Source organism: Winslowiella toletana, assembly GCF_017875465.1.
GTDB classification, from domain to species: domain Bacteria; phylum Pseudomonadota; class Gammaproteobacteria; order Enterobacterales; family Enterobacteriaceae; genus Erwinia; species Erwinia toletana.
Genome location: NZ_JAGGMQ010000001.1, coordinates 1,144,897 through 1,260,239, shown reverse-complemented (window position 1 = coordinate 1,260,239; position 115,343 = coordinate 1,144,897). Strand labels below are relative to the sequence as shown.

Here is a 115,343-nt window from a genome sequence, read left to right as displayed (position 1 = left end):
AAATCGAGCTGTAGGAGCGTGCATGCACCGCTTCCATAAAACTGATATTCGACATCACCGCTTCTTCATGTGGCGTCAGGGCATCGGCCATCAGGGCTGGTGCGCCAAGGGTGTTCTGAATGGTGTCGAGCAGCGTCAGTCCGGTAAATACCCGGATGGTCAGCTGCTGCTCCACGGCATTCAGGCTGTTCCACGACGGCAGATCGTTAGAGAGCGGCAGTTTTTCCGGCAGCCAGAAGTTGGCGGTCAGACGGTTCCACACTTCCAGGTCTTTATCATCCTGGATATGGTTCCAGTTGATGGCTTGTACGCGTTTTAGTTTAGTCATCATGTTTTCTTAATCAATGGCACGGGCGGCGAAAACGCCGCTGCGGCAATATAGGGGAGCCGTTTTCGGCTCCCTTTTATGTTTCATTAAAGGGAACAGGATACGCAGCCCTGCACTTCAGTGCCTTCCAGCGCCATCTGACGCAGACGGATGTAGTAAAGGGTTTTAATGCCTTTCTTCCACGCGTAAATCTGCGCCTTATTAATGTCGCGGGTGGTGGCGGTATCGCGGAAGAACAGGGTCAACGACAGCCCCTGATCGACATGGCGCGTCGCCTCGGCATAGGTGTCAATAATCGCTTCCGGGCCGATATCGTAAGCATCCTGATACATTGCCTGATTATGATTATTCATAAATGGCGCCGGATAGTAGACGCGACCGGTTTTGCCCTCTTTGCGAATCTCAATCCGCGAGACGATCGGATGAATACTGGAGGTGGCGTAATTGATGTAGGAGATAGAACCGGTTGGCGGGATCGCCTGCAGGTTCTGGTTATACAATCCGCTGGTCATCACCGCGTCACGCAGCGCCCGCCAGTCATCCTGCGTCGGTAGCGGGATACCGGCGTCAGTAAACAGCTGCGCGACGCGCGCGGTGCGTGGCTGCCAGTTCTGCTCCACATACTGGTTAAAGTATTCACCGCTGGCATAGCGAGAGTCGCTAAAGCCGGCGAAGCTTTGCTGACGTTCACGCGCCAGCTGATTTGAGGTGCGCAGCGCGTGATAAGTGACGCAGTAAAAATAGAGGTTGGTGAAATCCAGCCCCTCTTCAGAACCATACATAATGCCTTCGCGCGCCAGATAGCCGTGCAGGTTCATCTGGCCGAGACCGATAGCGTGTGACTGCGCATTGCCTTCGGCAATCGATGGCACCGAGCCGATATGGCTCATTTCCGATACCGCCGTCAGGCCGCGAATGGCGATCTCCACGGTGCGGGCAAAATCTTCCGAGTCCATGGCATGGGCAATATTCAGCGAACCGAGGTTGCAGGAGATATCTTTGCCGATCTGACGATAGCTGAGATCGTCGTTATATTCGGTCGGCGTATTGACCTGCAAAATCTCGGAGCAGAGATTGCTCATATTAATGCGCCCCTTAATCGGGTTGGCGCGATTTACCGTATCCTCATACATGATGTAGGGGTAGCCGGATTCAAACTGAATTTCCGCTAGCGTCTGGAAAAACTCGCGCGGATTAATCCAGCTCTTACGAATACGATCGTCGGCCAGCATCTCGTCATATTTTTCGCTGATGCTGATATCGCCAAACGGCAGGCCGTAGATGCGTTCCACGTCATACGGCGAGAACAGCGCCATCTGCTGATTATCACGCGCCAGCTGGAAAGTGATATCCGGGATCACCACGCCCAGCGACAGGGTTTTGATGCGGATCTTCTCGTCGGCGTTTTCGCGTTTGGTATCGAGGAAGCGCAAAATATCCGGATGATGAGCATGCAGATAGACCGCGCCCGCGCCCTGGCGCGCGCCAAGCTGATTGGCATAGGAGAACGCATCTTCCAGCATCTTCATTACCGGGATCACCCCGGAGGACTGGTTCTCAATACGCTTGATTGGCGCGCCCGCTTCACGCAGGTTGGAGAGTAGAAAAGCCACGCCGCCGCCGCGTTTGGACAGCTGCAACGCCGAGTTTACCGCGCGACCGATTGACTCCATATTGTCTTCAATCCGCAGCAGGAAGCAGGAGACCAGCTCACCGCGCTGCTGTTTGCCGCAGTTCAGGAATGTCGGGGTGGCAGGCTGGAAGCGTCCGGACAGCACCTCTTCCATCAGCGCGGTGGCCAGCTGCTCGTCGCCCTGCGCCAGCGTCAGCGCCAGCATACAGGCACGATCCTCGAAATTCTCCAGATAGCGTTTGCCATCAAAGGTTTTCAGCGCATAGCTGGTATAGAACTTCCAGGCGCCGAGGAAGGTTTTAAAACGAAAGCGCCGCTGATATGCCTGATCAAACAGCCCACAGACAAAATCAAACGACCAGCGGTTAAGTACTTCGGCTTCGTAATAGCCTTCCGCCACCAGATATTGCAGGCGATCGGCCAGTGAGTCGAAGGGCACGCTGTTGGGGATAACATGCTGCAGAAAGAACTGACGCGTCGCTTCATGGTCTTTTTCAAACTGAATATTGCCATCAGCATCATAAAGATTAAGCATCGCGTTAAGCGCATGGTAATCCAGCGCGCTGGCTGCTGGTTTTATGAGAGTGCTGTCTGTCGTTGCCAAAATTGGGTTACTCCCGCTTTTACGTTAGCAATATCGTCGGCGGTCCCCAGTAACTCAAAGCGGTAGAGATAAGGAACCTGACATTTTTGCGCGATGATGTCGCCTGCCATGCAGAAGGCAGTACCGAAGTTCCGGTTACCGGCTGCAATTACGCCACGGATCAGGCGGCGATTAGCGTCATCATTAAGAAACTGAATCACCTGTCCGGGCACCGCACCGCGCGCGGTGCCGCCGCCATAACTCGGCACCACCAGAATATAGGGGTGATCGACCTGTAAACGCTGAGCGCTGTCCAGAGGGATGCGGCGCGCCGGTAAGCCCAGACGGCTGATAAATCGGTGCGTGTTCTCCGACTGGCTGGAAAAATAGACCAGTGGAAACATGCGATTAACCCTGCGCCATCGCTAACTGGCCCAGTGCGGAAATTTTGTCCGGGCGGAAACCGCTCCAGTGATCATCGGCAGCCATCACCACCGGCACCTGACGGTAACCAAGTGATTTCAGGGTTTCTACCGCAGCCGGTTCGCTATCAAGATTAATCAGCTGATAGTCGATACCTTTTTTATCCATGGCATTTTTTGTTGCATTGCACTGGACACAGTTGTCTTTAGTGTAAATAATAATGCGCATGATTCGTATTTACCTCTGTCGTGAGAAACGCCGCGTTGTGCGAACCATTTTGCTGCTGATTCGCGCCAGCCTTTACGCCACCAGTAGTAGTGGGTTGATGAAGTTAATACTAGATGTAGTGTTTAATGAAATCAACCATACCAGATATAGTGTTTTCATATTTCTTAAGGCGCAGCAGTGCAAAGCCTTATCTGACGGGCTTTGCGACGGGGATATTTTTTTTCGGGGCGTCAGACATTTCCTGACGGGCAAAAAAAATCCCCGCCAGCAGGGCAGGGATCTGTCTGAACTTCAGGGCCAGGGTTAGCGGCGGGAAGCCAGTAGCGCACCAATCACAATACCTACTGCTGTACCAATACCGACACCGTGCCATGGATTGTCTTGCACATAGCTGTCGACCTGCACACCGGCGTCTTTTGCCGCCTGGGTCACGCGATTGCGACCATGCAATTTAGCGCGCGTCTCTTTTAACAGTGATTCTGCTTTACCGCGTGCCGATTCGATCTCATCCTTGGTTTTGCTGCCATAAGATTTCAGCAGATCATCAAGGGTATCTGCCAACAGGGAAACATCCTGGTTGATATCCACATCATCGTTTTTCGTCGTTTTGTTAAACATTTTTCGCTCCCTTCGCGTTAATAACTAATACTAAGCATAGACCATCATCACGTAACGCAGTGGTTATGACGCAGGATCGGTACCTTTATGGATAATTCCGAAAGCCCTGAGTGTCCGGCCTGATGTAAGGTTGCGGTGCTTTAGAAGACTAAGAGGATCGAGCATGTATTTACGACCTGATGAGGTAGCACGCGTACTGGAAAAAGCCGGGTTTGAGATGGACGCGGTGACGCCCAAAATCTACGGCTACCGTCGCGGTGAGAACTATGTGTATGTTAATCGCGAAGCACGCATGGGTCGTACCGCATTGATTATCCATCCGACGCTGAAAGAGAAAAGTCAGCACATCACTTATCCGTCATCGGAGATTAAAACCTGCGATGACTATGTACAGTTTCCGATGTACCTGGTCGGTGATAACCAGGATCACTACGGTATACCGCACGGCTTCAGTTCACGCATGGCGCTGGAAAAATATCTGCAACGCCTGTTTGACTAAGCATTAGCCAGTTGAGATTCCCCAGCGGATACGCTTATCTGGTGGGGAAGGGCTTCATGTGAGCGCCATCCCGCCTGTTCCCCGTTTTTTGCCTTAATGACCCACGTTTTATGGCGTTGCTTTCTGCCGGTACGCCCTGTATAACGTTTTTCCCATATAGAAGTTTAGACGTCCATATGGTTAAACACGATGCAGCCCACTGAGCACAGTTCTTCCCCTGAGCAGTTTAAACGCACCATGAAAGCACGCCATCTGGTGATGCTGTCGCTGGGCGGTGTGATTGGCACCGGCCTGTTCTTTAATACCGGCTATATAATCTCCACCACCGGCGCGGCCGGGACGCTGCTGGCCTACCTGATTGGCGCGCTGGTGGTCTGGCTGGTAATGATGTGCCTCGGTGAACTGTCGGTAGCAATGCCGGAGACCGGCGCCTTTCATGTCTATGCCGCGCGCTATCTCAGTCCGGCGACCGGCTATACCGTGGCCTGGCTTTACTGGCTGACCTGGACGGTGGCGCTTGGCTCCAGTCTGACTGCTGCAGGTTTCTGTATGCAGTACTGGTTCCCGCAAACCCCGGTCTGGCTGTGGTGTCTGCTGTTCTGCATCCTGATCTTTCTGTTAAACGTCATCTCCTCGCGCTTTTTTGCCGAAGGCGAATTCTGGTTCTCGATTATCAAAGTGGTCACTATTCTGGCGTTTATTATTCTGGGCGCCGGGGCGATCTTTGGTTTTATTCCGCTGAAAGATGGATCCAGCGCGCCGTTTTTCCATAATCTGACTGCTTCGGGCTGGCTGCCGCATGGCGGCCTGCCGATTCTGATGACCATGGTGGCGGTAAACTTTGCCTTTTCCGGCACCGAACTGATTGGTATTGCCGCTGGCGAAACCGAAAACCCGCAGCGGGTGGTGCCGATGGCGATTCGCACCACGGTGGCGCGGCTGGTGATTTTCTTTATAGGCACGGTAGTGGTGCTGGCGGCGTTGATCCCGATGAATGAGGCCGGGATTGTTAAAAGCCCGTTTGTACTGGTGTTTGAAAAGATCGGTATTCCTTATGCGGCCGATATTTTTAACTTTGTCATTCTGACGGCGATTCTGTCGGCGGCCAACTCCGGACTCTATGCGTCAGGCCGTATGTTGTGGTCGCTGGCCAATCAGCGCACGCTGCCGCGCTGTTTCGCCCGCCTGACCCGACGCGGCATTCCGCTGGTGGCGATTTCGGTCAGTATGCTTGGCGGCCTGCTGGCGCTGTTCTCCAGCGTGATTGCGCCGGATACAGTATTTGTCGCGTTATCGGCGATTTCCGGTTTTGCGGTAGTGGCGGTATGGCTAAGTATCTGCGCCTCACACTACGCCTTCCGCCGTCATCATCTGCGATCCGGGCGATCGCTGTCTGAACTGAAATATCGCGCGCCATGGTTCCCGCTGACGCCAGTTCTTGGCTTTTTACTCTGTCTGCTGGCCTGCGTCGGGCTGGCATTTGATGCCGGACAGCGTATTGCGCTGTGGTGCGGCCTGCCATTTGTCGCCCTCTGCTATGGCGCTTACTATGTCACGCAACTGCTGAAGAAACGCGAACTTACAAAGGAAGCTGAACATGTCGCTGAATAATCCCGTTGCTGAGATCCTGAACCAGAGCGGCACGCTGGTGCTGGATGGCGCGCTGGCCACCGAGCTGGAAGCGCGTGGCTGTAATCTGGCTGACAGTCTGTGGTCGGCGAAAGTGTTAATGGAAAATCCTGAGCTGATTTATCAGGTGCATTACGACTACTTTAAGGCTGGCGCGCAGTGCGCGATTACCGCCAGTTATCAGGCCACACCGCAAGGTTTTGCCGCACGCGGGCTGGACAGTGCGCAGGCTGAAGCGCTGATCGCCACCAGCGTTCAGCTGGCCTGCCGGGCGCGCGCCGACTATCTGGCGCAGCATCCGCAAGCCGGCAAGCTGCTGGTGGCCGGTTCCGTCGGTCCTTACGGCGCTTATCTTGCCGATGGCTCCGAGTACCGTGGCGATTACCAGTTAGCGCCCGCGGCGATGATGGATTTTCACCGTCCGCGGATCGCCGCGCTGGCGGCGGCGGGCGTTGATCTGCTGGCTTGCGAAACCCTGCCATCCTTTGCCGAGATTCAGGCGCTGCTGACCTTGTTGGCTGAATTCCCGGCAACGCCAGCCTGGTTCTCCTTTACCCTGCGCGACAGCGCGCATCTGAGCGATGGTACGCCGCTGTCGGCAGTGACTACATTGCTGGAGCAGAGTCCGCAGGTCGTGGCGCTGGGGATCAACTGCATTGCGCTGGAAGATGTCACCGCCGCGCTGCAAACGCTGGCGACACTGAGTACGAAGCCGCTGGTGGTCTATCCTAATTCCGGTGAACAGTATGATGCGATCACTAAAAGCTGGAACCATGCCGCCGCGGGTTGTTCACTTAGCGATAAGCTGCCGGAGTGGCAGGCGGCAGGCGCAAAACTGATTGGCGGTTGTTGCCGCACTACGCCGCAGGATATTGCGGCCATGGTAAAATGTTGCCATCATTAATAACGCACTGAAAATTTGCCTTATTACGCCCGGCTATATTGGGCATGATTAATGAAAAGCCGCCGCTCAGCGCTTAGACTATCAACAACATTTGTTGATTCAGGATGGTTTATGAAATCGATTTTACTGGCACTGATTTCACTGGTGATGCTGAGCGGTTGCGCCACCATTGTCGGCGATAAAACCCAGGCGGTGCGTATTGACTCCCGTCCGCAGGGCGCCAGTGTGGTGGTACAGGATGAAACCGGTCGCGCAGTCGCGCAGGGGCATACGCCACTGACGGTGACGCTGGAGAAATCTGACGGCAGTTACTTCGGGAAAAAACACTTTCGCGTGATGCTGGAAGCGCCGGGCTATGTGCCGCAGACGCTGGCGCTGGAAGAGCGTATCAGCCTGTGGTACAGCCTTGGTAATATTCCCCTTGGCGGCTTTATCGGCTGGCTGATTGTCGATCCTTTCTATGGCGGTATGTATTACATCGAACCGGAAGGTCTGCAGGTGATAATGAATCCGGTGGGCGCGCGCGGTTAAGTAAAAGGGGCCGTAACAGCCCCTTTAGCTTACTGGGCGGTGGGTTTAACCATGGTTCCCGGCGTTTTGTACTTCGCCAGATACTGTGGCTGGAAAATACACATCCGGATGGTGTTACGGTATTCGCCATTAATAAAGAATTCGTGGATCAACTCGCCTTCAATATCAAATCCCAGCTTGCTGTAGATATGAATCGCCTTCTCATTCTCTTTATCGACAATCAGATACAGCTTGTAGAGATTCAGCACGGAAAAGCCGTAATCCATCGCCAGCCTCGCCGCCTGACTGGCTAAGCCTTTGCCCTGATGAGCCGGGTCGATAATGATCTGAAATTCCGCGCGGCGGTGAATATGGTTGATCTCCACCAGCTCGACCAGGCCGACCCTTATGTCGTCGTTCTCCACGACAAAACGCCGTTCACTCTGATCATGTATATGTTTGTCGTAAAGATCAGACAGTTCAACAAAAGCCTCGTAAGGCTCCTCAAACCAGTAACGCATCACGCTGGCATTGTTATCCAGCTGATGCACAAAATGAAGGTCCTCACGCTCCAGCGGGCGAAGCTTTACCTGACCTGAAGTGGGCATAACGGCATCCTTATCAAAGACATTTGCAGGGAGTATAGCGCTAAACCGTAATCTCCCTGCAACCACTGCTTACCAGAAGCCGAGCACTTTCCACCAGCTGCTGCCGATAATTAACCAGATTGGGATCACCACCAGGCTCAGCAGAAAACCAATTTTCCACCAGGTGGCCAGCGGAATGTAGTTACAGCCAAACAGAATCGGCGCCGGGCCGCCAGAGTAGTGGGTGGTCGCCATATACAGGTTACTGAACATGCCGAAGACCAGCACGGTTAACATTGGCGGCGCGCCAGCCGCAATGGCAATCGAAACAAAAATGGCGTACATGGCGCTGATATGCGCAATGGCGCTGGCCATCATATAGTGGGTGTAATAGTAAGCCAGCAGCAGGATGCCAAGCATCGGCAGCCAGTGCATACCCTGCACATAGCCGGCAATCAGGCCGCCAAACCATGAGATAAAACCCAGTTTATTCAGCTGGTTTGCCAGCGTCAGCAGTACGGCGAACCAGACCACGGTATGCCAGGCCTCTTTCTCGCCAGTCACATCGTCCCAGGTTAAGGCGCCGGTGAGCAGCAGCACGCTGAGGCCAAGGAAGGCGGTCAGGGTAGCGTTAATCTGCAATGAAGAACCGGCAACCCACAGTCCTACCAGACCAAGGAACACGCACAGGACAATCCACTCGTTGCGGCTCAGCTTGCCCATTTCGCGCAGCTTTTCAGCGGCAATATGACGCATTTCTGGCGTACGTTTTAATTCTGGCGGATAGAAGCGATACAGCAGTAACGGAATTACCGCCAGTGAGATCAGGCCTGGCACGATGGCAGCTATCGCCCAGTCGGTCCAGGTGATGGTTAAACCCATGCCACCCGCCAGTTTCGCCACCATCGGGTTACCGGCCATTGAGGTAAGGAACATGGCGCAGGTGATGGCGTTACACTGGAACACACACTGGACTAAAAAGGCGCCAATTTTGCGCTCAGTGCCGCGTTCCGGAGTCGATTCATAGGCTTCAGCAATTGAGCGAAACAGCGGGGTGATAATGCCGCCGCAGCGTGCGGAAGTGGAGGGCATCGCCGGCGCAAAAATCAGGTCGGTCAGCACCAGGCCATAGGCCAGCCCGAGAGTGTTGTGTCCCAGCAGGCGAATAAACAGATAACCAACGCGTTTACCAAAACCGGTTTTGATAAAGCCGCGTGAAATAAAGAAGGCGCAGGCAATCATCCAGATAGTGGAGTCAGCAAAACCAGCCAGCACAGCATCAACACTCAGTAAACCGCAGGCGGCGACTACCGTTAAGCTGAAGATCGCCATTGCGCCCAGTGGGTAAGGCGAAAGGATCAGTCCGACCACCGTCGCGGTGAAAATTGCCAGCAGATGCCAGGCTTCAGGTTTTACTCCTTGCGGAACCGGACTCAGCCAGATCCCGGCGCCAATTAACAAAATAAGTAACAGTTTCCCCAGACGCGTTCTAAAAATTGCCATCATCTATTTCCCGTCGCATATACAGCATGATATGTCAGCGGTCGGCATCATTTTTGATCTGATATCGACTCTGCATAAACTTTAACGTGCTGATGTATCGCGGTTATTGATGCAAATCATCCCGGCGGGGGAGTTCCACAAAATAGTGCTGACTACCCGCCCGCAACGCGATGATGTTTTTAAGCGATTAACAGAAGCGCTATCAGGCGTTAACGATCTCCTCCGCCAGCAAACTGGCACGCTGCAACGCCTGAGGATTATCGACCCTGAGCCAGGGACGACCCGCCGTATCGATCCAGGCGGTGGAGAACAGCTCGCAGGCGCGGCCAAAAATGGTATAAAGCTGAACCTCGCCTTCGTAGGGTTGGATCGCCAGTTGCTCAACGACAAAACGGCGCGCCGCGGTGCTCAGTTTCACCAGCGCAATAAATTCTCCGGGCGCATCATCGGTCAGGAAGCTTACCTTTGCCACGGTTTCCGTCTGCGGTTCAGGCATCAGTTTTCGCAGATTGCTGGCCGCAGGTTTTCGGGCGGAGTCAATCGCCACACAAATCTCCGCCGGGTGATTTTTCACGTCTTTTAGCAAAGACGGAGGAACCAGCAAATTGCTCTCATAATAGATTACTGGCTCGTCATGCATGCTGAGCATCAGCCAGGCGCTCCAGTCGAGATTTAATGTGTGATACAACGGATTATTCAGCAAGACAAAATGGCTGTGTGGCAGTGAGTCAAACAAAATGCGTGCGCATTCAGCTGCATCATGCCCAAGGATAAAGGTTTTATGACCAATACCGGCGCGTTCAAAAATGGTGAGCTGGTAATCAATCATGCGATATTTTCCTGAGATCACACCGGTTGGCTGTAGTGATGTCGTCAGCGGTAAATGGCGATGGCCGGAGGCCGCCATAAGACAAGCAAGGCGCATTGGTAATCTCCTTTTCAACGCGCGCGGGTTAAAATGGCACCCGATTATTTTTCTCAACCTGAGGGCATTTGACTCAGGTGGTTAAGCTGTTGCTGATAAGTACAGTCCTGTACCGCAACCAGCAGGTCATCAATATCACTCAGGCTAATCTCTCCCTGAACACCGATGCGAAAAGTGTCAGCGCCATTGCTGATAATGCTAAGAACCAGCTGGCGTGGCAGCAGGCACTCATTCAGTTTGCTGGTGGCGAAGTGCTGACCGCTACGTCCGACAAGCGTAACAAACAGGGGCGCGCAGTGCTGCGGCTCGATCAGTGGCTGGAACCCTAAAGCAGCCATTCCCTTCAGCAAATGAATCATGCGCTGGCAGTAAAGCTGAAAGCGAGCTTCCCGCCCCCCTTGCTGGCGGTAGTCGTCAATGGCCTGCTTTAACGACAGCATAATCTGTAAGGGAGGCGTGAAGCGCCACTGGCCATCGGATTTTAGCGCACGGTATTGTGCTTTTAAATCAAGACTAAAGGTGCGCGGCGGTGTTTTTTGCGCCAGTTCATTTTTACAGACCAGCACAAACGCCATTCCCGGCGCACCGTGCAGACACTGGCTGGCGGAGAGAGCCACCGCCGCCAGCGCCGGAGAGGAGAAATTCAGCGGCAATACGCCGAAAGTGCTGATCACATCCACCATTAACCGGCAGCCATACTGAACCGCCAGACGGGAAAGGCCATCAATATCGTTTTTCACCCCCAGAATAGCCTCGAAGTGGACGGCGGCGAGATGCGTGATGGAGTTATCCTGATCAAGCGCCGCCGCCACCTGGGTCAGATCGATGCCGCAGCATGCATCCAGTTTTAATAACGAGTAACGGATATGATGAATATGACAAATTTCCGCCATCCGGCTGGCGGAAACGCCATTCTCCACAATTAACAGATGGTCGGTCTGGGAAAGTAGCGAACAAAGCATCGCTTCCACCGCAAAGGTGCCGCTGCCCTGCAGAGGGATAGCACTCCAGTGATTGTTACAACCCGCAATCTCCAGCACCGCTTTACGCAACTGAATACTGAGGGTTTTAGCCAGATCCTGCTGTGTGGACGGTACGCTATCTGCTGTCGCAGGTTGCGCGCAATGTTGTTTACTGTTTACCGCTATGTTGAGATTACTCGGTTGGGGATGTCCCTGAATATTCATGAGTCTGTTCTCAGTTGTGTTGTTGCAATAAATGGGTTTCAGCCGAAAGCCTGAAAAAAGCTACGGTTAATGTCGCAGAGCAATATCCCTGCTTTGACTGATGCCGATAGAATGAGATAGCAGTATTTATCGACAAAAGCCGCATAATATCGTCATGCGCCAGATCATCTGGTGCAAAACTAAAGGCATAACCCTAGTTGGTATAAAAAGAGTTTCAGTTTTTATGGTGTGAATAAAATAAATTCTTTGAATATTATTTTATTTATAATGATTTATATAGAATGTAGTTGCGGTAATTATTGATAGTGTTAATTACCTTGTTTGCATCAATCCTGAACGGGCTAAAGTGTTGGTAGCAGGTTGTGTGATATTTTCTTCCTCAAGGTAGAAGAAAAAAACGGGTAAGGCCCGGGCGCTGTATCTTGCCTGTTGCCATAGCCATCAGCAGAAAAAATAGTTAAACTACGAAGTGTGCAATTATATTTATCTGAATTGATTGCACGATGGCTTGCGCCAAAACGTATTGCGTTAAGATTAACTAAACCTTCCATGATTCAATTCCTGAAGCTCTGATGGAAAAATAAATTAAAGTAAACAGATCTGTTTTTCAATGGAAATATTAATATTTTGCTAGTTCTCAGTCTATCTTATTGATTTGTATTGATTGGACATGATCTGGACAGCTTTTCTTTTTGAACGCTGTCACAATTGTAATTGCAACTGATACTGGCTGGTTTGTTGACACGCAGCCAAAATGGCAGATATCTGATAAATATTAATAATGTGTTTTGTGATTCTGCTTAATCTGATGAAAACGGTCAGTCATCGACGGGGACAACCGCCGTTGAGCCTTTGGCAGGCGGCAGTATCAGAGGCAGGGCGGGCAGATTACAGAGGTATCCCTTCGGACTCCAGAATAGTTTTTGCCGTTGACCAGGCAATTAATGCCGGAGAGTATTCATTTTGCTGACGCCACGTGAGCTCTGCGCTAATTGAACCATCAACTAAGATGATAAAGGTATAAGCAATACGATGTGCTCTCTCGCCTTTTACCACGGGATATAATATCGTCAGTAATATCTGAATCAGGCTGTTTTTCAGGCTTTGATTCATTTCAATAATCGCATTGGAATTATAACCCAGCTCTGCAATAGAATGGCTCAGCATGCAGCCGCGAAAATTAACACTTTTAAACCAGTAATGATAATAGTTGAAAAAAGAAAATAACTGATCTTTCGGTGTTAACTGATTTTCGGTGATCAGACGGATGTTGTTAAGAAAATCTTCTTTGCACCGGCGCAGAACCTCAATGATAAGTCGTTCCTTCGAGGGGAAGTTGCGGTAGAGCGTTAATTTAGACACGCCGGCGCTGGCGGCAATCTTATCCACGCCTACCGAGTGAAATCCCTCCCGGTTAAATAATAGAGTGGCGGCGTTGATGATGGTCTCTTTTTTTTTCGACATGTTTAACACTTTAAAAAATATTGATTTTGATTAAGAGTAGCATGGATGCTATTTTTTTCAAATAATGCTTATGTGTAATGAGTTTTAATTTAAATGAATTTATCAACCTGTCTGTGGTTGTTTTGTTTTTTTTGATGTTGTGTTTTTCGCTCATGGCAGAATTGCGTGCTACCTTTCAATTTACACACTGTCGCATTCATTTTTAATAACCCGGGTTAAACATAAAATGTATCGCCGGAATTAAATAAAGTGGTAATTACTCTGGTTGAAATATGTTATCAGAATCTGTACACAAAAGGCGGCGACCAGCGGATAGTGATGTGAAGATGTGACAAAGGCCACGCGCGCATCCTGCGCCAGCCGACGTCCGGCATGCCTTCAGCATCCACCGGTACTCTGATCATCCGCTTATCGCGGCAGGCGCTGTCGAATGTGGCGGTAATGCCCGGATAAGCGGATCTTCCACCCAGGCGGATTCACCGGCATCCAGCAAAATTTGCGTGGCAAGATACAGCCCTTGTTGGGTGCTGGCAGTGATAATCATCTGTTCAGCCGTGCAATATACCGAGCGTGATTTACGCACATATTCGGCGATTGCCACGCGTAATGGCAGCGCCCTGGCGGCTGTTGGCTGCGGTGCGGGGGCTGGTGATCTTCTCTGCGGGTGATGCCTGTATTTCGCCTGGCAGGTACCCGAGTAAGCAGGAGCCTCATCAGCAGGCGCCAACCTGGAATTGGCGAGGCTATATTAGCGCAGCTGAATGCTGAGTAGTAACGATTAATTCGTCCGCGATGGCTTAGTGCGGGATAGTCTTAGAAAATACGTTAACAATAATTACGCCAATAATAATAAAGGCCAGACCAATAATGCCCGCAAGATCAATTTTCTGGCCATTTAACAGCCAGGCCGCCAGCGAAATCAGCACAATACCAACGCCAGACCAAATCGCGTAAGCGATGCCGGTTGGAATATGTTGCAGCGTCAGGGAGAGGCAGTAGAACGCGACGGCATAACATGCCAGCGTAGCAACGCCATATACGGGGCGGGTAAAGCCCTCGGAATACTTGAGTAATGTCGTGCCAACAACTTCAAACAAGATAGCGATAAAGAGTTGTAGATAGATAAGATTCATTTTTTTCAATCCGGGGTGGATGATTTTTTGTATAATAACCAATGCGTTTTAATTAGTCAGCATATTAATAAAGATAAAACTTATTGATTGATTAGTTATTAAATATTTTAAAGTTAAATATAATAATGTTCGGTAATATGATTGATCTGCAGATACTCACGCAAGGTTATTTTTTCTTTAAAAACATATGGTTGATTCTCCCCGCTTCGGATTGTTTCTGGCTGGCGTTATCGCATACACTTCTGCAAGCTATCTTTTGATTGTTTACAACAGGAGTAGGGTCAATGAGTAACAAGTTTCCGCAGCATTTCTTATGGGGTGGGGCGACGGCCGCCAACCAGGTCGAAGGGGCGTATAACGAAGAGGGGAAAGGACTGTCGATTGCTGATGCTTTTCCCGGTGGCAAGCAGCGCTTAAAAATTGTCGCCTCACCTGACTTTGATTTCACTGTCGACCCGAACAAGTATACCTACCCGAACCACAAAGGCATTGATCACTACCACCGTTTTAAACAGGATATCGCGCTGTTCGCCGAAATGGGCTTCAAATGTTACCGCTTCTCTGTTGCCTGGACGCGTATTTACCCGAACGGTGTCGAGCAGACGCCAAACGAGGCGGGACTGGCTCACTATCAGCAGGTGATTGACGAGTGTCTGGCACACGGCATTGAACCGGTGATTACGATCTCCCACTATGAGATGCCGCTTAAGCTGGCGACTGAATATGGCGGCTGGAAAAACCGCGAACTGGTTGGTTTTTTTGAGCGTTTTGCCCGCACGGTGATTGAACGTTTCGGTAAGCAGGTCAAATACTGGATGACCTTTAACGAGATTAACAGTGCGGTTCATTTTCCGATTATGAGCCAGGGCTTGACGGTAAAAACCGGTGCGCTGGATCCTCAGGCTAAATTCCAGGCGTGGCATAACCAGTTTGTCGCCAGCAGCACCGCGGTGAAAATTGCCCATGAGTTTAATCCGCAGATCCAGATTGGCTGCATGATTATTTACGCCACCACCTATGGCTATGATTGTAATCCGCTGAATCAGCTTAAAGCATTGCAGGATAATCAGGCATTTAACCTCTACTGTGCCGATGTGCAGGTCGGGGGTAAATATCCGTACTACGCGAAAAGCCTGTGGCGGAAACTTGGGGTGGAACTGGCTATCGAGCCGGGTGATCTGGCGCTGTTTGCCCAGCATCCGGTGGACTATATTGGCTTCAGCTATTACATGTCTTCCACGGTTAATGAAACCAACCCGGATGCCGGTAGCACTGAAGGTAACCTGCTGGGCGGCGTGCGTAACCCGTTCCTCGAAGCCAGCGACTGGGGATGGGAAATTGACCCGGTTGGCCTGCGTATTGCGCTGAACCAGCTGTATGACCGTTATCAGAAACCGCTGTTTATTGTGGAAAACGGCCTGGGCGCAATTGATACGCCGGATGAGAACTTCGTTATCGTCGACGATTACCGCATTAATTATCTGCGCAAACATATCGAAGCGATGGCTGATGCGATTGCCGATGGCGTTGATCTGATGGGGTATACGCCGTGGGGTTGTATTGACGTGGTCAGTATGTCGACTGGTGAGATGTCCAAGCGCTACGGTTTTATTTATGTCGATCTGGATGACACCATTTCCGGCACCGGCAACCGCTATAAGAAGAAATCATTTAGCTGGTATCAGCGGGTGATTGCTTCAAATGGTGAAGAGCTAAGTTAACTGCCGCGCATCGACAACAATGGCATTTGCTGAAACTGGCGATGCCATTGTTATTCCTGAGCTGAGGCTGCCAGGGTTTGTATCCCATTGATCACCAGTTCCCGCTTTTCATTCTTGCACGTGGCAACATAGACATCGATATTCAGTGTTTGCGCCGCCTCGTCTGTCAGCTGCCGATAGCATAATCCCTGCTGGTTAAAGCTGCACATGGAACGCGGCAGAAGGGCGATGCCTTTACCTCTGGCAATACCGGAGAGCAGAACCAGAGAGTCTTCAGGCTCCCTGACTCTTTTGAAAGTAAACGGCAGCTGCTGAAAGTAACCTTCACATTTATCATAGAACACTGGATTCGCATGGCGGGGAAACCAGAACAGTGGCAGGTCCGCGACATCGGCGAGGGAGACTTTCTCTTGTAAACTGCTGCGATGAGAGGATGGCATGGCGAGCAGCAGAGGTTCGCGATAAATCCAGTGGAAGTTGAAATCGAGTTCGCTGTGCAGGCTTATTTCGCCAGTGATGACCATATCCATCTGACCTTTAGCGAGGGATTGCAGAAGCTGACTGGAGGTCTGATTCTGTATATCAATCTCTTCCTCCCCGATCATTTTTTTAATTTTATCATTCACAAGCGGAATATTATTAAAGTTCAGCGTGCGGGTCAGGCCGATCCGCAGCTGGCTGTGCTTTTCACTTATTTCACTGATAAATACGGTAAGATCATTAATCAGCTGACTCGCCTTCGCCACCAGTTTAATACCGGCCCCTGTCAGACGTACTTCGTGGGTATTACGGATAAAAAGCTCACAGCCCAGCAACGCTTCCAGTGATTTTATTTGTCGGGTTAATGGCGGTTGCGTCATGCTTAGCCGTTCGGCCGCTTTTCTGAAGTTAAGCTCCTCAGCGACCAACAGAAAGCATTGCAACTGTTTGATGCCGGGTAACTTATTATTAATGTTGTCCACTATGTCTCCGCACCTGTTATCTGGCTGTGTGAGCTGCTATTCCTCGCCAGGGAACTCTATCTTAATTGCCAGTGATTGTAAATTAATCAATGAGTTAGATGTTTATTCGGGAAAAGAAACCGCCACCTTGATGGCGGTCTGTATGCAGCCAACAACGTTAAACATTAATGCCTTTCATGCCCTCATCGGTATACCTGCTGCCTTTAATGATGATGTCGCTTTGCATATTATCCAGTACGGTAAGATCCGAGGCATCTAGCCGGATATTTGCAGCGGCAGCATTCTCTGCCAGATATTTATCGTTTTTGGTGCCCGGAATAGGTACAGTCTTTTCATATTGCGCCAGTAACCATGCCAGCGCAATCTGACCATAAGTACACTGGTATTTATCCGTTAGCGGTGTAATAGCATTCAACAGCTGACGATTGTGATCGATATTCTGCTGCTGGAAACGTGCATTATTTTTGCGAAAATCACCATCGGCGAAATCGGTGTTGTTCAGATATTTTCCAGTCAGAAATCCACGACCCAGTGGGGAATAAGGCACCAGCCCAATTCCCAGTGATTTCACCACAGGCAAAATGGTCGCTTCAATATCACGCGTCCACAGTGAATATTCCGTTTGCAGCGCCGTAACCGGAAATACCGCGTGGGCTTTTTGCAAGGTTGCAGCAGAGACTTCACACAAGCCGATATGACCGATTTTCCCCTCCTGCACCAGTCGGGATAAACAGTGCATGCTCTCTTCAATATCTGCATTTTTATCAACACGGTGAAGATAAAACAGATCGATTTTTTCCACGCCGAGTCGTTGCAACGATTCGTGGCAGCTACGTACAATATAGTCCGGATGATTATTTATTTTTCTGGCATAGGCCGCATCAGGATTACGTTCGATGCCACATTTGGTCGCTATTTTAAATTGCTGCCGCGTTTGATTATCCAGTTTTGCTAAAAAATGGCCGATAAGCCGCTCATTATGACCACGGCCATACTGGTCAGCAGTATCAATAAAATTAATGCCGTGCTCAATAAGTTTACTTAATAATTTTAATGACGTGTTGTCGTCAGTGTCGCCATAAAATTCACTCAACCCCATGGCGCCGTAGCCGATAGTGCTGACGTTCAGATCCAGTGAAAGATGTCTTGTATGCATAGCCCCTCCATAAGTGAATACGCAGTGTTGCATGGTTGGGCGTGCAGCTGAATTTCAAGATGGGTGATACGATTTTGGTATCGCCAGCGGCAGGCTGACAGAAGATCCCGCAGTCTGCCGATATATGGCCTATGGCGCCGACGATTTCACCTTCAGCATACCTGTCGCCAGATATTTAAACGCTTCAATCGCTTTTGGCAAGGTTATTTGCGGATCTTCACTTACGGCAACCCACTGGGCGGCATTGAGGGCAGCGCCGTTGAGCAGTCGGGCAGCGGCTTCCACATCGACAGGTTGCAGAATATTGTTTGCTGCAAGGGCTGTGAGCGCCAGCTTAGTTTCATGCAGGCAGACATTCTGGCTGGGCCACTGCGAGGGGTCGCCGAGAAACGCCGGACCATCCAGTAGCACAATGCGTTGAATTTCAGGGTCTGTAGCCAGTTCAATGTAAGCGGTTCCCTGAGCGAGCAGTTGTTCCCAGCCATCTTCGTATTGGGCTGCTGCATCTTGCGCGCGTGCGGCCATCTCCCCATCAACCTGAGCAACGACGGCGGCCAGCAGTCCTTTTTTATCACCAAAATTGTGATAAAGCGCTCCGCGGGTCAGACCAGCCTGCGCAGTAAGCTCATCCATTGACGCGGCAGCGAAACCCTTCTCAGCAAAGGCTTTGCGCGCCGCAGAGATCAATTTTATACGATTCTCTTCCATTGTTTCAGCACGGCGTTTTGCCACTACGGTTTTCTCCTATTTCACATACATTGCGTATCTTATTTGACATGCGCAGTGTATGTGAGTTTGATTGACATACGCCGAGTATATCAAATTTTGACGCGGCGAGTGAAATCACCATCGAACTTTTAGCCATTAAGGGGACAACCTGTGACGCAACGTGATGCCGTATTTCCCGCAGGCCGCCATGCACTGTATGAACAGCATGGCTATTCAGCTGCCATCCGCTCCGGCGATTTGCTGTTTGTTTCTGGTCAGGTAGGTAGCCATAGCGACGGTTCTCCTGAGCCGAATTTTGCCCGTCAGGTCAGGCTTGCATTTGAAAACCTCAATGCCACGCTGGCGGCGGCAGGCTGTACTTTTGACGATATCGTTGATGTGACCTCATTCCACACCGATCCGGAAAATCAGTTTGCGACGGTAATGGCGGTAAAAAACGAGGTATTCAGTCAACCACCCTATCCTAACTGGACAGCTGTCGGCGTAAACTGGCTGGCAGGTTTTGATTTTGAAATCAAGGTGATTGCTCGTATACCGGCTGGTGGCGGGAGCGTTTAGGCCAGGGCTGGAGGTAAGGGCACAGGCCGCTGGCGGGTCTGTGCCGAATGGACTCAGCGTAATTCCGGCATTTATTCTTCGTCGCGTTCTTTGGCTGCCCGCTGACGCTCGTAAAACTCATCTTCGGCTGCAATGATTTCATCCATCAGTGAATCGACATCCACTTCGTGGGCCTCTTCGACGAACAGACCGGTTAGCGGTGTTTCTGGTGTTAATTTTCCGTCTTCATATAACATCCAGATTTCTTTCGCATAACGTGTTTGCAGTAGTTGCGGAGCGAACTGGCCATAGTAAGCGGTTATGTTATTAACATCTCGTTCAAACATGGATTCCGCAAGGTTGTTAGCGGCGGCATCTACCGCTTGTGGCAAGTCGATAATGACCGGTCCTTGCGCATCAAGCAGCACGTTGAACTCCGATAAATCCCCGTGGACAATACCTGCACACAACATGCGCACGATATTGCGGATCATCGTATCAAAATCAGCAACGGCGTTTTCTTCTGCCAGGGTTACATCGCTAAGACGTGGAGCAACCATGCCTTCTGCATCAGTGACCAGCTCCATCAATAATACGCCATCAATACACATATAGGGTTGTGGTACGCGCACCCCGGCGTCAGCAAGACGGAACAACGCATCGACCTCCGCCATTTGCCAGGACTCTTCTTGTTGCTTGCGTCCGAACTTTGAGCCTTTTTGCATGGCGCGGGAATTACGAGAATTACGGACTTTACGTCCTTCCTGGTACTGCACGGCCTGCTTAAAACTACGTTGCATGGCTTCTTTATACACTTTGGCGCACTGGATCGTGTCACCACATAAAACGGTGTAAACGTCAGCTTCTTTGCCGCTTTTCAGTCGCTGAAGCACTTCGTCTATCAGGCCATCATCGACCAGAGGTTGGATTCGGTTTGGGATTTTCATGCGGCTTTATACCTTATTTCAGCCGCTTTTCGTATCAATAACAAAGACGGCGATACTGGAAAAAATGGCAGAGTCTGCATCTGGATTTCAATTTTACCGAAAAAACACTTCTGTTTGGGGTTTATCCTTCACATTGTTCATCTTTGATCTTTAACACAATGAGTTATGCGATGGCGAATAAATGCAGGATGAAGGAGGTTATTCACTATCGGAGAAGCAGAGAGGGTAAAAATCCACTTTGCAGGTTCAGGTTAGTGAGATTGCTGTGAGCGATTCTGGTAGCGCAGCATAGGGAGTCTGTATCGGTACCATAGCCTTCCTATGGTACGGTGACCTGCCATGCTTTACCGAGTCGTCCGCCTTCAGCAATCATGCGTCTACCTTACCCCAAATCATAGGCTTCCGGGATTAACCGTTTAAACCACGCATGGTTCTGACGTTCTGCCAGCCACAGGAAGAGGCGTTTTACTTTGACCCTGTTGCAGGCTTTAAGCACAACATCCAGTGTACGCGGTGACAGGTTATGTAAACTCTGCATTAGTTCATCGGCATGCTCAAAGCTTATCGTTTTTGGAACTTCTGCCAGAGCTTCCAGGATGGCCTTTTCAGGACAGGAAAAGGTAACCGGCGGTAGTCCTTCTCGCCATGTTTCCTGACACAGAAATCGGGCATCGTTCATTATTATTTCTGGCCACAGTCGGCGCGTTCCATGCCATTCAAATTGAGCATGAACGGGAACCCTGCGTAACCATGTGGGTAATTGTCGGTGGCAGTAATCTCCTTGGGTTTATTCTCCCATAGCTAAACTTTAAATTATTACCTTGTAATTTCCTGGTCAGTGAGCGGTATATTGTGAACACGGCCATCTGAAAACTCCAGACCAGTTACAACACTTCTGCGCGAATCTTTGTCGCTTTTAGAAGCGAGAATATACTGGACGATGAACTGCCCTTCTTCAGGAAACTGATGAAACGAAGGGGGAATACATAACTTGCCATTTTGTATGGCCAGGTCAGGCATATCGGTGACTGACAGATTTTTTGGTGGGGTTCCCCTTGGATTTATGGCAATAAGCGTGGGCTGGTAGTCTTCCGCATCCGGAACCAGAAAGCATATATCGCTTCCGACCTTGTTGACAGTGGTTGTTTCGTCAGCCTTTAATCTGTCCCCTGAACCGGGACAACCAGTCAGAGCAAACAGAGATGAGAGCAGTAAAAGAGAGTGCAATTTAATATTGGTTTTCATCATCAGCCCCGTGGGAAATAACGCATTGTTTGCTCGTACTGCTGCCGGATGACAGCCTCTGTGATATCGCCATCAAAGGTGATGTTCGCGTTGCCATACATGGCTAAGTTCGTGAATGAAGAGATGTTTGGAAGGGAAATCTGCTACCGAAAAATCATTCTGATACCAGGAGCGGAAATATAACTCCCCGTTTGGGGTCATCGCGGTATCTTTATTTTGTAAACCGAAGGGGGGGGGGGGGAACTGTCGTGGTGGATCCAAACCTTATGGTACTGGATTGAATTTTCAAAAACGGTTCTGGCTAGCTTGATTTCACCCTGCGTAAGCAGTCGCAGACTGCCTTCATTTTGCTCATCCATGCTCGACTCCATTTCGCATTTTTATCCGCGTTCAGGCACCTTAACGGGAGGCTGTCAAGATGTAGTAGCAAAGCGGCGTGATTCGTTTATCGAGATTTATATTAGATTACATATGGTTAATTAGGGCCATTGTAAGTTAACTGCCTTTGTCTCGCAAATCACCTGATCTTCAGCCGTAGTGTCAACAACGGATAGAAAGTGTGAGTTCGTCTCCCGGAGCCTTGTTGTTAGCAGAAGTGGAATAGTGACCACCTCAGCAGAGTAAGTTTCTCCGCACGTAATTGCCGTGCAATAACGGTCGCCGGGATTTTATCGGGATGCGCATCGCTGATCCGCTTAGAGATATAATCACGGTATTCATCGAGCCGGGATGATGATGACGGGTGTGGTGAATACTGCGGCTTTTCAGATTTAGCTTTCAGAGGGCTGGCGGACAGTATTGCGCGAAATACCAAGTTCCCTGGGCTGGCGGAGTGTGAATTTGGCTGGTATGTGGTTGGTTTTGCGGGGGAAGGCGCGATTTTGATTTTTGGGTGTAGGCCTAAAGGGTGACCTATGTGTAAAGGGTAGGGGGATTTCAGGCCGGACTTGCGTCAGTGGCGGCATATCTCTGGAGTGAGAACTCGCTGACTCAATGTTATTCGCCAGTTTAAAATTTTTACTATAAAAGTAGTATACATACGAAAATCGGGTAAAAAATAAACTCGCTGGTAAGCACTTTTCTGTCGAAGTGATGTTCATATCCTATGGCTGGTAAAAAGAGCTATAGCCTTAATTTACAATAGCACCAGAAGAAAAGTCACTGACTTAAATCGATTGGCACAGATGTGGTCAGAAGAGTTGAACATCAAATGAAACTACATGACAACAAGGAAGTCCATCATGAGCTTATCCAAGTGTTCGCAGACCAGCAATCTGTGTACCAATTATCATTCCGTCTTTAATTAGTTGACTGATGCAGATGAAATTTCTGAAAAAATCAGTATAGGTCAGCCCGTGTATGCATTATATTGGACGAAAAGCGCATGGCTTGCAGTACTGCGTTTTCATTAGAATGAGTACCTCTTAATTGAGATATTTCAAAACCGTCGTATAAACCGGCTAACTCATAGAGTCCAGAACAATGCTCTGCCTTCAATTCCTGATTACAATCATTGCATAGAGTAACCAAGTTTCGATAGCTGGTTTCGCCACCTCTGGAGTATGGAACAACATGCTGTAACGTCAGGTTTTGCGTTTTTGAACAAATAACACATTTATTGTTATCTCGTTCTAAGATTCTTTTTTTAAATTTACCTCTAAATGTTCTTTTTCGAACTGAGGGCGAAGAAATACTAACATCAGTGAATGACCCAAAGGGGGAATGTATACATTTTCTTTTTCTCAGCCAGTGAGGGATGAATTCTCTTGCAAAGTCAACGTCAACTAAACCCCACCCCTGAAGGCAAGTCCATTCATAAAAAGCTTTTTCATTTTTAATTAAATTACAATGTTGTCCCATTTCCAATACTGCTTTAACAAATCTTTCATTTATTACAATTGAGGGTGTGCGAAATTCTAACCCCTCATCGTCGGGAACTGAACCTAATGTATAAGTAGAGAAATAACAATAACCGCCACAGACCAATCTAAGATCAAAAGCGTATGAGCTTTTCAATAGGTATTCCTTGTTTTTTTAGGTTATTCAGATGGACATTTTAGTTGCATACGCTGAATTCAACGTCTGACCGTCTCTAACGCTCCACGTGCTTTGATTAGTTTTAAAGCTTGGCCGAGCGTGCGCGCCTTCATCTCTTGCACAGGGATGTTTTAAAGCCGTGAATATACGTCTTTTACCTGAGAACGCCATTGTCTTTAGCAGAATCAGTCGTGACGTTTTTATCTTCAACAAGAACCATTGCTGAGTAATGTTGACGAATATGAATTTAAAAGGCAGGCCAAGAATGTTATGGCCTAAATTAGTTAAAGTAACATTTTTATCGGATAGTCAGTTGTTTGTCCATAATAATTTTAAAATGTTAGCCTAAGGAATTGACAAATTTGGTGTTAACCATGTACATGATTTTTGAGAATAATAAAGTGGAATCCTGACTAATGTGGCTCATGTGTAATGATTGCACAGGTGAGTATGATCAATGTTATGTGAAAGATCTTTTGCTTATAGCTAGGGTAAAAAAGTGTCGGAAAAATCATTAAAACCTGTCATAGAGTATTAGCTGGTAATCACTCTGATAGGTTCTTTTTCAGCTGAAAACTCCCTTTGAGTAACAACGATAAAATACTTAATGATTGATTTTATTTATTTTTATTATCTTTTTCGCCACTTCAATCAGGAGCGGTACATACTCAAAAGCTGGAGGGTAAGATTAATCGAAATGTAAGTATCCCGATAAAACGGTCCATTCACTTTTAGAGATCTTCCGACATACTGATTATGTCCTCTGAGGAGATCGCCATGCGTAAAGCCCGATTCACCGAACACCAGATCATTGCCGTTCTGAAGTCTGTCGAAGCCGGACGTACCGTTAAGGACGTCTGCCGCGAAGCGGCAATATCCGAAGCCAGCTATTACAACTGGAAAGCAAAGTACGGCGGAATGGAGGCTTCAGATATCAAAAAGATGAAAGATCTTGAAGACGAGAATCGTCGCCTGAAGCAGATGTTCGCCGACCTGAGTCTGGAATGCCGGGCGCTGAAGGACGTTATCGAAAAAAAGCTCTAAAACCAGCGATAAAGCGGGAGCTTGTCAGCTATCTGACTGCACAATTTTCCATGAGCATCCGCCAGGCATGCAGGACAGTATCGCTGAGCAGGACGGTGTATTTTTATCAGCCCGATACCCGGCGTGATGAACCGGTGATCCTGGCGCTGACTGAACTGGCAGAACGCTATCCGCGATACGGATTTAAGAAGCTTTTTCAGGTACTTCGCAGGCAGGGTAACGCCTGGAATCATAAGCGTGTTCACCGGATTTACTGCCTGCTGAAACTCAATTTTCGCCGCAAGGGGAAACAACGTCTTCCGGTGCGCAATCCGGCTCCTCTGGCAACGCCGGAAGCACTCAACCAGAGCTGGTCGATTGATTTTATGCACGACGCGCTGACATGTGGGCGACGTTTTCGGACTTTCAACGTCGTGGATGATTTTAACCGTGAGGCTCTGGCCATAGAAATTGACCTGAATATCCCGGCGCAGCGGGTTGTGCGGGTGCTGGACAGGATAGTGGCAAACCGTGGATATCCGCTGAAGATGCGGATGGATAACGGCCCGGAGCTGATATCACTGGCTCTGGCACAATGGGCTGAGGACCATGGCGTGATGCTGGAATTTATCAGGCCAGGCAAACCGACACAGAATGCCTTTATCGAACGCTTTAACCGGACGTACCGGACAGAAATCCTGGATTTTTATCTGTTCAGAACGCTGAATGAAGCACGGGAAATCACAGAGCGCTGGCTGACGGAATACAACAGCGAGCGGCCTCATGAATCCCTGAATAACCTGACGCCGGAAGAATACCGGCTGATGGCTGAAAAACCGGAACTCTCAAAAAGTGTGTGGAACTAAAACAGGTATGCTTACAGAAACACCCCTTATATGGTCATAAAGACTGTAGAAGTAGTTTCTGAACGTTATTATTAAAAGTACTGCCAATTGATTACAGGCTGGAGTTCACAGGGCTTTGAAATTTTAACGTAATTTGGATTTTTTCATTGACGTTAAAGTCCAAAAAAGTGGTGAAGAGCAAAAAAAATAGGATTTATCTCAATTGCGTTGACTTCTAAAAAATATTCGTATAAGAATGTAGTAATTCAACCTTAAAACCATCTTAACTATGAAATGTAGATTATCTATTTATCTTGTTAAAAAGGGGTTTACTCAAGATAGTCAGATTATAGATCTTGAGCACATGAAATCAGGGAAAAAAATTCACATCCCAAATACAGAGTCTACTTTATATATTAATCAATCCAAGCCAGCTAAATATGCTGAATGGATTGATTATATCTTATTCTCACAATCAGAGCTATCTTTAGAAGATTTTTCAAAGTCACAAAGTGAATCTGCAATTATTGTTTGTCGACTTGATGATAATATATTTTTGATTCCTTTCGGTGGTGGTCATCACAAAATAAGAAAAGATCTTATTGAAAGAGATTTTGGTCTTAGAGTAACTTTAAACTCTGTGGATCCAGAAAAACTAAGGAGTCTTGATAAAAGTAACTATCAAGATAACCCTCTCAATACCAGAAATCAAAGTACGAAGGAAGTTGATATACTATCTTTAAATATTGACTCAGAGCTGGAAATACTTTCCACTTTGACGGGGAAGTCAAATTCACCTTTATTTGGTGATATTGTTACAGGCAGAGATAGTTTGACGGTTATCATATCGGAGAACATACTTTCCTTAGATAAAGTTCTTTCAGAAGCTTTTTTGAAATTTAGAACCCCGTTACCAAAGAATTTTGAATGGATTGATAACATTAGTAAAGTTAAAGACAAAGAGTTATGTGCAGTTCTTGATTCAGAATTAGATGAAGTCCTTAAGTCGGAGGACCAGCATAAAGATTTTTGGTTGGGTGAACCGGAAATTATAGATTGGGATAGCCAAATAGGCTATTGCTTTGAAAATTATAAGAAGGCTAAAGGAGTATACCCAACGTTATCTCTTAACAGGTTAAAAGAATATTTTAATAAAAATGGTATGCCATTTTGTTGTGATACATTAAAAGAGCAAAAAATTTATATAATTAGCGATACTGAGGCTACTTATAAATGGTGGAGTGCGTATAATTGTCTCTACGCAGAAGTGGAAAATAACGATGAGTTATTTATATTAAGAAATAGCACTTGGTATTCTGTAAATGTTGACTTTTTAAAAAAGATTGACCAGACGTTAGAGAAATTAACATTTTATGATTATAGTTTACCAGATTATAATCATGACAGAGAGGATAAATATAATTTTGAAGCTGCAAAAAATGACAGTTCTCTTTTTAACGTTGACAAAAACCTCATTTATCATGGAGGAGGCCAGAGTAAAATAGAGTTCGCCGACCTTATTAAAGATGGTTCGGATCTAATACACGTAAAATATTACAGAAGCTCAAGCACATTGAGTCACCTTTTTTCTCAGGCTTATGTCTCAGCTGAGTTATTTGTGAGTGATTCTGAATTTAGAAGAAAGCTCAACAAGATCTTGCCTGATAATATGAAAATAAAAGATATTTTAGAAAGGCCAGACACTAAAAATTACACTATTATTTATGCTATAGCGACAAATAAAGATATTCCTAAAAAACTCCCGCTTTTCTCAAAAATAACATTGAAAAATGCTCATAAATCTTTGGAAACTCTAGGGTTCAATGTTAAAATAGCGCCAATAAAAGTTAACGATGAATTATTGAAAGTTACTAAGTGCAAAAAAGGATAATTAACATTTACCTATAGATGTTATTGTAGGGTAAATAATAATTTTTTGATTGAAAACTCACTGTCTTCGAGAAAATGATGTAGATTGATTACATCAAAATTTCTAATCCATGCTTTTGCACCACAAACAACAATTTCAACGACATCCCACTAGGACGTTTCATCCCTGTTTCCCATTTCTGGATGGTTGAAACACTGGTATTGAGATATTTAGCGAAAACTGGCTGGCTAACGTTCAGTTTCTCACGTAACCCTTTAATTTCATCAGGTTGTAGATCTTCTACATTTTCCAGGCATGTCGCATCAAAGCTACGCATCGTTTCCTGCGGAATTACACCAGCCTTAAACATGCCCGAAGCGGCGCTATGGATAGCTTCAAACGCAGAGCTTTTGAATTTATTTTTGGCAGTCATGGCAAATCTCCAACAGTTCTTTGATGTTTAGTAGCGCTACGATGTTTTGATCGGAAAGCGAAGCATAATGGTCCGCAAGCCTCCGAAAATCCGCTAATTCTTGAGTATCAATGTTCGCCTTGTCCTGTTTGGCATACAGGTAAGCATATACCCAGCGCGTTCCGCCTTTAGCCAAAATAATGCATCGGTCTCGATTCTGCTTAAGGCGTTTCTTGTAAACCCCTCCGCCGAGGTTATCAGCCATTCCTTTCATTACGTCCTGAATAGCCTGACATAACTCAGTGTCTTTAATGGCGTGAGACTTAGCTTCCCTGGCAAACCACTTTGTTTTAAATACGCGCATCGGGCCGACATCCTGTCTGATAAACTATAGCACTGAGTGATAGTTTACTCTCTTTTATTGGGGACGGAAAGGGCTTGATGGCAACATTTTTTTGTCGTATTTTTAACCACGCAATCCAGCTGTCAACGACAGCCAGCCAATGTTTCCAGTATCAGGATGATACGAGTGACCTGTGAGAAACGCCTTCGGGTGGTCACGAGCCAAAGTCATAAGGAATGGAGTGTGGTCTGAGACTGACGCCTTCGGGCGACCACAAAGAAAGTCGTCGAAGCCTGGAAGACGACGCAGGTATGCGGTACACCGGTTTAACCTTTGGGAGCCGGTATTGTCAGTAAAACGCATTTATGGCGTGACGATGAAGGTCCATTAAACTAGCGAGACGGCTAATAGCGAGCGTTTCTTCACCAACCAGCGAATGCTGCGTTTGGTCTTTTATCCATCATATGACGTGTTGCTGACAGAGCAACGGCCTTCTAAGCCGGAGGTCTGCGAAGATGGCAATGTCACCGCTTACCTCACTCAAGTACAAATCCGTACTTCGGATATTGCTATACACCAATTCTGGCGCGTATTAAACGCAGCTGGCTGCGCCTTGCTATGCCGACAGGCATCTGCATGCGCGTGCCTTGCGGCGTGTTAATACGTGGCGTCACTTTTTGCGTGCTAACGCATGAAAGTGACGCCACAGCGATTACCACTGCCAGCCCTCTACCACAGCCCATTTTACAGCGGGCAAAATTCTGACACCGCGCTTACTGCGCTAACTATCAATGAAAAGGAGATCTGAACTGATGCCGAGGCAGGCGTAAGCCTGGGGGAATTACCTGTGAAAGCAGGCAGCTGCACTGAGTGCACCACTGAACCCTTCAACACCTCAACTGCACCCTCTCTGGCGCACAGGCATCTTTCAGAGCAGAAACGGCATTGCCATTTCTGCAATCAGCCATGCGCCGGAGAAGCAGTAATCATTTGAATTAGTGATGGAGGAAGTGAGGTATGAGCCAGATTGGAAAGGAAATGAAAGCGCTGGCGAAGCGGGCAGGGGGCAGTCATAAAACGATGCATGACCGTATTCGTATTGCAGATCGATTAAGCCGTCATCTGCTGGCGCTGAATATTCAGGTGCGTGATGTCCGGCATCTTAAAGCCAGACATATTGAGGATTATATCAAACAACGGCTTACACAAGGGATCGCCCTTCGAACCTTGCACAATGAAATGTCCGCATTACGAGGGATTATGGTGCAGGCCGGTAGGGATAAATTCTTTGCTTCAGATCGGCTTACAAATCGCGCTTTGGGGTTGGCTGGAGCCAGCCGGGCAGGAACCAAATTTGCCATCCCGGCTGATAAATATCAGCAGGTGCTTCAGAAGGCAAATCAATACGACGAAGGGCTTGCTGCGGCGCTACAGCTTTCGCGACTGATGGGGCTGCGCTCACAGGAAGCGGTGCAATGTAGCGCTTCCCTCTGCACCTGGCAAAAGCAGCTGCTTAACGGTGATACGCGACTGACTGTTGTGTTTGGCACTAAAGGCGGCAGGCCAAGAGAAACGCGAGTGCTGGATCCTCAGGCTGTCAGCTTTGCGGTAAATCACGCGCTCAACATTGCTGAGCAACGTAACGGAAAACTCATCGATAAAACTAACCTGAAGATGGCGATGAATTACTGGCGATCAACCGCTACCCGGCTGGGTTTAAAAGGCGAGGTATCGCCGCACAGCCTGCGTTATGCCTGGGCACAAGATGCTATCCAATATTATCTGAATCTGGGTTTTAGCCGCAAAGAAGCCCATGCACTTACCTCAATGGATCTCGGTCATGGCGATGGCCGCGGACGTTACGTTGAACGCGTTTACTCCAGGAAGGAGGATTAAAAAATGGATGACTGTTCATTAATGCGTTTGCCAAAAGTCATGCAAAAAACCAGCCTTGGGAGATCATATATTTATCATTTAATTAAGCAGGGAGAATTTCCTCAACCGGTGAAAGTCGGTCCCCGTTCTGTGGCATGGGTTGAAAGCGAGGTAAATGACTGGATTGCCAATAAAATCACTCAGCGTGACGGAGATCGTTAATGGTTAATTCTTCTTTTTTCCTGGCGGGCGTTTTTAAGTATAATCATGACGCTGCGGCAAAATCCGTAGCCGGAATTGGCGTTCCGAATCCCCTGACGATGCCCGAATATACCCACAGAGTGTATTCGGGTAATGCTCGTGCACACCTGTTGTCAATGGTGGCCCGGGCAGGGCTTCCGAAAGGAAGGCCGGGATCCGTTGGGGCCGGTACGCCAACCCTGTTCGGGCTACCACCTAATGGGCTTGGCGTCTCTGGTGGTAGCTTAAAAATTACCCCAACGGAGGCGGCCATATGGCTACTACCCATCACTATCTGTACCCGCTATATATTAGAACTCATCCGGGGGTGCATCATGTATGACCCCACACCACTCACGATTGAAGAAATTATCGATCAGTGTCGCGCTCTGGCTTACGCCATCGTCGAATTGCACAACCCCCTCGCAAAAGAGCTGCTCACGTACATCCTTTGGGAGCGCCTGAACCTGCTTAATGAAACTCTGGAAACGACGGAGGCAGGCCATGAGTAATTGTGTATCTGACACCGTCTCCGCTTCGCGCAATCACTGGCCGCAAATTCTTGCCGAATTAGGCATTACTCTTCCCGAAATCAATAAGCATGGCCCTTGCCCTGTCTGCGGAGGGAAAGATCGTTTCCGTTTTGATGATAAGCAGGGGCGCGGCACCTGGATTTGCAATCAATGCAGCCACGGTGATGGTCTTGACCTGGTGGCGAGGGTAAACGCATGCGATCTGCTATCCGCTGCAAGACTGGTTGCCGGGCTGAAATTAGCGCCTTCAACTGCGCCCGCCAGAGAAAAAACGCCACTCAGTCCGGCGTCAAACCGTGCGAAAGAGTTACTCTCCGCTGCCCGAATGGGTAAAAGCCCTTATCTGACCGGGAAAGGGTTATTGAACACGGTGACTATGCTCAATGTGAAAGGCCCTCTGACAGTCGGCAGGGCTACCTTTGGTCATGATGCAATCATTCTTCCGATACATAACGGCAGCGGTGAATTAGTCGGTGCGCAGCTGATTAATGCCGGGGGTGAAAAACGGTTACTTCCGGGTACGCAGATGAAAGGCGCATTTATCGCGCTTAATCAATCCCATGAAGTTACCAGCATTATCGTCACTGAGGGTTATGCCACTGCATTAACTCTCGGTCGGATAGCAAACGGAATGGTGGTTGCAGCGATGTCGGCCAACAATATGCGTAATGTCGCTCTGGTGATGCGAAATAAATATCCTGATGCCTGTATTATCTTCGCCGGCGATCATGACCCACATTCTGATGGCTCAGCCAATACCGGCATGGAGCAAGCGGTAAAAGCGGCTGTGGCGGTTAGTGGCTGGGTATCTTTCCCACCAGGCGATATCGCCTGCGACTGGGATGATTATCGTCAGCAGCATGGCATTGATGCTGTTAAAGATGCTTTTAAACAGCAGATGTATCAGCCTGAACGCCAACAACCTTCGATTACCCGCGTGGATCATCCCTGCCAGGAATTCAGCACCTCGCTTCCCTTGCGTAAAGGTTCTGACGGCTTTGATAACCGGCAGGACTATTTGATTAAAGGCTATTTACCCAGTTCGTCTGTCACCAGCGCTTACGGTGCCAGCGGCTCATATAAATCGTTTCTGGCCGTATCCTGGGGATGCCATATCGCCACCGGTAAATCCTGGGCAGGTAAACCCGTAACCCAGGGCGCAGTTATTTATGTCGTGGGTGAAGGCGGTATCGGCGTTCCCCGCCGTATTCGCGCATGGGAGGAAACGCTTAACGGAGGAAGCCCAATCGATTCGCTATACCGCGTTGATTGTCCCATTTTCCCAGCCAGCCCGGAGAGCGTTGAGCAGGTGATCAAGGCGGCGAATGATGTTAAAGCCGCTACCGGCATGCAGGTCAGGCTAATCATTCTGGATACGCTTGCCCGCTGCTTTGGCGGCTCCGATGAAAACGCGGCTAAAGATATGGGTGCGTTTATTCAGGGATGTGATTTTATTAAAGCAGCCACGCAAGCGACGGTACTGATTATTCATCATTCAGGCAAAGACCAGGACAAAGGCGCGCGCGGCTCCAGTGCTTTCAGAGCGGCGCTGGATGTGGAATTTAACGTGCGTCGTGAAGGTGACGGTGGAGCGCTGATTCTTAGCTGTACCAAGATGAAAGATGCGGAGGAACCCCCACGTATGGCCTACGACTTGTACCCGGTCGATTTGTACATTGATGATGATGGCGATCAGATTACTTCGCTGGTGTTAAACGATGAAGGGCGCGAGGTCAGAGAGGATGCTGCTGATATCGATCCTGCCTTAGCTGGGGTACAGCGACTCACTGAAAACCATACGGCGCTTTGGCAGGCGGTTCGTTCGCGCACCGCCAGCGGTGAAGCCTGTACCCGGACTTTGGTTCGGGATGATATGAAGGCCATGGGGTATGACGTGTCGAAGAAATTCACCCGCTGGCTGGAAAAATTGGAAAAAGATGGCCTGGTCATCTGCGAAGGTGAACATATCAGTCCCAGATCTTTGCATAACGTAGTGGGGGATTAAGTGGGGGACTGGTGGGGGAACCCGGTAATAACTCGCATTTTTTAACCGATTTCCCCCACTTCTCAGGTGTTATACGCGTGAAGTGGGGGCGATAAGTTAACTGAATGATAAATAATGTTTTTATTTAAACCCGAAAAACTAGGTGGGGGAACAAGTGATTCACCATTAAGTGGGGGAGAGGTGGGGGATCCAAGTTTCTAATCGGCTTTATTGTGCCCATCAATACTTGTTGTTAAGCCCTTGTAACCATGTGTAATCCGCTATGAATATACCTTATAGCTATGCGGACAACTGTATGTCATTATTAATGACATAACTTTGAAATATCTACTTTTTTTGAATAAATGGAGAGGTTATGATTCAGACAGATATGCCTTTTATTTTTAATAAAGTATCAACGTCAGTATCCATAGATAGCATTCCTAAGATTATTATCGACTCTTCCTTTTCTTGGGGAACTATTTTAAGCGTTTTTTTTTGCTGGTGTTATACCTGCTTTGATTGCTTGGCTTGCGCTAAGGAGAAATTTTCAACTCGCTAGCTATCAGGTTAAATTACAAGAAAAAAAGATTATGCGCATACACTTCGAACCGCCGTTGCTTGCCATATAACTGATGCGGTTTTGTATGCAAGTGCTTTCAGACAATGGACACAGGAGAACTCAGTAAATACTAATAAAATTAATCAAAATATAATATTCTCAGAAATTTTGGAGCCAATGAAGGATGCTGAGAGGAGCAGAAATAATCTCCTTGTTGATTGACCGTGTCGAAGGTAAAATACTCATAAATCCTATTTCAGAAATGAAAAATGAAATGCAGGATTATATTTAAAAAGAAATTTCAAGCTATAAGGAAAGGAATTATTTCACTGAGTCTACTGATAAAGTATTTTTTAATACCATGAATTTATTAATAAAATGTAGTGTATTGATAATTTAGGTAAGGAACAGATGAAAAGAAAAGATTACTCAGAAAATGTATATCATTGGATAAAAACAGACATTCCAGGGTATAAAAATGATGAAGCATATGAGGCGGCTTTTGAAGTGTTGTTGAGCATTCTAAGGGATGGTTTCATTAAAGGAAGCAAGAAATTTATAACTGGAGGAGAAGCATGTATATGCTTTACTGAGTCACCTGAATATTTTTTGAATGATGACAGGTCAGATTATAAACCTTTTGGTTTGAGTTATTTAAAAGAAGATATTTTCATTTTTGGTGGCATGCCGGTAATTTATCAACCACAAGAAGAGCTTCAATATCTCGATGAAAGTAGATGGTGGAGACACGTTCAATTTGATCCTTGGTGTTCAATTGTGACGGGTAAAATAGTGGATTTTTCTTGGGAGCGAGAATGGCGCATTAAATCAAAAGAATTATCTGTATTCGATAGTGTTGCGATCATTGTACCTAATGAGGAGTATCTATTTAGGCTTAAGTATCATCTTGATGAAATGATAAATAATTCTGCTTACGAAAATTATATTGGCTACGAGATTTTCACTCCTTCATATCCTTTTAATAAATATAGTAATGACTTTTTATCAAAGATAAGCCTGATTAAGAAATAGCTTTGAAATATTTTAATTTAAACATCATCTATTTCATAGGTTTAGAAGATAGATGATGCATTGATATACTGATAGGTATTGGTTAAAGCTGAAATTGATACATATTTTTATCCGCACTCACTTTATCATTTATCAAATATTTTGTTTAACGTAATTACCCCACCACGCCATCAACTCCTTACGCTGGTCAAGATACAGGGAGCGGTTATAAGCGCGCCGCACCTCGTTCTTATCAGTATGTGCCAGGGCGGCCTCAATGACGTCGGGATTCAGCCCCGCTTCGTTCATCGCTGTACTGGCAATTGAACGCAGCCCATGAGCAACCAGCTTGCCACCATAGCCAATCCTCTTTAAAGCCGCATTGGCCGTCTGACTGCACATCGGCTGCTTAGGGTCATTACGACTCGGAAAAACATGCACGCGATTTTTGCTGACAGGCTTCATAAATTCCAGAATCTCTAAAGCCTGATCCGACAGCGGCACGATATGCTCACGCTTTGCCTTCATGCGCGCAGCAGGGATAACCCAGAGTTTTTGCTCGACATCAATCTCGCACCATTCGGTTCCCGAAGCTTCCGATGGCCTCACCAGCGTTAATAGTTGCCATTCAATTAAGCAGCGTGTCGTTACAATGAGGTTAGACATGACCAGCGTGCGCAGAAGCTTTGGCAGTTCTTCTGGTCGCAGAGTCGGCATATGTTGTTTTTTGGGTTTCTCAAAGGCGTAGCCAATACCGGATGCAGGGTTAAGATCAATCAGGCCAGTGTTTACGGCATAGATCATGATTTCGTTGATACGTTGCACCAGGCGCCTGACAGTTTCCAATGCGCCACGGGCTTTGATCGGTTCAAGCGCCTGTACCAGTGTGCGCGCTTTTATCTCCTGCACCGGAATGTCCTTCAATACTGGAAAGACGTCTTTCTCCAGAGAGCGCCAGATATCTTTGGCATAGTCCGGCGTAACAGTTTTACTCTTCAGCGCAAACCAGTTGCTGGCAACATTGGCGAAAAGGCTTTCTACAGCTATTTCGACCTGCTCAGCTTCACAGGCGATCTTTTCATGTGGATCAATGCCTCTGACCAACAGGGCTTGTTTCTCGGCCCTTAACTGCCGTGCATCAGCTAATGAGAGGGCAGGGAAGTTACCGAAGGTAATGGTAGTACGCTTATTGGTCCCCGGCTTGAGGTAGCGAAAGCGCCAGGTTTTTCTGCCTGACGGTTTTACCATCAGGAACAAGCCTTCACCGTCGTGCAGGTAAAGCTTGTTTGTTGTAGCGCGGGATTTACTCACTTCAATGTGGGTAAGGGGGCGTGCAATCCTTGGCATGCAGTACCTCGTCCATGTTTTAGGCCTACGTTTTTAGGCCTATATCATAACGTAGGCCTAAACGTAGGCCAAAAGGTTCTGGATTCAGTCGGATCTCCGCGGAAGATTACAGACACAAAAAAGCCCGCAGGGCTTACACCGTGCGGGCTTCCAGGACTTCTGCGGACGGCTCTGGAACCGCCGCGAAAAGATTTTGGTGGAGCTGGCGGGAGTTGAACCCGCGTCCGAAATTACTACACCGTCGGCACTACATGCTTAGTCCAATCTTTACATTCGCCGGTTAGCTGCGGATGGACACGCCACTAACAAACTAGCCTGATTGGATTTAACGCTTCAACCCCAGGCAAGGTATCCACGCGATCTCTTTTGGGTTTGACCTCTCTTGATCCCCGTCCTAAGAGCGGAGGCTAGGGAGAGAGGACACCTTCAGTTTCTTAGGCTGATTAAGCAGCGAACGCTAACTGGTTAAAGTCAGCGTCGTTTGCAGGTGCAGTTTTGTAGTTGATTGCAACTATTTTTTTACGGCTTTTTACGAGGCAAACCGTCCCTCGGCATGCTCCTAAGGCTACACAATCCCGTCGAGTCCAGAATCAGCCCCAAGTACTGTTGAGCAGTATATCAGAAAAACCATACGCTATGCCAGTGGCTTAGCGATTTGCATGTTTCATGATACGTGCTTTGTCTTGCTGCCATTCGCGATCTTTAACACTATCGCGTTTGTCGTGCTCTTTCTTACCCTTGGCCACGCCAATTTTCAGTTTGGCCCAGGCATTTTTCCAGTACATGGACAGCGCCACGATGGTGTAACCATCGCGATTGGCACGACCGTACAGTGAATCCAGCTCGCGCTTTTTCAGCAGCAGTTTACGGCTGCGGGTCGGATCGCAAACAACGTGCGAAGATGCCACGCTGAGCGGCTGGAATGTTGAGCCAAACAGATAAGCCTCGCCATCGCGCAGCAGGATATAGCTGTCGCTGATGTTGGCCTTGCCGGCGCGGAGTGATTTTACTTCCCATCCTTGTAACGAAAGTCCTGCCTCGAACTCTTCTTCAATGAAGTATTCGTGACGGGCGCGTTTGTTCATGGCAATGGTAGCGGAACCGGGTTTATGTGCTTTTTTCTTTGTCATAGTGCGGCTTAGTCTACATCAAGCAGTGAATAATGGCATCCCCTGACCAATACCTGGCGGGGAAATGCGCTATTTTAGCACGCCATTGGCGCCAGAGAATTTTGTTTGATCGCCGGGGATGATATTATTTATATGTTTTGAGATATAACAGGAATCGATATGGCCCAGATTAGCCGTTCAGCGCTTGTGCCTTATAGCGCCGAGCAGATGTACCAGTTAGTGAATGATGTCGACGCGTATCCCGAGTTTCTGCCCGGTTGTACCGGCAGCCGCGTTCTGGCATTTGCGGAAAATCAGATGACGGCATCGGTCGATGTATCCAAAGCGGGCATCAGTAAGACGTTTGTTACCCGCAATACGTTGACTGACAATCAAAGTATTCATATGCAACTGGTTGATGGGCCGTTTCGTAAGCTGACCGGTGGCTGGAACTTTACGCCACTCAGTGAAGAGGCCTGCAAGGTTGAACTGAATCTTGATTTTGAGTTCACCAATATGCTGGTCGAACTGGCTTTCGGCCGCATATTTAAAGAACTGGCCAGCAGCATGGTACAAGCCTTTACCCTACGGGCAAAAGAGGTCTATCGTGCCTGATATTGCCGTTGAAGTGGCGTATGCATTACCTGATAAACAGTATCTGCTCAGTGTGAAACTGGCTGAGGGCAGTACCGTTGAGCAGACCATCAAAGCGTCAGGCATTCTTGAGCTGCGCCGCGAAATCGATCTGGATGAAAACAAAGTTGGGGTATTTAGCCGCCCGGTAAAGCTGGCTGACGAAGTGCATAATGGCGATCGCGTTGAGATCTACCGCCCGTTGATTGCTGATCCCAAAGAGTTACGCCGTCAGCGGGCAGAACGCGCTGCAAAAAAATAAAGGCGCCGGTTGAGCGCCTTTTTTATACCTGTCGTTCACACTCACTATTTTGTGGTGGTGAGCTTTGGCTTGTTGTCGATGTTGGTCAGCGTACCGTTGCTGTCGAAAGTCAGCGTCAGCGTTTGCTGTTTCACCGGCTCATGACCCGGTTGTTCACGGAACACGTAGTACCAGGTGTTGTTACCAAACGGATCGTGCATCATCGGTGTACCCAGCGTGTAAGCAACCTGTTGTTGCGTCATACCGGTATGAATTTTTGCCACATCGTTAGCCACCAGGTAGTTACCCTGGTTGATGTCTGGACGGTAAACCACTCGCTCCAGAGTGGAACAGCCAGCGGTCATCATAAGAAGTACCACTGCAGCAGCAGTCAGCGTTTTACAGCGCATTAATTGATTCCTTATTGGGGCTCGACGCCTTGTATGAGGCGACTTCACCCGGGTCACTAAGCCTTTTTTAAGCTCTGGTTGCGCACATCGATAAGAAGAGCCTGGCTCCCTGCGACGAATTGTGCTGGCCATGCCAAACTGCCCGCGGCGATGGCAACAACTGCCGATGATAATCAACCTTACCGCAGTTTGAAACCTTTACAGAGCAAGCATATGACCACAGGAATGTAAAAAAGTGCTGGGTCAGGCTGCTAAAAGCTCTTTTGCATTGGCCAGAGTGTTGCGTGTCACCTCGCTTCCACCCAGTAACCGCGCCAGTTCCTGCAGACGCGCGCGCTTATCCAGTGGCTGCATATGGGTTTCTGTCACGGCGCCATCAGTTTCTTTACTGACATAGAAATGTTGGTGGCCACAACCGGCTACCTGCGGCAAGTGGGTGACGCACATTACCTGGGTTGATTCTCCCAGCTGACGCAGCATTTTGCCTACCACCGCCGCAGTAGGGCCACTGATACCAACATCCACTTCATCGAAAATCAGCGCCGGTGTATCCATTTTCTGTGCGGTAATCACCTGAATAGCCAGTGCAATACGCGAAAGTTCGCCGCCGGACGCCACTTTCGCCAGTGCCTGCAATGGCTGGCCCGGGTTGGTGCTGACGCGGAAATCAATACGATCGGCACCATCAGCGGTTAACTGATCAGGGTTAAACTGCACATCAATCGCCAGTTTGCCGTGCGGCATCGACAGTGCCTGCATACTGGTGCTGATTAGCTGGCTCAGTTCACTGGCGTAGTGCGCGCGACGCTGATGCAGTTGCCGGGCGGTGGCCAGCGCCGCCTGATAATGTACATTGACTGCACTGCTCAGCGTTTCCTGATCGCTTTCCTGCTGCGATAACTGTTCCTGCTCATCCAGTAACTGCTGATGGAAGGCGGGCAGCTCTTCCGGTGAAATATGGTGTTTACGCGCCAGGTTGATCTGGCGTGACAGGCGCTGTTCCAGTTCGAACAGGCGATTGGGATCGAGATCCAGACGATCACAATAGTGACGTAACTCATCGCTGGCTTCACTGATCTGAATCGCCGCTTCTTCCAGCATGCTAAAGACGTTGCTCAGCTTGTCATCCATGCTAATCAGCTCGCCCATCATCTGGCGTGCGCTGTATAGCAGACTTTGCAGATTGCTCTCGTCGCCATCGGCCATCAGCTGTAAGGCTTGCTGGCTGGTGGATAGCAGCTGGCCGCTGTTGGCTAAGCGTTTGTACTCTTCGTCAATACTTTCAAACTCATTGGGCTGTGGCGCAAACTCATTCAGCTCTTTCAGCTGATATTGCAGCAGCTCACGGCGCGCTTCACGCTCCTGCGCCAGTTGCTGATGGCGCGCCAGTTCACGACAGCTCTGATGCCAGAGGCGGTAGCCTGCGGCCATCTCCTGAGTCAGCTGGCTCTCATCGGCGTAAGCATCCAGCAGATTTTTCTGATGTTCAGGCTTCAGCAGCAACTGATGGGCGTGCTGACCATGGATCTGAATCAGCAACTGGCCTAAATCACGCAGCTGGGAGAGAGGAACTGAGGTGCCATTAATAAAGCCGCGTGAACGGCCATCGCTGCTAATGACGCGACGCAGCAGGCACTCATTGCCGTCGTCCAGCTGGTTCTGTTCCAGCCAGCGCTGGGCCGAGGGGGTATCTTTTAGCGCAAAGCGCGCGCAGATATCGGCGCGCGCCGCATCCTGACGAACCATATCTGCTTCGGCACGACCGCCGAGACAGAGACCAAGCGCGTCGATAGCAATCGACTTACCCGCACCGGTTTCGCCGGTAATCGCCGTCATGCCACGTTGAAAATCAATTTCCAGCTCGCGAACGATAGCAAAGTTACTGATGGTCAGTTGTGCCAGCATAATTATTTCCTGTATGAATACACAGATATGGTTTTTCATACAGTATAAACTGGTTTTATATACAGTAAAGTAGCTGGTGAAGATTTTCAGAATAATTTTTTTGACCAGCCCAACTTTGAACTTAATGTGTTGAAGTAATTGTAATTTTGTGGATGGATCAGATTGAGATGATAGTCGCTGCGGCGAATCAGCACATCTTCACCTTCCTGGATTGGTAGCGCGATCTGGCTGTCACAGCTGATTTCCAGGTCGCCGCGCATATGGGAGAAGCGCAGGCGAATGGTGCTACTGCTGTTAATTACCAGCGGGCGCGCCGACAGGGTATGTGGAAACATCGGCACCAGCGCGATGGCGTCCAGCGAAGGCGTCAGAATCGGTCCACCGGCGGAGAGGGAGTAGGCGGTGGAGCCGGTTGGCGTGGAGATAATCAGGCCATCCGAGCGCTGGGAGAAGGCGAAGTTTTCATCGATATAAACTTCAAACTCAATCATATGCGCAACTTTTCCCGGGTGCAGCACGACCTCATTGATCGCCGTGCCAATTCGCGGTGAGCAGGCTTTTTTGCAGACCTGTGCCTCCAGCAGAAAGCGGCTTTCAACCAGGTATTTCCCTTCAAGCACGTCGGCCAGCTGTTGCTGGGCATTATCCGGGTCGAGATCGGTCAGGAAACCTAAGTTGCCGCGGTTAATGCCAATGACTTTGATGTCATAACGCGCCAGTACGCGCGCCGCACCCAGCATATTGCCATCACCGCCAACCACAACCGCGAGGTCGGCGCGCTGACCAATATCCGCCAGTGTGCCGGTCGCCACATCATGCAGGCCCAGCTCGCGGGCGATCTGCTGTTCGATAATGACTTCGTAGCCTTTTGCCGTCAGCCAGCGATAGAGCATTTCATGCGTGGTCAGAGCCGTTGGATGGCGCGGATGGCCGACAATTCCAATGCAGTTGAAATGATTGTTCATTATGCTGGTGTTCCCCCTGGGGATGATCTGCCCCGACAATGTGACTGGCTTCCCTTGAAACCTCGATTCTGATCCCCATAATAAGCGAACCAGCGAGATGAATGTGCAAAAACGCGGAGAAATTCATGAGTAGTAAAGAACAGAACACACCAAACGAGCAAGTCTCAGACGAAATTGAGATGGAGCAAGGGCAAAACCAGGACGCGGAGACGACAAACGAGGTGGATCCGCGTGATGAGCGTATCGCTCAACTGGAAGCCGAACTGGCGCAGTCTCAGGGCGGCGTACGTGAAGCACAGCTTCGTGCGCAAGCAGAAATTGAGAACATTCGTCGCCGTACCGAACTGGACGTCGAGAAAGCGCATAAGTTTGCCCTGGAAAAATTTGCAAACGAATTGCTGCCAGTGATCGACAGCCTGGAGCGTGCGCTGGAACTGGCGGATAAAGCCAATCCGGAGCTGACCGCAATGATTGAAGGTATCGAGCTGACCCTGAAATCGCTGCTCGGCGCGGTGCGCAAATACGGTGTTGAAGTGGTAAACGAGACTAACGTACCGTTCAACCCGGATGTGCATCAGGCGATGTCGATGATGGAATCTGAGGATGTGGCGCCGAACCATGTGATGCTGGTGATGCAGAGTGGCTACACCCTGAATGGTCGCCTGTTGCGTCCGGCGATGGTGGCAGTGGCGAAAGCCAAGTCCTGATCGCTGAGCGTGGTCGGTATTGCCCAGACCATCAAGATAAAAAAGCACCGCTTGCGGTGCTTTTTTTATGCTGGCACTAAGCCGGTAAAACAGGCGTCCAGTCGATTGGCGCTTCACCGTGCTCACTCAGGTAAGCATTGGTTTTGGAAAAGTGGCCGCAGCCGAGGAAGCCGCGATGAGCGGATAACGGCGATGGGTGCGGCGCCTGTAATACATGATGGCGTTTACGATCGATAATGCTGCCTTTCTTCTGGGCGTGCGAACCCCAGAGTAAAAACACCACCCCTTCACGATGCTGGTTAATCGCCGTAATCACATTATCGGTAAAGGTTTCCCAGCCAAAACGCGCGTGGGAATGGGCCTTACCGCCTTCAACAGTCAGTACCGTATTCAGCAACATCACGCCCTGTGTTGCCCAGCTCTCAAGAAAGCCATGACTGGGCCGCTCAAAGCCCGGAATGTCACTGACCAGCTCTTTGTACATATTCACCAGCGAAGGCGGCACCGCGACCCCCGGCAGCACCGAGAATGCCAGGCCATGCGCCTGGTTCGGACCGTGATACGGATCCTGGCCAAGGATCACCACTTTAATCGCCCCCAGCTCGGTCAGACGAAAGGCATTAAATACGTCTTTCTGCGGCGGATAGACAGTTTTGCCTGCGGCCCGCTCACTGGCGACAGCACTCAGCGTCTCAATAAAGTAAGGCTTCTGTTTTTCCTCTGCCAGCACGTCGTGCCAGGTTAATGCGTTGACCATTACATTCTCCCTTCGGGGCCTGTCCAGTTTAATGGCGTAGTTTAACGTTTATCGGCAGTGGGAAAAACATTAAAAAATAATTGAAATTTACAAAAATAACCGCAAATAAATCAGCAGGGAATATTGATATAAATCATTACCTTGTGGATTACCAACACCACGGGCCAGGCGGATAATTGATATATATCAAAGCTTCCCGTCGGCAGGGTTGGTATACAACCCTGAGCAATACCCTTTTTCACAAGCCTGGGAGGCATTATATGATTACCGGAATTCAAATCACCAAAGCGAATGACAGCGGACTGCTGAACTCATTCTGGTTACTGGATGAAGACAAGGCGCAGGCGCGCTGCGTCTGTGCTAAAGCGGGTTACAGTGAAGATCAGGTGGTTAATCTGAGCGATCTGGGACAGATCGAGTATCGCGAAGTGCCACTGGAAATGAAACCAGAAGTCCGGGTAGAAGGTGGTCAGCATCTTAATGTGAATGTGCTACGTCGTGAAACCTTACTGGACGCCGTTGAACATCCGGAAAACTACCCGCAGCTGACGATTCGCGTCTCTGGCTATGCGGTGCGTTTTAACTCACTGACGCCTGAACAGCAGCGTGATGTGATTGCGCGTACCTTTACTGAAAGCCTGTAATCTTCGCGCAGTAAAAAAGGAGCCTGATGGCTCCTTTTTTGTCAGTGGCTGCAATTATTCAGCACTCTCTTTTTTCACTTCACTGCTCGGCTTACGACGTTTACCGATATTTTTAGTGTCGCGATGACGCTTCTTAATACGCGGTTTGGTCTCTTCGCTCTCTTTATCTTTTTTCTCTTTGCGCTTCTCTAATGCTTTTTTCGATGGTTTACCTTGCAGCTTCTCACTTGGCGCACGCGTGGTCGGGCGTAACTCATCGATAGTACGAGATTTCAGCGGTTCATCGATATAGCGGGCGATTTTCCCCAGCAGCAGATGGTCATGCGCTTCAACCAGCGACAGGGCGGCCCCTTTCTTGCCGGCACGGCCTGTACGGCCAATGCGGTGCAGATAGGTATCCGCAGTGCGCGGCATATCAAAGTTAAATACGTGACTGATATTATCGATATCTATCCCGCGCGCGGCGATATCGGTAGCCACCAGCACATTCACCCGGCCTTCGCTCAGGCGTTTAAACGCTTCATTACGCTTAGCCTGCACCATCTCACCTTCAAGGAAGCTGGTGTTGATTCCCGCTTCACGCAACCAGCCGCACAGCTCATGTACACGCTCACGCTTACGCACAAAGACGATAGAGCGCGTCACTTCTTCCTGTTGCAGCAGGTGAATCAGCAGGGCGGTTTTATGTTTGATATCGTCAGCGCGATAGTACCATTGCAGGATTTTTTTGCGTTCACGGCGCGCCGGGTCGGCTTCGACTTCCACCGGTTCGTTCAGAATGCGTCTGGCGAATTCGGCAACGGCTTCGCTTTCCAGCGTCGCTGAGAACAGCATGGTCTGTTTACGCCAGCGGGTTTCCGCCGCGATGGTTTCGATATCCTGGGCAAAACCCATATCGAGCATACGGTCGGCTTCATCAAGGATCAGCGTCTCTACCGCACGGCAATCAAAGTTTTCTTCTTTAATATATTGCAGCAGGCGACCGGTGGTGGCGACCACCACATCCTGGTTTTCGCTAAACACTTCCGCGTGGTTCATATAGGCCACGCCGCCGGTGATAGTGGTGATATCCAGATGGGTGTTTTTCGCCAGTTCACGTGCCTGGTCGGCAACCTGCATCGCCAGTTCGCGTGTTGGCGTCAGGATCAGAATGCGCGGCGGCCCCGATTTTTTACGCGGAAAGTCGATCAGATGCTGCAGTGCCGGCAACAAGAAGGCAGCCGTTTTTCCTGTACCGGTTGGCGCCGAACCCAATACGTCACGGCCCTCCAACGCGGCCGGAATAGCTGCAGCCTGGATCGCGGTTGGGCGAGTGAAGCCTTTTTCCTGCAGGGCATCCAGCAGGCTTTCATCAAGTTCGAGTTCGGAAAAAGTGGTTACAGTCATGGTCTACCTCAGTTTGGGGCGCTGATTATAGACAGATTGAGCGCGATCTTCATCTGTTTGTGTTCAGTTGATGACTTTTCTCAAGTCTCAGTTTGTCCTATGCTAGCGCCGTTTCCCTTTCAGGTCAGTGTTATGTCACAACAAAAGGCCACTTTGCGCGCCAACGGATTTACTTTTAAACAATTTTTTGTTGCCCACGATCGCTGTGCGATGAAGGTGGGCACGGACGGTGTGCTGCTGGGTGCCTGGGCGCCAGTGGCGCGGATTAACCGGGTGCTGGATATCGGCTGTGGTAGCGGCCTGATTGCGCTGATGCTGGCGCAACGCACCGATGAGGGTGTACGGGTAGATGGCGTCGAGCTGGATGCCGAAGCTGCCGGGCAGGCGCAGGAGAATTGCGCAGCATCGCCATGGGCTGCGCGTCTGGCCATTTATCAGCAGGATATTCGTCAGTTTGCTGCGCAGTCGCAGGCGCGCTATTCACTGATTGTCAGCAATCCACCGTACTTTGCCGCCGGTTCCGCCTGTGCTTCGCCGCAACGTGCGGCCGCCCGCTATACCGATACGCTCGATCACCAGACGCTGTTAAGCTGCGCTGAACAGCTTATCGACGAAGAAGGTTTTTTCTGCCTGGTGCTGCCTGCCGATGTCGGTAATCGTTTTGTCGAGATGGCGGTGAGTCGCGGCTGGTTCTTACGTTATCGCACGGATGTGGCCGATAATGAAACCCGTCCGCCCAATCGGGTGATGCTGGCGCTTTCGCCACAAGCGGGCGAACAGTTTGTCGACAGTATGGTGATTCGCGGGCCAGATCAGCAATATTCCGAAGCGCATTGCAGCCTGACCCGGGATTTCTACTTATTCAGATAACGCGCGGTTGCAGGATGGTCGGCAACGCCTGCGGCAGCTGTTCAGGGTAGTCGAGAGTGTAATGCAATCCGCGACTCTCCTTGCGCTGCATGGCGCAGCGTACAATCAGTTCCGCCACCTGCACCAGATTACGCAGTTCCAGCAGATTGTTGGAGATGCGGAAATTGGCATAGTATTCGTCGATTTCCTGTTGCAGCGTGCTGATGCGGCGTAGCGCGCGCTCCAGCCGTTTAGTGGTACGTACGATGCCGACATAGTCCCACATAAACAGCCGCAGTTCGTGCCAGTTATGCTGAATCACCACCCGCTCGTCAGAATCATCGACCCGGCTCTCATCCCACGCCGGCAGCAGTGTGACAACCTCACGCTGCGGCAGGCGCTGACTGATATCTTCGGCGGCTGACCAGCCATACACCAGACACTCCAGCAAGGAGTTGGACGCCATACGGTTGGCGCCGTGCAGGCCGGTATAGCTCACTTCACCAATCGCATACAGTCCGTCGAGATCAGTACGTCCGTGCTGATCGACCATCACGCCACCGCAGGTGTAGTGAGCCGCCGGAACAATAGGGATCGGCTCTTTCGTCAGGTCATAACCGAAGCTGAGCAATTTGTCATAGATCATCGGGAAATGGCTGCGCACAAAGTCGGCGGGCTGATGGCTGATATCCAGATACATACAGTCTGCGCCAAGACGTTTCATCTCATGATCGATGGCGCGGGCGACGATATCACGCGGCGCCAGTTCACCACGGGCATCGAAATCCGGCATAAAGCGCGTACCATCCGGACGTTTCAGATAAGCGCCTTCGCCGCGCAGCGCTTCCGTCAGCAGGAAATTACGCGCCTGTGGATGGAACAGACAGGTGGGGTGGAACTGATTAAATTCCAGATTGGCGACCCGGCATCCGGCGCGCCACGCCATTGCAATGCCGTCGCCCGAAGCGACATCCGGGTTGGTGGTGTACTGATAGACTTTCGCCGCTCCGCCGGTGGCCAGCACAATCGATCGCGCGCTACAGGTTTCGACCTTTTCGCGCTTGCGGTTCCAGATATAAGCACCGACGACGCGTCGCGGACCGGCAATACCGATTTTATCCGATACAATCAGATCGACAGCATTACTACGTTCGATAATCCGGATATTAGGATGGCTCAGCGCCTGGCTGACCAGTGTGGTTTCGACCGCTCTGCCGGTAGCGTCGGCGCTGTGCAGAATGCGGCGATGGCTGTGTCCGCCTTCGCGCGTCAGATGATAATGCTCTTCGCCGTTGGCGCGGGTCTCTTTATCGAACAGAACACCATTGTCGATCAACCACTGTACGCACTGGCGGGCGTTACTGGCAATAAACGACACCGCTTCGCGGTCACACAGGCCGTCGCCGGCAATCAGCGTATCTTCGATATGCGATTCGATGCTGTCGGTTTCATCAAACACCGCGGCGATGCCGCCCTGGGCATAGAATGTGGAGCCTTCGCTAACCGGCCCTTTGCTCAAAACCGTGACCTGCTGGGTTTCAGCCAGTCGCAGCGCCAGCGAGAGTCCTGCGGCGCCGCTGCCAATAATCAACACGTCACAGCTGTAATCGGTCGAATGGGTCATGATGTTTAATATACTAAACAGGTTGTTTGCTGAGCATAGCGCCAATTTCTGCCGGGAAAAAGCCTTTTTTCTGTGCGGATCTCACAATGTTGTCATGTTTTTGTCAGGGCGATAACCGAAAATCATTGGCTTAGCGCTGGTTTTTGTCATGTTAAGTTTAATATTGCGAACTTTAGCGAATAAACGGCTTTTAGAGATGAAAAGCGCGGCTCCATGCGTTACTCTGCGGGCGTCCGTCGGGATTCATATCGCACGTGAATATGAAAGAAAGGTGGTGGCATACACTTTATCAGAAAGCAAAATAACCATGTGAAGTGTAAAAACAGCCCGGCGTTAAGACAAAAATAATGGCGTAACTGAACTAACGACAGAATGACCCCTCTAAGCGAGTGCTTGCTCAGAAAGTTGAGTCATTGCTGGTTATTCTATTACGCGTGGAGACAGATTTGGGGAGACATTACCTCGGATGAGCGAGCAGTTAACGGATCAGGTTCTCGTTGAGCGGGTGCAGAAAGGAGATCAGAAGTCATTCAATTTACTGGTTGTTCGTTACCAGCATAAAGTGGCCAGTCTGGTTTCGCGCTACGTTCCGTCAGGCGACGTGCCTGATGTGGTGCAAGAATCGTTTATCAAAGCCTACCGCGCACTGGAATCATTCCGTGGCGATAGCGCATTTTATACCTGGCTGTACCGCATTGCGGTGAATACAGCGAAGAATTACCTGGTTGCTCAGGGGCGTCGTCCGCCTGCCAGTGATGTGGATGCGATCGATGCGGAAAACTTTGAAAGCGCAGGCGCGCTGAAAGAAATTTCGAACCCTGAGAACTTAATGTTGTCTGAAGAATTGAAACAGATAGTTTTTCGTACCATTGAGTCACTTCCTGAAGACCTGCGTATGGCGATTACCCTGCGTGAGTTGGATGGCCTGAGCTATGAAGAGATAGCAGCCATTATGGATTGTCCCGTTGGTACTGTGCGTTCACGTATCTTCCGTGCTCGCGAAGCTATCGATAATAAAGTTCAACCGCTTATCCAACGTTAGCGATAACGGACACAGGAAGGGTACTAAGGCATGCAGAAAGAAAAACTTTCCGCTTTAATGGACGGTGAGGCTTTGGATAACGAAGTTTTATCCGCATTGTCTAAAGACGCCACACTGCAGCAAAGCTGGGAAAGCTATCATCTGATCCGCGATACATTGCGTGGTGATGTCGGAGAGGTTATGCATTTTGATATTGCGGCGCGGGTTGCTGCGGCAATTGAAAATGAACCTGTTCGCAAGGTGACTACGTTAATCCCGGAAGTGCAGCCAAAGCCAGAACGTTGGGAGAAAATGCCTTTCTGGCACAAAGTGCGTCCATGGGCCACACAGATCACGCAAGTTGGCGTGGCAGCCTGCGTCTCACTGGCAGTGATTGTCGGTGTGCAGCAGTATAACCAGCCTCAGCAAGATGGCGGCCAGCAGTCCGATTCACCGGTATTTAACACGCTACCGATGATGGGCAAAGCTTCTCCGGTGAGTTTAGGCGTGCCAGCGGACAACGCCAACGCCACTAATGCGCCACAGCAGGTGCAGGAGCAGCGTCGTCGGGTTAATGCATTGTTGCAGGATTACGAACTGCAGCGCCGGTTGCATTCGGAACAGCTGCAATTTGAACAGAACTCGCCACAGCAAGCGGCAGTTCAGGTTCCAGGAAATCAGTCTTTAGGAACTCAGCAGCAGTAATGAAGCAATTCTGGTGTGCCGTCAGCCTTATGGCTGGCAGCCTGATGTATTCATCTGTCGCCCCGGCGGAAACCACTTCCGGGGCGTTACTGCAACAGATGGAGCAGGCTAGCCAGTCTCTTAATTATGAACTCGCCTATATCAACGTCTCCAGGCTGGGGATCGAATCATTACGCTATCGTCATGCTATCGTTGACAACAAAGTGTTCGCACAGCTGTTGCAGATGGATGGCCCGCGGCGTGAGATTATCCAGCGTGGCAATGACATCAGCTATTTTGAGCCAGGCCTCGAACCTTTCACCCTTAATGGCAGCTATATTGTCGATTCGCTGCCGTCGGTGGTAAATGCGGACTTCCGCCAGCTTACCAGCAACTATGACTTTATCTCGGTTGGCCGCACGCGTATCGCAGACCAGCTGTGCGAAGTGATTCGCATTGTGGCGCGCGATGGCACGCGCTACAGCTATATCGTCTGGCTCGACAGCGATACCAAATTGCCACTGCGCATCGATTTGCTGGATCGCGACGGTGAGACACTGGAACAGTATCGCGTGGTCAGTTTCGCCGTTGATGAAGGTGTGCGGAATATGATGCAGGGGCTGACTAAGGCCAATCTGCCGCCATCGCTGTCGGTTCCCATGGCGGAGAAAGTGAGTTTTAACTGGAAGCCGACCTGGTTGCCGAGCGGTATGAAGCAGGTATCGCAAAGCCGTCGCAATATCCCTTCTCTGAATAAGCCGGTCGAATCACGGCTTTACTCTGATGGTCTGTTTAGTTTCTCGATCAATATCAGTCCGGCGGATAAAAGCAGTTCTGCGCAGCTATTGCGCACAGGACGTCGTACGGTGCAGACTGTAGTGCGCGATAATAGTGAAATTACGATAGTGGGTGAGATCCCGCCATCAACCAGTAAACGCATTGCAGACAGTATTGATACCGGAACAAGCAAATGATGAGAGAATGGGCCACGGTGGTTTCGTGGCAAAACGGCGTGGCGACACTGCATTCCGAAATTAAAACCTCCTGCAACAGTTGCTCCGCACGGAAAGGCTGTGGCAGTCATATGCTGAACAAACTGGGCGCGAAAAATGCCCATGTGATGCAGATTGCCAGTGAGCAACCGCTGCAACCGGGCCAGCGTATTGAGCTGGGCATCAAAGAGAGCAGCCTGCTGGGTTCCGCTCTGCTGGTGTATATGACCCCGCTTTTCGGCCTGTTTCTGTTTTCCGCGCTGTTCCAGTCGCTGTTTAACAGTGATTTCGCCGCAGCGGTTGGCGCATTGCTTGGCGGTATCGGTGGTTTTATCGTCGCAAAAGGCATTTCCGCGCGTTTTGGCGATCGTGAAGCCTTCCAGCCGATTATTTTAAGCGTCTCTTTGCCCCCGGAAGCGCTGCGTGTTGAAAGTTAGCGCTGGCGCGTCAGAGCGCACTGGCGCTGGCCGCCCGTGGTTTTATGGCGGCAAATAGTTGCTTTATCCTGCTGAAATTCCCCTCACTCGCTTTTTCTTATCTTCATCGCCTGCTGCGGATGATTCCACGACTCTGATATGTAGTGTAGAATGCAGCCTTTCGGACAAAAGTCCGCCTGTGAAATTACGCTCTCCGTGGCATACCTGTCGTGAGAGTTTCAGAATTTGTAAGGCAGAAAAATCTCTATAATGAAGCACATACGAAATTTCTCCATCATCGCACACATTGACCACGGTAAATCAACGCTCTCTGACCGTCTGATTCAGATCTGCGGTGGCTTAAGCGAACGCGAAATGGCTGCGCAGGTTCTGGATTCCATGGATTTAGAACGTGAGCGTGGCATTACAATCAAAGCGCAGAGCGTGACGCTCGATTACAAAGCGCTAAACGGTGAAACTTACCAGCTCAATTTTATCGACACCCCGGGCCACGTTGACTTCTCTTATGAAGTTTCACGCTCGCTGGCTGCCTGTGAAGGTGCGCTGTTGGTGGTCGATGCAGGGCAGGGTGTGGAAGCACAAACCCTGGCGAACTGCTATACCGCCATGGAAATGGATCTGGAAGTGGTGCCGGTACTGAATAAGATTGACCTGCCAGCAGCCGATCCCGATCGCGCGGCGCAGGAGATCGAAGATATCGTTGGCATTGACGCTACCGATGCAGTGCGCTGTTCAGCGAAGACCGGGGTTGGCGTGCCTGAGGTGCTGGAGCGCCTGGTGCGTGATATTCCGCCGCCAGAAGGTGATCCGGACGCGCCGTTGCAGGCACTGATTATCGACTCCTGGTTTGACAACTATCTTGGCGTGGTTTCGCTGGTGCGTATTAAAAACGGCACCATGCGTAAAGGCGACAAAATCAAAGTGATGAGTACTGGCCAGGTGTATAACGCCGAGCGTCTGGGTATTTTCACGCCGAAACGTGTTGATCGCGATGTGCTGAACTGCGGCGAAGTTGGCTGGCTGGTCTGCGCGATTAAAGACATTCTCGGTGCGCCAGTCGGCGATACGCTGACCTTAGCGCGCAATTCAGCCGATAAAGCGCTGCCGGGCTTCAAAAAAGTGAAGCCGCAGGTTTACGCCGGCCTGTTCCCGATCAGCTCTGACGATTATGAAGCCTTCCGCGATGCGCTGGGCAAACTGAGCCTGAACGATGCTTCCCTGTTCTATGAACCAGAAAGCTCCACCGCGCTTGGCTTCGGCTTCCGCTGTGGTTTCCTTGGTTTACTGCATATGGAGATCATTCAGGAGCGTCTGGAGCGTGAGTACGATCTTGACCTGATTACTACCGCGCCGACGGTAGTCTATGAAGTGGAAACCACTGCGGGTGAGACGGTCTATGTTGATAGCCCGGCTAAGCTGCCAGCGCTGAACAGTATCGCTGAGCTGCGTGAACCGATTGCAGAATGTCATATGCTGTTGCCGCAGGAGTATCTCGGCAACGTGATTACACTGTGTATCGAAAAGCGTGGCGTGCAGACCAATATGGTTTACCACGGCAACCAGGTGGCGCTGACTTATGAAATTCCGATGGCTGAAGTGGTTCTCGACTTCTTCGACCGTCTGAAGTCAACTTCACGCGGTTATGCGTCGCTGGATTATAACTTTAAACGTTTTCAGACCTCTGACATGGTACGTGTTGATGTTCTGATTAACGCCGAGCGTGTTGATGCGCTGGCGCTGATCACTCACCGTGATAACTCGCAGTATCGTGGTCGCGATCTGGTGGAAAAGATGAAAGATCTGATTCCACGTCAGCAGTTCGATATCGCGATTCAGGCGGCAATTGGCAACCATATTATTGCCCGTTCAACCGTCAAGCAGCTGCGTAAAAACGTTCTGGCCAAGTGTTATGGCGGTGACGTCAGCCGTAAGAAAAAACTGTTGCAGAAACAGAAAGATGGTAAGAAACGTATGAAGCAGGTCGGTAACGTTGAGCTGCCGCAGGAAGCGTTCCTTGCCATTCTGCATGTTGGCAAAGACAGCAAATAAGGAAATCGTTTAATGGCTAATACCTTCGCCCTGATCCTGTTTATCGCGACAGTGGTGACCGGCATCGTCTGGTGTCTTGATAAGTTCAAACTGGCGCCCGCACGCCGTGCGAAACTGGCCGAAGTGCGCGCGCAGACCGGCAATGCCGTCGATGAGAAAACACTGGCAAAAGTGGCTAAACAGCCGGGTTGGGTCGAAACGGCCGCATCGGTGTTCCCGGTGCTGGCGGTGGTATTTATCGTGCGTTCATTTGTGTACGAGCCATTTCAGATTCCTTCCGGCTCGATGATGCCAACTTTGTTGATCGGTGACTTTATCCTGGTGGAGAAATTCGCCTATGGTATTAAGGATCCGATCACTCAGACGACGCTGATCCCTACCGGACATCCGAAACGTGGCGATATTGCGGTGTTTAAATATCCGAAAGATCCGAGTCTGGATTATATTAAACGCGTGGTAGGGTTACCGGGCGATCGGGTGAGTTACGATCCGGAAAGCAAAACGGTCACGATCAACCCGGCTTGTGAAAGCGGCCAGTCATGCAACACGGCGTTGCCGGTGACCTATTCCGATGTGCAGGCAAGCGACTTTATCCAGACCTTTAGCGGCTTTGCCGGCAATGAATCTGGTAACGGTTTCTTCCAGGTGCCGCAGGGCGAATCGATGAAGGGCGGCCTGCGTCTGGCAACCCGTAATGAAACGCTGGGCGATGTGACTCATCGTATTCTGATGGTCACCGAAGCGCAGAGCCAGCCAGGCATGTACTATCGTCAGCCAGGTCAGCCGCAGTCAACATGGGTGGTGCCGCAAGGTCAGTACTTTATGATGGGCGACAACCGTGATAACAGTGCTGACAGCCGTTACTGGGGCTTTGTACCGGAGAGAAATCTGGTTGGTAAAGCGACCACTATCTGGATGAGCTTTGAGAAGCAGGAAAATGAGTGGCCGACCGGCGTTCGTCTGAGCCGTATTGGTGGAATTCATTGATTGTCGCCCGCAGTGATGCGGGCAATATCATATATCCAAAGGTTGGCTTCCTGCGGGAAGCCACTGCAAACGAAACTGTTTAGTGTTGGTTTTTAAGTCAGCCCTGTTCCGTGTGCAGAATAATTGACGCATTCTTGAAATTGGTAACGCATGAACCCCATCGTAATTAACAGGCTGCAGCAAAAGCTGGGCTACACTTTTACTCATCAGGAATTATTGCAGCAGGCATTAACCCATCGTAGTGCCAGCAGCAAGCATAATGAGCGGCTCGAATTCCTTGGCGACTCTATTCTTAGTTATGTGATTGCGAATGCCCTTTACCACCGCTTCCCGCGGGTGGATGAAGGTGATATGAGTCGCATGCGCGCCACGCTGGTACGCGGCAACACGCTGGCGGAGATGGCGCGTGAGTTCGATCTCGGTGAGTGTTTGCGTCTGGGGCCGGGAGAACTAAAAAGCGGCGGTTATCGCCGTGAGTCAATTCTGGCCGATACCGTCGAAGCGCTGATTGGCGGCGTGTTCCTGGATAGCAATATTCAGACCGTCGAACAACTGATCCTCAACTGGTATCAGTCGCGCCTTGATGACATCAGCCCGGGCGACAAACAGAAAGATCCAAAAACGCGTCTGCAGGAGTATCTGCAGGGTCGCCACTTGCCGCTGCCCTCCTATCTGGTGGTGCAGGTGCGTGGTGAAGCGCATGACCAGGAATTTACTATTCACTGCCAGGTAAGCGGTATGGCGGAACCGGTGGTGGGCACCGGTTCAAGCCGTCGCAAGGCTGAACAGGCAGCGGCCGAACAGGCGCTGATCAAGCTTGGACTTGAATAAGTGAATAACACATTACAATCAGCACTGTGACAGGCGCTGATTAACTCAGGACTCGAATGACCGAACAACAGACTCATTGCGGCTTTATTGCTATTGTAGGCCGCCCAAACGTTGGTAAATCTACGCTGCTGAACCAGTTACTGGGGCAGAAGATTTCCATCACCTCGCGTAAACCGCAAACTACCCGTCACCGCATTATGGGTATCCATACCGAAGGGGAGTATCAGGCGATCTACGTCGACACCCCGGGCTTGCATATGGAAGAGAAGCGCGCCATTAACCGCCTGATGAACCGCGCAGCCAGTAGCTCGATTGGTGATGTTGAGCTGGTAATCTTTGTGGTTGAAGGCACGCGCTGGACCGCCGACGATGAAATGGTGCTGAATAAGCTGAAGGATAACCGCGTGCCGGTGATCCTGGCGATCAATAAAGTGGATAACGTCACGGATAAAAGCATCCTGCTGCCGCATATGCAGTTCCTCAGCCAGCAGATGGACTTTATGGATATGGTGCCGATCTCAGCGGAAACCGGCAAAAATGTTGATACCATTGCCAGCATCGTGCGTAAGCGTCTGCCGGTGGCCGATCACCATTTCCCGGAAGATTACATTACTGACCGTTCACAGCGCTTTATGGCCTCGGAAATTATCCGTGAGAAACTGATGCGTTTCCTTGGTGCTGAGCTGCCCTATTCGGTTACCGTGGAGATTGAGCGCTTTATCACGAATGAGCGTGGCGGCTATGATATCAATGGTCTGATTCTGGTGGAACGTGAAGGCCAGAAGAAAATGGTGATCGGTAACCAGGGTTCCAAAATCAAAACCATCGGTATTGAAGCGCGTAAAGATATGGAAGATATGTTTGAGGCGAAAGTACACCTTGAACTGTGGGTTAAAGTGAAGTCTGGCTGGGCGGATGACGAACGTGCGCTGCGCAGCCTGGGCTATACTGACGATCTGTAACTCCTGAATGGAAGGCTGGCAACGCGCGTTTGTCCTGCATGGACGCCCTTACAGCGAAACCAGTCTGCTGTTAGATCTGTTTAGCGAAAGCCACGGACGCGTGCGGGTGCTGGCTAAAGGCGCCCGCTCAAAGCGCTCCAATCTGAAAGGCGCATTGCAGCCTTTTACGCCGTTGCTGGTGCGCTGGGGCGGACGCGGTGAAGTCAAAACCCTGCGCGGTGCTGAAGCGGTCTCGCTGTCGCTGCCGTTAAGCGGAATCACCCTCTACTGTGGTCTGTACGTCAATGAGCTGGTCTCGCGCGTACTGCAACACGAAACGCCCTTCCCGGAACTGTTCTTCGACTATCTGCACTGTATCCAGACTTTAGCTGGCGTCAGCGGTTCGCCGGAACCGGCGCTGCGTCGCTTTGAACTGGCAATGCTCGGCCATCTTGGCTATGGCGTCGATTTCCTGCACTGCGCCGGCAGCGGGGAAGAGGTAGCGGATGAGATGACCTACAGCTACCGTGAAGAGAAAGGTTTTATTGCCAGCCTGGTAATTAATAACCGCAGCTTTACCGGCCGCCATCTGCGCGCGCTGTATGAGCGAGAATTTCATGACGCGGACAGCTTACGCGCGGCAAAACGTTTTACCCGCATCGCATTAAAACCCTATCTTGGCGGCAAGCCGCTTAAAAGCCAGGAACTTTTCCGCCAGTTTGTGCCGAAAAAACGTGCAGACGCACCGCCTGCAGACGCAGAATAGCGACAGGGAGTTCCGACTGTTGCGCTTAACGTTGTAAACTGCTTCCCTGTCTTTCGTAAAAATCTGAGGATTGTCATGGCTGAGTTGTTGTTAGGCGTTAATATCGATCACGTGGCTACCGTGCGTAACGCGCGTGGCACCAACTATCCCGATCCGGTTCAGGCGGCGTTTGTCTCTGAGCAGGCTGGCGCAGACGGCATCACCGTGCATCTGCGTGAAGATCGTCGTCATATCACTGACCGCGACGTGCGTATTTTACGTCAGACGATTCAGACACGGATGAACCTGGAAATGGCGGTGACCGATGAGATGGTCGACATCGCCTGCGAAGTGAAACCACATTTTTGCTGCCTGGTGCCGGAAAAACGTCAGGAAGTTACCACCGAAGGTGGGCTGGATGTTGCCGGTCAGCAGGCGAAAGTCACCTCTGCCGTCAGTCGCCTTAACGAGGCCGGGATCCTGGTTTCGCTGTTTATCGACGCCGACGAGCGCCAGATTGACGCGGCGGTCGCTTCCGGGGCGCCCTATATTGAGATCCATACCGGCGCCTATGCTGAAGCGGAAGAGGGCGCGGCGCGTGATGCAGAGCTGGCGCGCATTAGCGCCGCCGCAAGCTACGCGGCGGCTAAAGGCCTGAAGGTCAATGCCGGACACGGTCTGACTTATCACAATGTGCTGCCAATTGCGGCGCTGCCGGAGATGCATGAACTGAATATCGGCCATGCGATTATTGGCCGCGCGGTGATGAGCGGTCTGGCGGATGCGGTGAAAGAGATGAAACAGCTGATGCGGGAAGCGCGTCGTTAATGGCTATTCTCGGTCTGGGCACCGATATTGTTGAGATTGCTCGCATTGAGGGGGTGATTTCGCGTTCCGGCGATCGCCTGGCGCAACGGGTGCTCAGTAGCAACGAGTGGGCGCAATATCAGGCGCATCAGCAGCCGGTGCGATTTCTCGCCAAGCGTTTTGCGGTAAAAGAGGCGGCGGCCAAGGCCTTTGGCACCGGCATCCGCGGCGGCTTAGCCTTTAATCAGTTTGAAGTGTATAACGACGAGCTGGGTAAGCCAGGACTGCGCTTCTTCCAGCATGCGGCGATCGTTGCGGAAAACCTTGGGGTTAAATATGTGCATGTGACGCTGGCGGATGAGCGGAATTATGCCTGCGCTACGGTAATTATTGAGAACTAAATCAGACCGAAGGGGCGGCGTTATCGATCGCCGCCCGAGCCACACAGCATCACGAGTGATGCATCACCACAAACTTCTCCCACAACGCTTCTTTACTCTCAATATGCAGCGGGTCGGTAATAATGGTGTTATCGATTGGGCAGACCTGCATACAGGTCGGCGTATCATAATGGCCGACGCATTCAGTACAGCACGCCACATCGATCTGATAGATCTCATCGCCCATCGAGATGGCGTTATTAGGGCACTCGGGTTCACACATATCGCAGTTGATACAGCGCTTGGTTATCAGTAAAGCCATTTCAATTATTTACGCTTAAAGTATATTTAAATCAGTTAGTTATTTACCGTTTGCAAAACGCACTTTAGAAACTGAAGTGTGTTTTTATACAGTGTAATTCCTGTTGAAACACCTTCTGCCGCAACACACAATAGCAACACATAAGGAAAAAGCTCATCCAATTCCCCCCATGTGTGAGCAAAGTAGCTAAGTCGGCAAATAACAGGAAGTTTCTATGTCGCGAACGATAACACAAAAAGAAAATGCCCCCAATGATCACAGTCATAAGGCAGCATCAGAACGATGGGAGGAATGTAAGCCTCCGTACACAAGCTCACACATGAGAATCTGTGTTACGGCTGCAAAAGTCTGCTCAGTAAAAGTAACGTTTTTTCTGCAATGCAGCATTAAAGGGGAAGCCCCCTCAGGCCTGGCATATCAGCCAAAAGGTGGCGGTGTTTATCGTCATGCAGATTGGTGCAGCCAGGGTATGCACAATCGGCAGGCGGAGGATAAGAGGGCGCTTTGCTATACATTTTTGGATCGCGCATCGGAAAAAGGTAACCTTAGTAATAGAGTATGATTTTTAAGTTTAATTTATTGTTTATTAAGCATAAATCTTGTTACCTTTAAAAGGTAATCCACAGTAATCAAAAAGTAATTTTTTTGTCTTTTTCATATAAAACAGATAGTTATAAATATTAGAAATTACCGTTATAAAAGGTAACCTGGTTACTCTTTGATTACCCGAAAGTTACTAATTGATATTTCTAAATAATTTATATTATTCAATGTGTTATATGAATATTCTTTGGTGTATTACCTAAGTTACCTTTTTCCGAAGGCGCCATTGACTTTGGGTATATTAGTATTGGTTAAAAATTAACCTTTAATCGATTGTCACTTTTCTATCTGGTGGGCTGTGAGGTGCTTCCCGGCCTTGCGTGTGGGCAGAGTGCCAAAGTAGTGAAGAGATGCCGCACTTTTGCCTCTATTTGGGCATACCTATCCGGTAAACATTAGGTATGCTATCGCTACTTAGGGAGGGAGCCGCATGATAATCAGTGATGAGAAATTGGCACAGGCTGGGTTTACCCGTTCTGACCTGCAAAAAATAAAAAATAACGTCGACAGCTACGGTGGCACTTTTGGCGAGGCAATTCAGGATCTGGCTAACCGTTTCAGGATACTTATATGGATTTCTTGTTTCTGCTCAGCCGTATTTGCCTGGCTTGTTTTCTCCGGGGATGTTGAACGGATGATAGCTGGAGGCATTAGTCTTGTTATCACGATGCTGATCGTCATTTTCATACAACCGCCAGTTCTCTCTTATAAATCCTGGCGGTACTGGAGAGCTAATCGAAATTAACAGGGCTGCTTGTTAACGGTCAGCAGGTCGAGATGGAGTGACCCCGCACCTGTGCTTACGCGTGGGCAGAATGCCAAAGTAATGAAGCGATGCCGCACTTTTGTCTCTGTTTGGGTATACCCGCCGTATAAACATTAGGTATGCTATTGTTCAACAGAGAGGGAGCCGTATGAAAATCAGTGATGAGAAGCTAGCACAGGCGGGGTTTACCCATTCCGACCTGCAAAAAATAAGAAACAACGTTGACAGTTACGGCGGAACGCTTGGAGAGGCAATTCAGGATCTGGCCAACCGCTTCCGGGTTGTTATATGGATATTTTTCGGCTGTTTAGCCGTGTTTATCTGGGTCGTTCTATCCGGGAATGTTGACAGGATTATATCCGCAGGCGTGGGACTTCTGATTACGATGCTCATCGTAATTTTCATACAACCGCCAGTCCTCTCTTACAAATCCTGGCGGTACTGGAGGGCTAACCGCAATTAACGGGGCTGTTCATCGATGGAAAGCAGGTCAAAAATCACTTTAGCCTTTATGCCATAACCCACAATTTTCATTGTCAGTTTGGGGCGGCTCATCGTATTGACCTTGCGGTAGTAGTCTCGTGGTACCCAGCGGAATAACCGCCATGCGCCGGGTTTTCTGGCCAGGCCGAAGATGCTGTACACACTGGCACCCAGAGTGACACTGTTATAAAAAGCGAGTCCGGCGTTAGCACTGAAGCCCATATACTGCGCAAGTTCAATTGCCGTGTCTGCAACCGCCCCTTCAGACTGAGATTGCTTACCGTGCCGCAGATAACTCACTTCTTTTGTTATTCCGTTTGCCCCATCAGCAACCAGAATAGCGCCAGCAAGTACACCAATCGGCGTCATAGATGTAATCATCATTGCCCCGCCAACAACGGCGATCCCCGAAATAACAATATGCACAGCTGATATGACGTACCCGACGATTTTGTTATTCTCACGCACAAACTCTACTTTTGCGTAAAGCTCGGCGGTTTTCATCCGCAGCATCCTGCTCTGCTCCTGAAGGTTCTCCGTTTCTGCCTTCAGGGTTTTGATGCACGCCATGCACTCTTCATCCGATTTCGCACGGCGTGCGGCGGCAAACTGCTGTTCGACGACGGCCTTAATCTCTTCGATGAATTTTATCCGTGTCATTCCGTCGGAAAGGTGAAACGAAGCCGCTCTGTTCGCTTCAGAGATCAGTTTTCTGGCCTCCAGATTTACCATCGTTTCAGCCCAGGCCTTGTTCCTGTAACTTCCTGGCAGCGCAATATCCATAGTCCACTCCTTTGTTTATAGATTCTTATGTGAGTGTCGCGCATGGCCGTAGTGAAAACAAGGGTATGTCGTTTGGGATTAAGCGATGGCTATATAAAGGAGGGAAACTGTAACGTTCAGGCAGATCCTAGAGTTGCTGGCCAGCAAAGTGCCATGAAATTATAGAAGGGCAGAAATTGATTAAGGCAGTTTTGCGTTACTGTTTAGCAAGTAGGGTAGCTACGCAACATTTACAAAGGCAACGCAAACCGTAACGCACAACCATAATTTATTGATTTATAGCATATAAATACGCAATCTCACACATATCGCAGTTGATACAGCGCTTGGTTATCAGTAAAGCCATTTCAGTTTCTTATACTTAAATTTAATATAAATCAGCAGGTTGAGTTCTGTTGCAGACCATAACTGGCATCTGCCAGGCAGTTTTTTATGTCGCGGACAATAACATAAAAAGAAAATGTCCCCAATGATCACCGTCATAAGGGGAGCTTAACGCAGCTGAATGGGACAGGCCCTTACACCAGCTTTTTCACCAGTGCTTCGCTATGACGAATATGGCTGGAGGCGCGCTGCGGATCGTTCTGGATCAACGCCATAAACAACAGATCGGTTAGCGCCAGCTGGGCGGTGGTGGATGAAATCGCGGCGCTACGGGTGGTTTGCTCTTCGGCCACGGTATACAGGCAGAAGCTGGCGCACTGTTGCAGGGTATTAGGCGTAAAACCGGTAAATGCCAGCACATCGGCTCCGGCCAGGCGCGCCTCTTGCGCGGCAAGATTGATCTCACGGCGCTCACCACTATACGAGATCGCCAGCAGCAGGTCGCCAGCTTTCATCGCCTGCACGCTGGCCAGCAGCGCATGCATATCCTGCTCCGCCACCGCACTGATGCCAATTTTCATCAGCTTCCAGGAGAAGTCTTTCGCCACCAGCCCCGAGGCGCCGATACCGACCAGCACAATGCGATGGGCGGACTTCAGCAGCCGCAATGTCTCCATCAGCTTCTCTTCACTGTTGATATCCAGCGTCGCGCGGATCGCCGACTGTTTTTCGGCAAACAGTTTTTCGCCGACTACTTTCAGCGGGTCATCACTTAAAATCTGGTTATGAACGGTGATCGCATCTTTATCAGAGAGTGATTCACTGAGCGCCAGTTTCAATGCCGGGAAGCCTTTATAACCCAGCTTCTGCGCGAATTTAACCACGCTGGACTGACTGACGCCGGACTCTTCCGCCAGCTTTTGCGAGCTGAGGTGACGAGCGCGATCCGGCTGCGACAGCAGGTAATCCGCCAGCCGGCGCTCATTTAACGCCAGCCGCGGATAGAGCTGGCGAATACGCAGCAGTGAACTCATTCTTTTTTCCCCTGATTAACGCGATAGCATGAAATTCCCTGCCTGCGTCGAACTGATGTCCTGAATATGAATAACTTAGTCTACCGTGCCGCGCCGCGCGATCCATGATTAAAACAGGTAAAAGGAGTAACTCGTGAGAAAATCGATCGATGCGCTAAAGCACGGGTTGAGTTTACCGCTTCTGTCTACACTTGTTATGGTAGCTCTGAGAGTGGCGACAGCAGTTGCCCGACTAATTGGTATTATTACCCTGAGGAGTATTGTTTGATTAAGGGATCACCAAGGCGCGTAGTATTTTTCGATTTAGATGGCACGCTGCACCAGCAGGATATGTTTGGCACATTTATGCGCTATCTGCTGTGGCGGCAGCCGCTTAATCTGCTGCTGGTGACGCCTCTGTTGCCGGTGATTGGCCTGGCGCTGCTGATTAAAGGCCGTGCCGCACGCTGGCCGATGAGCCTGTTGCTGTGGGCAATCACCTTTGGTCATAGTGAGGAGCGTTTGTTGCAGCGTGAGCGGGCTTTTGCACAGTGGTTTCGCCCGCGTGTGACCGCATTCCCGGTGGTGGTAAAGCGTCTGACCGACTATCTGAGCAGCGAAGATGCCGATGTCTGGCTGATTACCGGCTCGCCGCAGTCGCTGGTGGAGCAGGTCTACCATGATTCGCCATTTCTGCCGCAGGTAAAATTGATCGCCAGTCAGATGGCGCGGGGTTATGGCGGCCGGGTACTGGCGATGCGCTGTTTAGGCCATGAAAAAGTAGCGCGACTGGAAGACCAGATTGGCACGCCGTTGCAGCTGTATAGCGGTTACAGCGACAGCAAACAGGATAACCCACTGCTGTTCTTCTGCCAGCACCGCTGGCGCGTCACGCCGACCGGACAGTTGCAACAGCTGGAGTGATCGCCGGGCGGTATGCGTTGCCGCCCTCTGTAACAGGTTTCACTTAGTCTCCTCAGCATTTTAGGTATAATGCCCGGCTTTTCCCCACTGGAGACTCAGGTGAGCAACAACAACGATGAATTCTGGATGCGTCACGCCTTGAACCTTGCGCAGCGCGCCTGGGATGAGGGTGAAGTTCCGGTGGGTGCAGTACTGGTGCTGGGCGACCGGATAGTCGGCGAAGGGTGGAACCGGCCGATAGGTCATCATGATCCGACTGCTCACGCCGAAATTATGGCGCTGCGTCAGGGCGGGCAGGTGCTGGAAAACTATCGGCTGATCGATACCACGCTCTACGTGACTCTCGAACCCTGCGTGATGTGCGCAGGCGCGATGGTGCACAGCCGTATCGGACGCGTGGTATTTGGCGCGCGGGATGAGAAAACCGGCGCCGCAGGTTCGTTGCTGGATGTGCTTGGCCATCCGGGGATGAATCATCAGGTACTGATAAGCGAAGGGGTGCTGGCGCAAGAGTGTGCAGGCATGCTCAGTGATTTTTTCCGTATGCGCCGCGAACAGAAAAAGGCGCTGCGTAAAGCACTCAATCAGTAACGGCGGCCTGCGCCACCGTTATCTTCAGTTAAGCGCAATCACCGGTTCCACCGTCGGATAACCTTTACCCAGTTCGGCTTCCATCGCCGCCTGCTGGGCCAGCTTCCTCTCCTGATCCTGCAGATACCCCACCAGGCTGATCTGATACTTACGGATATTCTCCACATAGGAGTATGCCTCATGGCCGCGCGCATAGCCGTAAGTGGTCTGGCTGTAGTAGCGTTTCTGGCTCAGCATCGGCAGGCGCACTTTCACGTCAGCCCAGCTGTCCGGATTGCCTTTCTGCTTCTCGGTCAACTTGCGCGCATCCAGCATATGGGCATAACCCATATTATACGCCGCCAGCGCAAACCAGATGCGCTCATCCTCCGGGATGGTCGCAGGCACTTTCTCCATCATGCGCTGTAAATATTCGCTGCCACCGCGAATGCTCTGCTCCGGATCCAGCCGGTCATCGACATTCAGGCTGTCAGCCGTGTTGCGCGTCAGCATCATCAGACCGCGCACCCCGGTAGGAGAGGTCGCCTGCGGATTCCAGTGCGACTCCTGATAGGAGATCGCCGCCAGCAGACGCCAGTCAATATTGCTGGCATAGCGTTCAAACAGCGGCTTGATATCGGGCAGGATGCCGTCGATGGCGCGCAGGAAGGTGCGGGTATCCACGTAATCAAAGGTGCCGACGTGGCCGAGGTACTTCTCTTCAAGGCGCGCCATGCTGCCTTCTTCACTCATCTGACTGAAGAAATCGAGCATCGCCGCATCAAGGGTGTCATCCTCGTCACGCTGCATATACCAGGTTACCGGCTCTTCATCGGTAATATCAAAGGCCACCGCCAGCTGCGGATGAATACGTTGCAGCAGGCCGATGGTTACCGAATCACCGACGGTATATTCAAGTTTACCGTCCGCTACCGCTTCCAGCAGGGCTTTCGGCCCCTGATCGGTTGAGATGGCCCAGTCGAGATCCGGATACTGATTCTGTCTGGCGTTGCGCAACGTTGACAGATAAGCGGAGCCGGAAGCCACTGTCAGACGACCTTTCAGATCGCCAAGATTTTTGGGGCGCGGCTTACCGATACGATAGACCAGCTGCTGGGAAACGGAATAGTAGGTCGGGCCGGTGCGAAACCGTGCCAGTCTTTCACTGTTGTAGTTAAGACCGGCGGCCAGAATATCGGCCTTGTCATCGTCAAGGTCGTCAAACAGGTCGCTGAGGTTCTGACGCACGGTCACTTCCAGGCGAACGCCCAGATAACCGGCGAAACGTTTTGCCAGCTCGTAGTCCATACCGGCCGGTGATTTATTGATGGTGTAATACGTTAGCGGGGAATTAATGGTGCTGATACGTAGTACGCCGCGCGATTTTATCTGTGCGATTCGATCTTGCGAACCCCCGTACCAGGGGATCGATGGCCACAGCGCCAGCGCAAGCAGCACGGTGATCAGCCCGATCAGCAGATAATTAATTTTTAGGCGTTTCAAATAGTTATCTCTTGGTTGCCCGCAGGCCTCTGTCTCTTTCGGCAGTATTAGTTATGGTCGATTTCCCAGAGCGTGGGGCATTTTGCGCAACAAAGTGCAGCGCTGCAACTTATTCAGCAGTTTTTGCGCAATTTTAAGCCAATTCCTGTATCCGAGAAATTGTGCGCAAACGGTTTCGTTGGGGCCGCGGATTCTCTATAATAGCGCCCGCTTTCCCTGTTGCGCCCAAAGAAGCGTCGCCCGGCGCTTCGAAGACGAGAGATCTTTGATGATGGAAATTCTGCGTGGTTCGCCCGCTCTGTCGGCATTTCGTGTAAACAAACTGCTGGCCCGATTTCAGGACGCTCACCTGCCGGTGAGTGATATTTACGCTGAGTACGTCCATTTTGCTGATGTCAGCGCGCCGCTGAACGCTGACGAAAAGGCCCGCCTTCAGCGTCTGTTGAAGTACGGTCCGTCTCTCGCTGAGCATGCGCCGCAAGGCCGTTTATTACTGGTGACCCCACGTCCAGGCACCATTTCGCCATGGTCCTCCAAAGCTACCGATATTGCCCATAACTGCGATTTACCGCAGGTGCTGCGTCTTGAGCGCGGACTGGCGTTCTATCTGCAGGCGCCACAGCTGACCGAAGCACAGTGGACAGCACTGGGCGGGCTGCTGCATGACCGCATGATGGAGACGATCTTCACCGAGCTGGATCAGGCGGAGCAGCTGTTTGCTCACCATCAGCCGCAGCCGCTGCAGAGCGTCGATCTGTTGGGTGAAGGGCGCAATGCGCTGGTGCAGGCTAACCAGAAGCTGGGTCTGGCGCTGGCGGATGATGAAATTGATTATCTGCAGGCTGCGTTTGAAAAACTGGGGCGCAACCCGAACGACATCGAGCTGTATATGTTTGCACAGGCAAACTCCGAGCACTGTCGCCATAAAATTTTCAACGCTGACTGGATTATTGATGGTCAGCAACAGCCTAAATCGCTGTTTAAGATGATCAAAAACACCTTTGAACAGACGCCTGATTACGTGCTGTCGGCTTATAAAGACAACGCCGCAGTGATGGAAGGCTCGCAGATTGGCCGTTTCTATGCTGATGCCAATAAAGGTGTGTATGACTTCCATCAGGAAGATGCACATATTCTGATGAAGGTGGAAACCCATAACCACCCGACGGCGATTTCGCCATGGCCAGGCGCCGCTACCGGCTCCGGCGGTGAAATTCGTGATGAAGGCGCAACCGGTCGCGGTGCGAAACCAAAAGCGGGACTGGTCGGCTTCTCCGTCTCCAACCTGCGTATTCCGGGCTTTGAACAGCCATGGGAAGAGAATTTCGGCAAGCCAGACCGTATTGTTACCGCGCTGGATATTATGACCGAAGGCCCACTGGGCGGCGCGGCATTCAATAACGAATTTGGTCGCCCGGCGCTGAATGGTTACTTCCGTACTTATGAAGAACGCGTTAACAGCCACAATGGCGTTGAGCTACGTGGCTACCATAAGCCGATTATGCTGGCGGGCGGTATCGGTAATATCCGTGCCGACCACGTGCAGAAGGGTGAAATCACCGTTGGCGCCAAACTGATCGTGCTGGGTGGCCCGGCGATGAATATCGGTCTTGGCGGCGGCGCAGCTTCTTCTATGGCTTCCGGTCAGTCTGATGCCGATCTCGATTTTGCTTCGGTACAGCGCGACAACCCGGAAATGGAACGTCGCTGTCAGGAAGTGATTGACCGCTGCTGGGAGCTGGGCGAAGACAACCCGATCCTGTTTATCCATGACGTCGGCGCTGGCGGCTTGTCAAATGCGATGCCGGAGCTGGTCAGTGATGGCGAGCGCGGTGGCAAGTTTAATTTGCGCGATATCCTTAACGACGAGCCGGGCATGAGTCCGCTGGAAGTCTGGTGTAACGAGTCGCAGGAACGTTATGTGCTGGCGGTATCACCAGAAAAACTGGCGCAGTTCGCCAGCCTGTGTCAGCGCGAACGCGCACCTTATGCGGTAATTGGCGAAGCCACTGAAGAGCTGCACCTGAGTCTGTCTGACAGCCATTTCGATAATAAACCGATCGATATGCCGCTGGATGTACTGCTGGGTAAAACGCCGAAGATGACACGTGACGTCGCCACCCTGCAAGTTAAAGGCGAGGCGCTGGTGCGTGATGGCATCACCATTGAAGATGCGGTGAAACGCGTACTTCATCTGCCAGCCGTGGCGGAGAAAACCTTCCTGGTGACCATCGGTGACCGCAGCGTAACCGGGATGGTGGCGCGCGATCAGATGGTCGGTCCGTGGCAGATCCCGGTGGCTAACTGTGCGGTGACGACTGCCAGCCTCGACAGCTATTACGGTGAAGCGATGGCATTGGGCGAGCGCGCACCGGTTGCGTTGCTGGACTTTGCCGCTTCCGGCCGTCTGGCAGTGGGTGAAGCACTGACCAACATTGCGGCGACGCAGATTGGTTCGCTGAAGCGCATTAAGCTGTCGGCAAACTGGATGGCGGCAGCCGGACACCCGGGCGAAGACGCGGGTCTGTATGCGGCAGTAAAAGCCGTTGGCGAAGAGCTTTGCCCGGCGCTGGGCATCACCATTCCGGTGGGTAAAGACTCTATGTCGATGAAAACCCGCTGGCAGCAGGGCGCTGAACAGCGCGAGATGACATCGCCGCTGTCGCTGGTGATTACTGCGTTTGCCCGCGTCGAAGACGTACGTCGTACCGTCACGCCGCAGCTGCAACCGCAGCAGGATAACGCGCTGCTGTTAATCGATTTAGGTCAGGGGCAGAACGCGCTGGGTGCGACTGCGCTGTCACAGGTTTATCGCCAGCTGGGTGAAAAACCGGCTGACGTACGTGACGCACAGCAGCTGGCGGGCTTCTTTAACGCCATCCAGACGCTGGTGGCGGATGAGAAACTGCTGGCGTACCACGACCGTTCCGACGGTGGTTTGCTGGTCACGCTGGCAGAGATGGCCTTTACCGGTCACTGCGGCGTGGAAGTGGATATTGCCGCGCTGGGCAGTGATAATCTGGCGGCACTGTTTAACGAAGAGCTGGGTGCGGTGATTCAGGTTGCCGCGCAGGATCGTGCGCTGGTGGAGCAGGTGCTGGCCGACAACGGACTGGCGCAGTGTGTGCACTACCTCGGTCAGGCCCAGAGCGGCGATCGCTTTGTGGTCCGCGCCGGTGACAAAGCGGTGTACAGCGAAAGCCGCACCACACTGCGCACCTGGTGGGCTGAAACCACCTGGCAGATGCAGCGTCTGCGTGACAACCCGATTTGTGCCGATCAGGAGCATGAAGCGAAGAAAGATGATACCGATCCGGGCCTCAACGTTAGTCTGAGCTTTAAGCCGGAAGAAGATGTTGCCGCGCCGTATATCGCCACTGGTGCGCGTCCTAAAGTCGCGGTGCTGCGTGAGCAGGGCGTTAACTCCCATATCGAAATGGCTGCCGCCTGGCATCGCGCCGGTTTTGATGCGGTCGACGTCCATATGAGCGATCTGCTGGCTGGCCGTACGGGTCTGGAAGATTTCCAGGCGCTGGTGGCTTGCGGTGGCTTCTCGTACGGTGACGTGCTGGGCGCCGGTGAAGGCTGGGCGAAATCGATTCTGTTTAACAGCCGCGTGCGTGATGAGTTTGAAACCTTCTTCCATCGTCCACAGACGCTGGCGCTGGGGGTCTGTAACGGTTGTCAGATGATGTCGAATCTGCGCGAACTGATCCCGGGTAGCGAAAGCTGGCCGCGCTTTGTGCGTAACCAGTCGGAGCGTTTTGAAGCGCGCTTTAGCCTGGTCGAAGTTGCCGCCAGCCCGTCGCTGCTGCTGGACGGTATGGTCGGTTCACGGATGCCGATTGCGGTTTCCCATGGCGAAGGTTTCGTTGAAGTGCGTGATAACGCGCATCTGGCGAAGCTGGAGCATCAGGGGCTGGTGGCGCTGCGTTTTGTTGATAACTTCGGCAAAGTGACCCAGGACTATCCGGCGAACCCGAATGGTTCTCCAAACGGTATTACGGCGGTATCGAATGAAAGTGGTCGTGTGACCATTATGATGCCGCATCCGGAGCGCGTATTCCGCACCGTCAGCAACTCCTGGCATCCAGCCGAGTGGGGCGAAGACAGTCCGTGGATGCGTATCTTCCGTAATGCGCGCAAGCAGCTGGGCTAAACGCTGACGGCTAAATCGTGAGAAGGCCGGATTATTCCGGCCTTTTTTGCATTCAGACTCTTGCGGTTAGCGCAAGATGAATACCACACGCGGCAGCATAACGACGCAGCGTATCCCAGCTGGCACGGGTCACATTCTTTTCGCAACGCATTCCCTCTGGCTTCAAGCTGGTCCAGCAGGCGCACCATCTTACCTCTTAGGCTATCCGGCAACGCTGCCACTTCCTCGACAGCTTCAGGATGATAGTTCAGTTGAAACATGTTTAATCTCCCTGATAACTGCCCTGATTTAGCTTTTGAGCTAAATTAACTCAAATGCTAAATTAGCCTGAAGGCTAATATCAAGGCGAGGTTTAACGATCCTGTTTTTGCTGAACCGCGACGGGTCTGGGGGGAGGCGGGACATCGTAGATAATTGCTACGATTCTGGGCGGTGGGAGAAAGTCATAAATCGGCTCTTCAACGATTTTGCCTGCTATTTCGGGCATTGGCGCGATGTTGAACTCGCTCAATAGTCTGTTGGCCTCGTTAAATTCACTTCTGGTCATTAGCCTGACGGGCTTATCCACAGTGGCACACCGGTCAGGTTGTTGCATAACGTTTTGCTGTAGATCGTGAAGAGTCGCGGGCTTCTTCCGTTTAAGATAAACCCTGAAAGGCATTGCCAGCTTACAGCAACAATAAGAGGTGGGCATTAATGCGTTTTTTTTGATTTTTTTACTCCCCACCTGGATGCCCAACGGATTTGTGACTGTCCAGGCTCTATGCTGCTCGGTTAAATCAGCAGTATGCGAAAAGGGTAATATTCCTGAATAGCAGTGTAATTCGGGCATAGCCGTTTTCCTTGTAACGTCGATTATTCAACAGGTCCGTATACTATGCGCGTTGATACCGCGGTATCATTATAAAATGGCTTATTTTGCTTTCCTTATTACTGCGCATTCGCCTGCTGTCATAAGGTGTTGCAAATCTACGACAAAAGCGTGTTCGTGCTGTCTCTAAACAGAGACATATAAATGGTTGATTTTATTGGTTGTCTGCGAAAATTCCTAATGGTGTTACTTTTTGACGACACTCTGCCAGACCAGACGGTAAAATTTTTGCGGCAATGCGAATACGCTTAAATTATATAATCCTTTAAAATCAATAAAATAAACAAATATCTTAAATGTGGCACGCCGATTGCAATAATCTCTCCAGTGGCTCATTCACCCTGTTATGACAGCCCTGCGCAAGCGGACAAGCGCTTCATAAAACTTCGAATGACGCACAATACGGTGCCTGCCGTCCACCAGACCGATAACAGTTCACTTTGTGACTTTATCAAGCTTCGGACGTAACGTTGAGTTAGGCACCACCTATTCAGTTCCGTTGATATTATGTCAGCGAACAAAAAACGGCAGATTCTCTGAATCTGCCGTTTTTCTTTTCCGTCCCCACGCTTTCTTCCTGCCTTACACTCAGCTAGCATCAACAGCAGATTTTGCACAGGAATCAACTTTGTGAATAAATGGCGTCTCTTTCCGCGTTCGCTGCGGCAACTGGTTTTGATGGCTTTTTTGCTGGTGCTGCTGCCGTTGCTGGTACTGGCCTGGCAGGCGTGGGAGAGCCTGGCAGCGCTGAGCGAACGCGCCGCCGATACTAACCGTACCACCCTGACCGATGTTCGGCGCAGCGAAGCGATGGCACGTACTGCGCTGGAGCTGGAGCGTAGCTATCGCCAGTATTGTGTGCTGGATGATCCGATGCTGGCGCGCCTGTATCAGACTCAGCACAGCCGCTATTCGCAGATGCTGGATGCGCATGCGCCGGTACTGCCCGACATTCGTTATTATCGTAGCCTGCGTCAGTTTCTGACTCAGCTTTCCCAGCTACACTGCCAGAACAGCAATCCGGTAAAAGCAGCGGCGGATAATCTTGAGGGCTTTTCTAATGCGAATGGCCAGATGGTGCAGGCCACGCGCGAAGTGGTGTTCTCCCGTGGTCTGCAGCTGCAACGTGAAATCGCCGACCGCGGACAGTACTTTGGCTGGCAGGCGCTGATTTTATTTCTTGTCAGCCTTGGTTTAGTGCTGCTGTTTACTCGCATGATTATCGGCCCGGTAAAAGGGGTTGAGCGCATGATCAACCGGCTCGGCGAAGGTCGTCCCCTGGGCAGCAGCGTACTGTTTAAAGGCCCACGCGAGATCCGCTCCCTCGGGCAGCGCATTATCTGGCTCAGCGAACGTCTGGCGTGGCTGGAGTCGCAACGGCACGAATTTTTACGCCATATTTCGCATGAGTTAAAAACGCCGCTTGCCAGTATGCGTGAGGGCACTGAATTACTGGCCGATCAGGTTGCCGGACCGCTAACTGCCGATCAGCAGGAGGTGGTCAGCATTCTCGACCAGAGCAGCCGCCATCTGCAAAAGCTGATTGAGCAGCTACTGGATTACAACCGTAAACTGGCGGATGGTCCGACGGAACTGGAAGCAGTGGCGCTGGATCAGATCGTTGAGATCGTGGTTTCCTCCCACAGTCTCACCGCACGCGCTAAGCTGATCCACACCGAGATCGATCTTCAGATCACACAGTGCTATGCCGAGCCAACACTGCTGATGCGTGTCATCGATAATCTCTATTCGAACGCGGTGCACTACGGCAGCGAATCCGGTAAGATCTGGCTGCGTAGCCACCAACAGGGGCAACGTATTTTTATTGATGTGGCAAATACCGGCACTCCGATCCCGACTGAAGAGCAGGCGATGATTTTCGAGCCTTTTTTCCAGGGCAGCCTGCAACGCAAAGGGGCGGTAAAAGGCAGTGGTCTGGGGCTGAGTATTGCCAAAGATTGTATACGGCGAATGCAGGGTGATCTTCACCTGGTGGCAGCAGACGATGATGCAGATGTCTGCTTCCGTATCGAATTGAATTTAAACGCCGGGAAATAGTAATCCAATGAAATTCAAACTTTTTTCTGCCGTCGCTTTGCGTCCTTTTGGCAGGATCGCCGCCATGTTTCTCCCGCTGTTAATGACAGCATGCGCGCAGCCGTCGTACCAGACACAACATAACAGTAAAAAAAACGTGGTTCTGGAGCCGGAGATCAAAATCGTCGATTACCTGTCGGTTAGCTGTGAGCGTGTCTGGCAGATTGAAGACGAGGAGAGCATGAAAAACCCCCTCTACTGGATGCGGGCGATGGATTGCGGTACGCGCCTGTCACCCGCTGAAGCCCGTGCCGAAGCGCGGCAATGGCCAGCCGGAAACTGGCAAAATACCTTCAAACAGGGCGTACTGCTGAATAACGGTAATGTGACACCGGTTGAGCGGCGTCAGTATGTGGAGCGGCTGGACAGTTTCAGCGTCGATTATCCGCCGTCAATTCGCCCGTTGTTACAGTTATGGCGTGATAACCAGGCGGCGCAACTGCAACTGTCGGCAGATCGCGGTCGTTACGCGCAACTGCAGGAAACCTCTGACAACCAGCTGGATGAGCTGCGGCATAATCAGCGCAAACTGATGCGGGAGCTGGCCGATACCCGGCGTAAACTGGAATCGCTGACCGATATTGAGCGCCAGTTATCATCGCGTAAATCGGCTGATGTTTCTGATAATACCCATAGCGCGGACAAGCGTGACGCCGCACCTGCGGTTGAGGCGGATGATACCTATGTGCCGTCTGTCCCGGATAACGCACAAAACGCCACGGAGAGCGGCAACCCATGATACAACGCAAGTCAGCCCGATTACTGCTGGTGGATGATGATCCCAGTCTGTTGAAGCTGCTCGGCATGCGCCTGAGCAGTGAAGGTTTTCAGGTGACCACCGCCGCCAGTGGCCCGGAGGCGCTGCGTCAGTTAGCCCGTGAGAAAGTGGCGCTGGTGATCAGCGACCTGCGTATGGATGAGATGGACGGCCTGGCGCTGTTCAGTGAGATTCAGAAGCTGCACCCCGGGATGCCGGTAATTATCCTGACCGCGCATGGCTCGATTCCGGAAGCGGTATCGGCAACGCAGCAGGGCGTGTTCAGCTTTCTTACCAAGCCAGTCGATCGCGATGCGCTGTATAAAGCGATTGATGAAGCGCTGGCGCACAGCGCACCAGTCACCGACGAAGCATGGAGTGACTCTATCGTTACCCGCAGCCCGCTGATGCTGCGGCTGCTGGAGCAGGCGCGAATGGTGGCGCAGTCGGATGTGAGCGTGCTGATTAATGGTCAGAGTGGCACCGGCAAAGAAGTGCTGGCGCAGGCGATCCATGCCGCCAGTCCGCGCGCGGGCAAAGGGTTTATTGCGATCAACTGCGGCGCGCTGCCGGAGCAGCTACTGGAGTCAGAGCTGTTTGGTCATGCCAAAGGCGCCTTCACCGGCGCAGTCAGCGCGCGCGAAGGACTGTTTCAGGCTGCGGAAGGCGGCACGCTGTTTTTAGATGAAATTGGCGATATGCCACAGGCGTTGCAGGTGAAATTGCTGCGGGTGTTGCAGGAGCGTAAAGTGCGTCCGCTGGGCAGTAACCGCGATCTGGATATCAATGTGCGGATTATCTCCGCCACGCATCGCGATTTGCCGAAAGCGATGGAGAAAAAAGAGTTTCGTGAAGATCTGTTTTATCGCCTGAACGTGGTGAATCTGCGTATTCCGGCGCTGCATGAACGGGCGGAAGATATTCCACTGCTGGCGAATCATCTGTTGCGTCAGACTGCCGATCGCCATAAACCGCAGGTGCGCAGTTTTTCCACTGACGCCATGAAGCGTTTACTGGCGGCCAGCTGGCCCGGCAACGTGCGACAGCTGGTCAACGTGATTGAGCAGTGCGTGGCGCTGACCTCCTCGCCGGTTATTAGCGAAGCGCTGGTCGAGCAGGCGCTGGAGGGTGAAAACACCGCATTGCCGACCTTTGTTGAGGCGCGCAACCAGTTTGAGCTCAACTATTTGCGTAAACTATTGCAAATGACCAAAGGCAATGTCACCAACGCGGCACGTCTTGCCGGACGTAATCGCACCGAGTTCTATAAGCTGCTGTCGCGCCACGAGCTGGATGCCGCCGATTTTAAAGAGTAGTTTTTAATGCCGCTTCGCTGCTGAGTTATGTTAGTTTAGCCAGCGAACAGAGACAGGCCGCATACGGTATCTGTCCGCAGCACATATACTGAATGTAACCCGTCCGGCCACGGAGGGAGAAAAAAGGGTCTGCCATGAAAAAGATTGATGCGATTATTAAACCGTTCAAACTCGATGACGTGCGTGAGGCACTGGCCGAAGTTGGCATTACCGGGATGACGGTAACAGAAGTGAAGGGCTTTGGTCGTCAGAAAGGCCATACCGAACTGTATCGCGGTGCGGAATATATGGTCGATTTTCTGCCAAAAGTGAAAATTGAAATTGTGGTCGCCGACGATATCGTCGATACCTGCGTTGAAACCATTATGCGCACGGCGCAAACCGGTAAAATTGGCGACGGCAAAATCTTTGTGTTTGATGTTGCGCGCGTGGTACGTATCCGTACCGGCGAAGAGGACGAAGAGGCGATTTAACCTTCGGGTAAAATCATCTCCGCGGACGGCGAGAACGCCGCCCCTACGCAGGAATGATCCAGGGGCGGCGTTTTTGCCGCCCATCAGGTGTTACACCACCTTATGCGGACCAAATACTTCGTAATGAATATGATCCGCCGCTACGCCTGCATCCATCAGCTGTTTTACCGCGAACTGCATAAAACCCAGCGGTCCACACAGGTAATACTGCATCTCCGCGCTGCCCAGCTGCGCGCCTGCTGAAGCCATATCCATCAATCCGGCACTCTGATAACGGCCTGCGTCCTGCGCGGCGGGCTGCTGATACCAGATATGACTGCTGAACGCCGCCAGTTGCGCACCCAGCGCATCAACTTCCTCGCTGAAGGCATGCACCTCACCATTTTGCGCAGCGTGTAACCAGTTAACCTGTGCGGCGTGACGTTGACTCACCAGGCTATACAACATCGCCAGCATTGGCGTCTGACCAATCCCGGCTGAAATCAGCGTTACTGGCGTATTCGCGCTGATATCAATATAGAAATCACCGGCCGGAGCGGCCAGCAGCAGTTGATCACCGACTTTAGCCTGCTGATGCAGCCAGCCAGACACCGTACCCTGGGCTTCACGTTTTACCGCTATACGGTAGCTGCGACCATTTGGCGCCCGCGTCAGCGAGTACTGACGAATTTCCTGATTCTCAAAGCTGGCATCATTCAGCGTAACGCCCAGATATTGCCCGGCCAGATAATCCGCCACCGGCTGACCATCCAGCGGGCTGAATTCAAAGCTCTTAATTAAGCTGCTTTCGGCGCGGATTGCGCTGATGCGAAAGGCGCGGGTACCACGCCAGCCACCGCGCTGTTGCTCTGCCTGCTGATAGATCGCCTCTTCGCGCTGAATAAACACATTCGCCAGTACGCCATAAGCTTTGCCCCAGGCCTCCAGCACCTCATCGCCCGGGCTCAGCAGCTCATCGATGGTCGCCAGCAGATGCTGACCCACAATCTGATACTGATGCGGCTGGATATTCAGGCTGGTGTGCTTTTGCGCGATACGTTCCACCGCTGGCAAAATCGCCGCCAGGTTTTCAATGTTAGATGCATAAGCGCAGATGGCATTAAACAGCGCCTCACGCTGATCGCCATTACGCTGATTGTTCATATTGAACACATCTTTCAGCTCAGGATTATGCGCCAGCATACGGTCGTAAAAGTGGGCGGTAAGCGCCGGGCCGGTAGCGGCGATAGCGGGAATGGTCGATTTAATGGTAGCGATGGTCTGGCTATCAAGCATGGTGTAGCTCCTTTCGAACACGATTTTTAAAAGATGTATTTTAAATGCATCTTATAGCGAAGCGCTAAAGGTTGTAAATAACCGCGAGTTAAAAAGGGTTTTTCAGTCGCTTGCGACAGAGGTAACGATCGTGAAAAAAATGCATCTGCAGATGAAGAACTATCCTGAAGGAAAAACTTGCAAAAACTGTAAGAAACCCTTGCCAGCTGCGGAGCCAATCGTTTGCGTAAAAAGCTGGCTTTGCCGCTATCCATCAGCCGGTAAAACAGTTTAAACTGTTGGCCTTCGCCCTACAGGGCCATTCACTGCCGTTTTTATAAAGTTAGCTGAGTCAGGAGATCCGGATGTTAAAGCGTGATATGAACATTGCCGATTATGATGCCGAGTTGTGGCAGGCGATGGAGCAAGAGAAAGTGCGTCAGGAAGAGCACATTGAGCTGATTGCTTCCGAAAACTACACCAGCCCGCGCGTTATGCAGGCGCAAGGTTCACAGCTGACTAACAAATACGCTGAAGGGTATCCGGGCAAACGCTATTACGGCGGCTGCGAATATGTTGATATCGTTGAGCAACTGGCTATCGACCGTGCAAAAGAGCTGTTTGGCGCCGATTACGCTAACGTGCAACCTCACTCAGGTTCACAGGCCAACTTTGCGGTTTACACCGCGCTGCTGCAACCGGGCGATACCATTCTCGGTATGAACCTGGCGCACGGTGGTCACCTGACTCACGGCTCCCCGGTCAATTTGTCCGGTAAACTGTATAACGTGGTGCCTTACGGCATCGACGAAACCGGTCAGATTGATTATAACGACCTGGCTGCACAGGCGCAGAAACATAAACCGAAAATGATTATCGGTGGTTTCTCTGCTTACTCCGGTATCTGCGACTGGGCAAAAATGCGTGAAATCGCTGACAGCATCGGTGCTTATCTGTTTGTCGATATGGCGCACGTTGCCGGCCTGATCGCGGCTGACGTTTACCCTAACCCGGTTCCTCATGCGCATATCGTTACCACTACCACGCACAAAACGCTGGCTGGTCCACGCGGCGGCCTGATTCTGGCAAAAGGCGGCGATGAAGATCTGTATAAGAAACTGAACTCTGCTGTGTTCCCAGGTGGCCAGGGCGGCCCGCTGATGCATGTGATTGCCGGTAAAGCGGTGGCGCTGAAAGAAGCGATGGAACCTGAGTTCAAGGTTTATCAGCAGCAGGTGGCGAAGAACGCGAAAGCGATGGTTGAAGTGTTCCTTGATCGCGGCTACAAAGTGGTTTCTGGCGGTACGCACAACCATCTGTTCCTGCTGGATCTGGTGGATAAAAACCTGACCGGCAAAGAAGCTGACGCCGCGCTGGGTCGCGCCAATATCACGGTAAATAAAAACAGCGTGCCAAACGATCCAAAGAGCCCGTTTGTGACTTCCGGTATCCGTATCGGCTCACCGGCAGTGACCCGTCGCGGCTTTAAAGAAGCTGAAGTGCGTCAGCTGGCTGGCTGGATTGTTGATATCCTCGACAATATCAACGACGAAGGCAATATCGAACGTGTGAAACAGCAAGTGCTGGAAATCTGCGCACGCTTCCCGGTATACGCTTAAGTTTGTCGGTGCCAGGCAGGCCCTCTGCCTGGCATAAAGTTGCTTCTTAATCCCTTCTCTGCCAGAGTATCGCCCTCATTGTCGGAGGGAATATGGCAATCCGTTCTGCGTACTGGCTGGGCCTGGCTTACTTTACTTACTTCTTCTCTTATGGCGTCTATCTGCCGTTCTGGGCCGTCTGGCTAAAAGATACCGGGCTTGATGCCAGGAAAATTGGCTTGCTGCTCGGCGCCGGGATGATCGCGCGCTTTGTCGGTAGTTTACTGATCGCCTCTCAGGTCAAAAATCCTGCACAACTGGTCACCGCACTGCGTCTGTTGGCGCTGATGACCGCGCTGTTTGTACTCGGCTTCTGGTTTAGCCATCAGTGGCTGTGGCTGCTGCTGGTGATGATTGGTTTCAACCTGTTTTTCTCGCCGTTAGTGCCGCTCAGCGACGCGCTGGCCGCCACCTGGCAACGCCAGATTGCGCTGGTGTATGGCCCGGTGCGTCTGTGGGGATCGCTGGCGTTTGTGGTAAGTTCCGCCCTGACCGGTGTGCTGGTCAGCGCCTGGTCGGTGCAGGCGATTCTGTTATTGCTTAGCGGCGGTGTCGTCACGTTGTTTATCGGTATGATGCTGCGACCGGCGGTGATGCCGCACGGCGCGCTAAAACAGGAACAGCACGCGGGCTGGCAGGTGTGGCGCACGCTGTTGCGTGAAAATGCGGTCTGGCGCTTCTTGCTCTGCGTCACTCTGCTACAGGGAGCGCATGCCGCTTATTACGGCTTTAGCGCCATCTGGTGGCAGGAAGCGGGCTATTCCGCCAGCACCGTCGGCTATTTATGGTCGCTGGGCGTGGTGGCGGAAATTATTGTCTTTGCTTCCAGTGGACGTCTGTTCCGCCGCTGGGGCGCGCGGGATCTGCTGCTGCTGTCCGGCATCTGCGCGCTGGTGCGCTGGAGCTTACTGGGCGCCACAACGGCGTTGCCATGGCTGATTGTGGCGCAGATTTTACACTGTGGCAGCTTTACCATTTGCCACCTGGCGGCAATGCGCTTTATTGCCGCGCGTGAAGGGGGCGAAGTGATTCGTCTGCAGGCAGTTTACTCTGCGCTGGCGATGGGGGGCGGCATTGCGATTATGACGATGGTTTGCGGCCTGCTGTTTCCGGTTCTGCAAGGCAAGCTGTTCTGGGTGATGGCGCTGGTGGCGCTTCCGGCTCTGTTTCTGCGGCCTGGCGTTGCGGCGAAACCCTCAGGCCTCAAGTAGCGTGCGAATACGCCGCTGCTGTTTCTCACTCAGAGGTAACTCTGCGTGGATCAGCGGCGGTGAGTAGAGCGGCAGTGGGGTGGCATAAGGCGTAATCACCAGCGCGGTATCTTTTGGCGCGCCATCGCGCTGAAACTGATACATATCCAGATATTTAATATTCAGCGGCAGCAGCGTCATTTCGCGCAGTTGCAGCTCAATTTCCTGTTCCAGCACTTCGTTATCACCGGTCAGCAGCAGCACCTGCTTCTCCTGCATTGCACTCTCCTGCATCAACCAGGCGCCAAAAATAATCGCAATCAGCCCGGACTCTTGCGGCGAAAAGCTGACGCCATAATGGTTCTCCAGCGGCGCGATGGCGCTACGCGTGGTGCGCAGCAGGCGTGGATAGAGCCGCGTAACTTCTTCCGTCAGGCTGCTATCAATGCCAATGGCAAAATGGCTGCGATCGAGCGCCTGCGCCAGATGGGTATACAGCTGGCCGGTAAGTCCTCCCTCATCATTAAAATGCATGCCGGACAGGGTCTGGAAACGCTGGATCAGTAACTGCACAGATTGCAGCAGATGGCGTTCATTTTCATGCTCAATGGTGTCGATATCTGGCGCATGAATAATGCTGAACAGCAGGGCATAAAAATCGATCTCGTTGGGATGCGGCGCGGATTTACAGCGCTTTTGCCAGTGACGGATCACCTCTTCTGCCGCCAGCCGCTCGGCTTTGGCTGCCAGCCACTGTTGCTGAGCGGGAGTAAAGTCAGCATAACTGTGCTGGCAGAGTGAAAACTGCATAAACAGCTGCAACAGCTGACGATCGCGGCTAGTAAAGCTGCGATTCAGCCGCGTGCCGCAATGCTGAATCAGCGCCTGCAAGTTCTTCTCGTCATATACCGCTTTTTCAATTTTGCAGGCGCGTAACCACTGTCGGATTGCCGGGGCAAATTGCTGTTCGACAAAAGCCGGTGACAGCCGCAATGCACGGCGCAGCCAGTGTAGCAGGCAGAGTCGCAGATCCAGCTCAGCGCCACGCAGCCGCAAACTGCCATCCGGGTGAGAGTGAATATCAAGCTGATGGTAACGCTGGATTTCTTCACCAACCTCCGCTATATCTTGCCGGACAAGATGCTGGTCAACACCATTTAGCAGACTCAGGGAATCCAGGGTGACGGCAGTATCAGGCAGATAAAGCGCTAAAAGCAGATGGCAACGACGCTGAGAACTGGAGAACAGAGGTGCTGTTGGTGGCCCATCACTCATCATTCACTATTCCAGTTGGTCATAACAGAGCTAAGAATAGTCAACAAACGTGACATTAACTGGTAAGTCACGGTTTTTTGTTCAGACGTTGTAAGCGGGTCACAGAATTTTTTCTCAGGAAGGCAGATGAAGCAGAATTTGTTACATTATAACACTGTGTGGCGCCGGACCCTTGGTTTTATGATGGTCCTGATTTCGCCGCTGGCAGCGGCGCATCCACACAGTTTTATTTCACTGAAAACCACGCTGGTCAGCCAGCAGCCCGGCATGCTGAATGGCCTGCATATGGTGTGGAAGATGGATGAAATTACCTCGTCAGATCTGCTGTACGATGCCGGCGATGCAAAGCCTGATTCGGTAGTGTGGAAAAAACTGGCGGCGGAAGTGATGGCCAACGTACTGGGTCAGCACTATTTCAGTGAATTCTGGCATAACGGTCAGCGGGTGAAGTTTGATAATTTACCGACCGAATACCATCTTGCGCGTGAAGGGCATCAGGCGGTATTAACTTTTGTCCTGCCACTGGCTGAGCCACAACCTCTAACCGGACAGACTTATACCTTTATGACTTTTGATCCCACTTACTTTGTCGATATGTTTTACGATGACGAGGAGTCACTGCAACTGCCGCAGACGCTGCAAAATCAGTGCAAAATCAACCTGAAAACGCCAAAGCCGGATGCCTCGATGCAGGCTTATGCGTTGTCGCTGGATAAAGCCGATGCGCCAGCGGAAGAGATGGATCTTGGCCGCCAGTTTGCCCAGACGGTGACGCTGGTATGTCAGTAAGCTTTGCCAGCCGGAAACCGACGCGTCGCTGGCTGAGCGCCACGCCGCTGCTGCTGGCAACCCTGTTGCTGGCGGGCGCCGGGTTATGGCTGTGGCAACAGTGGCCGCAGCTATTATTGCAGAGCGTATTGTGGCAGAAAGCGCTGCATCAGCAGATGACCGCCTTACTGCAGCAGGTTGAACTCAATCCACATCAGGCCGGGCTGACACTTCTGGGTTTCAGCGTTATCTACGGCATTCTGCACGCTGCCGGTCCCGGCCATGGCAAAGTGGTGATCGCCACTTTTCTCGCCACTCATCCGACGAAAGTCAAAACCAGCCTGCAACTGACGCTGGCTGCCGCAGTGGTGCAGGGGCTGATGGCGATTGCACTGGTAACGCTGTTGCTGGTGGTGCTGAAGCTGTCATCGCGCCAGTTGCATCTCAGCAGTTACTGGCTGGAGAAGGGCAGTTATCTGATGGTAATGGCGCTTGGCGCCTGGCTGTGTCTGCGCGCGCTGCGTCAGTTATGGCGGCTGCTGCGCCCGTTACCGCAGGCAACGATCACTGCAATCCGTCCTGCGGATCATCTTCATCATGCAAATTGCGGCTGTGGTCATCAGCATGTGCCCGATAATGCCCAGCTGGCACAGGTGGTGGGCTGGAAAACGAAAGCGGTTGTGGTGCTGTCGATGGGGTTGCGACCCTGTTCCGGCGCACTGATGATGCTGCTGTTTGCGAAAGTGATTGGGGTTTATTTTTGGGGCGTGTTATCGGCGATTGCGATGGCATCAGGCACCGCGCTGACGGTCTCGGCGATGGCGCTGCTGGTGCAGACCTCAAGGGCGCTGGCGAGCAGATTAAGTCGTGCGGCTACACCTTCAGGCTGGCAAAAAGTGGCGTTGCAGAGTGTTGGCTTACTGGGTGGTGTGCTGCTGATTATTGCCGGCGTGATGCTCTGGCAGAGCGCGCAGCCAGCTATTTCGGGTGGGATCAGGCGTATTCTGTAAGCCGACGGGCCGGTATTAACCGGCCTGTCAGAAGCAGATTAACGCTTCAGTGCTTCACTCAGTTCGTCACGCATAGTCGCCAGCATGGCTTTCACCACACGTGGGTTACCTGCAACGATATTACCTGAGGTGAGATAGTTGTGGCCGCCAACAAAGTCGGTCACCAGACCACCGGCTTCACGCACCAGCAGTTCACCGGCAGCGAAATCCCATGGCTTCAGGCCAATTTCAAAATAACCATCAACACGACCGGACGCAACGTAAGCCAGATCCAGCGCAGCTGAACCGGTACGGCGGAAGTCCGCGCACTGGGAGAACAGTTTGCCAACGATATTGATGTAAGGGGTAGCATGCTGTTTCAGTTTGAACGGGAAGCCGGTAGCCAGAATGGTGCCTTCCAGATCGCGCGAATTGCTGCCACGCAGACGATAGCCATTCAGCTGAGCGCCCTGACCGCGCACGGCGCTGAACAGTTCATTACGCATTGGATCGTAAACCACGGCGACTTCGGTACGGCCTTTAATGCGTACGGCGATAGAAACGGCGAAGTGTGGTAAACGTTTAATGAAGTTGGTGGTGCCATCCAGAGGATCGATAACCCATTGCACATCCTGGTCTTCACCCGCCAGCTCACCACTCTCTTCAGTAATAATGGTGTGTTGCGGATAAGATTTGCGAATCACCTCAATAATCAGGCGTTCAGCGTCGCGGTCAACATTGGTTACGAAGTCGTTGCTGCCTTTCTGGCTCGCTTCAACTGCGTCCGGGGTTTCATAGTTCTTGGTAATTAAATTTCCGGCCTTGCGCGCAGCGCGCACGGCGATGTTGAGCATCGGATGCATCAGTATCTCTCACTGGATGTTAAAGAACGGGGAAAACGGCGCGGAGTATAGCAGGGAGTTCGGAAAATGTCCTGCATTTATGTTAGTATCACGCAATAATCTCACTGACCCCCTGAATTCTTATGCTACAGAACATTCGTATTGTACTGGTTGAAACCTCTCATACCGGCAACATGGGCTCCGTCGCACGCGCGATGAAAACCATGGGCCTGACCAATCTTTATCTGGTTAATCCGCTGGTAAAACCTGATTCGCAGGCTATTGCTCTCGCCGCTGGCGCCAGTGATGTAATTGGCGATGCCAAAATCGTCGATACCTTTGATGAAGCGATTGCCGGTTGCCGTCTGGTCGTCGGTACCAGCGCGCGTTCACGCTCGCTGCCGTGGCCGATGCTGGATCCGCGTGAATGCGGAATTAAAAGTGTGCAGGAAGGCCAGCAGGCGCCGGTGGCGCTGGTATTTGGTCGCGAACGTGTCGGCTTAACTAACGAAGAGCTGCAAAAGTGTCACTATCATGTGGCGATCGCCGCGAATCCGGAATACAGCTCGCTGAACCTGGCGATGGCGGTGCAGATTATCGCTTATGAAGTGCGGATGGCATTTTTGCAATCGCAGGAAGCGCCACAGCCGGCGTTTACTGAATCGCCTTATCCGCTGGTCGACGACCTCGAACGTTTCTATCAGCATATGGAGCAGTTAATGGTGGCCAGCGGCTTTATTCGTGAGGCCAATCCTGGTCAGGTAATGAGCAAAATGCGCCGGCTTTATACCCGCGCACGCCCGGAAAGAGACGAGTTAAATATCCTGCGCGGCATGTTCTCTTCACTGGAGAAAACCAGGGGCGAAAAATAACACCTTAATTCGTAAGGAGTTTGTCAGAGTTTATGGCATTTTTCCGATAAGAATAATACTTGAGTGTTTTACTCGGTTAAATAGTTGACCAAAACACTCAGGAATGTCAGACTTGCCTCATCACTTTTTGTTAACAGCCCCCGACAACTGGGGTCTAACCGAGGTCGCAAAAGTTATGAGACTGACATCCAAAGGCCGTTATGCCGTTACCGCCATGCTTGACGTTGCACTGCACTCTCACGATGGTCCAGTGCCGTTAGCAGATATTTCAGAACGTCAGGGGATCTCTCTCTCCTATCTGGAGCAGCTGTTCTCCCGTCTGCGTAAAAATGGACTGGTGTCCAGCGTACGTGGCCCGGGCGGCGGTTACCTGCTGGGTAAAGACTCTGGTGCGATCGCGGTTGGCGCAGTGATTACGGCGGTTGATGAATCTGTTGATGCGACCAAGTGTCAGGGTAAAGAGGGTTGCCAGGGCGGTGAGCGCTGTCTGACCCACGTACTGTGGCGCGATCTGAGTGAGCGTATCAGTGATTTCCTGAATAACATTACGCTGGCTGAGCTGGTTAATAATCAGGAAATCCTTGATGTTGCTGACCGTCAGAACAGCCTTGAAGCTCGTCGCTTACCGCACGGCCGTATGCAGGAAACGATTAACGTTAATCTGCGCGCGTAATCACACGCGACGACATACGTTAATAAGCGATTAATGCGGCGACTTCGGTCGCCGCAAGCATTTGTGCTTTTCACCTGGCGGTGAAGAGAGTAAAAAAACAGAAAGCAGTATCAGCAGTATTTAACAGTGAAGCGATGTACGGAGCTTATGGCGCAATGAAATTACCGATTTATCTGGATTACTCTGCTACCACCCCTGCCGATCCGCGCGTGGCGGAGAAAATGATGCAGTTTCTGACCATGGATGGCACCTTCGGTAACCCGGCTTCCCGCTCGCACCGTTTTGGCTGGCAGGCAGAAGAGGCGGTGGATATCGCCCGTAACCAGGTCGCCGAACTGGTCGGCGCCGATCCGCGCGAAATTGTATTTACTTCCGGCGCTACCGAATCTGATAACCTGGCGATCAGAGGTGCGGCGACGTTCTATCAGCAGAAAGGCCGCCACATTATTACCTGCAAAACCGAACATAAAGCGGTGCTGGATACCTGCGCGCAGCTGGAACGTGAGGGCTTCGAGGTCACTTATCTTGATACGCAGCGCAATGGCATCGTTGATCTGGCGGCCCTTGAGGCGGCGATGCGTGACGACACCATTCTGGTTTCCATTATGCATGTTAACAATGAAATTGGTGTAATCCAGGATATCGCCGCCATAGGCGAACTCTGCCATGCTCGCGGTGTGCTGTACCATGTTGATGCCACGCAGAGTGTGGGCAAGCTGCCGCTTGATCTGAGCCAGCTGCCGGTGGATCTGATGTCTTTTTCGGCGCACAAAATCTACGGACCGAAAGGTATTGGCGCGCTCTTTGTCCGCCGTAAGCCGCGTATCCGTCTGGAAGCGCAAATTCACGGTGGAGGCCATGAGCGCGGTATGCGCTCCGGCACCCTGCCGGTGCACCAGATTGTCGGTATGGGCGAAGCTTACCGTATTGCTAAAGAAGAGATGAGCAGTGAAATGGCGCGTCTGCGCACGCTGCGTAATCGTCTGTGGCAGGGCATTAAAGATATCGAAGAAGTTTACCTGAACGGCGATATCGAGCTGGGCGCGCCGAATATTCTCAACGTCAGCTTTAACTACGTTGAAGGTGAATCACTGATTATGGCGCTGAAGGATCTGGCGGTATCTTCCGGATCCGCATGTACTTCGGCCAGCCTGGAGCCTTCCTACGTGCTGCGCGCGCTGGGCATTGATGATGAGCTGGCGCACAGCTCGATCCGTTTCTCGCTCGGTCGTTTTACTACTGAAGAAGAGATCGACTACGCCATTGCGCTGATTGGTCAATCAATCAGCCGTCTGCGCGATCTTTCTCCGCAATGGGAAATGCATAAAGCCGTCTGAGAGCGGTGATCTATGCCGCAGAAGCAGAACGGGCCGGATTTTTATTCGGCCCGTTTTACATCTGAAGAAATAAAATGATCACTTAATCAGACTGACAGTCGCCAAATTGCTCAGGCATTGTATGATGCTTGTCTGGCTACCGATCCATACAGGGTGTTTTTTGCCGATATCACCCCATGGTTCGCTCACCTGACAGCGGGTGGCGCGGCGGCTTTAATGCCGCCGGAGCTAATGATTTTTACGACAAATTGAAGATAAAAAAACAAGGAGCCATGCGATGACAACAGAAGCAATGAATATCACCCTGTCAACGGCAGCGGCAGACGCACGCTGGGGCGAAAAAGCGATCCTCAGCAGTAATGACAGTGGCATGACAATTCATCTGAATGGTAACGATCCGCTGGCGGTCATTCAGCGCGCAGCGCGCAAAATTGATGGCCAGGGCATCCGCAAAGTGGTTCTCAGCGGCGCCGATTGGGATTTAGAAAAAAGCTGGGCATTCTGGCAGGGCTATCGCGGCCCTAAGGGCGAGCGCACCGTTGAGTGGGCCGCGCTGAATGACAGCGAGCAGGCAGAATTCGATGCGCGTCTGAAGGTGGTTGACTGGGTGCGTAGCACCATCAACCTGCCAGCGGACAATCTGAGCCCATCCCAGCTGGCGCGTAGCGCAGTTGATTTGCTAAGTGATGTTGGCGGCGACAAGGTGAGCTATCGCATCACCAAAGGCGAAGATCTGCGTGAGCAGAAGTATATGGGCATTTACACGGTGGGTCGCGGTTCAGAGCGCAGTTCTGCTCTGCTGGCGCTGGATTACAATCCAACCGGCGATGAAAATGCACCGGTCTATGCCTGTCTGGTCGGTAAAGGCATCACCTTTGATACTGGCGGCTACAGCCTGAAGCAGAGCGCCTTTATGGATTCGATGAAATCCGATATGGGCGGCGCGGCAACGGTGACTGGCGCACTGGCGCTGGCGATTACCCGCGGTCTGCAGAAGCGCGTGAAACTGTATCTCTGCTGCGCAGAAAATATGGTCAGCGGCAATGCATTTAAGCTGGGCGATATTATCCATTATCGCAACGGTAAAACCGTTGAAGTGATGAACACCGATGCCGAAGGGCGTCTGGTGCTGGCGGATGGTCTGATTGATGCCAGTGAACAGAATCCTGAGCTGTTAATTGATGCAGCCACCCTGACCGGTGCAGCGAAAACTGCACTCGGCAATGACTACCACGCGCTGTTCAGTTTCGACGATCAACTGGCAGGCAAACTGATGGAAAGCGCGGCAAGTGAAAACGAGCCATTCTGGCGTCTGCCGCTGGCTGAATTCCATCGTGGCCATCTGCCATCGAACTTTGCCGATCTGAATAATATCGCCAGTCCTGCACATTCCGCTGGCGCCAGCTCTGCTGCTGGTTTCCTGTCGCATTTCGTCAAAAACTATCAGAAAGGCTGGCTGCATATTGACTGTTCCGCCACCTACCGCAAAGGCGCTGTCGATCAATGGTCTGCTGGCGCCACCGGTTTGGGCGTACGCACTATTGCCAACCTGTTATTAAAATAAGCTGAAACGGGCCGGAGCAATCCGGCCCTGTGGTAGCGGGGCGTCAGCAGACATTGCCGCCCCGGCAAATCAATGCCCGGAATCAAACCATGAATCAAACGAATAACCGCCTTGAAGAGGTGCTGAAACTGGCAGCCACTGAAGCTGCGCATCGGCCTGAGTTTTTTGAGCTGCTGATGAGCGCCAGCGTCTGGGTGCCGGGTGAAAGCGCCACTGAAGCCAGCGCTAGCGGACAACTGGACGCCAGCGCCGCCGTTGATCTACGTCACTGGGAGAAAGAGGACGGCGCCAGCATTATCCCTTTCTTCACCTCAATTGAAGCCATGCAGCAGGCTGTCAGTGACGAGCAGGCGTATCTGATTATGCCAGTCCGTACGCTGTTTGAGATGACGCTGGGCGAAACTCTGTTTCTCAATCCCAAACTGCCTGCCGGTAAAGAGTTTTCACCGAGTGAAATCGCCAGGTTGCTGGGCGAGGGTGGGGATGCGCTGAGTCAGCAAACGGTACTGGAGGGCGGTACGCCACTGTTGCTGTCTGAAATTGCAGAGCCACCGGCGCAGGTTATCGATTCGCTGACCCAGCTGTTTACTAAACATAAACAGGTACGTCGCGCTTATGTCGCGCATATCAAAGAGTCGGCGGATCAGCCAGCGAATCTGCTGATTGGTATTGAGGCTGACAGTAATATTGATGCGATTATTCGTGCGGCAGGCAGTGTGGCGACTGACACTTTACTGGAAGATGAACCGGTAGATATCTGCGAAATTGTCGAAGGCGACAAGGGCATCAGCCATTTCTTTACCGCCCATATTACGCCGTTTTATGAGCGTCGCTGGGGCAGTTTCCTGCGTGAGTTTAAGCAGGTCAATTAGTACGATAAACTGGCCGGGCGTGCCCGGCCGTTTGCCTCAGACATTTGCCTCAGACGTTAGTCTTAATCGGTAAATCGTCGCGGCTACCCCATTCCCCCCAGGAGCCGTCATACAGTTTCACGTTTGTCACGCCCAGCGTCGTCAGCGCCAGAATCAGCACTACCGCCGTCACTCCGGAACCACAGCTGGCAACGATTGGCTTAGCCAGATCGACGCCATGACGCCGGAAAATTGCTTCCAGTTCCGCCGCTGGTTTCAGCTGGCCGTCGACCACCAGTTCGTTCCACGGCACGTTAAGACTGTTGGGTATATGCCCGCGATGCAGCCCCGGGCGCGGCTCATCGACTTCGCCGTTGAAACGGTTTGCGGCGCGCGCATCGACAATCTGCGCTGTACCTTCATGGCTGATTAGCAGCACATCCGTGACCCGGCGCACCAGGTCAGCATCGTACTGCGCGTCAAACTCGCCTTCCGGCAGCACGACTTCGCCAGTAGCCAGCGGTAAGCCCGCCTGTTTCCAGCCCTGCAGGCCGCCCGCCAGAATCGATACCTGAGCGACGCCAAAGGCGCGCAGCATCCACCATGCGCGCGGCGCGGAAAACAGATTTCCCTCGTCGTAAACCACCAGATGCTTATCACTGCTGATGCCCAGTTCACGCATCGCCACCGCAAAACTCTCCGCGCGCGGCATCATATGCGGATAGGGGCTGGTGTGATCGGAGAGCGCTTCAATATCGAAGAAGGGCGCATCAGGCAGATGGCCCGCCAGATATTCGGCCTTAATATCACGCACCAGCTCCTGACCAGGAGGAAGCATACGTGCATCTATCACCTGGACATCATTTTCAATCTGGTGTTCGGCGAGCCAGTCGGCAGTTACAAAGAAGGAGGTTGTCATCGCGGCCTCGTTATAGGTCTGTATCGTAGAAGTGCTGACTTTGAGTGTCGACGATCTCTGGCGACACCACAAGAAAATTTCTATTATGCGGATGATCTTTAATGAAATTTACGAGATGCCTCGAAGAATATTAGATCGTTAACTGCAAATAAGCTGGCTGCTGTGTAACCGCTCGCAAAATAACAAATTAGTTGGTCACTTTGGGGCGTTTGCCGCCATAATGTTGTTCTCATTTCGCAGGCTATTATGCCATGGAGTTCGTATGAAAGGGTTGGGGAACAGGTTCGCGGTGGCTGCTTTACTGGCGCTGACCGTGCTGTCAGGTTGCGATGATAATGATAAAAAAGCGCAGCCTGCGATATCGGCAGAAAAAAGCGCCACGCCTTCAGGTAGCGGCGCGGTGGCGGAGAACGGTTTAAGCGATGCCCGGCGCGCGGCGGAAGCGGAACGCGATAAAGGAAAACCGCTGCAGGTCGTGGATATCTCTGAGGTGCAACTGGATGGCGCCAGTACGCTGGTGGTGACCTTCTCGGTGGCGCTGGATGATAAGCAAAACTTCGCGCAGAAACTGCATCTGGTGGACAGTAAAAGCGGCGCGATTGACGGCGGCTGGGAACTGTCGGCAAATCAGCGCGAGCTGCGTTTTCGCCATCTGGAGCCGAACCGCAAGCTGATCGCCACCGTGGATAGCGGACTGACAGCGCTCAATGGCGCTGCACTGGAGCGCGCAGCCGAGCAGGAGATCACCACGCGTGATGTGCAGCCGATGGTAGGATTTGCCAGCCGCGGTTCTTTGCTGCCTGCGCGCGTTATTCAGGGGTTACCAATCCTGGCACTAAACGTAAACAGTGTGGATGTGGATTTCTTTCGGGTTAAACCCACTTCTCTGCCCGCCTTTCTCTCTTCCTGGGAGTACGGCAACAGTCTGCAAAGCTGGCAATCGGATGAGCTGCTGAATAAAGCGGATCTGGTTTACAGCGGCCGTTTCGATCTCAATCCTGCGCGTAATACCCGTGAAAGAATGCTGCTGCCGCTGAGCGATATCGAAGCCTTTAAACAGCCTGGCGTCTATCTGGCGGTGATGAAAAAAGCCGGATCTTACAGCTACAGTAACGCTGCAACCCTGTTTACCCTCAGTGATATTGGCCTGTCGCTGCATCAGTTCCCGACGCAGATGGATGTGTTTAGCCAGAGCCTGGAAAATGGCGCGGCGCTGTCGGATATTACACTGACCCTGCTGGACGAAAAAGGACAAACGCTGCAGCAAACCACCAGCGATAAGCAGGGACATGCGCAGTTAAAATCATCCGGCAAAGCGAAACTATTGCTGGCCACTAAAGATCAGCAAACCACGCTGCTGGATCTCAGTCGCCCGGCGCTGGATCTGGCGGAGTTCGCGATTGCGGGTCCGGAAGGCTATGACAAGCAACTGTTTATCTTTGGTCCGCGCGATCTTTATCGCCCTGGTGAAACGGTCATCGTAAATGCCCTGCTGCGCGATGCCGACGGAAAACCGCAGCCGCCGCAGCCCGTCAAGCTGGAGGTGGTTAAGCCGGATGGTGAGGTGGTCCGCACTCAGGTGTGGCAACCGGAGAACGGTCTTTATCAATATCGCTATAACCTGCCGGAATCTGCGGCTACCGGTGGCTGGACGCTGCGGGTCAATACAGGTGACGACCGTCCGCGCAGCTGGCGTTTTAATGTGGAGGATTTTCTGCCGGAACGTATGGCGCTGTCACTGAAAGCCGCCGATCATCCACTGTCACCCACTGATGAGCTCTCTTTCCAGATTAACGGCCGCTATCTGTATGGCGCGCCTGCCGCTGGTAATCACTTGCAGGGCCAGCTCTATTTACGTCCCAATCGCGACGCTGTTACTGCGCTGCCAGGTTATCAGTTTGGCGATATCAATGAAGATGGCTTAAAACGCAGCCTTGATGAGCTGGATGTGACGCTGGATGCGCAGGGTGATGCGGCGGTGTCAGTGCCGTCAAGCTGGGAGGATGTCCATTCGCCGATCAATGTGATTATGCAGGCCAGCCTGCTGGAGAGCGGTGGCCGTCCGGTGACCCGTCGCATTACTCAGGCTATCTGGCCCGCAGATGCGCTGCCGGGGATCCGCCCGCTGTTTGGCAATAAAGATGTTTATGACTACCGTAGCGACAGCTATCACAGCCAGCCGATGGTGGAAGAGGGCAGCCATGCCGCCTTTGATATTCTGCTGGCCAATGCGCGCGGTGAAAAGCTGGCGGCGCAGAATGTTGATGTGCGTCTGGTGCGCGAACGGCGCGACTATTACTGGAGCTTCTCCGATGGCGAAGGCTGGCAGTCGCGCTATGAGCAGAAAGACCTGATCGAGGATCAGCAGCAAATTGTACTGGCCGCCGATGGCGCGACACGCGTGGAGTTTCCGGTTGACTGGGGCTCCTATCGCCTTGAAGTGCGCACGGCCGATAATAACGTCCTCAGCAGCGTGCGTTTTTGGGCTGGTTACAGCTGGCAGGATAATACCGCAGGCAGCGGAGCACTGCGTCCGGATCAGGTAAAACTTAAACTGGATAAGCCAGCTTATCAGCCAGGCGAAAAGGCCAGTGTACATATTGAAGCACCAGCAGCAGGCAAAGGTTATCTGATGCTGGAGTCCAGCAATGGCCCTTTATGGTGGCAGGAAATCGATGTGCCAGCCGGTGGACTCGATGTTGAAGTGCCGGTTAATCAGGAGTGGCGTCGACACGATCTCTATCTCAGCGCACTGGTCATTCGCCCAGGCGAAAAAGAGAAAGGCGCCACACCAAAACGAGCGGTCGGGCTGCTGCATCTGCCGCTGGCGGATAACGATCGCAAACTCACACTCGCGCTTGATGCGCCAGAAAAAATTCGACCAAACCAGACACTGACGGTGAAAGTGAAAGCGGCGCGTCAGGGCGGCGCAGTGCCGAAAAACATTCAGCTGTTGTTGTCGGCGGTAGATAGCGGCGTATTAAGCATCACCGACTATAAAACGCCAGATCCCTTTAACGGTTTCTTTGGCCGTAAGCGCTATAACGCCGATCAATATGATGTCTACGGACAACTGATTGAAGGGCTGGGACGCCAGGCGACGTTACGCTTTGGTGGTGACGGCGATGAAAATGACCCGCTGGCGCGTGGCGGTCAGAAACCGGTCACTCACGTCAATATTGTGGCGCAGCAGGCGTTGCCGGTCACGCTGGATGCTAACGGCGAAGGCCGCGTCGAACTGCCGATACCGGAGTTTAATGGTGAACTGCGTCTGATGGCGCAGGCGTGGAGCGACGACAGTTTTGGCCAGGGTGAGCAGAAGCTGGTGGTCGCGGCGCCGCTGATTAGTGAACTGGCTACCCCGCGCTTTATGGCTGGCGGCGATAGCGCGCGTCTGGCGCTGGATCTGACTAACCTTTCCGGCCTGCCGCAAACCTTGCAGATAAACCTGGCGGCGCAGGGGCTGGTCAAGCTGGATGATGGCGCGGTGCAGACTGTTTCGCTGAAAACAGGAGAACGCACCACCTTGCTGGTGCCGGTCAGCGCGCTGAGCGGTTTTGGTGACGGCGAAATTACCACTGAGATAACCGGCCTGAATCTGCCGGGGGAAACCGTGAAGCCGGTTCATCAGAGCTGGAAAATCGGTGTGCGGCCGGCATGGCCTGCGGAGACGCGTAACTTTGAAGCGGTGGTCCGCAGTGACCAACCCTGGAATGTGCCTGCAGAAGCGTTAAGCGGACTGGCTCCAGCCACGCTGCAAGGCCAGCTGGCGATTGGCGGCCGTCCGCCGCTGAATATTGCGCGCTATATTCGCGAACTGTATGCGTATCCCTATGGCTGTCTTGAGCAGACGGTCAGTGGGCTCTATCCGTCGCTATATACCAATCATGCGCAACTGATGGCGCTGGGAATCAAAGGCAGCAGTGATGCCGCCCGTCGGGAATCGATCGATGTTGGTATTGATCGTCTGGCCGGCATGCAGCGTCTCAACGGCGGTTTTGGTTTATGGGGCAAAGAGAGTCAGGAAGAGTTCTGGCTGACGGCTTATGTCACCGATTTCCTGATTCGCGCCAGTGAGCAGGGTTATACCGTACCGCAGACAGTGCTGGATCGTGCTAATCAGCGTCTGTTGCGCTATCTGCAGGATGCTAATCAGATTGAGGTCTACTACAGCAGCGACACCGCCGCTTCTCGCTTCAGCGTGCAGGCCTACGCCGCATTAGTATTAGCGCGTCAGCAAAAAGCGCCATTAGGCGCGCTGCGTACGCTGTATAACAATAAAACCAGCGCTAAAGCAGGCTTGCCGCTGGTGCAGCTGGGTATCGCGCTCAGGCTGATGGGCGACGTGCCGCGCGGAAGTGACGCAATCAATCAGGGCATGGATACCAGTCGTACGGACAACAGTTACTGGCTTGGGGATTACGGCAGCACGCTGCGGGATAATGCGATGATCCTGAATCTGCTGGTGGAGAATAAACTGCTGATCAACGAGCAGGATCTGCTGCTGGTCAGGTTGTCGCAGCAGCTTAACGGTAAGCGCTGGCTCTCCACGCAGGAGAACAATGCCCTGTTCCTTGCAGGCAAGGTGCTGATCTCTTCCACGGGCCAGAGCTGGCAGGCGGTGCTTAACGACCAGACTCCGCCGCTCAGCGGCAAGGAAACCTATACCGGTGTGCTGTCAGCGACGCAGCTGGCAGAAGGTGTCCGTTTAACCAATCCGGGCAGCGCTCCGCTGTATGGTCGTCTGGACGTAGTGGGCTATCCGCAAAGCGCACCGGAGCCATACAGTAATAATCTGCAAATCAGTCGCAGTTATCTGGGGCTGGATGGTAAAGAGAAGTCGCTGGCAAACCTGAAAAGTGGAGAGCTGGTGCTGGTGCAGCTGAAAGTTTCCGCGCGTGAACGCGTTCCTGATGCGCTGGTTGTTGACCTGCTGCCCGCTGGCCTGGAGCTGGAAAACCAGAACCTGAGCGACAGCAGCGCCAGCCTGGCTGACAGTACGGCTGATGTGCAGGAGTCGATTAGCGATATGCAACAGGCCAGTATTAAACATCTGGAATTCCGCGACGATCGCTTCGTTGCAGCGGTGGATATTGATGGCTATCGTCCGGTGACGCTGCTCTATCTGGCGCGCGCAGTGACGCCGGGCAGTTATCAGGTTCCTGCACCGCAGGTTGAATCAATGTATGTGCCGCAATGGCGTGCGCTGGGTGTTACCCCCGGCCGCCTGAACGTGCGTTAAAAGCTGGCGCCCGGCCTGCTGTCGGGCGCCATTCAATTGAAGATGAAAAGACCTTTTCGCGTTTTGCGCTGGCTGTTATTGCCGTTAATGCTCATCATCCTGCTGCTGCTGGCTGATCGGCTCTCTCCATTGCCGCTGCAACAGGTTGAACCTGCGCGCGTGGTGGTGGCGGAAGATGGTACGCCGCTGTGGCGTTTTGCCGATCGCAACGGTATCTGGCGCTATCCGGTTACTCTGGAGGACGTTTCTCCCTGGTATCTTGAGGCGCTGCTGACTTATGAAGACCGCTGGTTCTGGCAGCATCCGGGGGTCAATCCTCTCGCCATTTTACGCGCCGCCTGGCAGGATATTCGCGGTGGCGGCATTATTTCCGGCGGCAGTACGCTGACCATGCAAGTCGCCCGCTTAATCGATCCGCAACCGCGCACCTGGTGCGGTAAATTGCTGCAGATCTGGCGCGCCTTGCAGCTGGAGTGGCATCTGTCGAAGTCAGAGATCCTGACGCTGTACCTTAATCGCGCGCCTTTTGGCGGCATGATTGAGGGCATCGGTGCGGCAAGCTGGACCTGGCTGGGTAAATCACCGGCGCAGATGACGCGCAGTGAAGCTGCGCTTATGGCGGTACTGCCGCAGGCTCCCAGCCGCTTGCGCCCCGATCGCTGGCCGTTACGCGCGCAGGCTGCGCGCAATAAAGTGTTGCAGCGCATGATTGACTATCAGGTGTGGCCGAAGCAGCAGGTCGCTGAACTGTTTGCCGAGCCGGTGTGGCTGGCGCCGCGGCAGATGCCTGAACTGGCGCCACTGCTGGCAAGGCGGTTGCTGACGGCTTCTGCGCAGCAAAAGGTGACCTCCACCCTCAATGCATCGTTGCAGCGTCAGCTGGAAGCGCTGGCGGCGGGCTGGAAAAACCAGTTGCCGCCGCGTACCTCGCTGGCCTTGCTGGTGGTCGATCACACCACCATGAAAGTGCGCGGCTATCTGGGCTCGGTCGATCTTAATGACGACAGCCGCTTTGGTCATGTCGATATGATCAGCAGCGTGCGTTCGCCAGGATCGATTCTGAAACCCTTCGTCTATGGTCTGGCGATTGACGATGGACTGATTCATGCCGAGTCGCTGCTGCAGGATGTACCCCGCCGTTTTGGCGATTACCGCCCGGGGAACTTTGACAGTGGTTTTCATGGTCCGGTCAGCGCCAGCGAGGCGCTGTCACGATCGTTAAATCTGCCGGCGGTACAGTTACTGGATGCCTATGGGCCGAAGCGTTTTGCTGCCGCGCTGCGTAATACCGGGATCAATCTGCGCTTTCCAGCGGCGGTGGAACCGAACCTTTCGCTGGTGCTCGGCGGCACCGGGACAAGAATGGATGAGGTGGTGTCAGCTTACAGCGCCTTTGCGCGCCAGGGGAATGTTGCCGCACTGCGATTTTTGCCGGAGCAGAAACTGGAGGAGCGCCGTTTACTTTCACCGGGGGCGGCGTGGGTGATTCGCCGCATTCTGGCCGGTGAAGCGCAGCCACAGCCTGATGGCGAGGGATCGGCGACCGTGCCGCTGGCGTGGAAAACCGGTACCAGCTATGGCTACCGTGATGCCTGGGCAGTGGGGATCGATGCGCGCTATCTGATAGGTGTCTGGGTAGGGCGCCCTGATGGCACGCCGGTTGCCGGTCAGTATGGCTATGCCAGCGCGGTGCCAGTGTTAAACCAGGTCCATCATTTGCTGATGTCATCACCGGGTTTGCGTGGGCCAGTTTTACCGGGCGATCCGCGTCCCGCTTCGGTGAGCGCCGCAACCATCTGCTGGCCCGGCGGACAAAGCCTGGCGCCAGGGGATAGCAATTGTCGCCAGCGTCGCCAGAGCTGGATTGTGAACAATACCGTGCCGCCGACGCTGCTGGCGCCGGGACAGGAAGGCGTATCGGGTCTGCAACAGCCGATCTGGCTAAACGCTCAGGGGCAGCGTGTGGCGTCAGACTGTAGCGGGGCGCAGGCGCAAACGCTGATATTATGGCCGTTGCCGCTGGAGCCCTGGTTGCCGCAAGCAGAAAGGCGCGCCAGTCGCCTGCCTGTGATTGATGCGCAGTGTCCGCCACTCAGTGCCGGTAATACGGTTCCTCTGATTTTAACCGGACTGCGTGATGGCCAGATTTTGCATCGTTTACCGGGGCAGCAACGTCTGGCGATCACCGCCAGCGTGCAGGGAGGCCAGGGAAACCAACGCTGGTGGTTCCTCAACGGTACACCGCTGCAGCAGCAGCGTGGTGCAGAATCACAGGCGTTATCTTTCGAAAAGCCGGGCGCATATCAGCTGACGATACTGGATGAAGGTGGACAGGTAGCGACCGCCTCTTTTACAGTTGAGTAAGCTGTTACAGGTTCTGAACAGCAAATGCGACCGGTTTGTCGCGACGGCGATCAAAGTTTTTTAAAGAATTGTTGAATCTTAGGTAGGCAATAGCTGGCCACGCCCCTATAATCGCCGCCATTTTCTCGGGCCGGAAGCCAGATTCTTTCTCTCCGGCTTAAACTGGAAGTTAATTACAGAGGTCAACATGACAACAGAACGTACTTTTTCCATCGTAAAACCGAACGCGGTGGCAAAAAACGTAATTGGTGCAATCTACAACCGTTTTGAAAGCGCTGGCTTTAAAATTGTTGCAGCTAAAATGCTGCACCTGACCACTGAACAGGCTCAGGGTTTTTACGCAGAGCACGCTGGTCGTCCATTCTTTGATGGCCTGGTTGAATTCATGACCTCAGGTCCGGTAGTGGTTTCTGTGCTGGAAGGTGAAAACGCCGTTCAGCGTCATCGTGACCTGATGGGCGCCACTAACCCGGCAAACGCTCTGGCTGGTACTCTGCGTGCTGATTACGCTGACAGCTTCACTGAAAACGCTACTCACGGTTCTGACTCTGCTGAGTCTGCAGCCCGTGAAATCGCGTTCTTCTTTGGCGAAGGCGAAATCTGCCCGCGCACACGTTAATTCGTGTTGGGATTGCCATGCGGTAAGCGAAGTTTACAAATTTATTGCTGCGCTTTAGCCCGATAACTGGCATCCCGTTAATGATGTTTGTACAATAATGCGCCCCCGTTGAGCATGCTCATCAGGGGCGCTTCTTTTTTTATCATTCATCCCCCAACGCCATAACGTGTAATAACGAGGCGAGAGAATATTATGTCAGAACTTATTGTGACGCCGTCGTCCGCAACGCCTGTAGCCGTCAAGCCAAAACAAAAAATCAACCTGCTCGATCTCAATCGCCAGCAAATGCGTGAGTTTTTTAGCTCCATTGGTGAAAAACCTTTCCGCGCCGATCAGGTGATGAAGTGGATTTATCACTATTGCAGCGATGATTTCGATGAGATGACCGACATCAACAAGGTGCTGCGCGGTAAGCTGAAAGAGCTGACCGAAATTCGCGCGCCAGAAGTGGCGGAAGAGATGCGATCAGCAGATGGCACCATTAAATGGGCGATCCGCGTTGGTGATCAGCTGGTTGAAACCGTCTACATTCCGGAAAAAGACCGCGCCACACTTTGCGTCTCTTCGCAGGTCGGTTGTGCGCTGGAATGTACCTTCTGCTCCACCGCGCAGCAGGGCTTTAACCGTAATCTGCGCGTTTCAGAAATTATTGGCCAGGTATGGCGTGCGGCGAAAATTATTGGCGCAGCGCGTATCACCGGTCAGCGCCCGATCACCAACGTGGTGATGATGGGCATGGGCGAACCCCTGCTGAACCTGAACAACGTGGTGCCAGCGATGGAAATTATGCTGGATGACTTTGGTTTCGGGCTGTCCAAGCGCCGTGTGACCCTGTCGACTTCCGGTGTGGTGCCAGCGCTCGACAAGCTGGGCGATATGATTGATGTCGCGCTGGCGATCTCTCTGCATGCGCCGAATGATAAAATTCGCGATGAAATCGTGCCAATCAACAAGAAATACAATATCGCCACTTTCCTCGCGGCGGTACAGCGTTATATTGGCAAATCAAATGCTAATCAGGGCCGCGTGACCATTGAGTATGTAATGCTGGATCATATCAATGACAGTACCGATGATGCCCATGAACTGGCGGCTTTGCTGAAAGAGACACCGTGCAAAATCAACCTGATTCCATGGAACCCCTTCCCGGGAGCGCCATATGGCCGCAGTTCCAACAGCCGCGTTGACCGTTTTTGCAAAGTGCTGATGGATTATGGCTTTACCACTATTGTGCGTAAAACGCGTGGCGATGATATCGATGCCGCCTGTGGTCAGTTAGCCGGTGATGTGGTTGACCGTACCAAGCGAACGCTGCGCAAAAAAATGGCCGGTGAAGAAATTTCTGTGAAAGCGCTCTGAAAGTTGAGACTGAATTGTTTTTTCAGCAATTTCTCTGATGTTGGCTTGCTGTGTTTGGAGTAACATACCAGGCTTCATAACATCAGGGAGACGTTATGTATGCGTAACGGATTACAGTGCGCGTTGCTGAGTGCTTTTCTTGTAAGTGGTTGTGTCACTGACCAGGCGACAAATGCCTCAGCGCAGACGCGACTTCAGCTTGGTCTGGAATACCTTGCGCGCGGCGATATTGCGGCCGCGCAACGTAATCTGCAACGTGCCGAAGCCGCACTGCCACAGGATTATCGGGTGCAGCTGGCTATGGCCCGTCTTTATCAGATGACCGGCGATAACTCTTTGGCGCAACTGCGTTATGATCGGGCGCTAAATCTTGCACCGTTAAATAGTTTTGTCGTTAACAATTACGGTGCGTTTCTTTGCGGTTTAGGGCAGTATGATGCGGCACAACAGCAGTTTAGCCAGGCACAACGTCTGCCGCAGCCCGGAGCCAGAGCAGATAGCTTTGAGAATGCCGGTTACTGCTATCTGAACGCTGGAGAGTTTGAGCAGGCAAAGCGGTCATTATTGTTGGCGGTTCAGGCCGACGGACAAAAAGGGGCGCCTGTGCTGGCTGAAGCCGAAAAGCGATTTGGAAAGGGAGAACGTGCTGAGTCGCGGCTCTTGTTAGATGTGTATCAACACAGCTTGCCTGCTTCGGCAGAGAGCTTGTGGTTAGAGATTCGTTTCGCCGCGTTGGTTAAGCGTAGTGCTGATATTGAGCGTTATGGCACGCAACTGGCGCGAAATTTTCCACAATCGATACAGCACCAGCATTTTTTAGCTAATGAATACTGAAGCCACTGAAGACAAATCTGCAGTAAATTCCACGGGCCAACGCCTGCGTGTAGCCCGTGAAACAATGGGACTGACCCAGCAGAACGTTGCTGAGCGTCTGTGCCTGAAACTTTCTACCGTGCGCGATCTTGAGGACGATAAGTCTCCTGCCGATCTCGCATCGACCTTCTTGCGTGGTTATATCCGCTCGTATGCTCGTCTGGTGCATGTTCCGGAAGAGGAGCTGCTGCCCATGATGGCCAAACAGGCACCGGTTCGTGCAGCAAAAGTTGAACCGATGCAGAGCTTCTCACTCGGCAAGCGTCGTAAAAAACGTGATGGCTGGCTGATGATTTTCACCTGGTTGGTTCTGTTTGTCGTAGTCGGTCTGACGGGCGCATGGTGGTGGCAAAACCATAAAGCGGCGCAGGATGATCTGGTGTCGATGGCGGACCAGAACTCCGCCGCAGAAGGGGATAACAGTCAGTCTATCCCCCTGACCGACAACAGCAGCTCGGCGAACGACAGCGCGACTGAGTCGCCTGTTGCGCCAGCTGACAGCAGTTCTGCCGCGGCGAACAGCAACAGCGCGGCAACCAATGGTTCGGCGGCGGGTGCTAACGCACCGGCGCCTGCGACCAGTGTCACACCGGCTGCTAATTCTGCCGCTCAGGTCGTATCGCCGAGCCAGGCGCCGATCAATAATGCCGCAACGCCTGCGGCTAACGGTCAGGCAACTAACGGTCAGTTGCCTACCGGCAATGCCGGGGTGAACACCCCGGCAGTTGATCCTAATGCGGTGGTGATGGAGTTTAATGCCGATTGCTGGCTGGAAGTCACCGACTCAGCAGGTAAAAAACTGTTCAGCGGCATGCAGCGTGGTGGTGGTAAACTTAGTCTTGCCGGTACTGCACCTTATCGTGTGAAGATTGGTGCGCCGAGCGCAGTACAGATTCAGTATCAGGGTAAACCTGTTGATCTGGGTCGTTTTATCCGTAGCAACCAGGTTGCTCGCCTGACCATCGGTGCGCAATAACGCATCTTTTTCTGGTCTCGAGTGATTGTGGAGAAAGAATATGCATAACGAAGCACCCATTATCCGTCGCAAATCTACACGTATTTACGTCGGCAAGGTGCCGGTGGGCGATGGCGCTCCGATCGCCGTTCAGTCCATGACCAATACGCGCACCACTGATGTTGCCGCGACGGTCAGTCAAATCAAAGCCCTGGAACGTGTAGGCGCCGATATTGTGCGCATCTCCGTGCCTACCATGGACGCGGCAGAAGCCTTTAAACTGATTAAACAACAAGTTGATGTTCCGCTGGTGGCGGATATCCATTTTGACTATCGCATCGCGCTGAAAGTTGCTGAATATGGCGTTGACTGTCTGCGTATCAATCCGGGAAATATCGGTAATAACGAACGTATTCGCCAGGTGGTTGATTGCGCGCGTGACTACAATATTCCGATCCGCATCGGCGTCAATGCCGGTTCGCTGGAGCGAGATCTGCAGGAAAAGTATGGTGAGCCAACGCCGCAGGCGCTGCTGGAATCCGCTATGCGTCATGTTGATCATCTGGATCGTCTTAATTTTGATCAGTTTAAAGTCAGCGTAAAAGCGTCCGACGTGTTTCTTGCCGTTGAGTCTTATCGCTTACTGGCGAAACAGATCAAGCAACCGCTGCATCTCGGGATCACCGAAGCGGGTGGCGCGCGCGCCGGATCGGTAAAATCGGCGATTGGCCTTGGCCTGCTGCTGGCCGAAGGGATTGGCGATACGCTGCGTATTTCGCTGGCGGCAGATCCGGTTGAGGAAGTGAAAGTCGGCTTTGATATTCTGAAGTCACTGCGCATCCGTTCACGCGGGATTAACTTTATTGCCTGTCCGACCTGTTCACGTCAGGAATTTGATGTGATTGGCACGGTAAACGCCCTTGAACAGCGACTGGAAGATATCATCACGCCGATGGATATCTCGATTATCGGTTGTGTGGTCAATGGTCCGGGTGAGGCGCTGGTCTCCACCCTTGGCGTTACTGGCAGCAATAAGAAAAGTGGCTTTTATGAAGATGGCGTGCGTCTGCGCGAGCGTCTGGATAACGACGATATGATCGATCAGCTGGAAGCGCGTATTCGCGCCAAGGCCTCGATGCTCGACGCCAGTCAGCGTATCGACGTGCAGCAGGTCGAAAAATAATCATTAGCCTCAGCCTGTCTGTCGAAAGATGACGGTCAGGTTAAAGAGAGCCTGTTCGGTGCCTTCCTCATGGGTTAAGATGCCGGTCAGGTTCTTTTTTTTTGTATTTAAGCTACTGACAAAGCGGCGCCAGCGTCGATTCAGAAGTCAATTTAGAGAGACATTAAGTGGCAAAGAATATTCAAGCTATTCGCGGCATGAACGATTATCTGCCTGCTGAAACCGTGGTTTGGCAGCGTATTGAGGGCATCCTGAAGCAGGTGCTGGCCGGTTATGGTTACAGCGAAATTCGTTTGCCGATTGTAGAGCAGACCCCATTATTCAAACGCGCTATCGGTGAAGTCACCGACGTGGTTGAAAAAGAGATGTATACCTTCGAAGACCGCAACGGTGAAAGCCTGACGCTGCGTCCGGAAGGCACGGCGGGCTGTGTGCGTGCCGGTATCGAACATGGTCTGCTGTACAATCAGGAACAGCGTATGTGGTACATCGGTCCGATGTTCCGCTACGAACGTCCGCAAAAAGGGCGCTATCGTCAGTTCCATCAGCTGGGTGTCGAAGTATTTGGCCTGCAAGGGCCGGATGTCGATGCCGAACTGATTCTGCTGAGCGCGCGCTGGTGGAAAGCGCTGGGTATTGCGGAGCATGTGACGCTGGAGCTCAACTCGATTGGTTCGCTGGAAGCCCGTGCTAACTATCGTGATGCGCTGGTGGCCTTCCTTGAGCAGCATAAAGAGGTGCTGGATGAGGATTGCAAGCGCCGCATGTACAGCAATCCGCTGCGCGTGCTGGACAGCAAAAATCCTGAAGTGCAGCAACTGCTGAATGACGCGCCGGCATTAGGTGATTACCTGGATGACGAATCGCGCGAACACTTCGCCGGTCTGTGCGCCATTCTTGATGACGCCGGCATTACCTACCGTATCAATCAGCGCCTGGTGCGCGGCCTCGACTATTACAATCGCACGGTGTTTGAGTGGGTGACCACCAGCCTTGGCGCGCAGGGCACCGTCTGTGCCGGTGGCCGCTATGATGGCCTGGTTGAACAGCTGGGCGGACGTGCGACGCCCGCCGTTGGTTTCGCCATGGGACTTGAGCGTTTAGTATTGCTGGTTCAGGCAGTTAATCCGGAATTTGAACCGACGCGTATTGTTGATGTCTATGTTATCGCTTCCGGTCAGGGCGTGCAGTCTGCAGCGATGCTGCTGGCAGAGAAACTGCGTGACGCATTGCCTGAGCTGAAGCTGATGACCAACTATGGCGGCGGCAACTTTAAGAAGCAGTTTGCCCGTGCCGATAAGTGGGGCGCTCGCGTTGCACTGGTGGTGGGTGAAGATGAAGTGAAAGCGGGCCAGGTGGTGATTAAAGATCTGCGCACCGGTGAACAGCAAACGCTGGCGCAAAGTGATGCGGCGGCGACGCTCACGGCGCTTTTGCAATAATTTCGGTGCAGCAGGACATAAGTTAAGGAGAAGGATTGCGTGGAAGTCTATAGCAACGATAACGAGCAGGTTGATGCACTCCGTCGTTTCTTTGCCAACAATGGCAAGGCGTTGGTGGTTGGCGTCGTTTTAGGCGTTGGCGCGCTGGTGGGCTGGCGTTACTGGAGTACCCATCAGGATGGTAATGCGAAAGTGACTTCTGCTGCCTATCAGCAGGTGACTACCGCACTTGATGCCAGCAAACCGGCTACCCTTGAGGCGGCCAGCAAGTTTGCCAGTGAAAACAACAACACTTATGGTGCGCTGGCTTCACTGGATCTGGCTAAACAGTTCGTCGATAAAAACGAACTGGATAAAGCCGCAGCGCAATTACAGACCGGCCTGAAAGCGACGCAGGACGCCAATTTACAGGCGGTTCTGAATCTGCGTCTGGCACGTATTCAGTTGCAGCAGAAGAAAGCGGATGACGCGCTGAAGACCCTCGACAGCGTGAAAGGCGATGGCTGGGTAGCGATTATTGCTGATATTCGTGGCGAAGCATTGTTAAGCAAAGGCGATATGCAGGGTGCGCGTGATGCATGGAGCAAAGGTATTGCTTCTGATGCTTCTCCCGCGCTGAAAGAAATGATGCAGATGAAAATGAATAACTTAGGTTAAGCCATTCAAGAGAGAGCGCATGGAATTACGTAAATACCTGCTGCCCGGGCTGATTTCAGTCACGTTACTCAGCGGTTGTTCGCTGTTCAGCGGCGAAGAAGATGTAGTAAAAATGGCCCCGTTGCCAACAGTTGAAAATCAGTTCACGCCGGAAAAAGTGTGGAGTACTTCAGTTGGTGATGGCATTGGTGACTTCTATTCCAATCTGCATCCTGCATGGCAGGACGGCACCGTATTCGCCGCCGATCGTCATGGCGTGGTGAAAGCGCTGGATGCTGAGAATGGCAAAGAGAAGTGGAAAGTCGATCTGGCGGAAAAAACCGGATTCTTCTCCAGCAACCGACCTGCACTGCTGTCTGGTGGTGTTACGGCGGGTGGTGAACATATCTATATCGGCAGTGAACGTGCGCAGGTTTATGCGCTGAACAGCGCCGACGGCGCGATTGCCTGGCAGACCAAAGTGGCTGGTGAAGCGCTGTCGCGTCCGGTTGTCAGTGATGGTTTAGTGCTGGTTCACACCAGCAACGGCATGTTGCAAGGGCTGGATCAGGCGAGCGGGGCGATCAAATGGTCGGTTAACCTCGATATGCCTGCGCTCTCCCTGCGCGGCGAGTCGGCACCTACCACGGCGTTTGGCGCCGCGATTGTTGGCGGTGATAATGGCCGCGTCAGTGCAGTGATGATGAATCAGGGCCAGCTGATTTGGCAGCAGCGTATTTCGCAGCCAAGTGGCGCGACTGAGATTGATCGTCTGAGTGATGTCGATACCACGCCTGTGGTGGTCAACGGTGTGGTTTATGCGCTGGCTTATAACGGCAATCTGACTGCGCTGGATCTGCGTTCTGGCCAGATTATGTGGAAACGCGAAATCGGTTCAGTCAATGATATGATCGTCGATGGCGGCCGTATCTACCTGGTTGATCAGGATGACCGGGTGATTGCATTGAGTGCTGACGGTGGCGTGTCCATCTGGCGCCAGAGCGATCTGCTGCATCGTAATCTGACCTCGCCGGTGCTGTATAACGGTTATATCGTGGTTGGCGACAGTGAAGGTTACCTGCACTGGCTGAACACCGATGATGGTCGTTTTGTCGCCCAGCAGAAAGTAGACAGCTCTGGTCTGCAAACTGAGCCGGTAGTGGCCAGTGATAAGTTATTGATTCAGGCTAAAAACGGTGAGGTTTACGCGTTTACGCGTTAATTTTCCGGTCTGAAATGCAATGTTCCGGCGGCTCCTGATGATCTCAGGGGCCGTTTCGTTTTTTCTGAGCGGGCGTGTTATCCTTAGCGCCTTCAGCCTGACCAGAACGGTTTATTCCGTTTATAATAATGCATCGTCAGGCATTTAATTTGAGTAATGAGGCTTCAATATGGTACCTGTGGTCGCGCTGGTTGGGCGTCCCAATGTGGGCAAATCTACCTTATTTAACCGTTTAACGCATACGCGAGATGCGCTGGTGGCGGATTTCCCCGGGCTGACACGCGATCGCAAGTACGGTCGTGCCGAAGTAGAAGGGCGCGAATTTATTGCGATTGATACCGGTGGTATCGATGGTAACGAAGAGGGCGTCGAAACCCGTATGGCGGCGCAGTCATTGCTGGCAATTGAAGAAGCCGATGTGGTGCTGTTTCTGGTCGATGCGCGTGCTGGTTTGATGGCTGCCGATATCGCCATTGCTAAACATCTGCGCTCGCGTGAGAAAGCCACCTTCCTTGTCGCCAACAAAACCGATGGTCTTGATGCCGATTCCGCCGTGGGTGATTTCTATTCCCTGGGCTTAGGCGAAGTGCATGCGATTGCCGCTTCGCACGGTCGTGGGGTTACCAGCCTGCTGGAAACCGCACTGCTGCCATGGATGGAAGTGGTCGATCCGAAAGTGCTGAGCGAAGAAGAAGAGAACGAAGCCTACTGGGCGGCGCTGGCCGCCAAAGAGCGCGGTGAAGATCCTGATGCGGTGCCGGAAGAAGTGGAGGATGACTTTAATCCTCTGGATCTGCCGATTAAGCTGGCGATTGTTGGCCGTCCTAACGTTGGTAAGTCCACGCTAACTAACCGTATTCTCGGCGAAGATCGTGTGGTGGTGTATGACATGCCTGGCACCACGCGCGACAGTATCTATATCCCGATGCAGCGCGACGAACGCGAATATATTCTGATCGATACCGCCGGTGTGCGTAAGCGCGCCAAAATCAGCGATACCGTTGAGAAATTCTCGGTAATTAAAACGCTGCAGGCGATTGAAGACGCCAATGTGGTGATGCTGGTCATCGATGCCCGTGAAGGCATCTCCGACCAGGATCTCTCGCTGCTCGGCTTTATCCTGAATAGTGGGCGCTCACTGGTGATCGTGGTTAACAAGTGGGATGGCCTGTCGCAGGAAGTGCGTGACGAAGTGAAAGAGACGCTGGATTTCCGTCTTGGCTTTATCGACTTTGCGCGCATTCACTTTATCTCTGCGCTGCATGGCAGCGGTGTGGGTAACCTGTTTGAGTCGGTCACTGAAGCGTATGACTGCTCTACCCGTCGTATTAACACCTCAATGCTGACACGCATTATGACCATGGCAGAAGAAGACCATCAGCCGCCACTGGTGCGTGGACGTCGTGTGAAGCTGAAATATGCTCACGCCGGTGGTTATAACCCGCCAATCGTGGTGATCCACGGCAACCAGGTGAAAGATCTGCCGGATTCCTACAAGCGTTATCTGATGAACTACTTCCGTCGTTCACTTAACGTGATGGGCACACCGATTCGCATCCAGTTTAAAGAGGGCGATAACCCGTTTGCGGGTAAACGTAACCTGCTGACGCCAAATCAGCAGCGTAAACGTAAGCGTCTGATGTCGCATCTGAAGAAAGGCAAGAAGTAAGCCTTACTCCAAACGGGAGCCTTAACAGGCTCCCGTTTGTTTTTATACAGGGCAACGTAAGCGTTCACTCACCGTCGCGCCATAACATTTCCAGTTCTGGTGGTGCGGCGCTCTCGGGGATCAGCATAATAATATCACCGCTGCTCTGATGGGTGCTGTAACTGATTTGCAGGCGATAATAGCGCTGATCCCCCCGTCCGGCAGAGCAGGCTGGCCCGGGCGGTTCACCCTGCGCCAGCGCCTTACGCAGAATATCGCAGACGCGCTCGCGCTGTGGGCTGGCAAGCTGAGCCAGCGCAATACGCCGCTGCGCCGCCAGTTTCGGCAGATAAGCAAAGCCGCCTTCGCGCGCCAGTTCAATTACTGTGTCATCGCTCAGTTCAGGTAATGGGTTCATGGCAGTACGCCTGTCTGTTTCCACGCCTCTTCGATAGCCTGCGCCACCGATTTATTAAACCGCTGCTGGCCGTGCAGGATAGTGAACTGCGCAAAAGTGGCGAAATCGGCATCCTGCGGCAGAGCTTTATCGCATACTGTATCGTACCAGGCGTAACCTGCCTGCTCCCAGCTGTTACCGCCCAGTGCTTTCGCCGCCAGACAGAAAGCGCGATTCGGGATGCCGGAATTAAGATGTACGCCGCCGTTGTCATCACGGGTGGTGATGTAATCGCGCATATGGCCGGGTTGCGGATCTTTACCGAGCATCGGATCGTTGTAGGCGCTGCCCGGCTCTGACATTGAACGTAAACCGCGTCCCTTGATCCCTTTCGCCAGCAGCCCTTCACCAATAATCCAGTCGGCCTGATCGGCACTCTGTTGCAGATGGAACTGTTTCACCATCGCCCCGAACACGTCAGACAATGATTCGTTCAGCGCACCGGCCTGGGAAAAGTAGATCAGACCGGCTTCGGTTTCCGTCACGCCATGGGCCAGCTCATGCGCCACCACATCAATGGCGATGGTAAAACGGTTAAATATTTCGCCGTCGCCGTCACCAAATACCATCTGTTGCCCGTTCCAGAAAGCGTTCTGGTACTCCTTGCCATAATGCACGCTGCCCATCAGGGTTAATCCCCGATTATCCAGTGAGTTGCGCTGGTAAGCCTGCCAGAAAAAGTCATAGGTAACGCCAAGATAGTTCCACGCTTCTTCTGCCGCGATATCACCGTTAGCCGCTTGTTGTTCGCTGCGAACCAGCTTACCGGGCAGAGTTTGCTGCTGCTGTGCGTCATAGATTTCGCGGTCGACCTGACCAGGATGGGCTTTTTGTGGCGCGACCGGTTTTTGCCAGTTTTCCGCCATCAGGGCTTGTACATGAGTCAGGGTATGCCGGGCATGGAACTGTTGCTGGTCAGAGCCATGGTCAATGATGTTGCGCAGGATATAGGGTGGAATAACAGCATTAGGCATTCTTACTCCCTTGCGGTTGGTAAGTGTCCGCAAAGTATAGTCTGGATATGCGTCTGATGCCGGAACGTTGAGCGGAGCCGCCGCCGATTTTTTAGCGGCGTGGTTTTTTTAATGCAGTAATTTCAGTAACCTGACTCTCCACCCAGCCATCGTCAAGACGGGTTTTCAGTGTGTCGCCAGGCTGCAGCTGTCTGGTTTTTTTCACCACTTTACCGTCGGCGGCGGTGGTGACGCTAAAGCCGCGCGCCAGCGTCGCCAGCGGGCTGACGCCTTCCAGCTGAGCGGCGAGGTTGCCAAATCGCTGCTTATCGCGATTAAGTTGGGCTTGCATCCCCTGTTGCAGACGATAGTGCCACTGTTGCAGCTGCTGTTGTGCGCGATGGATGCGTCCCTGCGGCTGATATGCCATCAGGCGCTGCTCAGTGCGCTCCTGAAGGCGCGTGGCCTGACGCAGGCGAAACTGTATGGCATCGTCCAGACGTCGCTGTAGCTTAAACAGGGACGTCTGCTGACGTGCCAGGCGTAACTGTGGGTGTTGCTGTTGCAGGCGATGATGCAGTTTGCTGAAGCTGCGCTGCTTTTGCGCCAGATAATAATCCATCGCCATCTCCATCCGCTGCTGTTGCGATTGCAGCTGACGTAGCAGTTCGATCTGATTACGGCTGACCAGTTCGGCTGCGGCAGAAGGGGTTGGCGCGCGCAGATCTGCGACAAAGTCGGCGATAGTGACATCAGTTTCATGGCCAACAGCGCTGACAACCGGAATGCGGCTGGCAAAAATGGCGCGCGCCACCCGTTCGTCGTTAAAGCTCCAGAGGTCTTCCAGCGAACCGCCGCCGCGTCCGACAATCAGCACATCGCACTCGTCGCGCAGGTTGGCCAGCTCAATGGCGCGCACAATGCTGGCTGGCGCATCCACCCCCTGAACCAGAGTGGGGTAGATCACCACCGGCAGCGAAGGGTCACGACGATGTAATACGCGCAGCACGTCGTGCAGCGCCGCACCGGTGGCCGAGGTAATCACGCCAACCTGACGTGCCGGATCGGGTAATGGCTGTTTAAACTGCTGATCAAATAATCCTTCGGCCGCCAGTCGCTGTTTCATCTGCTCAAATTGCTGCTGCAGCAGACCATCACCCGCTGGCTGCATGCTTTCGGCAATCAGCTGATAATCGCCACGCGGCTCATACAGGGTAATAGTGGCGCGCACTAAAACCTGCTGGCCATTTTGTGGCCGGAAGGTGACGCGTCGGTTACTATTACGGAACATTGCGCAGCGAACCTGAGCGGTTTCGTCTTTCAGCGTAAAGTACCAGTGACCGGAAGAGGGCTGAGAAAAATTGGAGATCTCCGCGCTTAGCCAGATTTGCCCCATCTCCATTTCCAGCAGCTTACGCACTGTGGTGTTGAGACGGCTTACGGTAAAAATATTTGCTGCTGGCGGTAGCGACATGTGACGGAGATCAAACTTTTAAATCAGAGGGTTAATCCGTCGATACTACATTGCTGGTACAGGGGATCAAGAGTTTTTGTTAAATAAAGCTGGAGGCAATCGATTACGCTCTGTATAATGCCGCGGCAATATTTTATCTGTTCTCATTCACCCCAGGTTGAGATATTGCCATGCTAAGAATCGCGAAAGAAGCACTCACATTTGACGACGTTTTACTCGTTCCTGCACACTCTGACGTCCTGCCAAACACGGCGGATCTCAGTACCCAGCTGACAAAATCCATCCGTCTGAATATCCCTATGCTGTCCGCTGCTATGGACACCGTTACTGAAGCACGTCTGGCCATTGCGCTGGCTCAGGAAGGCGGCCTCGGTTTTATCCACAAAAACATGCCGATCGAACGCCAGGCGGAAGAAGTTCGCAAGGTGAAGAAACATGAGAGCGGCGTGGTTACCGATCCACAAACCGTTCTGCCAACGACCCCTCTGAGCGACGTTAAAGCGCTGACCGAACGTAATGGTTTTGCCGGTTACCCGGTGGTTAACGGCGCTAACGAACTGGTCGGTATTATTACCGGTCGTGACGTGCGTTTTGTGACTGATTTAAGCCTGCCGGTTTCTGCGGTGATGACGCCGAAAGAGCGTCTGGTCACGGTAAAAGAAGGTGAAGCACGCGAAGTTGTTCTGCAGAAAATGCACGAAAAACGCGTCGAAAAAGCGCTGGTAGTGGACGATAAGTTCCATCTGCTGGGCATGATCACCGTTAAAGACTTCCAGAAAGCCGAACGTAAACCTAACGCCTGTAAAGACGAGCATGGCCGTCTGCGCGTCGGTGCGGCGGTTGGTGCTGGCGCCGGCAACGAAGAGCGTGTTGATGCGCTGGTGGCTGCCGGTGTTGACGTTCTGCTGATTGACTCCTCACATGGTCATTCCGAAGGCGTTCTGCAACGTATTCGCGATACGCGCGCCAAATATCCTGATCTGCAAATCGTTGGCGGTAACGTGGCGACCGGCGCGGGCGCTCTGGCGCTGGTTGAGGCGGGTGTCAGCGCAGTGAAAGTGGGGATTGGCCCTGGCTCGATCTGTACTACCCGTATCGTTACCGGTGTGGGCGTTCCGCAGATTACTGCGGTATCCGACGCGGTTGCAGCGCTGGAAGGCACCGGTATTCCGGTTATCGCTGATGGCGGCATCCGTTTCTCTGGTGATATCGCCAAAGCTATCGCTGCGGGCGCATCCTGCGTGATGGTCGGCTCAATGCTGGCGGGTACCGACGAATCTCCGGGTGAAATCGAACTCTATCAGGGTCGTGCATTTAAATCCTATCGCGGCATGGGTTCTCTGGGCGCGATGTCCAAAGGCTCTTCTGACCGTTACTTCCAGACCGATAACGCCGCTGACAAACTGGTGCCGGAAGGTATCGAAGGTCGCGTCGCGTATAAGGGGATGCTGAAAGAGATCGTTCATCAGCAGATGGGTGGTTTGCGTTCATGTATGGGCCTGACCGGCTGTGGTACTATCGATACCCTGCGCACCAAAGCGGAATTTGTACGTATCAGCGGCGCTGGCATCTCTGAGAGCCACGTCCATGACGTGACCATCACCAAAGAGTCGCCGAACTACCGTATGGGTTCTTAATCGCGCTTCAGATTCACCGCCCGGCTTAAGTCGGGCGATTTCATTATCAGCATTACATCGCTCTGGAATAGCCTCAATGACGACGGAAAATATTCATAAACATCGCATTCTGATCCTCGATTTCGGTTCTCAATACACCCAGCTGGTTGCACGCCGCGTGCGTGAACTGGGCGTCTATTGTGAGCTTTGGGCGTGGGACGTCACCGAAGAGCAAATTCGTCAGTTTAATCCGAGCGGTATCATTTTGTCCGGTGGTCCGGAAAGCACCACTGAACACGACAGCCCGCGCGCGCCTGATTATGTGTTTACTGCTGGCGTGCCGGTATTGGGTGTGTGCTACGGCATGCAGACGATGGCGATGCAGCTGGGCGGTAAAGTTGAAGGTTCCACCGAGCGTGAATTTGGTTATGCGCAGGTTGAAGTAAATGTCGCCAGCGCACTGATTCGCGATATCGAAGATGCCATCAGCCCGGCCGGTAAACCGCTGCTGGATGTGTGGATGAGCCACGGTGACAAAGTTACCGCTATTCCGTCTGACTTCGTTACCGTCGCCAGCACCGAAACCTGTCCGTTTGCGATTATGGCTAACGAAGAGAAACGTTTCTACGGTGTGCAGTTCCACCCGGAAGTGACCCATACCCGTCAGGGCCTGCGGATGCTTGAGCGTTTCGTGATGGATATCTGCGAGTGTGAAGCGCTGTGGACGCCAGCGAAGATTATTGAAGATGCGGTTGAGCGTCTGCGTGTGCAGGTTGGCGGCGATAAAGTGATTCTCGGCCTGTCTGGCGGTGTGGATTCATCCGTCACTGCCATGCTGCTCCATCGCGCGATTGGCGACCGTCTGACCTGCGTATTTGTCGACAACGGCCTGCTGCGTCTGAACGAAGCAGAGCAGGTAATGGAGATGTTTGGTGACCATTTTGGTCTGAACATTATTCATGTGGCGGCGGAAGCGCGTTTCCTGGATGCGCTGGCCGGTATTGATGAGCCAGAAGCGAAGCGTAAAACCATTGGTCGCGTATTTGTTGAAGTGTTCGATGAAGAAGCTATCAAGCTGCAGGATGTGAAGTGGCTGGCGCAGGGCACCATCTATCCTGATGTGATTGAGTCTGCGGCTTCTGCTACTGGCAAAGCGCATGTGATTAAATCACACCATAACGTGGGTGGCCTGCCGAAAGAGATGAAGATGGGCCTGGTGGAGCCGCTGAAAGAGCTGTTCAAAGACGAAGTGCGTAAAATCGGTCTGGAGCTGGGTCTGCCGCACAGCATGCTGTTCCGTCATCCGTTCCCGGGGCCGGGTCTGGGCGTGCGTGTGCTGGGTGAAGTGAAGAAAGAGTACTGCGACCTGCTGCGCCGTGCTGATGCGATCTTTATCGAAGAGCTGCACAAAGCCGATCTCTACAATAAAGTCAGCCAGGCCTTTACCGTATTCCTGCCAGTACGTTCGGTTGGCGTGATGGGTGATGGTCGTAAATATGACTGGGTTGTATCCCTGCGAGCTGTCGAAACTATCGACTTTATGACCGCACACTGGGCGCATCTGCCATATGATTTCCTTGGCCGCGTGTCAAACCGCATTATCAATGAAATCAATGGTATTTCCCGTGTGGTTTATGATATCTCCGGTAAACCGCCAGCGACGATTGAGTGGGAATAAGTTTTAGTTAATTCCTGCGCTATCATGATGCGTTAAGTTAAAATAAACCCTCTGTTTTTACAGGGGTTTTTTGTTTATGGGGGAACATGAAGTTTCAGTGTGTAAGTATCCCGCTTAACCGAACCATTCACTTTTAGAGATCTTCCGGCATACTGATTATGTCCCTGAGGAGATTGTAAGTATCCCGATAAAACGGTCCATTCACTTTTAGAGATCTTCCGACATACTGATTATGTCCTCTGAGGAGATCGCCATGCGTAAAGCCCGATTCACCGAACACCAGATCATTGCCGTTCTGAAGTCTGTCGAAGCCGGACGTACCGTTAAGGACGTCTGCCGCGAAGCGGCAATATCCGAAGCCAGCTATTACAACTGGAAAGCAAAGTACGGCGGAATGGAGGCTTCAGATATCAAAAAGATGAAAGATCTTGAAGACGAGAATCGTCGCCTGAAGCAGATGTTCGCCGACCTGAGTCTGGAATGCCGGGCGCTGAAGGACGTTATCGAAAAAAAGCTCTAAAACCAGCGATAAAGCGGGAGCTTGTCAGCTATCTGACTGCACAATTTTCCATGAGCATCCGCCAGGCATGCAGGACAGTATCGCTGAGCAGGACGGTGTATTTTTATCAGCCCGATACCCGGCGTGATGAACCGGTGATCCTGGCGCTGACTGAACTGGCAGAACGCTATCCGCGATACGGATTTAAGAAGCTTTTTCAGGTACTTCGCAGGCAGGGTAACGCCTGGAATCATAAGCGTGTTCACCGGATTTACTGCCTGCTGAAACTCAATTTTCGCCGCAAGGGGAAACAACGTCTTCCGGTGCGCAATCCGGCTCCTCTGGCAACGCCGGAAGCACTCAACCAGAGCTGGTCGATTGATTTTATGCACGACGCGCTGACATGTGGGCGACGTTTTCGGACTTTCAACGTCGTGGATGATTTTAACCGTGAGGCTCTGGCCATAGAAATTGACCTGAATATCCCGGCGCAGCGGGTTGTGCGGGTGCTGGACAGGATAGTGGCAAACCGTGGATATCCGCTGAAGATGCGGATGGATAACGGCCCGGAGCTGATATCACTGGCTCTGGCACAATGGGCTGAGGACCATGGCGTGATGCTGGAATTTATCAGGCCAGGCAAACCGACACAGAATGCCTTTATCGAACGCTTTAACCGGACGTACCGGACAGAAATCCTGGATTTTTATCTGTTCAGAACGCTGAATGAAGCACGGGAAATCACAGAGCGCTGGCTGACGGAATACAACAGCGAGCGGCCTCATGAATCCCTGAATAACCTGACGCCGGAAGAATACCGGCTGATGGCTGAAAAACCGGAACTCTCAAAAAGTGTGTGGAACTAAAACAGGTATGCTTACAAGATCACCATGCGTAAAGCCCGTTTTAGCTGAATGAGATTGCAGTCGCCATAAAATGCGTGGAGATAAACAGAACGGCGAGAGATATCTGCCGCAAATCAAAAGTTTCAAAACCATTTATCTTCAGGACTTGTCCACTGACACACTATAAACGAAAATTTCACTACATAATTAAAACCCTACCATTCGTATTCCCATCCCCACGAATGTACACCTTGTATTGCATGAAGAATGGCACATGCATGGATGCTTTTCGAAATATAGTTAAAATGCTTTCCTGAATAAGATTTGTCAATTTCAGGAGGGCAAATATAGCTCAGTGTGCCTAAGATAGTCATTCGCCTTTGCATTTCATTATAAAGTTGCTGCGACTCTTTTAGTTGAAAATGTTCTTTATTACCTTCTTCTATCAATTCTTCAATATGTCTGGCGCTCTTATAAAAAAATGGCTGTAATTGTTTATGTAAAGAGCTAAAGGTGTTTAATTCTTTTTGTATTGTAGTCATTAAAATATCAAGTTTTGACTGATCAATTCTTGATATCATTTCCAGCAGCATGTTGCAAAAATAAATATCATTTTTTAAATCTTGCTCCATGTGTAAATTGGGGTTTGATATGTATTTTTCTTTTGTAACTGTTCTAAATGAGCTCCCCCCAAACTTGTTGATTTGTGGATTAAGCATGTCCTCTATGTTAGATATTTGGTAAAGTCTGTGAGAAATGTTTTGCGCTGTTTGCCAGACTAATTGGCCTTTGAATGTATAAAAAACCATCTCAGAACTTTCGTGAATTAAGTGCCTTAAACGCCTGTCTGTATCTGGATTAATATCAAATTCATCAAAGTGATGGACTATCGTTATTAATGTTTTACCAGCCAGTTGGCTTAGTTTTTTTATTTCACCCTTATGTTTTTTTTTGACTTCAATGAGTGCTTTTTGATACATGGAGTGATGTTCTGATAGATGAGAGCGATAGTCATTAATAAAGGTTTTTTTTGCAAAATCACTCTGTTTTTTTGCATAAAGCATACTTAGCACTGATACAGTTAAAGCTGCTAATGACAATGAATCTGATAATCCTATACTCATTATTTCTCCATCAGTGTTAAATTTTCATTCAATTTTCAATTGCTTTTCTCAGTATATGCTTAATTATCCTGAAAGTGGGGAATCAGCCTAACCCCAGCAGCCCGAGTAATCTCAGTAAGCGTAGTAATCGTTGGATTACCATTCTCAGATAATGTTCTGTAGCGCTGCTGACGGGATAACCCTGACTTTTTAGCTATTTCACCAATCACACCACGTGCCTCAACGACATGGCGCAATACAGTAGGGAACGCACCGACTCCGCCTTCTTCATAGATATCTTCTAATGCTGTCTGAAGATATACCTCAGCGTATTCTGGATCTTCCCGTAGCTCGGCTATCAATGCATCATCGTGGCTAACGGATTTTTTGTATTTAGACGATTTAGTGATGATAGTCATAATGTTACCTCTGTTGATAATCCCGCCAGTATTGAACCGAATTATCTAAATCACTTTTTTGGCTAAATTGTCGCCATCGGCTAGCAGTAGAATAATTTTATTACCGTCCATTGCGTAGTGTACCCGATATCCCGGTCCGTAATCGATTCTAAGCTCCCATATCCCATCTTATGGTCACCAAAGTTTCCCTTTTCAGCGCAGTCTATCCTGATATCAATTTTGGAAGCGGCGCGAGGATCTTTCAGCAGATCTTCCGCCAGCTCAATACATCCATTTTTCCACTACGGCATCGCCCAGCCGCTCGCGCAGCAGGTCTTCATTTTCCTCCTCGCCATGGGCTTCGAGCAGGCACTTAAACATCAGTACGTCGAGGTACTGGCCCACGTCGGTGAATATTTGCGTGAGCATAGGCGAGCAGTCGTGATCGAAGTACCAGACCTCGCCCGTTTCCCGGTGAAAGCACCACATATTGCCGTTACCCAGATAGTCGCCGAAGACGATCAATTGGTTGACCAGCGCCCACTGTGGCTCGGCGTCGGAGGCATCTTCCAGAATGTCAGTAATGCCGGGCCAGGCATCGCGTAGCGGTTCGATGTTGGCATATTTCTCAGGCGTCACGCCACACAGCGTTTCGGCCAGGTTCAGAGTGCCAATTTGCTCGTGATAGGTGCGAAGTAACGGGGGAATGGCACAACCCAGACGCTGTTCGAGTGCTTCCAACGCTTTGGGGCTGACCGGAGTGAGGGGCGCAGGTTTTTCCCATTGTGCCAGCCAGGTTACGACACAGGCATGCCACCACTCCAGACGTGCTTTATCATCGGTAAATTCTGGCCAGACCAATGGCGGGATGTCGCTGTCAGGCACAGGTTTGTTGGTGTATGAATTCATATCTGGCTTTGGCCTCAAAGGTTAAATTGAACAGGTTATCAAACTTCGCTGGCAGATCTGCGCCGTAGATTTGTA

General features: G+C 51.8%; 104 protein-coding genes, 1 other RNA gene and 6 pseudogenes (1 of these 111 running past the window's edge). 64 read left to right on the top strand and 47 right to left on the bottom strand.

Going from position 1 to position 115,343, the window contains the following annotated elements:
• The 4 genes from nrdF to nrdH form a co-directional block, all read right to left on the bottom strand.
• A protein-coding gene (gene nrdF, locus J2125_RS05920; RefSeq protein WP_017803089.1) for a class 1b ribonucleoside-diphosphate reductase subunit beta crosses the window boundary here: on the bottom strand, positions 1–328 show its beginning. 635 nt of this gene lie to the left of the window's left edge; the window shows 328 of its 963 coding nt (coding positions 1–328); its start codon is at positions 326–328; its stop codon lies off the left edge, out of view.
• Between the two features lie 86 nt (positions 329–414).
• Entirely contained in the window at positions 415–2,565 is a 2,151-nt protein-coding gene (gene nrdE / locus J2125_RS05915; protein ID WP_026111981.1) for a class 1b ribonucleoside-diphosphate reductase subunit alpha, read from the bottom strand.
• Complete coding sequence (nrdI, locus tag J2125_RS05910; protein WP_017803091.1) at positions 2,538–2,948, bottom strand: class Ib ribonucleoside-diphosphate reductase assembly flavoprotein NrdI; 411 nt, start codon at positions 2,946–2,948, stop codon at positions 2,538–2,540. The genes nrdE and nrdI overlap by 28 nt, the downstream gene beginning before the upstream one ends.
• Before the next feature lie 4 nt (positions 2,949–2,952).
• Entirely contained in the window at positions 2,953–3,195 is a 243-nt protein-coding gene (gene nrdH, locus J2125_RS05905) for a glutaredoxin-like protein NrdH (RefSeq protein ID WP_017803092.1), read from the bottom strand.
• On the opposite strand from nrdH, the gene J2125_RS05900 reads away from it, so the two are divergent.
• Positions 3,188–3,502, top strand: a complete 315-nt coding sequence (locus J2125_RS05900; RefSeq protein ID WP_017803093.1) for a hypothetical protein — start codon at positions 3,188–3,190, stop codon at positions 3,500–3,502. The genes nrdH and J2125_RS05900 overlap by 8 nt on opposite strands.
• Here the strand turns inward: J2125_RS05900 and J2125_RS05895 are convergent.
• A complete protein-coding gene (locus J2125_RS05895) occupies positions 3,499–3,813 on the bottom strand; it encodes a DUF883 family protein (protein WP_017803094.1) in 315 nt (104 codons plus the stop codon). The genes J2125_RS05900 and J2125_RS05895 overlap by 4 nt on opposite strands.
• 163 nt (positions 3,814–3,976) lie before the next feature.
• On the opposite strand from J2125_RS05895, the gene J2125_RS05890 reads away from it, so the two are divergent.
• From J2125_RS05890 to J2125_RS05875, 4 genes are all read left to right on the top strand, one after another.
• On the top strand, positions 3,977–4,312 hold the full coding sequence (locus J2125_RS05890; RefSeq protein WP_017803095.1) for a DUF2002 family protein: 336 nt from the start codon (positions 3,977–3,979) through the stop codon (positions 4,310–4,312).
• Between the two features lie 189 nt (positions 4,313–4,501).
• A complete protein-coding gene (mmuP, locus tag J2125_RS05885; protein WP_017803096.1) occupies positions 4,502–5,923 on the top strand; it encodes an S-methylmethionine permease in 1,422 nt (473 codons plus the stop codon).
• A complete protein-coding gene (mmuM, locus tag J2125_RS05880; RefSeq protein WP_017803097.1) occupies positions 5,910–6,845 on the top strand; it encodes a homocysteine S-methyltransferase in 936 nt (311 codons plus the stop codon). Before mmuP ends, mmuM begins: the two co-directional genes overlap by 14 nt.
• Positions 6,846–6,956: 111 nt before the next feature.
• A complete protein-coding gene (locus J2125_RS05875) occupies positions 6,957–7,376 on the top strand; it encodes a putative periplasmic lipoprotein (RefSeq protein WP_017803098.1) in 420 nt (139 codons plus the stop codon).
• A gap of 29 nt (positions 7,377–7,405) precedes the next feature.
• On the opposite strand, the gene speG is transcribed toward J2125_RS05875, so the two are convergent.
• From speG to J2125_RS05845, 6 genes and pseudogenes are all read right to left on the bottom strand, one after another.
• Positions 7,406–7,963, bottom strand: coding sequence for a spermidine N1-acetyltransferase (gene speG / locus J2125_RS05870; protein ID WP_017803099.1), 558 nt, complete (start codon positions 7,961–7,963; stop codon positions 7,406–7,408).
• A 69-nt stretch (positions 7,964–8,032) separates the two neighbouring features.
• Positions 8,033–9,445 (bottom strand): anion permease, encoded by a 1,413-nt coding sequence (locus tag J2125_RS05865; protein WP_026111983.1) that lies wholly within the window; start codon positions 9,443–9,445, stop codon positions 8,033–8,035.
• A 202-nt stretch (positions 9,446–9,647) separates the two neighbouring features.
• The gene (locus tag J2125_RS05860; protein ID WP_026111984.1) at positions 9,648–10,370 is read right to left on the bottom strand and encodes a glycosyltransferase family protein; all 723 of its coding nucleotides are present in this window, start codon (positions 10,368–10,370) and stop codon (positions 9,648–9,650) included.
• 53 nt (positions 10,371–10,423) lie between these two features.
• Positions 10,424–11,557 (bottom strand): aminotransferase class V-fold PLP-dependent enzyme, encoded by a 1,134-nt coding sequence (locus tag J2125_RS05855; protein WP_083865669.1) that lies wholly within the window; start codon positions 11,555–11,557, stop codon positions 10,424–10,426.
• Positions 11,558–12,445: 888 nt separating this feature from the next.
• The gene (locus J2125_RS05850; protein ID WP_017803103.1) at positions 12,446–13,021 is read right to left on the bottom strand and encodes a TetR/AcrR family transcriptional regulator; all 576 of its coding nucleotides are present in this window, start codon (positions 13,019–13,021) and stop codon (positions 12,446–12,448) included.
• Positions 13,022–13,327: 306 nt separating this feature from the next.
• Positions 13,328–13,637, bottom strand: a pseudogene (locus J2125_RS05845) (aminotransferase class I/II-fold pyridoxal phosphate-dependent enzyme); the annotation flags it as partial.
• Between J2125_RS05845 and J2125_RS05840 the strand changes: the two are divergent.
• The gene (locus J2125_RS05840; protein WP_083865672.1) at positions 13,628–13,789 is read left to right on the top strand and encodes an FMN-binding negative transcriptional regulator; all 162 of its coding nucleotides are present in this window, start codon (positions 13,628–13,630) and stop codon (positions 13,787–13,789) included. The pseudogene J2125_RS05845 and the gene J2125_RS05840 sit on opposite strands and share 10 nt — an antisense overlap.
• A gap of 29 nt (positions 13,790–13,818) precedes the next feature.
• Here J2125_RS05840 and J2125_RS05835 read toward each other — a convergent pair whose 3' ends face one another.
• On the bottom strand, positions 13,819–14,154 hold the full coding sequence (locus tag J2125_RS05835) for an SMR family transporter (protein ID WP_017803105.1): 336 nt from the start codon (positions 14,152–14,154) through the stop codon (positions 13,819–13,821).
• A 284-nt stretch (positions 14,155–14,438) separates the two neighbouring features.
• Between J2125_RS05835 and J2125_RS05830 the strand changes: the two genes are divergently transcribed.
• Entirely contained in the window at positions 14,439–15,875 is a 1,437-nt protein-coding gene (locus J2125_RS05830; RefSeq protein ID WP_209499474.1) for a glycoside hydrolase family 1 protein, read from the top strand.
• Positions 15,876–15,925: 50 nt separating this feature from the next.
• Here the strand turns inward: J2125_RS05830 and J2125_RS05825 are convergent, their stop codons facing one another.
• The 3 genes from J2125_RS05825 to J2125_RS05815 form a co-directional block, all read right to left on the bottom strand.
• Entirely contained in the window at positions 15,926–16,837 is a 912-nt protein-coding gene (locus J2125_RS05825) for a LysR family transcriptional regulator (protein WP_017803107.1), read from the bottom strand.
• Between the two features lie 157 nt (positions 16,838–16,994).
• Positions 16,995–17,993: an aldo/keto reductase gene (locus J2125_RS05820; RefSeq protein ID WP_017803108.1), complete on the bottom strand. Its 999-nt coding sequence runs from the start codon at positions 17,991–17,993 to the stop codon at positions 16,995–16,997.
• A gap of 129 nt (positions 17,994–18,122) precedes the next feature.
• Complete coding sequence (locus J2125_RS05815; protein WP_017803109.1) at positions 18,123–18,701, bottom strand: TetR/AcrR family transcriptional regulator; 579 nt, start codon at positions 18,699–18,701, stop codon at positions 18,123–18,125.
• A 171-nt stretch (positions 18,702–18,872) separates the two neighbouring features.
• Here J2125_RS05815 and J2125_RS05810 point away from each other — a divergent pair, with 171 nt between their 5' ends.
• The gene (locus J2125_RS05810) at positions 18,873–19,280 is read left to right on the top strand and encodes a RidA family protein (protein ID WP_017803110.1); all 408 of its coding nucleotides are present in this window, start codon (positions 18,873–18,875) and stop codon (positions 19,278–19,280) included.
• Between the two features lie 71 nt (positions 19,281–19,351).
• Here J2125_RS05810 and J2125_RS05805 read toward each other — a convergent pair whose 3' ends face one another.
• The 7 genes and pseudogenes from J2125_RS05805 to J2125_RS25245 all read right to left on the bottom strand — a co-directional run.
• Positions 19,352–20,206: a PA4780 family RIO1-like protein kinase gene (locus J2125_RS05805; RefSeq protein ID WP_017803111.1), complete on the bottom strand. Its 855-nt coding sequence runs from the start codon at positions 20,204–20,206 to the stop codon at positions 19,352–19,354.
• Positions 20,207–20,588: 382 nt separating this feature from the next.
• Positions 20,589–20,966: pseudogene (locus J2125_RS05800) on the bottom strand (type IV toxin-antitoxin system AbiEi family antitoxin domain-containing protein); the annotation flags it as partial.
• A 56-nt stretch (positions 20,967–21,022) separates the two neighbouring features.
• The gene (locus J2125_RS05795; protein ID WP_017803113.1) at positions 21,023–21,451 is read right to left on the bottom strand and encodes a putative T6SS immunity periplasmic lipoprotein; all 429 of its coding nucleotides are present in this window, start codon (positions 21,449–21,451) and stop codon (positions 21,023–21,025) included.
• A gap of 84 nt (positions 21,452–21,535) precedes the next feature.
• Positions 21,536–21,810 (bottom strand): annotated as a pseudogene (locus J2125_RS25250) (type IV secretion protein Rhs); the annotation flags it as partial.
• Between the two features lie 278 nt (positions 21,811–22,088).
• Positions 22,089–22,272 (bottom strand): annotated as a pseudogene (locus tag J2125_RS05790) (IS21 family transposase); the annotation flags it as partial.
• 517 nt (positions 22,273–22,789) lie between these two features.
• The gene (locus J2125_RS05785) at positions 22,790–23,467 is read right to left on the bottom strand and encodes an HNH endonuclease (protein ID WP_157819480.1); all 678 of its coding nucleotides are present in this window, start codon (positions 23,465–23,467) and stop codon (positions 22,790–22,792) included.
• Between the two features lie 62 nt (positions 23,468–23,529).
• Positions 23,530–23,731: pseudogene (locus J2125_RS25245) on the bottom strand (phage integrase central domain-containing protein); the annotation flags it as partial.
• A gap of 534 nt (positions 23,732–24,265) precedes the next feature.
• Here J2125_RS25245 and J2125_RS05780 point away from each other — a divergent pair.
• Together J2125_RS05780 and J2125_RS05775 are read left to right on the top strand one after the other, a co-directional pair.
• A protein-coding gene (locus J2125_RS05780; protein WP_209499454.1) for an IS3 family transposase occupies positions 24,266–25,377 on the top strand; the annotation gives its coding sequence in 2 pieces (ribosomal slippage) (positions 24,266–24,527 and positions 24,527–25,377; 1,113 coding nt in all).
• Between the two features lie 268 nt (positions 25,378–25,645).
• A complete protein-coding gene (locus J2125_RS05775) occupies positions 25,646–27,247 on the top strand; it encodes a TIGR04141 family sporadically distributed protein (RefSeq protein ID WP_017803115.1) in 1,602 nt (533 codons plus the stop codon).
• Between the two features lie 88 nt (positions 27,248–27,335).
• Here the strand turns inward: J2125_RS05775 and J2125_RS05770 are convergent, their stop codons facing one another.
• Together J2125_RS05770 and J2125_RS05765 are read right to left on the bottom strand one after the other, a co-directional pair.
• Positions 27,336–27,659, bottom strand: a complete 324-nt coding sequence (locus tag J2125_RS05770) for a helix-turn-helix domain-containing protein (RefSeq protein ID WP_017803116.1) — start codon at positions 27,657–27,659, stop codon at positions 27,336–27,338.
• Positions 27,643–28,002 carry a type II toxin-antitoxin system RelE/ParE family toxin gene (locus J2125_RS05765; RefSeq protein WP_017803117.1) on the bottom strand — a complete coding sequence of 120 codons (360 nt, stop codon included), beginning with the start codon at positions 28,000–28,002 and terminating at the stop codon, positions 27,643–27,645. Before J2125_RS05765 ends, J2125_RS05770 begins: the two co-directional genes overlap by 17 nt.
• Positions 28,003–28,998: 996 nt before the next feature.
• On the opposite strand from J2125_RS05765, the gene J2125_RS05760 reads away from it, so the two are divergent.
• The 6 genes and pseudogenes from J2125_RS05760 (at position 28,999) to J2125_RS05740 (ending at position 34,207) form a co-directional block, all read left to right on the top strand.
• The gene (locus J2125_RS05760) at positions 28,999–29,877 is read left to right on the top strand and encodes an integrase domain-containing protein (protein ID WP_017803118.1); all 879 of its coding nucleotides are present in this window, start codon (positions 28,999–29,001) and stop codon (positions 29,875–29,877) included.
• Between the two features lie 3 nt (positions 29,878–29,880).
• A complete protein-coding gene (locus tag J2125_RS05755; RefSeq protein WP_017803119.1) occupies positions 29,881–30,078 on the top strand; it encodes a helix-turn-helix transcriptional regulator in 198 nt (65 codons plus the stop codon).
• Positions 30,078–30,608, top strand: a complete 531-nt coding sequence (locus J2125_RS05750; protein ID WP_017803120.1) for an ash family protein — start codon at positions 30,078–30,080, stop codon at positions 30,606–30,608. The genes J2125_RS05755 and J2125_RS05750 overlap by 1 nt, the downstream gene beginning before the upstream one ends.
• Positions 30,571–31,488: pseudogene (locus J2125_RS24930) on the top strand (primase-helicase zinc-binding domain-containing protein); the annotation flags it as partial. The gene J2125_RS05750 and the pseudogene J2125_RS24930, both read left to right, overlap by 38 nt.
• A gap of 39 nt (positions 31,489–31,527) precedes the next feature.
• Entirely contained in the window at positions 31,528–32,634 is a 1,107-nt protein-coding gene (locus J2125_RS24925; RefSeq protein WP_241764044.1) for a helicase RepA family protein, read from the top strand.
• Positions 32,635–33,586: 952 nt separating this feature from the next.
• Positions 33,587–34,207 (top strand): hypothetical protein, encoded by a 621-nt coding sequence (locus J2125_RS05740; protein ID WP_017803122.1) that lies wholly within the window; start codon positions 33,587–33,589, stop codon positions 34,205–34,207.
• Between the two features lie 132 nt (positions 34,208–34,339).
• Here J2125_RS05740 and J2125_RS05735 read toward each other — a convergent pair whose 3' ends face one another.
• The 3 genes from J2125_RS05735 to smpB form a co-directional block, all read right to left on the bottom strand.
• Positions 34,340–35,533, bottom strand: a complete 1,194-nt coding sequence (locus J2125_RS05735; RefSeq protein WP_026111987.1) for an integrase domain-containing protein — start codon at positions 35,531–35,533, stop codon at positions 34,340–34,342.
• Positions 35,534–35,727: 194 nt separating this feature from the next.
• Positions 35,728–36,131, bottom strand: a transfer-messenger RNA (tmRNA) gene (gene ssrA / locus J2125_RS05730).
• Positions 36,132–36,180: 49 nt separating this feature from the next.
• The gene (gene smpB / locus J2125_RS05725) at positions 36,181–36,663 is read right to left on the bottom strand and encodes an SsrA-binding protein SmpB (RefSeq protein ID WP_017803124.1); all 483 of its coding nucleotides are present in this window, start codon (positions 36,661–36,663) and stop codon (positions 36,181–36,183) included.
• 159 nt (positions 36,664–36,822) lie between these two features.
• Here smpB and J2125_RS05720 point away from each other — a divergent pair, with 159 nt between their 5' ends.
• Together J2125_RS05720 and J2125_RS05715 are read left to right on the top strand one after the other, a co-directional pair.
• Positions 36,823–37,257 (top strand): type II toxin-antitoxin system RatA family toxin, encoded by a 435-nt coding sequence (locus J2125_RS05720; RefSeq protein ID WP_017803125.1) that lies wholly within the window; start codon positions 36,823–36,825, stop codon positions 37,255–37,257.
• Complete coding sequence (locus J2125_RS05715; protein WP_017803126.1) at positions 37,250–37,537, top strand: RnfH family protein; 288 nt, start codon at positions 37,250–37,252, stop codon at positions 37,535–37,537. Before J2125_RS05720 ends, J2125_RS05715 begins: the two co-directional genes overlap by 8 nt.
• Before the next feature lie 44 nt (positions 37,538–37,581).
• On the opposite strand, the gene bamE is transcribed toward J2125_RS05715, so the two are convergent.
• The 3 genes from bamE to nadK all read right to left on the bottom strand — a co-directional run bounded on the left by bamE (position 37,582) and on the right by nadK (position 40,796).
• Positions 37,582–37,926, bottom strand: coding sequence for an outer membrane protein assembly factor BamE (gene bamE, locus J2125_RS05710; RefSeq protein ID WP_017803127.1), 345 nt, complete (start codon positions 37,924–37,926; stop codon positions 37,582–37,584).
• A 243-nt stretch (positions 37,927–38,169) separates the two neighbouring features.
• Positions 38,170–39,831 (bottom strand): DNA repair protein RecN, encoded by a 1,662-nt coding sequence (gene recN, locus J2125_RS05705; RefSeq protein WP_017803128.1) that lies wholly within the window; start codon positions 39,829–39,831, stop codon positions 38,170–38,172.
• 86 nt (positions 39,832–39,917) lie between these two features.
• Positions 39,918–40,796: an NAD(+) kinase gene (gene nadK / locus J2125_RS05700; protein ID WP_017803129.1), complete on the bottom strand. Its 879-nt coding sequence runs from the start codon at positions 40,794–40,796 to the stop codon at positions 39,918–39,920.
• 125 nt (positions 40,797–40,921) lie between these two features.
• On the opposite strand from nadK, the gene grpE reads away from it, so the two are divergent.
• Positions 40,922–41,503 (top strand): nucleotide exchange factor GrpE, encoded by a 582-nt coding sequence (grpE, locus tag J2125_RS05695; RefSeq protein ID WP_026111988.1) that lies wholly within the window; start codon positions 40,922–40,924, stop codon positions 41,501–41,503.
• A 76-nt stretch (positions 41,504–41,579) separates the two neighbouring features.
• Here the strand turns inward: grpE and ung are convergent, their stop codons facing one another.
• Positions 41,580–42,260 carry a uracil-DNA glycosylase gene (gene ung / locus J2125_RS05690; protein WP_017803131.1) on the bottom strand — a complete coding sequence of 227 codons (681 nt, stop codon included), beginning with the start codon at positions 42,258–42,260 and terminating at the stop codon, positions 41,580–41,582.
• A gap of 260 nt (positions 42,261–42,520) precedes the next feature.
• Between ung and grcA the strand changes: the two genes are divergently transcribed.
• Entirely contained in the window at positions 42,521–42,904 is a 384-nt protein-coding gene (gene grcA / locus J2125_RS05685) for an autonomous glycyl radical cofactor GrcA (protein ID WP_017803132.1), read from the top strand.
• Positions 42,905–42,958: 54 nt separating this feature from the next.
• On the opposite strand, the gene srmB is transcribed toward grcA, so the two are convergent.
• Positions 42,959–44,290: an ATP-dependent RNA helicase SrmB gene (gene srmB, locus J2125_RS05680; protein ID WP_017803133.1), complete on the bottom strand. Its 1,332-nt coding sequence runs from the start codon at positions 44,288–44,290 to the stop codon at positions 42,959–42,961.
• Positions 44,291–44,422: 132 nt separating this feature from the next.
• On the opposite strand from srmB, the gene trmN reads away from it, so the two are divergent.
• Complete coding sequence (trmN, locus tag J2125_RS05675; protein WP_017803134.1) at positions 44,423–45,160, top strand: tRNA(1)(Val) (adenine(37)-N(6))-methyltransferase TrmN; 738 nt, start codon at positions 44,423–44,425, stop codon at positions 45,158–45,160.
• Here trmN and nadB read toward each other — a convergent pair.
• Positions 45,153–46,763: an L-aspartate oxidase gene (gene nadB, locus J2125_RS05670; RefSeq protein WP_017803135.1), complete on the bottom strand. Its 1,611-nt coding sequence runs from the start codon at positions 46,761–46,763 to the stop codon at positions 45,153–45,155. The two genes, trmN and nadB, sit on opposite strands and share 8 nt — an antisense overlap.
• 466 nt (positions 46,764–47,229) lie before the next feature.
• On the opposite strand from nadB, the gene rpoE reads away from it, so the two are divergent.
• From rpoE to acpS, 11 genes are all read left to right on the top strand, one after another.
• Positions 47,230–47,805, top strand: a complete 576-nt coding sequence (gene rpoE / locus J2125_RS05665) for an RNA polymerase sigma factor RpoE (protein WP_017803136.1) — start codon at positions 47,230–47,232, stop codon at positions 47,803–47,805.
• A 30-nt stretch (positions 47,806–47,835) separates the two neighbouring features.
• Positions 47,836–48,489 carry an anti-sigma-E factor RseA gene (rseA, locus tag J2125_RS05660; RefSeq protein ID WP_017803137.1) on the top strand — a complete coding sequence of 218 codons (654 nt, stop codon included), beginning with the start codon at positions 47,836–47,838 and terminating at the stop codon, positions 48,487–48,489.
• A complete protein-coding gene (gene rseB / locus J2125_RS05655) occupies positions 48,489–49,442 on the top strand; it encodes a sigma-E factor regulatory protein RseB (protein ID WP_017803138.1) in 954 nt (317 codons plus the stop codon). The genes rseA and rseB overlap by 1 nt, the downstream gene beginning before the upstream one ends.
• Complete coding sequence (gene rseC / locus J2125_RS05650) at positions 49,439–49,897, top strand: SoxR-reducing system protein RseC (RefSeq protein WP_017803139.1); 459 nt, start codon at positions 49,439–49,441, stop codon at positions 49,895–49,897. Before rseB ends, rseC begins: the two co-directional genes overlap by 4 nt.
• A 249-nt stretch (positions 49,898–50,146) precedes the next feature.
• Entirely contained in the window at positions 50,147–51,946 is a 1,800-nt protein-coding gene (gene lepA / locus J2125_RS05645) for a translation elongation factor 4 (protein WP_017803140.1), read from the top strand.
• 12 nt (positions 51,947–51,958) lie between these two features.
• Positions 51,959–52,933: a signal peptidase I gene (lepB, locus tag J2125_RS05640; protein WP_017803141.1), complete on the top strand. Its 975-nt coding sequence runs from the start codon at positions 51,959–51,961 to the stop codon at positions 52,931–52,933.
• A 150-nt stretch (positions 52,934–53,083) separates the two neighbouring features.
• On the top strand, positions 53,084–53,764 hold the full coding sequence (gene rnc, locus J2125_RS05635) for a ribonuclease III (protein WP_017803142.1): 681 nt from the start codon (positions 53,084–53,086) through the stop codon (positions 53,762–53,764).
• A gap of 56 nt (positions 53,765–53,820) precedes the next feature.
• Positions 53,821–54,726: a GTPase Era gene (era, locus tag J2125_RS05630; RefSeq protein ID WP_017803143.1), complete on the top strand. Its 906-nt coding sequence runs from the start codon at positions 53,821–53,823 to the stop codon at positions 54,724–54,726.
• Between the two features lie 7 nt (positions 54,727–54,733).
• Complete coding sequence (recO, locus tag J2125_RS05625) at positions 54,734–55,471, top strand: DNA repair protein RecO (RefSeq protein WP_017803144.1); 738 nt, start codon at positions 54,734–54,736, stop codon at positions 55,469–55,471.
• 75 nt (positions 55,472–55,546) lie between these two features.
• Entirely contained in the window at positions 55,547–56,278 is a 732-nt protein-coding gene (pdxJ, locus tag J2125_RS05620; protein ID WP_017803145.1) for a pyridoxine 5'-phosphate synthase, read from the top strand.
• The gene (gene acpS, locus J2125_RS05615; RefSeq protein WP_017803146.1) at positions 56,278–56,658 is read left to right on the top strand and encodes a holo-ACP synthase; all 381 of its coding nucleotides are present in this window, start codon (positions 56,278–56,280) and stop codon (positions 56,656–56,658) included. Before pdxJ ends, acpS begins: the two co-directional genes overlap by 1 nt.
• Before the next feature lie 49 nt (positions 56,659–56,707).
• Here the strand turns inward: acpS and J2125_RS05610 are convergent, their stop codons facing one another.
• Positions 56,708–56,959, bottom strand: a complete 252-nt coding sequence (locus J2125_RS05610) for a YfhL family 4Fe-4S dicluster ferredoxin (protein WP_017803147.1) — start codon at positions 56,957–56,959, stop codon at positions 56,708–56,710.
• A 1,033-nt stretch (positions 56,960–57,992) separates the two neighbouring features.
• Here J2125_RS05610 and J2125_RS05605 point away from each other — a divergent pair.
• Positions 57,993–58,307 carry a hypothetical protein gene (locus tag J2125_RS05605; RefSeq protein ID WP_017803148.1) on the top strand — a complete coding sequence of 105 codons (315 nt, stop codon included), beginning with the start codon at positions 57,993–57,995 and terminating at the stop codon, positions 58,305–58,307.
• A gap of 169 nt (positions 58,308–58,476) precedes the next feature.
• The gene (locus tag J2125_RS05600) at positions 58,477–58,791 is read left to right on the top strand and encodes a hypothetical protein (RefSeq protein WP_017803149.1); all 315 of its coding nucleotides are present in this window, start codon (positions 58,477–58,479) and stop codon (positions 58,789–58,791) included.
• Here J2125_RS05600 and J2125_RS05595 read toward each other — a convergent pair.
• Positions 58,788–59,594 carry a DUF4225 domain-containing protein gene (locus J2125_RS05595; protein ID WP_017803150.1) on the bottom strand — a complete coding sequence of 269 codons (807 nt, stop codon included), beginning with the start codon at positions 59,592–59,594 and terminating at the stop codon, positions 58,788–58,790. The two genes, J2125_RS05600 and J2125_RS05595, sit on opposite strands and share 4 nt — an antisense overlap.
• A gap of 518 nt (positions 59,595–60,112) precedes the next feature.
• Entirely contained in the window at positions 60,113–60,952 is an 840-nt protein-coding gene (locus J2125_RS05590; RefSeq protein ID WP_017803151.1) for a MurR/RpiR family transcriptional regulator, read from the bottom strand.
• Between the two features lie 264 nt (positions 60,953–61,216).
• Here J2125_RS05590 and yfhb point away from each other — a divergent pair, with 264 nt between their 5' ends.
• Together yfhb and tadA are read left to right on the top strand one after the other, a co-directional pair.
• Positions 61,217–61,855 (top strand): phosphatidylglycerophosphatase C, encoded by a 639-nt coding sequence (gene yfhb, locus J2125_RS05585; protein WP_017803152.1) that lies wholly within the window; start codon positions 61,217–61,219, stop codon positions 61,853–61,855.
• Positions 61,856–61,924: 69 nt separating this feature from the next.
• Positions 61,925–62,446 carry a tRNA adenosine(34) deaminase TadA gene (tadA, locus tag J2125_RS05580; protein WP_051050859.1) on the top strand — a complete coding sequence of 174 codons (522 nt, stop codon included), beginning with the start codon at positions 61,925–61,927 and terminating at the stop codon, positions 62,444–62,446.
• 24 nt (positions 62,447–62,470) lie between these two features.
• On the opposite strand, the gene mltF is transcribed toward tadA, so the two are convergent.
• Positions 62,471–63,928: a membrane-bound lytic murein transglycosylase MltF gene (mltF, locus tag J2125_RS05575; RefSeq protein ID WP_017803154.1), complete on the bottom strand. Its 1,458-nt coding sequence runs from the start codon at positions 63,926–63,928 to the stop codon at positions 62,471–62,473.
• Between the two features lie 268 nt (positions 63,929–64,196).
• Here mltF and purL point away from each other — a divergent pair, with 268 nt between their 5' ends.
• The 5 genes from purL to glnB all read left to right on the top strand — a co-directional run bounded on the left by purL (position 64,197) and on the right by glnB (position 73,601).
• Positions 64,197–68,087 carry a phosphoribosylformylglycinamidine synthase gene (gene purL, locus J2125_RS05570; protein WP_017803155.1) on the top strand — a complete coding sequence of 1,297 codons (3,891 nt, stop codon included), beginning with the start codon at positions 64,197–64,199 and terminating at the stop codon, positions 68,085–68,087.
• A gap of 1,549 nt (positions 68,088–69,636) precedes the next feature.
• Positions 69,637–71,016, top strand: coding sequence for a sensor histidine kinase (locus J2125_RS05565; protein ID WP_244987215.1), 1,380 nt, complete (start codon positions 69,637–69,639; stop codon positions 71,014–71,016).
• Positions 71,017–71,080: 64 nt separating this feature from the next.
• Positions 71,081–71,794, top strand: coding sequence for a two-component system QseEF-associated lipoprotein QseG (gene qseG, locus J2125_RS05560; protein WP_017803159.1), 714 nt, complete (start codon positions 71,081–71,083; stop codon positions 71,792–71,794).
• Positions 71,791–73,128 carry a two-component system response regulator GlrR gene (gene glrR / locus J2125_RS05555; protein ID WP_017803160.1) on the top strand — a complete coding sequence of 446 codons (1,338 nt, stop codon included), beginning with the start codon at positions 71,791–71,793 and terminating at the stop codon, positions 73,126–73,128. The genes qseG and glrR overlap by 4 nt, the downstream gene beginning before the upstream one ends.
• A gap of 134 nt (positions 73,129–73,262) precedes the next feature.
• A complete protein-coding gene (glnB, locus tag J2125_RS05550; protein ID WP_017803161.1) occupies positions 73,263–73,601 on the top strand; it encodes a nitrogen regulatory protein P-II in 339 nt (112 codons plus the stop codon).
• Positions 73,602–73,691: 90 nt separating this feature from the next.
• Here glnB and hmpA read toward each other — a convergent pair whose 3' ends face one another.
• Positions 73,692–74,876: an NO-inducible flavohemoprotein gene (gene hmpA / locus J2125_RS05545; protein ID WP_017803162.1), complete on the bottom strand. Its 1,185-nt coding sequence runs from the start codon at positions 74,874–74,876 to the stop codon at positions 73,692–73,694.
• 344 nt (positions 74,877–75,220) lie between these two features.
• Between hmpA and glyA the strand changes: the two genes are divergently transcribed.
• Entirely contained in the window at positions 75,221–76,474 is a 1,254-nt protein-coding gene (glyA, locus tag J2125_RS05540; RefSeq protein ID WP_017803163.1) for a serine hydroxymethyltransferase, read from the top strand.
• A 92-nt stretch (positions 76,475–76,566) separates the two neighbouring features.
• On the top strand, positions 76,567–77,724 hold the full coding sequence (locus J2125_RS05535; protein ID WP_017803164.1) for a 3-phenylpropionate MFS transporter: 1,158 nt from the start codon (positions 76,567–76,569) through the stop codon (positions 77,722–77,724).
• Here J2125_RS05535 and csiE read toward each other — a convergent pair.
• Positions 77,710–78,978 carry a stationary phase inducible protein CsiE gene (gene csiE / locus J2125_RS05530; RefSeq protein WP_026111990.1) on the bottom strand — a complete coding sequence of 423 codons (1,269 nt, stop codon included), beginning with the start codon at positions 78,976–78,978 and terminating at the stop codon, positions 77,710–77,712. The two genes, J2125_RS05535 and csiE, sit on opposite strands and share 15 nt — an antisense overlap.
• A gap of 180 nt (positions 78,979–79,158) precedes the next feature.
• On the opposite strand from csiE, the gene J2125_RS05525 reads away from it, so the two are divergent.
• Positions 79,159–79,767 (top strand): DUF1007 family protein, encoded by a 609-nt coding sequence (locus J2125_RS05525; protein WP_040462557.1) that lies wholly within the window; start codon positions 79,159–79,161, stop codon positions 79,765–79,767.
• Positions 79,758–80,756, top strand: coding sequence for a nickel/cobalt transporter (locus tag J2125_RS05520; protein ID WP_209499473.1), 999 nt, complete (start codon positions 79,758–79,760; stop codon positions 80,754–80,756). Before J2125_RS05525 ends, J2125_RS05520 begins: the two co-directional genes overlap by 10 nt.
• 38 nt (positions 80,757–80,794) lie before the next feature.
• On the opposite strand, the gene suhB is transcribed toward J2125_RS05520, so the two are convergent.
• On the bottom strand, positions 80,795–81,598 hold the full coding sequence (gene suhB, locus J2125_RS05515; RefSeq protein ID WP_017803168.1) for an inositol-1-monophosphatase: 804 nt from the start codon (positions 81,596–81,598) through the stop codon (positions 80,795–80,797).
• Positions 81,599–81,720: 122 nt separating this feature from the next.
• Between suhB and trmJ the strand changes: the two genes are divergently transcribed.
• From trmJ to sseB, 5 genes are all read left to right on the top strand, one after another.
• Entirely contained in the window at positions 81,721–82,449 is a 729-nt protein-coding gene (gene trmJ, locus J2125_RS05510) for a tRNA (cytosine(32)/uridine(32)-2'-O)-methyltransferase TrmJ (RefSeq protein ID WP_017803169.1), read from the top strand.
• 175 nt (positions 82,450–82,624) lie between these two features.
• Positions 82,625–83,122 (top strand): Fe-S cluster assembly transcriptional regulator IscR, encoded by a 498-nt coding sequence (gene iscR / locus J2125_RS05505; RefSeq protein ID WP_017803170.1) that lies wholly within the window; start codon positions 82,625–82,627, stop codon positions 83,120–83,122.
• Between the two features lie 155 nt (positions 83,123–83,277).
• Positions 83,278–84,459 (top strand): IscS subfamily cysteine desulfurase, encoded by a 1,182-nt coding sequence (locus tag J2125_RS05500; RefSeq protein WP_017803171.1) that lies wholly within the window; start codon positions 83,278–83,280, stop codon positions 84,457–84,459.
• A 277-nt stretch (positions 84,460–84,736) separates the two neighbouring features.
• Positions 84,737–86,023, top strand: coding sequence for an aminopeptidase PepB (pepB, locus tag J2125_RS05495; RefSeq protein ID WP_026111992.1), 1,287 nt, complete (start codon positions 84,737–84,739; stop codon positions 86,021–86,023).
• A gap of 89 nt (positions 86,024–86,112) precedes the next feature.
• A complete protein-coding gene (sseB, locus tag J2125_RS05490) occupies positions 86,113–86,895 on the top strand; it encodes an enhanced serine sensitivity protein SseB (protein ID WP_017803173.1) in 783 nt (260 codons plus the stop codon).
• 49 nt (positions 86,896–86,944) lie between these two features.
• Here sseB and sseA read toward each other — a convergent pair whose 3' ends face one another.
• Positions 86,945–87,793: a 3-mercaptopyruvate sulfurtransferase gene (gene sseA / locus J2125_RS05485; RefSeq protein ID WP_017803174.1), complete on the bottom strand. Its 849-nt coding sequence runs from the start codon at positions 87,791–87,793 to the stop codon at positions 86,945–86,947.
• A 262-nt stretch (positions 87,794–88,055) separates the two neighbouring features.
• On the opposite strand from sseA, the gene J2125_RS05480 reads away from it, so the two are divergent.
• The 11 genes from J2125_RS05480 (at position 88,056) to der (ending at position 105,357) form a co-directional block, all read left to right on the top strand.
• Positions 88,056–93,035 (top strand): alpha-2-macroglobulin family protein, encoded by a 4,980-nt coding sequence (locus J2125_RS05480; RefSeq protein ID WP_017803175.1) that lies wholly within the window; start codon positions 88,056–88,058, stop codon positions 93,033–93,035.
• A 42-nt stretch (positions 93,036–93,077) separates the two neighbouring features.
• Positions 93,078–95,399 carry a peptidoglycan glycosyltransferase PbpC gene (gene pbpC, locus J2125_RS05475; RefSeq protein WP_017803176.1) on the top strand — a complete coding sequence of 774 codons (2,322 nt, stop codon included), beginning with the start codon at positions 93,078–93,080 and terminating at the stop codon, positions 95,397–95,399.
• Positions 95,400–95,586: 187 nt separating this feature from the next.
• Positions 95,587–96,018 carry a nucleoside-diphosphate kinase gene (gene ndk / locus J2125_RS05470; RefSeq protein WP_017803177.1) on the top strand — a complete coding sequence of 144 codons (432 nt, stop codon included), beginning with the start codon at positions 95,587–95,589 and terminating at the stop codon, positions 96,016–96,018.
• Between the two features lie 192 nt (positions 96,019–96,210).
• Positions 96,211–97,377: a dual-specificity RNA methyltransferase RlmN gene (gene rlmN, locus J2125_RS05465; RefSeq protein ID WP_017803178.1), complete on the top strand. Its 1,167-nt coding sequence runs from the start codon at positions 96,211–96,213 to the stop codon at positions 97,375–97,377.
• 99 nt (positions 97,378–97,476) lie between these two features.
• Positions 97,477–98,211, top strand: a complete 735-nt coding sequence (gene pilW, locus J2125_RS05460; protein WP_017803179.1) for a type IV pilus biogenesis/stability protein PilW — start codon at positions 97,477–97,479, stop codon at positions 98,209–98,211.
• The gene (gene rodZ, locus J2125_RS05455) at positions 98,201–99,226 is read left to right on the top strand and encodes a cytoskeleton protein RodZ (protein ID WP_017803180.1); all 1,026 of its coding nucleotides are present in this window, start codon (positions 98,201–98,203) and stop codon (positions 99,224–99,226) included. Before pilW ends, rodZ begins: the two co-directional genes overlap by 11 nt.
• Positions 99,227–99,266: 40 nt before the next feature.
• Positions 99,267–100,388, top strand: a complete 1,122-nt coding sequence (gene ispG / locus J2125_RS05450) for a flavodoxin-dependent (E)-4-hydroxy-3-methylbut-2-enyl-diphosphate synthase (protein ID WP_017803181.1) — start codon at positions 99,267–99,269, stop codon at positions 100,386–100,388.
• Positions 100,389–100,555: 167 nt separating this feature from the next.
• Positions 100,556–101,830 (top strand): histidine--tRNA ligase, encoded by a 1,275-nt coding sequence (hisS, locus tag J2125_RS05445; protein WP_026111993.1) that lies wholly within the window; start codon positions 100,556–100,558, stop codon positions 101,828–101,830.
• 39 nt (positions 101,831–101,869) lie between these two features.
• Positions 101,870–102,487 (top strand): YfgM family protein, encoded by a 618-nt coding sequence (locus J2125_RS05440; protein ID WP_017803183.1) that lies wholly within the window; start codon positions 101,870–101,872, stop codon positions 102,485–102,487.
• A 19-nt stretch (positions 102,488–102,506) separates the two neighbouring features.
• Entirely contained in the window at positions 102,507–103,688 is a 1,182-nt protein-coding gene (gene bamB, locus J2125_RS05435; RefSeq protein ID WP_017803184.1) for an outer membrane protein assembly factor BamB, read from the top strand.
• 169 nt (positions 103,689–103,857) lie between these two features.
• Entirely contained in the window at positions 103,858–105,357 is a 1,500-nt protein-coding gene (gene der / locus J2125_RS05430; RefSeq protein WP_017803185.1) for a ribosome biogenesis GTPase Der, read from the top strand.
• A 64-nt stretch (positions 105,358–105,421) separates the two neighbouring features.
• Here the strand turns inward: der and J2125_RS05425 are convergent, their stop codons facing one another.
• From J2125_RS05425 to xseA, 3 genes are all read right to left on the bottom strand, one after another.
• A complete protein-coding gene (locus J2125_RS05425; protein WP_017803186.1) occupies positions 105,422–105,754 on the bottom strand; it encodes a protealysin inhibitor emfourin in 333 nt (110 codons plus the stop codon).
• Complete coding sequence (locus tag J2125_RS05420; protein WP_017803187.1) at positions 105,751–106,767, bottom strand: M4 family metallopeptidase; 1,017 nt, start codon at positions 106,765–106,767, stop codon at positions 105,751–105,753. The genes J2125_RS05425 and J2125_RS05420 overlap by 4 nt, the downstream gene beginning before the upstream one ends.
• 91 nt (positions 106,768–106,858) lie before the next feature.
• Positions 106,859–108,220 carry an exodeoxyribonuclease VII large subunit gene (xseA, locus tag J2125_RS05415; protein ID WP_017803188.1) on the bottom strand — a complete coding sequence of 454 codons (1,362 nt, stop codon included), beginning with the start codon at positions 108,218–108,220 and terminating at the stop codon, positions 106,859–106,861.
• A gap of 170 nt (positions 108,221–108,390) precedes the next feature.
• On the opposite strand from xseA, the gene guaB reads away from it, so the two are divergent.
• The 3 genes from guaB (at position 108,391) to J2125_RS05400 (ending at position 112,879) form a co-directional block, all read left to right on the top strand.
• Positions 108,391–109,857 (top strand): IMP dehydrogenase, encoded by a 1,467-nt coding sequence (gene guaB / locus J2125_RS05410; protein ID WP_026111994.1) that lies wholly within the window; start codon positions 108,391–108,393, stop codon positions 109,855–109,857.
• Positions 109,858–109,933: 76 nt separating this feature from the next.
• Positions 109,934–111,514, top strand: coding sequence for a glutamine-hydrolyzing GMP synthase (gene guaA, locus J2125_RS05405; protein WP_017803190.1), 1,581 nt, complete (start codon positions 109,934–109,936; stop codon positions 111,512–111,514).
• A 253-nt stretch (positions 111,515–111,767) separates the two neighbouring features.
• Positions 111,768–112,879, top strand: a protein-coding gene (locus tag J2125_RS05400) for an IS3 family transposase (RefSeq protein ID WP_209499454.1) whose coding sequence is annotated in 2 segments (ribosomal slippage) — positions 111,768–112,029 and positions 112,029–112,879 — 1,113 coding nt in all. Because the reading frame shifts where the segments join, the coding sequence is not laid out codon by codon here.
• A 194-nt stretch (positions 112,880–113,073) separates the two neighbouring features.
• On the opposite strand, the gene J2125_RS05395 is transcribed toward J2125_RS05400, so the two are convergent.
• The 3 genes from J2125_RS05395 to J2125_RS05385 form a co-directional block, all read right to left on the bottom strand.
• Complete coding sequence (locus J2125_RS05395) at positions 113,074–113,982, bottom strand: hypothetical protein (RefSeq protein ID WP_040462544.1); 909 nt, start codon at positions 113,980–113,982, stop codon at positions 113,074–113,076.
• A gap of 59 nt (positions 113,983–114,041) precedes the next feature.
• Entirely contained in the window at positions 114,042–114,380 is a 339-nt protein-coding gene (locus tag J2125_RS05390; protein ID WP_017803192.1) for a helix-turn-helix domain-containing transcriptional regulator, read from the bottom strand.
• A gap of 261 nt (positions 114,381–114,641) precedes the next feature.
• Positions 114,642–115,268: an SMI1/KNR4 family protein gene (locus J2125_RS05385; RefSeq protein WP_017803193.1), complete on the bottom strand. Its 627-nt coding sequence runs from the start codon at positions 115,266–115,268 to the stop codon at positions 114,642–114,644.
• Between the last annotated feature and the right edge of the window lie 75 nt (positions 115,269–115,343).

Coding starts and splice junctions, on each gene's coding strand:
- grpE (WP_026111988.1), top strand. CDS start 40,922: ATGAGTAGTAAAGAACAGAACACACCAAACGAGCAAGTCTCAGACGAA.
- J2125_RS05765 (WP_017803117.1), bottom strand. CDS start 28,002: ATGCGCGTATTTAAAACAAAGTGGTTTGCCAGGGAAGCTAAGTCTCAC.
- ispG (WP_017803181.1), top strand. CDS start 99,267: ATGCATAACGAAGCACCCATTATCCGTCGCAAATCTACACGTATTTAC.
- J2125_RS05605 (WP_017803148.1), top strand. CDS start 57,993: ATGATAATCAGTGATGAGAAATTGGCACAGGCTGGGTTTACCCGTTCT.
- J2125_RS05750 (WP_017803120.1), top strand. CDS start 30,078: ATGGTTAATTCTTCTTTTTTCCTGGCGGGCGTTTTTAAGTATAATCAT.
- nadB (WP_017803135.1), bottom strand. CDS start 46,763: ATGACCCATTCGACCGATTACAGCTGTGACGTGTTGATTATTGGCAGC.
- J2125_RS05420 (WP_017803187.1), bottom strand. CDS start 106,767: ATGCCTAATGCTGTTATTCCACCCTATATCCTGCGCAACATCATTGAC.
- J2125_RS05385 (WP_017803193.1), bottom strand. CDS start 115,268: ATGAATTCATACACCAACAAACCTGTGCCTGACAGCGACATCCCGCCA.
- J2125_RS05895 (WP_017803094.1), bottom strand. CDS start 3,813: ATGTTTAACAAAACGACGAAAAACGATGATGTGGATATCAACCAGGAT.
- J2125_RS05535 (WP_017803164.1), top strand. CDS start 76,567: ATGGCAATCCGTTCTGCGTACTGGCTGGGCCTGGCTTACTTTACTTAC.
- recO (WP_017803144.1), top strand. CDS start 54,734: ATGGAAGGCTGGCAACGCGCGTTTGTCCTGCATGGACGCCCTTACAGC.
- J2125_RS05830 (WP_209499474.1), top strand. CDS start 14,439: ATGAGTAACAAGTTTCCGCAGCATTTCTTATGGGGTGGGGCGACGGCC.
- ung (WP_017803131.1), bottom strand. CDS start 42,260: ATGGTCAACGCATTAACCTGGCACGACGTGCTGGCAGAGGAAAAACAG.
- csiE (WP_026111990.1), bottom strand. CDS start 78,978: ATGAGTGATGGGCCACCAACAGCACCTCTGTTCTCCAGTTCTCAGCGT.
- J2125_RS05795 (WP_017803113.1), bottom strand. CDS start 21,451: ATGAAAACCAATATTAAATTGCACTCTCTTTTACTGCTCTCATCTCTG.
- iscR (WP_017803170.1), top strand. CDS start 82,625: ATGAGACTGACATCCAAAGGCCGTTATGCCGTTACCGCCATGCTTGAC.
- bamB (WP_017803184.1), top strand. CDS start 102,507: ATGGAATTACGTAAATACCTGCTGCCCGGGCTGATTTCAGTCACGTTA.
- mmuM (WP_017803097.1), top strand. CDS start 5,910: ATGTCGCTGAATAATCCCGTTGCTGAGATCCTGAACCAGAGCGGCACG.
- rseB (WP_017803138.1), top strand. CDS start 48,489: ATGAAGCAATTCTGGTGTGCCGTCAGCCTTATGGCTGGCAGCCTGATG.
- J2125_RS05840 (WP_083865672.1), top strand. CDS start 13,628: ATGGCAGCGCCCTGGCGGCTGTTGGCTGCGGTGCGGGGGCTGGTGATC.
- rlmN (WP_017803178.1), top strand. CDS start 96,211: ATGTCAGAACTTATTGTGACGCCGTCGTCCGCAACGCCTGTAGCCGTC.
- J2125_RS05595 (WP_017803150.1), bottom strand. CDS start 59,594: ATGGATATTGCGCTGCCAGGAAGTTACAGGAACAAGGCCTGGGCTGAA.
- J2125_RS05860 (WP_026111984.1), bottom strand. CDS start 10,370: ATGCGCCTTGCTTGTCTTATGGCGGCCTCCGGCCATCGCCATTTACCG.
- J2125_RS05770 (WP_017803116.1), bottom strand. CDS start 27,659: ATGACTGCCAAAAATAAATTCAAAAGCTCTGCGTTTGAAGCTATCCAT.
- J2125_RS05735 (WP_026111987.1), bottom strand. CDS start 35,533: ATGCCAAGGATTGCACGCCCCCTTACCCACATTGAAGTGAGTAAATCC.
- trmN (WP_017803134.1), top strand. CDS start 44,423: ATGTCACAACAAAAGGCCACTTTGCGCGCCAACGGATTTACTTTTAAA.
- sseB (WP_017803173.1), top strand. CDS start 86,113: ATGAATCAAACGAATAACCGCCTTGAAGAGGTGCTGAAACTGGCAGCC.
- J2125_RS05835 (WP_017803105.1), bottom strand. CDS start 14,154: ATGAATCTTATCTATCTACAACTCTTTATCGCTATCTTGTTTGAAGTT.
- rseA (WP_017803137.1), top strand. CDS start 47,836: ATGCAGAAAGAAAAACTTTCCGCTTTAATGGACGGTGAGGCTTTGGAT.
- suhB (WP_017803168.1), bottom strand. CDS start 81,598: ATGCATCCGATGCTCAACATCGCCGTGCGCGCTGCGCGCAAGGCCGGA.
- J2125_RS05565 (WP_244987215.1), top strand. CDS start 69,637: ATGGCTTTTTTGCTGGTGCTGCTGCCGTTGCTGGTACTGGCCTGGCAG.
- J2125_RS05740 (WP_017803122.1), top strand. CDS start 33,587: ATGAAAAGAAAAGATTACTCAGAAAATGTATATCATTGGATAAAAACA.
- grcA (WP_017803132.1), top strand. CDS start 42,521: ATGATTACCGGAATTCAAATCACCAAAGCGAATGACAGCGGACTGCTG.
- glrR (WP_017803160.1), top strand. CDS start 71,791: ATGATACAACGCAAGTCAGCCCGATTACTGCTGGTGGATGATGATCCC.
- J2125_RS05755 (WP_017803119.1), top strand. CDS start 29,881: ATGGATGACTGTTCATTAATGCGTTTGCCAAAAGTCATGCAAAAAACC.
- smpB (WP_017803124.1), bottom strand. CDS start 36,663: ATGACAAAGAAAAAAGCACATAAACCCGGTTCCGCTACCATTGCCATG.
- J2125_RS05425 (WP_017803186.1), bottom strand. CDS start 105,754: ATGAACCCATTACCTGAACTGAGCGATGACACAGTAATTGAACTGGCG.
- acpS (WP_017803146.1), top strand. CDS start 56,278: ATGGCTATTCTCGGTCTGGGCACCGATATTGTTGAGATTGCTCGCATT.
- J2125_RS05855 (WP_083865669.1), bottom strand. CDS start 11,557: ATGAATATTCAGGGACATCCCCAACCGAGTAATCTCAACATAGCGGTA.
- J2125_RS05865 (WP_026111983.1), bottom strand. CDS start 9,445: ATGGCAATTTTTAGAACGCGTCTGGGGAAACTGTTACTTATTTTGTTA.
- J2125_RS05395 (WP_040462544.1), bottom strand. CDS start 113,982: ATGAGTATAGGATTATCAGATTCATTGTCATTAGCAGCTTTAACTGTA.
- J2125_RS05900 (WP_017803093.1), top strand. CDS start 3,188: ATGCGCATGATTCGTATTTACCTCTGTCGTGAGAAACGCCGCGTTGTG.
- glyA (WP_017803163.1), top strand. CDS start 75,221: ATGTTAAAGCGTGATATGAACATTGCCGATTATGATGCCGAGTTGTGG.
- hmpA (WP_017803162.1), bottom strand. CDS start 74,876: ATGCTTGATAGCCAGACCATCGCTACCATTAAATCGACCATTCCCGCT.
- sseA (WP_017803174.1), bottom strand. CDS start 87,793: ATGACAACCTCCTTCTTTGTAACTGCCGACTGGCTCGCCGAACACCAG.
- J2125_RS05775 (WP_017803115.1), top strand. CDS start 25,646: ATGAAATGTAGATTATCTATTTATCTTGTTAAAAAGGGGTTTACTCAA.
- era (WP_017803143.1), top strand. CDS start 53,821: ATGACCGAACAACAGACTCATTGCGGCTTTATTGCTATTGTAGGCCGC.
- J2125_RS05720 (WP_017803125.1), top strand. CDS start 36,823: ATGGCCCAGATTAGCCGTTCAGCGCTTGTGCCTTATAGCGCCGAGCAG.
- srmB (WP_017803133.1), bottom strand. CDS start 44,290: ATGACTGTAACCACTTTTTCCGAACTCGAACTTGATGAAAGCCTGCTG.
- J2125_RS05500 (WP_017803171.1), top strand. CDS start 83,278: ATGAAATTACCGATTTATCTGGATTACTCTGCTACCACCCCTGCCGAT.
- pepB (WP_026111992.1), top strand. CDS start 84,737: ATGACAACAGAAGCAATGAATATCACCCTGTCAACGGCAGCGGCAGAC.
- nrdI (WP_017803091.1), bottom strand. CDS start 2,948: ATGTTTCCACTGGTCTATTTTTCCAGCCAGTCGGAGAACACGCACCGA.
- mmuP (WP_017803096.1), top strand. CDS start 4,502: ATGCAGCCCACTGAGCACAGTTCTTCCCCTGAGCAGTTTAAACGCACC.
- pilW (WP_017803179.1), top strand. CDS start 97,477: ATGCGTAACGGATTACAGTGCGCGTTGCTGAGTGCTTTTCTTGTAAGT.
- J2125_RS24925 (WP_241764044.1), top strand. CDS start 31,528: ATGTATCAGCCTGAACGCCAACAACCTTCGATTACCCGCGTGGATCAT.
- J2125_RS05480 (WP_017803175.1), top strand. CDS start 88,056: ATGAAAGGGTTGGGGAACAGGTTCGCGGTGGCTGCTTTACTGGCGCTG.
- ndk (WP_017803177.1), top strand. CDS start 95,587: ATGACAACAGAACGTACTTTTTCCATCGTAAAACCGAACGCGGTGGCA.
- rseC (WP_017803139.1), top strand. CDS start 49,439: ATGATGAGAGAATGGGCCACGGTGGTTTCGTGGCAAAACGGCGTGGCG.
- nrdH (WP_017803092.1), bottom strand. CDS start 3,195: ATGCGCATTATTATTTACACTAAAGACAACTGTGTCCAGTGCAATGCA.
- J2125_RS05815 (WP_017803109.1), bottom strand. CDS start 18,701: ATGGAAGAGAATCGTATAAAATTGATCTCTGCGGCGCGCAAAGCCTTT.
- J2125_RS05760 (WP_017803118.1), top strand. CDS start 28,999: ATGAGCCAGATTGGAAAGGAAATGAAAGCGCTGGCGAAGCGGGCAGGG.
- speG (WP_017803099.1), bottom strand. CDS start 7,963: ATGCCCACTTCAGGTCAGGTAAAGCTTCGCCCGCTGGAGCGTGAGGAC.
- J2125_RS05520 (WP_209499473.1), top strand. CDS start 79,758: ATGTCAGTAAGCTTTGCCAGCCGGAAACCGACGCGTCGCTGGCTGAGC.
- purL (WP_017803155.1), top strand. CDS start 64,197: ATGATGGAAATTCTGCGTGGTTCGCCCGCTCTGTCGGCATTTCGTGTA.
- qseG (WP_017803159.1), top strand. CDS start 71,081: ATGTTTCTCCCGCTGTTAATGACAGCATGCGCGCAGCCGTCGTACCAG.
- nadK (WP_017803129.1), bottom strand. CDS start 40,796: ATGAACAATCATTTCAACTGCATTGGAATTGTCGGCCATCCGCGCCAT.
- rnc (WP_017803142.1), top strand. CDS start 53,084: ATGAACCCCATCGTAATTAACAGGCTGCAGCAAAAGCTGGGCTACACT.
- der (WP_017803185.1), top strand. CDS start 103,858: ATGGTACCTGTGGTCGCGCTGGTTGGGCGTCCCAATGTGGGCAAATCT.
- J2125_RS05805 (WP_017803111.1), bottom strand. CDS start 20,206: ATGAAAATCCCAAACCGAATCCAACCTCTGGTCGATGATGGCCTGATA.
- J2125_RS05590 (WP_017803151.1), bottom strand. CDS start 60,952: ATGAGTTCACTGCTGCGTATTCGCCAGCTCTATCCGCGGCTGGCGTTA.
- J2125_RS05875 (WP_017803098.1), top strand. CDS start 6,957: ATGAAATCGATTTTACTGGCACTGATTTCACTGGTGATGCTGAGCGGT.
- guaB (WP_026111994.1), top strand. CDS start 108,391: ATGCTAAGAATCGCGAAAGAAGCACTCACATTTGACGACGTTTTACTC.
- lepA (WP_017803140.1), top strand. CDS start 50,147: ATGAAGCACATACGAAATTTCTCCATCATCGCACACATTGACCACGGT.
- J2125_RS05600 (WP_017803149.1), top strand. CDS start 58,477: ATGAAAATCAGTGATGAGAAGCTAGCACAGGCGGGGTTTACCCATTCC.
- J2125_RS05390 (WP_017803192.1), bottom strand. CDS start 114,380: ATGACTATCATCACTAAATCGTCTAAATACAAAAAATCCGTTAGCCAC.
- J2125_RS05610 (WP_017803147.1), bottom strand. CDS start 56,959: ATGGCTTTACTGATAACCAAGCGCTGTATCAACTGCGATATGTGTGAA.
- guaA (WP_017803190.1), top strand. CDS start 109,934: ATGACGACGGAAAATATTCATAAACATCGCATTCTGATCCTCGATTTC.
- glnB (WP_017803161.1), top strand. CDS start 73,263: ATGAAAAAGATTGATGCGATTATTAAACCGTTCAAACTCGATGACGTG.
- rodZ (WP_017803180.1), top strand. CDS start 98,201: ATGAATACTGAAGCCACTGAAGACAAATCTGCAGTAAATTCCACGGGC.
- trmJ (WP_017803169.1), top strand. CDS start 81,721: ATGCTACAGAACATTCGTATTGTACTGGTTGAAACCTCTCATACCGGC.
- tadA (WP_051050859.1), top strand. CDS start 61,925: ATGCCCGGCTTTTCCCCACTGGAGACTCAGGTGAGCAACAACAACGAT.
- pdxJ (WP_017803145.1), top strand. CDS start 55,547: ATGGCTGAGTTGTTGTTAGGCGTTAATATCGATCACGTGGCTACCGTG.
- pbpC (WP_017803176.1), top strand. CDS start 93,078: ATGAAAAGACCTTTTCGCGTTTTGCGCTGGCTGTTATTGCCGTTAATG.
- J2125_RS05820 (WP_017803108.1), bottom strand. CDS start 17,993: ATGCATACAAGACATCTTTCACTGGATCTGAACGTCAGCACTATCGGC.
- J2125_RS05525 (WP_040462557.1), top strand. CDS start 79,159: ATGATGGTCCTGATTTCGCCGCTGGCAGCGGCGCATCCACACAGTTTT.
- recN (WP_017803128.1), bottom strand. CDS start 39,831: ATGCTGGCACAACTGACCATCAGTAACTTTGCTATCGTTCGCGAGCTG.
- bamE (WP_017803127.1), bottom strand. CDS start 37,926: ATGCGCTGTAAAACGCTGACTGCTGCTGCAGTGGTACTTCTTATGATG.
- J2125_RS05890 (WP_017803095.1), top strand. CDS start 3,977: ATGTATTTACGACCTGATGAGGTAGCACGCGTACTGGAAAAAGCCGGG.
- J2125_RS05850 (WP_017803103.1), bottom strand. CDS start 13,021: ATGTCGAAAAAAAAAGAGACCATCATCAACGCCGCCACTCTATTATTT.
- rpoE (WP_017803136.1), top strand. CDS start 47,230: ATGAGCGAGCAGTTAACGGATCAGGTTCTCGTTGAGCGGGTGCAGAAA.
- lepB (WP_017803141.1), top strand. CDS start 51,959: ATGGCTAATACCTTCGCCCTGATCCTGTTTATCGCGACAGTGGTGACC.
- xseA (WP_017803188.1), bottom strand. CDS start 108,220: ATGTCGCTACCGCCAGCAGCAAATATTTTTACCGTAAGCCGTCTCAAC.